100 protein-coding genes, 1 tRNA gene and 1 pseudogene (2 of these 102 running past the window's edge) are annotated in these 115,343 nt (G+C 67.9%); 69 read left to right on the top strand and 33 right to left on the bottom strand.

Annotated features, from left to right (window positions below; all coding sequences use genetic code 11):
* Positions 1-1,407, bottom strand: partial view of a DUF222 domain-containing protein gene (locus ABH915_RS15850; protein ID WP_370123039.1) — the 5' portion only. 162 nt of this gene lie to the left of the window's left edge; 1,407 of the gene's 1,569 nt are visible here — the first part of the coding sequence; its start codon is at positions 1,405-1,407; its stop codon lies off the left edge, out of view.
* Positions 1,408-1,727: 320 nt separating this feature from the next.
* Positions 1,728-2,588, bottom strand: a complete 861-nt coding sequence (locus ABH915_RS15845) for a phosphotransferase family protein (RefSeq protein WP_370123037.1) — start codon at positions 2,586-2,588, stop codon at positions 1,728-1,730.
* A 148-nt stretch (positions 2,589-2,736) separates the two neighbouring features.
* On the opposite strand from ABH915_RS15845, the gene ABH915_RS15840 reads away from it, so the two are divergent.
* Positions 2,737-3,912 carry an NAD(P)-dependent alcohol dehydrogenase gene (locus ABH915_RS15840; RefSeq protein ID WP_370123034.1) on the top strand — a complete coding sequence of 392 codons (1,176 nt, stop codon included), beginning with the start codon at positions 2,737-2,739 and terminating at the stop codon, positions 3,910-3,912.
* Positions 3,909-4,337 carry an HIT family protein gene (locus ABH915_RS15835; protein ID WP_370123032.1) on the top strand — a complete coding sequence of 143 codons (429 nt, stop codon included), beginning with the start codon at positions 3,909-3,911 and terminating at the stop codon, positions 4,335-4,337. The genes ABH915_RS15840 and ABH915_RS15835 overlap by 4 nt, the downstream gene beginning before the upstream one ends.
* A 58-nt stretch (positions 4,338-4,395) precedes the next feature.
* Here the strand turns inward: ABH915_RS15835 and hrpA are convergent, their stop codons facing one another.
* Both hrpA and ABH915_RS15825 read right to left on the bottom strand, forming a co-directional pair.
* Positions 4,396-8,478, bottom strand: coding sequence for an ATP-dependent RNA helicase HrpA (gene hrpA / locus ABH915_RS15830; protein ID WP_370123029.1), 4,083 nt, complete (start codon positions 8,476-8,478; stop codon positions 4,396-4,398).
* 158 nt (positions 8,479-8,636) lie between these two features.
* On the bottom strand, positions 8,637-8,804 hold the full coding sequence (locus tag ABH915_RS15825; protein WP_018775683.1) for a hypothetical protein: 168 nt from the start codon (positions 8,802-8,804) through the stop codon (positions 8,637-8,639).
* Between the two features lie 81 nt (positions 8,805-8,885).
* On the opposite strand from ABH915_RS15825, the gene ABH915_RS15820 reads away from it, so the two are divergent.
* Positions 8,886-9,851 (top strand): GlxA family transcriptional regulator, encoded by a 966-nt coding sequence (locus ABH915_RS15820; protein ID WP_370123026.1) that lies wholly within the window; start codon positions 8,886-8,888, stop codon positions 9,849-9,851.
* Between the two features lie 10 nt (positions 9,852-9,861).
* On the opposite strand, the gene ABH915_RS15815 is transcribed toward ABH915_RS15820, so the two are convergent.
* From ABH915_RS15815 to ABH915_RS15790, 6 genes are all read right to left on the bottom strand, one after another.
* Positions 9,862-10,158, bottom strand: a complete 297-nt coding sequence (locus tag ABH915_RS15815; RefSeq protein ID WP_018775685.1) for a protealysin inhibitor emfourin — start codon at positions 10,156-10,158, stop codon at positions 9,862-9,864.
* 43 nt (positions 10,159-10,201) lie between these two features.
* Entirely contained in the window at positions 10,202-11,275 is a 1,074-nt protein-coding gene (locus tag ABH915_RS15810) for a M4 family metallopeptidase (protein WP_370123022.1), read from the bottom strand.
* A 191-nt stretch (positions 11,276-11,466) separates the two neighbouring features.
* Positions 11,467-11,539, bottom strand: a tRNA-Arg gene (locus ABH915_RS15805).
* A gap of 219 nt (positions 11,540-11,758) precedes the next feature.
* A complete protein-coding gene (locus ABH915_RS15800) occupies positions 11,759-13,360 on the bottom strand; it encodes an FAD-dependent oxidoreductase (protein WP_370123019.1) in 1,602 nt (533 codons plus the stop codon).
* On the bottom strand, positions 13,357-14,229 hold the full coding sequence (locus tag ABH915_RS15795; RefSeq protein ID WP_370123016.1) for an FAD:protein FMN transferase: 873 nt from the start codon (positions 14,227-14,229) through the stop codon (positions 13,357-13,359). Before ABH915_RS15795 ends, ABH915_RS15800 begins: the two co-directional genes overlap by 4 nt.
* Before the next feature lie 58 nt (positions 14,230-14,287).
* Positions 14,288-14,725, bottom strand: coding sequence for a hypothetical protein (locus ABH915_RS15790; RefSeq protein WP_018775690.1), 438 nt, complete (start codon positions 14,723-14,725; stop codon positions 14,288-14,290).
* Positions 14,726-14,932: 207 nt separating this feature from the next.
* Between ABH915_RS15790 and argS the strand changes: the two genes are divergently transcribed.
* The 11 genes from argS (at position 14,933) to ABH915_RS15735 (ending at position 27,698) form a co-directional block, all read left to right on the top strand.
* Positions 14,933-16,597 (top strand): arginine--tRNA ligase, encoded by a 1,665-nt coding sequence (gene argS / locus ABH915_RS15785; RefSeq protein WP_026539632.1) that lies wholly within the window; start codon positions 14,933-14,935, stop codon positions 16,595-16,597.
* 5 nt (positions 16,598-16,602) lie between these two features.
* Positions 16,603-18,126 carry a diaminopimelate decarboxylase gene (gene lysA, locus ABH915_RS15780; RefSeq protein WP_370123012.1) on the top strand — a complete coding sequence of 508 codons (1,524 nt, stop codon included), beginning with the start codon at positions 16,603-16,605 and terminating at the stop codon, positions 18,124-18,126.
* Positions 18,127-19,443, top strand: coding sequence for a homoserine dehydrogenase (locus ABH915_RS15775; RefSeq protein ID WP_370123009.1), 1,317 nt, complete (start codon positions 18,127-18,129; stop codon positions 19,441-19,443). It begins immediately after the preceding gene.
* Positions 19,444-20,550, top strand: coding sequence for a threonine synthase (gene thrC, locus ABH915_RS15770; RefSeq protein ID WP_026539629.1), 1,107 nt, complete (start codon positions 19,444-19,446; stop codon positions 20,548-20,550).
* Between the two features lie 2 nt (positions 20,551-20,552).
* The gene (gene thrB / locus ABH915_RS15765) at positions 20,553-21,539 is read left to right on the top strand and encodes a homoserine kinase (protein WP_026539628.1); all 987 of its coding nucleotides are present in this window, start codon (positions 20,553-20,555) and stop codon (positions 21,537-21,539) included.
* 88 nt (positions 21,540-21,627) lie between these two features.
* Positions 21,628-21,789: a hypothetical protein gene (locus tag ABH915_RS15760; protein ID WP_155846932.1), complete on the top strand. Its 162-nt coding sequence runs from the start codon at positions 21,628-21,630 to the stop codon at positions 21,787-21,789.
* Between the two features lie 69 nt (positions 21,790-21,858).
* A complete protein-coding gene (gene rho, locus ABH915_RS15755) occupies positions 21,859-24,000 on the top strand; it encodes a transcription termination factor Rho (protein ID WP_370123004.1) in 2,142 nt (713 codons plus the stop codon).
* A 177-nt stretch (positions 24,001-24,177) separates the two neighbouring features.
* The gene (prfA, locus tag ABH915_RS15750) at positions 24,178-25,251 is read left to right on the top strand and encodes a peptide chain release factor 1 (RefSeq protein WP_026539626.1); all 1,074 of its coding nucleotides are present in this window, start codon (positions 24,178-24,180) and stop codon (positions 25,249-25,251) included.
* Between the two features lie 16 nt (positions 25,252-25,267).
* Positions 25,268-26,188, top strand: coding sequence for a peptide chain release factor N(5)-glutamine methyltransferase (gene prmC, locus ABH915_RS15745; protein ID WP_370123000.1), 921 nt, complete (start codon positions 25,268-25,270; stop codon positions 26,186-26,188).
* Entirely contained in the window at positions 26,185-26,934 is a 750-nt protein-coding gene (locus tag ABH915_RS15740; protein ID WP_370122997.1) for an L-threonylcarbamoyladenylate synthase, read from the top strand. The genes prmC and ABH915_RS15740 overlap by 4 nt, the downstream gene beginning before the upstream one ends.
* Entirely contained in the window at positions 26,931-27,698 is a 768-nt protein-coding gene (locus tag ABH915_RS15735; RefSeq protein ID WP_370122994.1) for a WecB/TagA/CpsF family glycosyltransferase, read from the top strand. The genes ABH915_RS15740 and ABH915_RS15735 overlap by 4 nt, the downstream gene beginning before the upstream one ends.
* A 21-nt stretch (positions 27,699-27,719) precedes the next feature.
* Here ABH915_RS15735 and ABH915_RS15730 read toward each other — a convergent pair whose 3' ends face one another.
* Positions 27,720-28,616, bottom strand: a complete 897-nt coding sequence (locus ABH915_RS15730; RefSeq protein ID WP_370122992.1) for a glycosyltransferase — start codon at positions 28,614-28,616, stop codon at positions 27,720-27,722.
* 304 nt (positions 28,617-28,920) lie between these two features.
* Here ABH915_RS15730 and ABH915_RS15725 point away from each other — a divergent pair, with 304 nt between their 5' ends.
* From ABH915_RS15725 to ABH915_RS15660, 14 genes are all read left to right on the top strand, one after another.
* Entirely contained in the window at positions 28,921-30,045 is a 1,125-nt protein-coding gene (locus ABH915_RS15725) for an MraY family glycosyltransferase (protein WP_026539622.1), read from the top strand.
* A gap of 129 nt (positions 30,046-30,174) precedes the next feature.
* Positions 30,175-30,660 (top strand): hypothetical protein, encoded by a 486-nt coding sequence (locus ABH915_RS15720; RefSeq protein ID WP_370122989.1) that lies wholly within the window; start codon positions 30,175-30,177, stop codon positions 30,658-30,660.
* Positions 30,653-31,003 carry a hypothetical protein gene (locus ABH915_RS15715; protein WP_081801780.1) on the top strand — a complete coding sequence of 117 codons (351 nt, stop codon included), beginning with the start codon at positions 30,653-30,655 and terminating at the stop codon, positions 31,001-31,003. The genes ABH915_RS15720 and ABH915_RS15715 overlap by 8 nt, the downstream gene beginning before the upstream one ends.
* A gap of 91 nt (positions 31,004-31,094) precedes the next feature.
* A complete protein-coding gene (gene atpB / locus ABH915_RS15710) occupies positions 31,095-31,895 on the top strand; it encodes a F0F1 ATP synthase subunit A (protein ID WP_018775705.1) in 801 nt (266 codons plus the stop codon).
* A gap of 124 nt (positions 31,896-32,019) precedes the next feature.
* Positions 32,020-32,238, top strand: a complete 219-nt coding sequence (gene atpE, locus ABH915_RS15705; RefSeq protein ID WP_003804776.1) for an ATP synthase F0 subunit C — start codon at positions 32,020-32,022, stop codon at positions 32,236-32,238.
* Positions 32,239-32,286: 48 nt separating this feature from the next.
* The gene (locus ABH915_RS15700; protein WP_018775706.1) at positions 32,287-32,838 is read left to right on the top strand and encodes a F0F1 ATP synthase subunit B; all 552 of its coding nucleotides are present in this window, start codon (positions 32,287-32,289) and stop codon (positions 32,836-32,838) included.
* The gene (locus ABH915_RS15695) at positions 32,838-33,665 is read left to right on the top strand and encodes a F0F1 ATP synthase subunit delta (RefSeq protein WP_370122985.1); all 828 of its coding nucleotides are present in this window, start codon (positions 32,838-32,840) and stop codon (positions 33,663-33,665) included. Before ABH915_RS15700 ends, ABH915_RS15695 begins: the two co-directional genes overlap by 1 nt.
* A gap of 83 nt (positions 33,666-33,748) precedes the next feature.
* Positions 33,749-35,386, top strand: coding sequence for a F0F1 ATP synthase subunit alpha (gene atpA, locus ABH915_RS15690; RefSeq protein WP_370125021.1), 1,638 nt, complete (start codon positions 33,749-33,751; stop codon positions 35,384-35,386).
* Positions 35,387-35,462: 76 nt separating this feature from the next.
* The gene (locus ABH915_RS15685; RefSeq protein WP_018775709.1) at positions 35,463-36,356 is read left to right on the top strand and encodes a F0F1 ATP synthase subunit gamma; all 894 of its coding nucleotides are present in this window, start codon (positions 35,463-35,465) and stop codon (positions 36,354-36,356) included.
* An 81-nt stretch (positions 36,357-36,437) separates the two neighbouring features.
* Positions 36,438-37,892: a F0F1 ATP synthase subunit beta gene (gene atpD / locus ABH915_RS15680; protein ID WP_018775710.1), complete on the top strand. Its 1,455-nt coding sequence runs from the start codon at positions 36,438-36,440 to the stop codon at positions 37,890-37,892.
* A 1-nt stretch (position 37,893) separates the two neighbouring features.
* Positions 37,894-38,178: a F0F1 ATP synthase subunit epsilon gene (locus tag ABH915_RS15675; protein ID WP_018775711.1), complete on the top strand. Its 285-nt coding sequence runs from the start codon at positions 37,894-37,896 to the stop codon at positions 38,176-38,178.
* A gap of 10 nt (positions 38,179-38,188) precedes the next feature.
* The gene (locus tag ABH915_RS15670; protein WP_026266818.1) at positions 38,189-38,620 is read left to right on the top strand and encodes a DUF2550 domain-containing protein; all 432 of its coding nucleotides are present in this window, start codon (positions 38,189-38,191) and stop codon (positions 38,618-38,620) included.
* A gap of 5 nt (positions 38,621-38,625) precedes the next feature.
* Positions 38,626-40,065 (top strand): alpha/beta hydrolase, encoded by a 1,440-nt coding sequence (locus tag ABH915_RS15665; protein ID WP_370122981.1) that lies wholly within the window; start codon positions 38,626-38,628, stop codon positions 40,063-40,065.
* Positions 40,062-42,671 carry a bifunctional lysylphosphatidylglycerol flippase/synthetase MprF gene (locus tag ABH915_RS15660; protein ID WP_370122978.1) on the top strand — a complete coding sequence of 870 codons (2,610 nt, stop codon included), beginning with the start codon at positions 40,062-40,064 and terminating at the stop codon, positions 42,669-42,671. Before ABH915_RS15665 ends, ABH915_RS15660 begins: the two co-directional genes overlap by 4 nt.
* A 178-nt stretch (positions 42,672-42,849) precedes the next feature.
* Here the strand turns inward: ABH915_RS15660 and ABH915_RS15655 are convergent, their stop codons facing one another.
* The gene (locus tag ABH915_RS15655) at positions 42,850-43,053 is read right to left on the bottom strand and encodes a cold-shock protein (RefSeq protein WP_011692441.1); all 204 of its coding nucleotides are present in this window, start codon (positions 43,051-43,053) and stop codon (positions 42,850-42,852) included.
* Between the two features lie 288 nt (positions 43,054-43,341).
* Positions 43,342-44,037, bottom strand: coding sequence for an endonuclease NucS (gene nucS / locus ABH915_RS15650; RefSeq protein ID WP_026266819.1), 696 nt, complete (start codon positions 44,035-44,037; stop codon positions 43,342-43,344).
* 82 nt (positions 44,038-44,119) lie between these two features.
* Between nucS and ABH915_RS15645 the strand changes: the two genes are divergently transcribed.
* Entirely contained in the window at positions 44,120-44,491 is a 372-nt protein-coding gene (locus tag ABH915_RS15645; protein WP_018775716.1) for a hypothetical protein, read from the top strand.
* A 10-nt stretch (positions 44,492-44,501) separates the two neighbouring features.
* Complete coding sequence (locus ABH915_RS15640; RefSeq protein ID WP_370122972.1) at positions 44,502-45,311, top strand: alpha/beta hydrolase; 810 nt, start codon at positions 44,502-44,504, stop codon at positions 45,309-45,311.
* A 94-nt stretch (positions 45,312-45,405) separates the two neighbouring features.
* On the opposite strand, the gene ABH915_RS15635 is transcribed toward ABH915_RS15640, so the two are convergent.
* Positions 45,406-46,728 (bottom strand): AI-2E family transporter, encoded by a 1,323-nt coding sequence (locus tag ABH915_RS15635; RefSeq protein WP_370122970.1) that lies wholly within the window; start codon positions 46,726-46,728, stop codon positions 45,406-45,408.
* Between the two features lie 192 nt (positions 46,729-46,920).
* On the opposite strand from ABH915_RS15635, the gene ABH915_RS15630 reads away from it, so the two are divergent.
* The 8 genes from ABH915_RS15630 (at position 46,921) to ABH915_RS15595 (ending at position 56,744) form a co-directional block, all read left to right on the top strand.
* The gene (locus ABH915_RS15630) at positions 46,921-48,795 is read left to right on the top strand and encodes a hypothetical protein (RefSeq protein WP_370122968.1); all 1,875 of its coding nucleotides are present in this window, start codon (positions 46,921-46,923) and stop codon (positions 48,793-48,795) included.
* A gap of 117 nt (positions 48,796-48,912) precedes the next feature.
* Positions 48,913-49,914 (top strand): co-chaperone YbbN, encoded by a 1,002-nt coding sequence (locus tag ABH915_RS15625; protein ID WP_370122965.1) that lies wholly within the window; start codon positions 48,913-48,915, stop codon positions 49,912-49,914.
* Positions 49,914-51,014 (top strand): NADH:flavin oxidoreductase/NADH oxidase, encoded by a 1,101-nt coding sequence (locus tag ABH915_RS15620; protein WP_370122963.1) that lies wholly within the window; start codon positions 49,914-49,916, stop codon positions 51,012-51,014. The genes ABH915_RS15625 and ABH915_RS15620 overlap by 1 nt, the downstream gene beginning before the upstream one ends.
* 117 nt (positions 51,015-51,131) lie before the next feature.
* Positions 51,132-51,947, top strand: coding sequence for an ABC transporter ATP-binding protein (locus ABH915_RS15615; protein ID WP_370122961.1), 816 nt, complete (start codon positions 51,132-51,134; stop codon positions 51,945-51,947).
* Entirely contained in the window at positions 51,929-53,500 is a 1,572-nt protein-coding gene (locus ABH915_RS15610; RefSeq protein ID WP_370122958.1) for a transporter, read from the top strand. The genes ABH915_RS15615 and ABH915_RS15610 overlap by 19 nt, the downstream gene beginning before the upstream one ends.
* Before the next feature lie 59 nt (positions 53,501-53,559).
* The gene (gene nagB / locus ABH915_RS15605) at positions 53,560-54,342 is read left to right on the top strand and encodes a glucosamine-6-phosphate deaminase (protein ID WP_370122955.1); all 783 of its coding nucleotides are present in this window, start codon (positions 53,560-53,562) and stop codon (positions 54,340-54,342) included.
* A gap of 60 nt (positions 54,343-54,402) precedes the next feature.
* Positions 54,403-54,720 (top strand): DUF3039 domain-containing protein, encoded by a 318-nt coding sequence (locus tag ABH915_RS15600; protein WP_370122952.1) that lies wholly within the window; start codon positions 54,403-54,405, stop codon positions 54,718-54,720.
* A gap of 227 nt (positions 54,721-54,947) precedes the next feature.
* The gene (locus ABH915_RS15595) at positions 54,948-56,744 is read left to right on the top strand and encodes a DEAD/DEAH box helicase (protein ID WP_018775726.1); all 1,797 of its coding nucleotides are present in this window, start codon (positions 54,948-54,950) and stop codon (positions 56,742-56,744) included.
* A 126-nt stretch (positions 56,745-56,870) separates the two neighbouring features.
* On the opposite strand, the gene ABH915_RS15590 is transcribed toward ABH915_RS15595, so the two are convergent.
* The 3 genes from ABH915_RS15590 to ABH915_RS15580 all read right to left on the bottom strand — a co-directional run bounded on the left by ABH915_RS15590 (position 56,871) and on the right by ABH915_RS15580 (position 59,288).
* Positions 56,871-57,218 carry a hypothetical protein gene (locus ABH915_RS15590; RefSeq protein WP_026539606.1) on the bottom strand — a complete coding sequence of 116 codons (348 nt, stop codon included), beginning with the start codon at positions 57,216-57,218 and terminating at the stop codon, positions 56,871-56,873.
* A gap of 75 nt (positions 57,219-57,293) precedes the next feature.
* Complete coding sequence (locus ABH915_RS15585; RefSeq protein WP_370122948.1) at positions 57,294-57,959, bottom strand: isochorismatase family protein; 666 nt, start codon at positions 57,957-57,959, stop codon at positions 57,294-57,296.
* Positions 57,960-59,288 carry a nicotinate phosphoribosyltransferase gene (locus ABH915_RS15580; protein ID WP_370122945.1) on the bottom strand — a complete coding sequence of 443 codons (1,329 nt, stop codon included), beginning with the start codon at positions 59,286-59,288 and terminating at the stop codon, positions 57,960-57,962.
* Between the two features lie 37 nt (positions 59,289-59,325).
* On the opposite strand from ABH915_RS15580, the gene clpS reads away from it, so the two are divergent.
* Both clpS and ABH915_RS15570 read left to right on the top strand, forming a co-directional pair.
* Positions 59,326-59,691 (top strand): ATP-dependent Clp protease adapter ClpS, encoded by a 366-nt coding sequence (gene clpS, locus ABH915_RS15575; protein ID WP_018775730.1) that lies wholly within the window; start codon positions 59,326-59,328, stop codon positions 59,689-59,691.
* On the top strand, positions 59,684-60,253 hold the full coding sequence (locus ABH915_RS15570) for a DUF2017 domain-containing protein (protein WP_370122942.1): 570 nt from the start codon (positions 59,684-59,686) through the stop codon (positions 60,251-60,253). Before clpS ends, ABH915_RS15570 begins: the two co-directional genes overlap by 8 nt.
* Here ABH915_RS15570 and ABH915_RS15565 read toward each other — a convergent pair.
* Positions 60,250-61,044 carry an EAL domain-containing protein gene (locus tag ABH915_RS15565; RefSeq protein WP_370122940.1) on the bottom strand — a complete coding sequence of 265 codons (795 nt, stop codon included), beginning with the start codon at positions 61,042-61,044 and terminating at the stop codon, positions 60,250-60,252. The two genes, ABH915_RS15570 and ABH915_RS15565, sit on opposite strands and share 4 nt — an antisense overlap.
* A 199-nt stretch (positions 61,045-61,243) precedes the next feature.
* On the opposite strand from ABH915_RS15565, the gene murI reads away from it, so the two are divergent.
* Genes murI through rdgB form a run of 4 tightly spaced genes read left to right on the top strand, consistent with a single transcriptional unit; the run spans position 61,244 to position 64,531 of the window.
* The gene (murI, locus tag ABH915_RS15560) at positions 61,244-62,260 is read left to right on the top strand and encodes a glutamate racemase (RefSeq protein WP_370122938.1); all 1,017 of its coding nucleotides are present in this window, start codon (positions 61,244-61,246) and stop codon (positions 62,258-62,260) included.
* Positions 62,257-63,054, top strand: coding sequence for an MBL fold metallo-hydrolase (locus tag ABH915_RS15555; protein ID WP_018775733.1), 798 nt, complete (start codon positions 62,257-62,259; stop codon positions 63,052-63,054). Before murI ends, ABH915_RS15555 begins: the two co-directional genes overlap by 4 nt.
* 44 nt (positions 63,055-63,098) lie before the next feature.
* The gene (gene rph, locus ABH915_RS15550; protein WP_026539601.1) at positions 63,099-63,857 is read left to right on the top strand and encodes a ribonuclease PH; all 759 of its coding nucleotides are present in this window, start codon (positions 63,099-63,101) and stop codon (positions 63,855-63,857) included.
* A complete protein-coding gene (rdgB, locus tag ABH915_RS15545) occupies positions 63,854-64,531 on the top strand; it encodes an RdgB/HAM1 family non-canonical purine NTP pyrophosphatase (protein ID WP_370122934.1) in 678 nt (225 codons plus the stop codon). The genes rph and rdgB overlap by 4 nt, the downstream gene beginning before the upstream one ends.
* A 115-nt stretch (positions 64,532-64,646) precedes the next feature.
* Here rdgB and ABH915_RS15540 read toward each other — a convergent pair whose 3' ends face one another.
* Positions 64,647-65,414 carry a VTT domain-containing protein gene (locus tag ABH915_RS15540; RefSeq protein WP_018775736.1) on the bottom strand — a complete coding sequence of 256 codons (768 nt, stop codon included), beginning with the start codon at positions 65,412-65,414 and terminating at the stop codon, positions 64,647-64,649.
* Between the two features lie 102 nt (positions 65,415-65,516).
* Here ABH915_RS15540 and ABH915_RS15535 point away from each other — a divergent pair, with 102 nt between their 5' ends.
* Both ABH915_RS15535 and ABH915_RS15530 read left to right on the top strand, forming a co-directional pair.
* Positions 65,517-66,533 (top strand): exonuclease domain-containing protein, encoded by a 1,017-nt coding sequence (locus tag ABH915_RS15535; RefSeq protein WP_026266822.1) that lies wholly within the window; start codon positions 65,517-65,519, stop codon positions 66,531-66,533.
* Positions 66,534-66,643: 110 nt separating this feature from the next.
* Complete coding sequence (locus ABH915_RS15530) at positions 66,644-67,210, top strand: DUF4395 domain-containing protein (RefSeq protein WP_370122930.1); 567 nt, start codon at positions 66,644-66,646, stop codon at positions 67,208-67,210.
* Positions 67,211-67,868: 658 nt separating this feature from the next.
* Here the strand turns inward: ABH915_RS15530 and ABH915_RS15525 are convergent.
* The gene (locus ABH915_RS15525) at positions 67,869-69,038 is read right to left on the bottom strand and encodes an ADP-ribosylglycohydrolase family protein (RefSeq protein WP_370122927.1); all 1,170 of its coding nucleotides are present in this window, start codon (positions 69,036-69,038) and stop codon (positions 67,869-67,871) included.
* A 187-nt stretch (positions 69,039-69,225) separates the two neighbouring features.
* On the opposite strand from ABH915_RS15525, the gene ABH915_RS15520 reads away from it, so the two are divergent.
* The 6 genes and pseudogenes from ABH915_RS15520 to ABH915_RS15495 all read left to right on the top strand — a co-directional run bounded on the left by ABH915_RS15520 (position 69,226) and on the right by ABH915_RS15495 (position 77,180).
* Positions 69,226-69,582: a YidH family protein gene (locus tag ABH915_RS15520; RefSeq protein ID WP_018775740.1), complete on the top strand. Its 357-nt coding sequence runs from the start codon at positions 69,226-69,228 to the stop codon at positions 69,580-69,582.
* On the top strand, positions 69,579-69,920 hold the full coding sequence (locus ABH915_RS15515) for a DUF202 domain-containing protein (protein ID WP_370122924.1): 342 nt from the start codon (positions 69,579-69,581) through the stop codon (positions 69,918-69,920). Before ABH915_RS15520 ends, ABH915_RS15515 begins: the two co-directional genes overlap by 4 nt.
* Before the next feature lie 165 nt (positions 69,921-70,085).
* Positions 70,086-71,054 (top strand): MIP/aquaporin family protein, encoded by a 969-nt coding sequence (locus ABH915_RS15510; protein WP_370122921.1) that lies wholly within the window; start codon positions 70,086-70,088, stop codon positions 71,052-71,054.
* A gap of 82 nt (positions 71,055-71,136) precedes the next feature.
* Entirely contained in the window at positions 71,137-72,318 is a 1,182-nt protein-coding gene (locus ABH915_RS15505) for an exonuclease SbcCD subunit D (RefSeq protein ID WP_370122919.1), read from the top strand.
* On the top strand, positions 72,315-75,431 hold the full coding sequence (locus tag ABH915_RS15500) for an AAA family ATPase (protein ID WP_370122916.1): 3,117 nt from the start codon (positions 72,315-72,317) through the stop codon (positions 75,429-75,431). The genes ABH915_RS15505 and ABH915_RS15500 overlap by 4 nt, the downstream gene beginning before the upstream one ends.
* A 269-nt stretch (positions 75,432-75,700) precedes the next feature.
* Positions 75,701-77,180: pseudogene (locus tag ABH915_RS15495) on the top strand (MFS transporter).
* Positions 77,181-77,286: 106 nt separating this feature from the next.
* On the opposite strand, the gene ABH915_RS15490 reads toward ABH915_RS15495, so the two are convergent.
* Positions 77,287-78,003, bottom strand: coding sequence for an IclR family transcriptional regulator (locus ABH915_RS15490; RefSeq protein WP_018775746.1), 717 nt, complete (start codon positions 78,001-78,003; stop codon positions 77,287-77,289).
* A 204-nt stretch (positions 78,004-78,207) separates the two neighbouring features.
* Between ABH915_RS15490 and ABH915_RS15485 the strand changes: the two genes are divergently transcribed.
* The 3 genes from ABH915_RS15485 to ABH915_RS15475 all read left to right on the top strand — a co-directional run bounded on the left by ABH915_RS15485 (position 78,208) and on the right by ABH915_RS15475 (position 81,753).
* Positions 78,208-78,741 carry a flavin reductase family protein gene (locus ABH915_RS15485; RefSeq protein WP_370122912.1) on the top strand — a complete coding sequence of 178 codons (534 nt, stop codon included), beginning with the start codon at positions 78,208-78,210 and terminating at the stop codon, positions 78,739-78,741.
* A gap of 55 nt (positions 78,742-78,796) precedes the next feature.
* Positions 78,797-80,251 carry a 4-hydroxyphenylacetate 3-monooxygenase, oxygenase component gene (gene hpaB / locus ABH915_RS15480; protein ID WP_370122910.1) on the top strand — a complete coding sequence of 485 codons (1,455 nt, stop codon included), beginning with the start codon at positions 78,797-78,799 and terminating at the stop codon, positions 80,249-80,251.
* A 167-nt stretch (positions 80,252-80,418) separates the two neighbouring features.
* The gene (locus ABH915_RS15475; RefSeq protein ID WP_370122908.1) at positions 80,419-81,753 is read left to right on the top strand and encodes an MFS transporter; all 1,335 of its coding nucleotides are present in this window, start codon (positions 80,419-80,421) and stop codon (positions 81,751-81,753) included.
* 87 nt (positions 81,754-81,840) lie between these two features.
* Here ABH915_RS15475 and ABH915_RS15470 read toward each other — a convergent pair whose 3' ends face one another.
* The 5 genes from ABH915_RS15470 to ABH915_RS15450 all read right to left on the bottom strand — a co-directional run bounded on the left by ABH915_RS15470 (position 81,841) and on the right by ABH915_RS15450 (position 86,640).
* Positions 81,841-82,668: an alpha/beta fold hydrolase gene (locus ABH915_RS15470; RefSeq protein WP_370122905.1), complete on the bottom strand. Its 828-nt coding sequence runs from the start codon at positions 82,666-82,668 to the stop codon at positions 81,841-81,843.
* A gap of 4 nt (positions 82,669-82,672) precedes the next feature.
* Complete coding sequence (locus tag ABH915_RS15465) at positions 82,673-83,002, bottom strand: biotin/lipoyl-containing protein (protein WP_018775751.1); 330 nt, start codon at positions 83,000-83,002, stop codon at positions 82,673-82,675.
* Positions 82,995-84,077, bottom strand: a complete 1,083-nt coding sequence (locus ABH915_RS15460) for an alpha-ketoacid dehydrogenase subunit beta (RefSeq protein WP_370122902.1) — start codon at positions 84,075-84,077, stop codon at positions 82,995-82,997. Before ABH915_RS15460 ends, ABH915_RS15465 begins: the two co-directional genes overlap by 8 nt.
* A complete protein-coding gene (locus ABH915_RS15455) occupies positions 84,070-85,107 on the bottom strand; it encodes a thiamine pyrophosphate-dependent enzyme (protein ID WP_370122901.1) in 1,038 nt (345 codons plus the stop codon). Before ABH915_RS15455 ends, ABH915_RS15460 begins: the two co-directional genes overlap by 8 nt.
* Positions 85,108-85,221: 114 nt before the next feature.
* Positions 85,222-86,640: an amino acid permease gene (locus ABH915_RS15450; protein ID WP_370122898.1), complete on the bottom strand. Its 1,419-nt coding sequence runs from the start codon at positions 86,638-86,640 to the stop codon at positions 85,222-85,224.
* Between the two features lie 183 nt (positions 86,641-86,823).
* On the opposite strand from ABH915_RS15450, the gene ABH915_RS15445 reads away from it, so the two are divergent.
* The 6 genes from ABH915_RS15445 to ABH915_RS15420 all read left to right on the top strand — a co-directional run bounded on the left by ABH915_RS15445 (position 86,824) and on the right by ABH915_RS15420 (position 93,349).
* Positions 86,824-87,297, top strand: coding sequence for an Lrp/AsnC family transcriptional regulator (locus ABH915_RS15445; RefSeq protein ID WP_370122895.1), 474 nt, complete (start codon positions 86,824-86,826; stop codon positions 87,295-87,297).
* Positions 87,298-87,446: 149 nt separating this feature from the next.
* Entirely contained in the window at positions 87,447-88,163 is a 717-nt protein-coding gene (locus tag ABH915_RS15440) for an NUDIX domain-containing protein (RefSeq protein ID WP_026266829.1), read from the top strand.
* Positions 88,160-89,467, top strand: coding sequence for a quinolinate synthase NadA (gene nadA, locus ABH915_RS15435; protein ID WP_370122892.1), 1,308 nt, complete (start codon positions 88,160-88,162; stop codon positions 89,465-89,467). The genes ABH915_RS15440 and nadA overlap by 4 nt, the downstream gene beginning before the upstream one ends.
* On the top strand, positions 89,464-91,224 hold the full coding sequence (locus ABH915_RS15430) for an L-aspartate oxidase (protein WP_370122890.1): 1,761 nt from the start codon (positions 89,464-89,466) through the stop codon (positions 91,222-91,224). The genes nadA and ABH915_RS15430 overlap by 4 nt, the downstream gene beginning before the upstream one ends.
* A 35-nt stretch (positions 91,225-91,259) precedes the next feature.
* A complete protein-coding gene (gene nadC / locus ABH915_RS15425; RefSeq protein ID WP_370125020.1) occupies positions 91,260-92,186 on the top strand; it encodes a carboxylating nicotinate-nucleotide diphosphorylase in 927 nt (308 codons plus the stop codon).
* 8 nt (positions 92,187-92,194) lie between these two features.
* Entirely contained in the window at positions 92,195-93,349 is a 1,155-nt protein-coding gene (locus tag ABH915_RS15420) for a cysteine desulfurase family protein (protein WP_370122887.1), read from the top strand.
* Positions 93,350-93,428: 79 nt separating this feature from the next.
* On the opposite strand, the gene ABH915_RS15415 is transcribed toward ABH915_RS15420, so the two are convergent.
* Positions 93,429-93,914 (bottom strand): GtrA family protein, encoded by a 486-nt coding sequence (locus tag ABH915_RS15415; RefSeq protein WP_370122885.1) that lies wholly within the window; start codon positions 93,912-93,914, stop codon positions 93,429-93,431.
* 4 nt (positions 93,915-93,918) lie between these two features.
* Complete coding sequence (locus tag ABH915_RS15410; RefSeq protein WP_026539579.1) at positions 93,919-94,593, bottom strand: DUF1684 domain-containing protein; 675 nt, start codon at positions 94,591-94,593, stop codon at positions 93,919-93,921.
* Positions 94,594-94,718: 125 nt separating this feature from the next.
* Here ABH915_RS15410 and ABH915_RS15405 point away from each other — a divergent pair, with 125 nt between their 5' ends.
* The 3 genes from ABH915_RS15405 to ABH915_RS15395 all read left to right on the top strand — a co-directional run bounded on the left by ABH915_RS15405 (position 94,719) and on the right by ABH915_RS15395 (position 97,901).
* Positions 94,719-96,161 (top strand): M20/M25/M40 family metallo-hydrolase, encoded by a 1,443-nt coding sequence (locus ABH915_RS15405; protein ID WP_370122881.1) that lies wholly within the window; start codon positions 94,719-94,721, stop codon positions 96,159-96,161.
* Positions 96,162-96,191: 30 nt separating this feature from the next.
* Positions 96,192-97,013, top strand: coding sequence for a hypothetical protein (locus ABH915_RS15400; RefSeq protein ID WP_370122878.1), 822 nt, complete (start codon positions 96,192-96,194; stop codon positions 97,011-97,013).
* An 84-nt stretch (positions 97,014-97,097) separates the two neighbouring features.
* The gene (locus ABH915_RS15395) at positions 97,098-97,901 is read left to right on the top strand and encodes a transglutaminase family protein (protein WP_370122875.1); all 804 of its coding nucleotides are present in this window, start codon (positions 97,098-97,100) and stop codon (positions 97,899-97,901) included.
* Positions 97,902-97,952: 51 nt separating this feature from the next.
* On the opposite strand, the gene ABH915_RS15390 is transcribed toward ABH915_RS15395, so the two are convergent.
* Positions 97,953-98,414 (bottom strand): MarR family winged helix-turn-helix transcriptional regulator, encoded by a 462-nt coding sequence (locus ABH915_RS15390; RefSeq protein WP_370125019.1) that lies wholly within the window; start codon positions 98,412-98,414, stop codon positions 97,953-97,955.
* The gene (locus ABH915_RS15385) at positions 98,414-99,547 is read right to left on the bottom strand and encodes an LLM class flavin-dependent oxidoreductase (protein ID WP_370122872.1); all 1,134 of its coding nucleotides are present in this window, start codon (positions 99,545-99,547) and stop codon (positions 98,414-98,416) included. The genes ABH915_RS15390 and ABH915_RS15385 overlap by 1 nt, the downstream gene beginning before the upstream one ends.
* 284 nt (positions 99,548-99,831) lie before the next feature.
* On the opposite strand from ABH915_RS15385, the gene ABH915_RS15380 reads away from it, so the two are divergent.
* The 5 genes from ABH915_RS15380 to ABH915_RS15360 all read left to right on the top strand — a co-directional run bounded on the left by ABH915_RS15380 (position 99,832) and on the right by ABH915_RS15360 (position 109,908).
* Complete coding sequence (locus ABH915_RS15380) at positions 99,832-101,259, top strand: MFS transporter (RefSeq protein ID WP_370122869.1); 1,428 nt, start codon at positions 99,832-99,834, stop codon at positions 101,257-101,259.
* A 43-nt stretch (positions 101,260-101,302) separates the two neighbouring features.
* Positions 101,303-102,331 (top strand): M20/M25/M40 family metallo-hydrolase, encoded by a 1,029-nt coding sequence (locus ABH915_RS15375; RefSeq protein WP_370122866.1) that lies wholly within the window; start codon positions 101,303-101,305, stop codon positions 102,329-102,331.
* A gap of 428 nt (positions 102,332-102,759) precedes the next feature.
* Complete coding sequence (gene ectB / locus ABH915_RS15370) at positions 102,760-104,031, top strand: diaminobutyrate--2-oxoglutarate transaminase (protein ID WP_370122863.1); 1,272 nt, start codon at positions 102,760-102,762, stop codon at positions 104,029-104,031.
* Between the two features lie 75 nt (positions 104,032-104,106).
* The gene (locus tag ABH915_RS15365; protein ID WP_370122860.1) at positions 104,107-105,558 is read left to right on the top strand and encodes an aspartate kinase; all 1,452 of its coding nucleotides are present in this window, start codon (positions 104,107-104,109) and stop codon (positions 105,556-105,558) included.
* Between the two features lie 15 nt (positions 105,559-105,573).
* Positions 105,574-109,908 (top strand): Pls/PosA family non-ribosomal peptide synthetase, encoded by a 4,335-nt coding sequence (locus ABH915_RS15360; RefSeq protein ID WP_370122857.1) that lies wholly within the window; start codon positions 105,574-105,576, stop codon positions 109,906-109,908.
* Here ABH915_RS15360 and ABH915_RS15355 read toward each other — a convergent pair.
* The 3 genes from ABH915_RS15355 to ABH915_RS15345 form a co-directional block, all read right to left on the bottom strand.
* A complete protein-coding gene (locus ABH915_RS15355; RefSeq protein ID WP_370122854.1) occupies positions 109,905-113,084 on the bottom strand; it encodes an efflux RND transporter permease subunit in 3,180 nt (1,059 codons plus the stop codon). The genes ABH915_RS15360 and ABH915_RS15355 overlap by 4 nt on opposite strands.
* A gap of 118 nt (positions 113,085-113,202) precedes the next feature.
* Complete coding sequence (locus ABH915_RS15350) at positions 113,203-114,705, bottom strand: malate:quinone oxidoreductase (RefSeq protein ID WP_370122851.1); 1,503 nt, start codon at positions 114,703-114,705, stop codon at positions 113,203-113,205.
* A 78-nt stretch (positions 114,706-114,783) separates the two neighbouring features.
* On the bottom strand, positions 114,784-115,343 hold the 3' end of the coding sequence (locus tag ABH915_RS15345) for an ABC transporter substrate-binding protein (protein WP_370125018.1). 1,096 nt of this gene lie beyond the right edge of the window; 560 of the gene's 1,656 nt are visible here — the last part of the coding sequence; the start codon falls outside the window, past its right edge; the stop codon is at positions 114,784-114,786.

Below are 115,343 nucleotides of genomic sequence, written 5' to 3'. Positions count from 1 at the left end.
GCCGGTGGGGGTGGTGAGCTCCAGAGTGTGGCGGGGACCGGGTGCGGGGCGTGCGGTCCAGCCGGGGGCTTCTTTGGTGTGGTTGCAGGCTTCGCAGAGGCCGGCGCCGTTGGTGCTGGTTGTTTCTCCTCCGTGGTACCAGGGGACGATGTGGTCCAGGTGGCGGATCGGGGCGTCGCAGTACGGGGTGCGGCAGGTGGCGTCCCTGGTTTGGATGAAGCGGCGCAGTCCGGGTGGGAAGATCCGTGCGCGGGAGTCCATGGCCACGAGCTCGCCGGTGCGCGGGTGGGTATAGAGCCGGCGCAGCCAGAGCCGGAACGCGCGGCCATCGCCGCTCCCGGCGGTCCCGCCCGGGTAAGGGGGACCGCCGGTTGACTCGCCGGGTTCCCGGTGACCACTTTGCCCTTGTTCGGGTGAACCGACGCCGAATGTGCTGTCTTGAGCCTTTGTGCCGTTGATGAGGGTGCGGGCCCAGCCGGCGGGGACGGTGCCGTAGCCGGGGAGCCGGGCGGGTTCGGAGTCGGCCTGGAACAGGGTGCGGTCGGTCATGATGACCTGGATTTCGACGCCGCGGATCCCGCCGGGGGTGCCGGTGGTGCGTTCGACGAGGGCATCGGCCATCAGCTGCCCGCGGCCCCTGGGATCCCCGCTACTCCGGAGGGTGTCGGCGTGCCCGGTGAGGGCCTTGTAGACGGCGACGCCGGCGGTCACGGGCAGCAGGGCGGTCAGGTGGCACATGGTGTCGGGGGCCGGGCGGAGGCTGACGTGCCGGGCGGATGCGGCGTGCGCGGCGCGTTCGGTCACGGAGCGGGGATCACGCCGGTACGCGGCGGCCCGGGCCGCGGCCACCAGGGACCGGTCCCCGGCCCCGGCGAACGTCCCAGCGTCGGGCGCGAGTTCCTCGTCAACGGCGGCCCGGTCCGCCGGGGTCAGGCACGCGGTTTCGCGCACGAGCAGGGTGGCGCGCCATTCGTTCAGCTGCCCGGCCTGCAGCGCGGCGAGGGTGTGCGGCATTTCGGTCACGAGGGCCCTGGCCAGGCCCAGGAGCCGGCCGCCCGTGGCCGAGGATTCGCGCCGGGCGAGGGCGAGCTGCGCGCCGATCCCGGCGCCGAGCTTCTCGGCCGGGACCCCGGCGGCGGCCTGGGCGCGGCGCTGGAGCAGGTCGAAGGCCACGGCGAGCCGGGCCTGTTCCGCGGACGCGGCGGACTTCCAGTCCTCCAGTTCCCGGATCCGGTCAATGATCCCGGCACTGTCCGTGGCCGGAACGATCTCCGACATCATGCGGACCAGGTCCTCGACGGCCATCGGAGCACTGACCGGAACGGCGGCGGCACGGCTCCCGGCGCGGCCGAAGCCGCCGTCGCCGTCTCCCGCCGGAACCACTTCGGGCCCCTGTTTGCCGTCCATGAACCCAGTCTCCCAGAGACCTCCGACAATCTAAGCGACAGCTGGAAGGGACCCCGGAAAGCAGGATTGGCCCACCTTTGGTGCCGCGTTCGTGCAGTCGATTTGTCGTCGCCGTCTCCCGCCGGAACCGCTTCAGGCCCCTGATTGCCGTCCATGAGTTAAGTGTCCCTGCGGGCTATGACATTTATGGCCCGCCGGAGCCGTTCCACCGATTCCGAAGCCATTGGCGACCTTTCAGATCCGAATGTCCCTCTGTCTTCCGTCCACGATTCAAGTGTCCCTTTGGGCTATGACATTCGGCGAGGGCAAAGGCGACTGCGTCATGGCTGATGCGGATCCTGAAGGGTGCCTGCGTGAAGCCGCATCTGAAAGTTTGCGAGTGCAAAGTCTTTGAGTTTACTGTCGTCGATCAGCTGGGCAGCGGCGGCAACCTGCAGCGGCAGCGATGCCCGGTGAACCCTTGCCCTGGCGATCATCTCCCTGTCCGCTATGTCAGCGACACTGGCGGAGCCGAACGCTCCGATGAGGGGTGCGAGGTCAAGGGCGGGGTCGCCAATGCAGGCGTTGTCGAGGTCTATGACACCTGAAGGCTGATCTCCTCGCCACATGATGTTGTGCAGGCCAAAGTCACCGTGCACTAGTGAAGTCTCAACTCCGGCTTCCATTTCCAATACTTCCTCGACAGCCCGCCGGGCAGAGGTCTTTACGGCCATATCGAACGGTTGGATGATCCGGTCGACAACGTCTGGCCATTGCTGCCCTCCGCACCATTGCCTGACGGGTCGGAGCTCACCGCCAGGAATCGCAGCTTCCCGGAGCCCGGTCAGGATAAGTTCCAGCGGCCCTCTAATCTGCTCCCAGGAGTGGCCAGATCGATGTTCGCCGGGGATGCAACTGCTGATCTGCGCAGACCATGACGGCCCCGAAAGCGGTTCGGTCATGGCCAGGGGGATACGGAACGGAAGATCCACGCCTTCTAATGCCCTGAGATTCTGATGCTCGCTGTGAGTCCGGGAAGCGTGGCCTGCGCCGCGCGTTACGCGCACGACGGCAGAGTCGCCGAGGACGGCGACATGGTGGAAAGCTCCGTGCTTGAATGCGGCTTCATGCCACTGCAGATGCGGCCAAGCACGTTCGACGCGCGGCCAGAGGGCAGACATATCGGCATCGAGTGTATTCACGATCGCCAGTCTCTCAGGCACGGCCGCCAGTAGCTTGACTCAGCGCGTGGACTGGTTGCGGCACCGCCCATCGACAACCGCATGACCCGCAATGTGTCCCCGCACCCCAAAGTGGAATAGATGCCGGGACCGGGGGTAGCGTCAACGTATGACACCTGGACGTCCCGTACCCCCGCCGCTGGCCAAGCCGCTGCCGGATTCCGCCACCACCGCCGCCACCACGGACAGCTCCGCGCAGACCACCGGCCCCACCCTCGCCGCTGCGTACGGCGCCACCGCACCGGACAGCGGACTTGTTCCCTTGACTGTGTCCCGACGCGCGCCGAAAGCGGACGACGTCGAGATCGCCGTCGAATTCTGCGGACTGTGCCACTCGGACGTGCACGCCACCCGGGGCGAATGGGGCGGCGACACGTACCCGTTGATCCCGGGCCACGAGATTGTCGGCAGGGTCACCCGGCTCGGTTCCGCCGTCGACGACTTCACGGTGGGTGAGCGCGTGGGCGTGGGCTGCATCGTGGACTCCTGCCGCGAGTGCGAGAGCTGCCTGGACGGCCTCGAGCAGTACTGCGAAAAAGCCGCGGTGGGAACCTATGGGGCCAAGGACGCCCGCAACGACGGCGCCATCACCCAGGGCGGCTATGCCACCTCGATCGTGGTGGACCGCCACTATGTCCTGCGGGTGCCGGAGGCCCTGGACCCCGCCGCGGCGGCGCCCCTGCTGTGCGCCGGCATCACCACGTATTCGCCCCTGAACCACTTCGAGGTCGAGGAAGGCGACGTCGTCGGCGTCGTCGGACTGGGCGGCCTCGGCCATATGGCCGTCAAGATCGCCAAGGCCATGGGTGCCGAGGTCAAGGTCTTCACGACGTCGGAGAACAAGTTCGCCGCGGCGCGCGAGTTGGGCGCCGACGACGTCATCCTCTCCACCGACCCGGCCGCGATGGAGGCCGCGAACCGCAGCATCGACGTCATCATCGACACCGTCGCCGCACCTCACGACCTCAACCCCTACTTCCGCACCCTGCGCCTGGACGGCGTGCTGTTCCAGCTGGGCCTGCCCGCCGAAGCGATGCCGCCCGTCAACCCCGGCGCGCTGATCCGGCGCAGGATCGCATATGCGGGTTCGCTGATCGGCGGCATCGCCGAGACCCAGGAGATGCTGGACTTCTGCGCCGAGCACGGCGTGGTGTCCGACGTTGAGGTGGTCGGCGCAGACCAGCTCAACGAAGCCTTCGACCGCATGGTGGCAGGCGACGTGAAGTACCGTTTTGTCCTGGACGTCAGCACGCTGGGGTCCCCGGCAGAAAAGGCGGACGCATGAGCACTCTCTTCACCAAAATCATCAACGGCGAGATCCCCGGCCGCTTCGTCTGGCGCGAGGACGACGTCGTGGCGTTCCTGACCATGGGTCCGCTGGCCGACGGCCACACCCTCGTGGTGCCCACCGAGGAAGTGGACCGCTGGACGGACGCCTCGCCCGAGGTGCTCGGCCGGGTCATGGAAGTTGCCCGCAAGATCGGCGCCGTCCAAGTGGAGGTGTTCGACGCCGCCCGGGCAGGGCTGATCGTGGCCGGCTACGAAATCAACCACATGCACGTCCACGTGTGGCCATCGAACTCGATGGCGGACTTTGATTTCGGTTCGGCGGACCACCACCCGGATCCGGCCAGGCTGGACGCCAACGCGGAGAAGCTCCGCGAAGGCCTCCGCGCGGCCGGCCATGCGGAGCACGTTCCGGCCGCTTAGGTCTCTCCCGGACATTCCCGGCCACCAGAAGCTGGCGCCGGCGCAGCACCCCCAGGGTCTACGCCGGTGCCAGCACCTTGTTCAGCGCCGCCCGGATGCGCTTCTCGGACACCGAATAGGCCGTCCCGAGTTCGACGGCGAAGAGGCTCACCCGCAGTTCCTCGATCATCCAGCGCACGTGGGTTAACTCCGCGCCGGCCCGACGCCCGGGCAGCAGCGCCGACACGGCGTCGTCGTAATCGTCCTCCAGCGCCTGGACAGCGGCCATGTGCTGGGCGTCCCGCTGGACGTTGCCCGGCAGCTTCTCGAGGCGCTTTTCGATCGCCGCGAGGTAGCGGGGCAGCTGGCTGAGCTGGGCGTAGCCCGTGCGTGCCACGAAACCCGGATAGACCAGCTGCTCGAGCTGGCTCTTGACATCGTTGAGCGCGCTGATCAGGGCCAGGCTCGTGGTGCCCTTGAGCTGCTTTTCGATCCTGCGGGTGCTGGCCAGAATGCGTTCGACGACGGCGGTGACCGTGAAGACCGTGTCGATCAGCTCCGCCCGGACACTCTCGTAGAGCGCCTTGAACGATGCCTCGTCCCACGGCAGCCCGGCCGGCGTGAGCTTGTCGATGGCGGCCAGGGCGCAGTCAGCGATCAGCGCCGCCACGGATCCATGCGGGTTCTGGCTGAACGTCAGTTTCTCCGTGTTGTTCAGGTGCTCAAGGACATAGCGGTCCGGCGGCGGCACTTTCAGGGCCAGGAGCCGGATGACCCCGCCGCGCATGGCTTCCTGCTGTTCCGACGGCGTCTGGAACAGCCGCAGCGCCACGGAAGTTCCCTCGTCCACCAGGGCCGGATAGCCGGTGACAGTGTGCCCGCCAACGGTTCCCTGGACCTGGCGTTGGACGGTTCCAAAGGTCCAGTCCTTGAGCCCGGACATTTCGGTGAACCCGCCCGGGGCTGCGGCTGCGGCAGCGGCCAGGGCGGCCGACGGGGATGTGCCGGCCCGCGACGAACGCGCGCCATCCTTGCCGTTCGCCGTGCCCTTCCCGTCCGCGCCGGCTTTACCCCTCGCCGTGCCGTTTCCTCTGGATTGGGGTGCCGTGGTGCCCGGAGTGGCACCGAGGGATTCCGCGATGGCCCGGCGGGTGGCCGGGGCCAGCCGTTCCTGCAGCGCGTTCAGGTCCTTGCCCTCATCGAGCAACTTGCCGCGGGAATCCACCACGCGGAAGCTGACCCGCAAGTGCGACGGCACGGCGTCCCAGTTCCAGGAGCCCGGCGGAATGACCTGTCCGCGGATCCGGCGCAGCACGAGTTCCAGCGACGGTTCGAGCTCGTCCGTGGCGGGATCGAAGTCCGCTTCCAGCGCCGCGACGGCCTGGCGGGCCACGTCCGGGGCCGGAACGAAGTTCTTGCGGATCTGCTTGGGCAGCGACTTGATGAGCGCCGTAACGAGCTCCACACGCTGCCCGGGGATCAGCCAGCGGAACGCGGCGTCGTCGAGCTGGTTCAGGAACAGCACGGGGACCTCGGCGGTGACGCCGTCGGACGGATTCGGCGGCGAACCGGGCGCGACGGGGTGGAACTCGTAGCTCAGCGGCAGCTCGAAGCCCTTGTGAAGCAAGGTCTTGGGGTAGGCCGAATCGTCCAGGGCCGCGGCGTCCTCGCTGATCAGCAGGGACTGGTCGAAGTCGAGCAGCGTGGGATCCTGCTGCCGCGCGTCCTTCCACCACTTGTCGAAGTGCCGCTCCGAGACGACCTCCGCGCCGATCCGGGCGTCGTAGAACTCGAACAGTGTCTCGTCGTCCACCAGGATGTCGCGGCGCCGCATCCGGGCCTCGAGCTCCTCGACTTCGTGGAGCAGTGCGCGGTTGCGGTGGAAAAACTTGTGGTGGGTCTGCCAGTCGCCTTCAACCAGGGCATGGCGAATGAAGAGCTCGCGGCAGAGCTCCGGATCCACCTTGCCGTAGTTGATCCGCCGGCTCGGGATGATGGGCACGCCGTACAGCGTGACCTTTTCGTGGGCCATCACCGCGCCCATCTTCTTGGACCAGTGCGGCTCGCTGTAGCTGCGCTTGACCAGGTCAGGGGCCACCTGTTCGGCCCAGAGCGGATCGAACTTCGCCGCGACGCGGGCCCAAAGCCGGCTCGTCTCCACGAGTTCGGCGGCCATCACGAACGTGGGCGACTTCTTGAACAGGGCCGATCCCGGGAAGATCGCGAAGCGGCTGCCGCGGGCACCGGCGTACTCGCGCTTGCGCTCGTCGAGGATGCCGATGTGGCTCAGCAGCCCCGAGAGCAGGCTGATGTGGATGCCGTCGTGGTTGCCCACGGGATCGGCCAGGCGCTTGTTGTCCAGGCTGATGCCCAGCGGCCGGGCCAGCTGGCGGAGCTGGGCGAACAGGTCCTGCCACTCCCTGACCCGCAGGTAGTTGATGAACTCGGTGCGGCAGAGCCGGCGGAACGCCGTGGAGGACAGTTCCTGCTGTTTCTCCTGCAGGTAGTTCCACAGGTTCAGGTAGCCGGTGAAGTCCGAGTTCTCGTCCCGGAACCGGGCGTGCTTCTCCGCGGCGAGCTGCTGCTTATCCGTCGGGCGCTCGCGCGGGTCCTGGATAGTCAGGGCAGCGGCGAGGATCATGACTTCCCGCACGCAGCCCCGTTTGCCGGACTCCACGATCATCCGGCCGAGCCTCGGGTCCACCGGCAGCTGCGCCAGTTGCTGCCCGACGGCGGTGAGTCCGCCGCCGTTCCTGCCGCCGTTCCGGCCGGCAGCAGCACCGGCAGCTTCCGCGGGACGGCGGCCCGGGCCGCCGTCTGTTGCGTCCTGGGCCCGGGCGGCGCTGAGGGCGCCGAGCTCGCGCAGGAGGCTGACGCCGTCGTTGATGGCGCGCGAATCCGGCGGCTCGACGAACGGGAAGTTCTCCACATCCTTCGGTCCGCGGGCCACGCCCATGGCCGTCATCTGCAGGATGACGGCCGCGAGGTTGGTGCGCAGGATCTCCGGATCCGTGAACAGCGGCCGCGACTCGAAGTCTTCCTCGGAGTACAGCCGGATCGCGATACCGTCGGAAACGCGGCCGCAGCGGCCCGAGCGCTGGTTGGCCGAAGCCTGGGAGACGCGCTCAATCGGCAGGCGCTGGACCTTGGTCCGGTGCGAGTAGCGCGAGATCCGGGCCGTGCCGGTGTCGATCACGTACTTGATGCCGGGGACCGTCAGCGAGGTTTCGGCGACGTTGGTGGCGAGCACGATCCGGCGTTTGCTGCCGGGGTGGAAGACCTTGTGCTGCTCCTGCAGGCTCAGCCGGGCGAAGAGGGGAAGGACCTCGGTGCCGGCCAGGCGCCGGTTGGACTGGATGCGGGCGTTGAGGGCCTCCGCCGCGTCGCGGATTTCGCGCTCGCCGGAGAAAAAGATGAGTACGTCGCCGGGGGCTTCCAGGGCGAGTTCGTCGACGGCGTCGCACACCGCGTCGAGCGGGTCGCGGTCCTCCTCGAGTTCGTCGTCCGAGGCTGAGCCTTCTCCGTCTTCGGCGCCGGCCGCACCGCCTGCGGGCTGGGAGAGCGGCCGGTAGCGGATTTCCACCGGGAAGGTCCGGCCCGAGACTTCGATGATGGGGGAGGGCTCTTCCTCGGTGCCGAAGTGCTTGGCGAAGCGCTCGGGATCGATAGTGGCCGAGGTGATGATGATCTTCAGGTCCGGGCGCTGCGGCAGGATGCGCTTGAGGTAGCCGAGGATGAAGTCGATGTTGAGGCTGCGTTCGTGGGCCTCGTCGATGATGATGGCGTTGTACTTGCGCAGCAGCCTGTCGCGCTGGATCTCCGCCAGCAGGATGCCGTCGGTCATGAGCTTGACCTTGGTGGACCGGCTGACCTCGCCGGTGAAGCGGACCTGGAAACCCACCTCCTGGCCGATCTCGACGCCGAGTTCCTCCGCGATGCGCTCGGCCACGGTGCGGGCCGCGAGCCGGCGGGGCTGGGTGTGGCCGATCAGCCCCGTCTCGCCCAAGCCGAGCTCGAGGCACATTTTGGGGATCTGGGTGGTCTTACCCGAGCCGGTCTCGCCGGCGATGATGGTCACCTGGTTGGCCGCAATGGCGGCCATCAGATCTTCGCGGCGCTCGGAAACCGGTAGCTCGGCGGGGTAGGAAATATGGAATGTCATGGCTGGAGACAGTCTACTGGGGCGGACTGTCCACTGGGGTGGCGACGGCGGATGTCCGGTCTCGCCGCTTAAGTAGAACCTGTGCAGGCCCGGCGCATGTTGAGGGCCCGGCTTGATGAGCCGGGCCCGATGGGCGGGTGGACGAAACGTGCGCGGACTCAGAAGATCCGCAGGGTGTAGTTGACGCTCGGCAGGTCCCGGGCCATCCAGTACTCTTCCGAGCGGACGGGCGGGGTGTGACCGAGGCCGTCCTTCCGCAGGGCGGAAATGGTGGCGGCGAGGCCGGCGATGATCAGGACGATAACGGCGATTCCGAGGAGTTCCATACCTCTATGGTTCTCCGGTCCAGGAACTAAAAAAAGTGGCAGAAATGACCAAAAAGCTATAATTTCTGCCACACTGGAATCATGATCAAATCAGTGGCAATGATCGTGGTTCCCAACTTCTCGATCTTCGAGTTCGCGACCGCGTTCGAGGTCTTTGGCATCGACCGTTCGGACCGCGGAAACGGGGTGCCTGCCTTCGATTTCCGCGTCTGCGCACCCGAACCGGGCGACGTCCCGCTCAAGTCCGGCCTGTCCATGCACGTCGGTCTCGGGCTGGAAGCGGCCGCGGACGCAGACCTGGTGGTGATGGCGCCGTACGGCCGGGACGAGGACGTTCCCGACTCCGTCCTGGAAGCGCTGCGGGCGGCCCATGCCCGGGGCGCCTGGGTGATGTCCATCTGTTCCGGGGCCTTCGCCCTGGCCCGGGCGGGCCTGCTCGATGGCCGGCGATGCACCACGCACTGGCATTACTCCCAGGAGCTGGCCAGTCGATACCCGGCCGTGCTGGTGGATGAAAATGTCCTCTACGTCGAAGACGGCCGGATCATCACGAGTGCCGGCACGGCCGCAGGGATTGATGCCTGCCTGCACCTGGTCCGTGTTGAGTTCGGCGCCAAGGTGGCCGCCGCCATCGCCCGGGACATGGTGGTCCCGCCGCACCGGGACGGCGGCCAGGCCCAGTACATCGACCGGCCCATTCCGCAGTGCGGCTCGGAGCCCATGGAGCAGCTGCTGCAGTGGATGGTCAGGCACCTGGACGAGGAACACGCGGTCAACGAACTGGCGGCCCGGGTCCATATGTCGCCGCGGACGTTTGCGCGGCGCTTCCGCGCGGAAACGGGGGCCACCCCGGCGGCCTGGCTCAATTCCCAGCGTGTGCTCCGCGCCCAGGAGCTGCTGGAGACCACGGAGCTCAATATCGATGAAATCGCGAGGGAATCCGGGTTCGGGCATTCGGTCCTGTTGCGGCACCACTTTACGAAGGCGCTGGACACCAGCCCGCAGTCCTACCGGCGCACGTTCCGGGGGCACCTGGCCACGGCATAGGGGGCGACGGCTAGCCAAAGCCCGGCGGCGCCGACTCCTCGGCCGCGGCCCGGGCGCATTCGACGAGGTCGCGCCACGGGCCCGTCAGCTCACGCTCGGGCAGGACCGCCCGGCGTTGATCGGCCCGGATGCTGTACATGAACCGGTCCGGCTGGCCGGATGTCCCGCTGATCCCGGCGACGTCGTCCCAGGGGCAGGCCTCGATCAGCGGCTGCCACCGGTCCGTGTCCTCGGGCGGCTCGGGCCGGACGGTCCACGTCCTTTTCATTCCGGCCACGCCGCCACTGCGCTGGACAGTAATCTTCATCGGACTCGGACCTTCATAGGACTCGGATCTGCAGGGGCTCGGCTTATCGCCGGGCTCCCGGGAACTTGACCTTCACAGTTTCCCACGCGGAGCGCACGGCGTCATGTTCCTTGGAATCCTCGCCGAAAAGCTCCTTGGCAGAGGCGGCAGTGGCCTTGGCGAAGGCACCGAACGTGGCAGTGGGGGACAGCGTGCCGCCCGTCAGCGTCTCGTACCAGATCTGTGCCGGTGCGTCCCAGGCATTGCCGCCGAGGGCCGTGGCCACCAGGCAGAATGCGCGGTTGGGGATACCGGAGTTGATGTGCACGCCGCCGTTGTCCGCGCTTGTGCGCACGTAGCCGTCCATCGAGTCCGGCTGCGGGTCCTTGCCGAGCACGTCGTCGTCGTATGCCGTTCCGGGAGCCTTCATGGAACGCAAGGCGGCCCCCTGCACCTGGTCGGTGAAGAGGCCTTCGCCGATCAGCCAGCTGGCCTCCGCCGTCGACTGCTTCCGCACATACTGCTCAACGAGGGCCCCGAAGACGTCGGACATCGATTCGTTCAAGGCTCCGGCCTGGTTGCGGTAGACCAGCCCGGCCGAGTACTGGGTCACGCCGTGGGTGAGCTCGTGGCCGATGACGCTCAAGGATTTCGTGAACCGCTCGAAGACCTGCCCGTCACCGTCGCCGAAGACCATTTGCTGGCCGTCCCAGAACGCGTTGTCGTACAGGCGGCCGTAGTGGACCGTGGCATCGAGGTGCAGGCCTTTGCCGTCGATCGAATTGCGTCCGAAGGCCTCGGCGTAGAGGCGGTGGGTGTGCCCCAGCCCGTCATAGGCCTCATCGGCGGCGGGATCGCCGGTGGGCGGTTCGCCTTCTTTGCGGACCACGCTCCCGGGCAACTTCTCGGCGGACTTGGCGTCGTAGACCGTCCGTTCCGGCGGGGACGGCTTGATTTCCCGCAGGCCCGGATGACTGCCGGGCCCGGCCACCGCGCGGGAGGCGTGGAAGCTCGGAACCTGCTGCAGGGCTTCCTTTGCCGCGCGGGCGGCCCTGGAGAGCTCCGGCTCGCGCTGCGCGGCCAACCGGCGGAGCAAGTAGGGCGGAACGATGGAACAGTACACAGTTGAGAAGAACACTTGAGACCCCCTTCATGCTTCGGAGCCGGCAGGGTAGCCCGCCACCGATGAAAACAGCCTACGAGGGGGCACCGACAATCGGCAGGGGAAAAGCCGCTGGATTTCCGCGGTCTTTCGGCGGGATCCAGGGTACAAAAAACCCCGCCGTTTCAATGAAACAGCGGGGATGTGCCGGCGAAGCCGGTATTTTGTGCCCTCGATAGGATTCGAACCTACGACCTTCTGCTCCGGAGGCAGACGCTCTATCCCCTGAGCTACGAGGGCAGTCAGGGTTCCTGCCGTTACCGGCGGGACGTCCTAGAGCTTAGCAGGAAGGTGGCCTCCAACGGAAAATCGGCACTCATTTGTGGAGTCAAGCAGCGTCGGGTGCGTCTTAACCCGGCATGAGATGCGTGACGAATCCGGGAACCGGCCGGCCGCCCCGGAACCGCTCCCTGGCCGGCTCAGCAGCCGCACCGTCACCTCAGCAGCCGCACCGTCACCTCAGTAGCCGGTGAAGGAGTCCACGTGTACCCGGCGGGCGCCCGCACCACGGGCCGCCGCCCGCAGCGAACGCACGCTGGCGGGCGAGCCGGAGACGAAGACTTCCCGGCCGCCGATGTCCGGCACCAGATCCTTGAGGGCCGCCGCGTCAATCCTTCTGGCGCCTGCGTCCTCCATGGTGGCCGGCGGCGCGGAGCCGTCGGCCAGCCGGGCCAGGATGCGCGCCCCGGAGCGCTGCAGCTCCCCGGCGTAGCCCAGTTCGGCGGCACTCTTGGCCAGGTACAGCAGGACAATGTCGCGGTCCCCGGCCGGCGCCCCGGCCAGTTGGGCCATGTAGGGGGTGATCCCGATTCCGGCCGCGATGAGCATCACGGGGGTGGCCAGATCCCGGGGCAGGACGAAATCGCCGCTGACCATGGTGGCGGTCAGTCCGTCTCCCGGTTCGAGGGCCAGCAGCGCGCGCTTGGCTGAGGACACCGGTTCGGCCGTCCCCACCCCGATCGTCAGCAGGGGTGCTCCGGGTGCGCTGGTCAGGCTGAACACGCGCCGGATTCCCTTGCCATCACCCTTGCCGGGGGCCTTCCCATCGCCCTTGGCGGCGCGAGTGCCGCCGGCCGTGGCCGGGGGCAGGTGCAGCTCCAGGGCCTGTCCGGGAGCGAAGCGCACCGGACGCTCCGGGCGGAAGCTGAATTCCGTCGTCGTGGGCGTCAGCGGACGGCTCGCGACGAACCTCAGCCGGACCCCGCCCCGCTGTCCTAAGGCGAAGGCAAGCACGTTGCCCGCGAGCAGCGCCAGCTCGGGGGAGTTGGCCACGAACCCCAGGTTGTACGGGACGGCAAACAGCACCCCGACGACGGCGGCCAGCGCCAGTTGCTGCCAGCGCCGCGGGGGCAGGGTGAGGGGCTCGGTGAGCATGAACCCGACGAAGAACAGCACCGGACGCTGCGCGAACGTCTGCCACAGGGCCTCGGGAAGCTCCATTCCGGCCCGGAGCAGATCCGCGGCCACGATGGACACGGCAACCACGGTGAAGACGGCGGCCATGGCGAACTTCCGGGTCCGGTAGAGCACCAGCAGTACCCCCGGCAGCACAAGCCAGAGCATGGCCGGCGTCGCGGCCCACCACGTGGCAATGTTGAGCCCGGTCAGCCCGGCGAGGAACGCGCCGGCCGCGGCCGGATTGAAGATGTGCCGGCCACGCCAGGCCAGCGCGTACTTCGAGGCCGAGGCCAGGACGCAGGCAAGGGCGACGCCGGCGAGTTCCGCCAGCTGGGGGCCCTGGGTCAGCTCGCTGGGCCAAAAAAGCTCGCTCGGCCAAAAAAGGAAGTACAGCAGCAGGCCGGTGATGAGCGAGGATTCCGTGTGCGGCCGCACATGGAACAGCGCGCCCAGCCCCTGGCTGGAGGCGTACGTCAGGCCAAGGCACAAGGCCAGGTGGGCCAGCATTTCCGGCAGCCCGAACGTCAGCCAGCCCAGCACATTGAGCAGCAGGCTGTAGCCGGCCAGGACGGCCAGGACCCACAGCACCAGCCGGTACATCGTGAGCCGGCCCAAGGCGGTGTCCAGCCTCGAGCCGAGTGCGGCGGTGGTGACGGCAGTCATGAGAACAGGGCCCCTTCGAAGTCGGCTGAATATTCCGCGTGCCCGTCCGCATAAACCGTGAGCCAGGCGAACTCGAACTCCTGCTCCAGCCGCGGACCGTCGACAAAGAACAACGCAGTGGCCAGCGCATCGGCCACCATCGCGGTCCCGGCCATGGCCCAGCTGGCCACGACGGTACGCACCGGCGCTCCCGTGGTGCCGTCCAGGACATGATGGAACCCGTCGCCCCAGGCCCGCCGGTTCGCGGCGGAACCGCACAGGGCGCCGGCCCCCAGCTGGACGGTGCCGATGGCCCGGGTGGGATCGTAGGGATGCTCAAGGGCAACCGCCACAGGATCCGGCCCCGGATTCAGCAGGTCCCCGCTGGCATCGATGAAATGCTCGGCGCAGCCGCCGTCCCGGAGCCGGGCGGAGAGCAGGTCGGCCAGCTGCCCCTTTCCGGCCGCGCCGACGTCGATCACCACCGGAGACGTGGTTGTCAGCGCGGCGCCCTGCCAGTCCAGCACATCCTCCCACCGCGGCGCGGGAAGCGGCGCACCGCCCGGGCTCAGGGTGTAGGCGGCGTCGTAGCCCAGGCGCTCCAGGCTCCCGCCGATGAGCGGGGTCATCGCACCCTCGGTGAGCCGGTACAGGGTGCCGTACAGCTCGCCCAGGGCGGCCGCTTCGGCGGGCAGCTCAATGCGGCCGGGCGTCCGGGCTGCGTCGGCAATGCGCGAATCGGGACGGAACCGGGACCACGCGGCGTCGTACTCCTCCACCGCGGCGAGCAGGCCACGGCGGTGCCCGTCGGAGAGGCGGGACGGGGTGGAAATCTCCCAGCGGGTCCCGATCCCGTCAAAGCTGAAGTGCGCCCAGCCCGGATGCGCCACGATTCCTCTGTTCCCTGCTCCCTGTTCTCTGTTCTCTGTTCCCTATTCCCTCGTTGCGCTATTGGGCCTGTGACTTGATCTTCGCCACGGCCTGGTTGAAGCCGCCACTGGTCAGCGAGGATCCGGCCACTTTGGAAACCTTGATTTCGTCGAGCTTCTTGCCAACAACCTGGGACTGGATGCCGCCGGCGAACTCGCCCTGGAACTTTCGGGTGTTCGGATTCGAGGGGTGCTGCGTGATCTTCACGTCGGACACGGCACCGCCGGCCAGGGTCAGCTCCACGCCCACGGTCTCGGTGCCGTTGGGGGAGGTGTAGTTCCCGTCAGCGCTGTACGTGCCGTCTTTGTAGGAGCCGGTACCGGCAGCGGACTCGGATGCCGGGGGCGCGCCCTGGGCGGCCGGGGCCTGCGCAGAAGGGGCGCAGCCGGCCGCGGTTCCGGCCACGGAGAGGCCGGCAATGCCGACGAGGACGCTTTTGCGGAAGGCGGTATTCATGCGGGACTCGATTCTGTGCGGGGATCGGACAGCGAACGAACAGCGGACAATGCGGCGGCATGACAGGGTTGCAGACGTTGAATTCAGGGTAACGGTTCACCCTGGGCGCGGGGCATTGGCGTCCCTGGGTCTTCCCGGAACCGGCCCCCGCCGTCATGCCGGGCGCCAGATTCCGCCACACTCCGGGCCCACCGGTAGGCTAGAAGTGTGACCCCAGAAGAACTCTCCCTCGCCATATCCGCCTGCCTGAAGGACGCCGTCGCCGCCGGTGACATAGCCCTCTCCGCGGCTGACATCCCGGATGAGGTGCGCGTGGAGCGCCCCAAGAACAGGGACCACGGGGACTGGGCCACCAACGTCGCCCTCCAGCTGGCCAAAACGGCGGGCACCAACCCGCGGGAGTTCGCGTCCGTCCTGAGCGCCCGGCTCAAGACGATCGACGGCGTGTCCGCGGTGGACATCGCCGGCCCCGGCTTCCTGAACATCACCGTGGACGCCGCTGCCGCCGGTGCGCTCGCCAAGGCGATCGTCGAGGCCGGCGCGGACTACGGCACCAACACCGCGCTCGCCGGGCACGTGGTCAACATGGAGTTCGTCTCGGCCAACCCGACCGGCCCGCTGCACATCGGCCACACCCGCTGGGCGGCCCTCGGCGACGCGATCGCCCGCGTCCTCCGGGCCTCCGGTGCCGACGTCACTGCCGAGTACTACATCAACGACGCCGGGTCCCAGATGAACGTGTTCGCGAACTCCGTGTTCGCCAGGCTCCACGGCCAGGACGTGCCCCAGGGCGGCTACCCGGGCCAGTACATCGCGGACCTCGGCCACGAGGTGCTCACCGAGCATCCGGACATCCGCGAACTCACCGAAGTGGCGGCCCTGCCGGTGATCCGGGGCGCCGCCTACAAGGCGCAGATGCATGACATCAAGCAGACGCTGGCCGAGTTTGGCGTCGACTTCGATGTCTACTTCTCCGAGCAGGAGCTCCACGACGCCGGCGCGATCGAAGACGCCGTCGCCCGCCTGCGCGAACAGGGCCACGTGTTCGACGACGGCGGCGCAGTCTGGCTGCGCACCACCGACTTCGGCGATGACAAGGACCGCGTGATGGTCCGCGCCAACGGCGAGCCCACCTACTTCGCTGCCGACGCCGCCTACTATCTGTCCAAGAAGGACCGCGGCTACACCGAGAAGATCTACCTCCTCGGCGCCGACCACCACGGCTACATCAACCGGCTCAAGGCCATCGCGGCAGCCGCCGGGGACGACCCCGAGGTCAATATCGAGGTCCTGATCGGCCAGCTGGTCTCCGTCAACGGCGCCAAGCTGTCCAAGCGCGCCGGCAACATCATCGAGCTCAAGGACCTCATCTCCTGGCTCGGCAAGGACGCCGTCCGGTACTCGCTGGCCCGGTTCCCCGCCGATTCGCCGCTGACCCTGGACCCGGAGCTGCTGAAAAAGCACAGCAACGAAAACCCGGTGTTCTACGTCCAGTACGCCCACGCCCGCTCCCGCGGCGCCGCCCGCAATGCCGTGGCCGCCGGCGTGGAGCGCCGAGTGGACGGCAAGGACAGCTTCAACGCCGCCCTGCTGGACCACGCCACCGAAAACGAGCTGCTCTCGCACCTGGGCAGTTATCCCTCGATCGTGGCCAAGGCCGCCGAGCTGCGCGAGCCGCACCGCGTGGCCCGCCACCTCGAAGTCATCGCCGGCGCCTACCACCGCTGGTACGACGCCTGCCGCGTGGCCCCCCAGGGCGAGGAACCCATCACCGACACCAACCGCACCAGGCTGTGGCTCAACGACGCCACCAGCCAGGTGCTGGCCAACGGACTGGAACTGCTGGGCGTCTCGGCGCCGGAACGGATGTAACCGCCATGACCGCAAATTCAGGACAGCCGGCCGAGGCACGCAACACCGGTAACGCAGGCTCACCGCTCGCACCGGACTGGCTTGAGGTTCCCGCCGACCTCAATGCCCTCCACGAGCCGCTGTGGGCCGGCGGCGTGGCGCGCAACGACGACGGCGAGCTCACCATCGAGGGGCTGACGGTCAGCGAGCTGCAGCGCCAGTACGGCACGCCGCTGTTCGTGCTGAGCGAGACCGACTTCCGGGCCCGGGCCCGGGCGTTCAGCGACGCCTTCAACGACGCCTTCGCGGATATTTGCGGGGGAGTGGACGTCTACTACGCCGGCAAGTCCTTCCTGTGCACCTCCGTGGTCCGGTGGGTCGAGGAAGAGGGGCTGCGCCTGGACACGGCGTCCGGCGGCGAACTCGCCGTGGCGTTCCGCGCCGGCATCCCCGGCGCCGACGTCGCCCTGCACGGGAACAACAAGTCCGACGGCGAAATCCACCGGGCCCTGGACATGCAGCTGGGCCGGATCGTGGTGGACAGCCTTGACGAGCTCGAACGCGTCGCGGCAATCGCCGCCAACCGGGGCGACACCGCCCGGGTGATGCTGCGGCTGACCCCCGGAGTGCACGCCCACACCCACGAGTTCATCGCCACCGCCCACGAGGACCAGAAGTTCGGCCTGTCCATGGCCGGGGACTCCACGGACCAGGCCGGACTGTCCGCCGCAGAGGAAGCCGTGGCCGCGGCCACCGGGCACGCCAGCATCGAACTGCTGGGCCTGCACTGCCACATCGGCTCGCAGATTTTCGAACCCGACGGCTTCGCCCTCGCCGCTGAGAGGCTGCTGGACTTCCTGGCCGCGATGCAGTCGAAGTACTCCATCGTGCTGCCCGAACTTGACCTCGGCGGCGGCTACGGCATTGCCTACACCCCCGTGGACACCCCGCGCCCGGCCGCCGAGATCGCGCAGGCGATGGCCGCCGTCGTCCGTTCCAAATGCGCTGCCCTCGGCATAACCGCCCCCCGGATTTCGATCGAACCGGGCCGCGCGATCGTCGGAAGCACCACCTTCACGCTGTATGAGGTCGGCACGCTCAAGACCGTCCGGGTGGATGCGCCGGGCGCCGGGGCCGCCACTGCTGGTGCCGTGGCCGGCAACGACGGAGCCGGGGACGTTACGCACCCCCGCCGCTATGTGTCGGTGGACGGCGGGATGAGCGACAACCCCCGGCCGGTGCTGTACGACGCGGATTATTCGGCGATTCTCGCCTCGCGGAGCTCCGACGCCGCGCCGCAGCTGTCCCGAGTGGTGGGCAAACATTGCGAGAGCGGCGACATAGTTGTTAGAGATGTATATCTGCCCGAGGACGTGGCAGCCGGTGATCTGCTTGCTGTACCGGGGACCGGCGCCTACTGCTGGGCCCTGTCAAGCAACTACAACTATCTGGCCCGGCCGGGCGTTATCGCTGTCAGCGACGGATCTGCCCGGCTCATTGTCCGCGGGGAAACCGAAGAAGATTTGCTCAACCGCGACATGGGAGTCTGAATGTCTGAATTGCGAACCCTGAAAGTGGCCCTGCTGGGCTGTGGCAACGTTGGGGCCCAGGTTGCGCGGATTCTCATTGACGACGCCGACGCCCTCGCCGCGCGCACGGGCGCCCGCCTGGAACTGCAGGGCATCGCGGTGCGCAACCTCGATGCCGAGCGCGACGTCGAGCTGCCGAAGGAGCTGTTCACCACTGACGCCGAAGTCCTCGTCAAGGACGCCGACGTCGTCATTGAACTCATGGGCGGCATCGAGCCGGCCCGGACCCTGATCCTGACCGCCATGCGGCACGGTGCCTGTGTTGTCAGCGGCAACAAGGCGCTCCTGGCCCAGGACGGCCCCACACTCTACGAGGAAGCGGACAAGGCCGGGGTGCAGCTGTCCTACGAGGCAGCCGTGGCCGGCGCCATCCCCATCCTGCGGCCCATCCGTGACAGCCTGTCCGGCGACCGGATCACCCGGGTGCTCGGGATTGTCAACGGCACCACCAACTTCATCCTCGACCAGATGGACTCCACCGGCGCCCAGTTCGCCGATGCGCTGGCCGAGGCGCAGCGCCTGGGCTACGCGGAGGCCGACCCCACGGCCGACATCGAAGGCTACGACGCCGCCGCCAAGGCCGCGATCCTCGCGTCACTGTCCTTCCACACGCGGTTTGCCCTCGAAGACGTCTCGTGCGAGGGCATCACGTCGGTCACCGCGGCGGACATCGCCGCCGCCAAGGAGGCCGGCTTTGTCATCAAGCTGCTGGCCATTGCGGAAAAACTGGTGGATGAGGACGGCCAGACCGGCGTCTCGGTCCGCGTCCACCCCACGCTGCTGCCCCGCGAGCACCCCCTCGCCGCCGTCCGCGGTGCGTTCAACGCCGTCTTCATCGAAGCCGAGAACGCCGGTGAGCTCATGTTCTACGGCCAGGGCGCCGGCGGCACCCCGACGGCGTCCGCCGTGCTGGGCGACCTCGTCTCCGCGGCCCGCCGCATTGTCCTGGGCGGACCCGGCCGGACCGAAACCACCACCGGGCACGTGCCATCGCTGCCCATCGACGCGGCCGTCACCAGCTACTACATCGGACTCGACGTCGCGGACCAGCCCGGCGTCCTTGCCCGGATCGCGCAGCTCTTCGCGGAGCACGGCGTGTCCATCGAAATCATGCGGCAGACCATACACCGCGACGCCGACTCCAACGTGGAGTCGGCCGAGCTGCGGATCGTGACACACCGTGCACGCGAAGCCGCACTTGCAGCAACCGTCGAGGCCGTCAGGCGCCTCGACGTCATCAATTCCGTCACATCCGTACTCCGGGTAGAAGGAGTCTAAGTGGCTCACCAATGGCGCGGTGTCATCCGCGAATACGCTGACCGTCTTCCTGTCACGGAGGCGACCAAGGTCATCAGCCTGGGCGAGGGCGGCACCCCGCTCGTGCACGCCCGCCACCTCTCCGAGCTGACCGGCAGCACCGTCTACCTCAAGGTCGAAGGCATGAACCCCACCGGTTCCTTCAAGGACCGCGGCATGACCATGGCCATGACGGCCGCGGTGGCCGCCGGCGCCAAGGCCGTGGTCTGCGCCTCCACCGGCAATACCTCTGCCTCCGCCGCGGCCTACGCCACGGCGGCCGGGCTGCAGTGCGCGGTGCTGGTCCCGGAGGGCAAGATCTCCATGGGCAAGCTCAGCCAGGCAGTCGCGCACGGAGCCACGCTGCTGCAGGTGGACGGCAACTTCGACGACTGCCTCGACATCGCCCGCAAGCTCGGCGAGTCCTACCCGGTGTTCCTGGTCAACTCCGTCAACCCGGCCCGGATCGAAGGCCAGAAGACCGGTGCCTTCGAAGTGGTGGATTCGCTGGGCGACGCCCCCGACTTCCACGTGCTCCCGGTCGGCAACGCCGGCAACATCAGCGCGTACTGGAAGGGCTACAAGGAATACGCCGCGGCGTATGAGTCGCCCACCGCCGGTCCGCTGCCCGCCGTGTCCACCAAGACACCCGTCATGTGGGGTTTCCAGGCCGCCGGGGCGGCACCCTTCGTGGCAGGCCACCCGATCACCGAGCCCGACACCATTGCCACCGCCATCCGGATCGGCAACCCGGCCTCCTGGGACACCGCCGTGGCGGCCCGGGATGAATCCGGCGGCGTGATCGAGGCCGTCACGGACGAGGAAATCCTGTCCGCGCACCGGTGGCTCTCCGCCCGGGAAGGCGTCTTCGTGGAGCCCGGCTCCGCTGCCGGCGTCGCCGGGCTGATCAAGAAGCACGCGGCCGGGGAAGTGCCGGCCGGTAAGACGATCGTGATCACGGTGACCGGTCACGGCCTCAAGGACCCGCAGTGGGCCCTGCGCACCGAGGACGGCAGCGACGTGCAGCCGGTCAAGGTCTCCAACGACGTCGTCACCGTCGCCGCAGCACTGGGACTGGAAGAAAAATAACGTTGGAAACAACCCTCACTGTCCCCGCCGAATCAGCTGCCGGCTCCCCGGCCGTTCCGGCGGGCCAGCTGGTCACCGTGCGGGTCCCGGCAACGAGCGCCAACCTGGGCCCCGGGTACGACAGCCTCGGCCTAGCCCTCTCGCTGCACGACACGCTGACCGTGGAAACCCTGGCCAGCGGTGAACTTGAATTCGAGCTCAGTGGCGAGGGTGCCGAGTCCCTGCCCCGGGATGCGACGCACCTCGTGGTCAAGGCCCTCACCGAGGCCCTGCACCGCCTCGGGTTCCGGCACGAAGGCCTGCGGATCACGGCGGACAACGTCAACCCGCACGGACGGGGCCTGGGATCCTCGGCCTCGGCCGTGGTGGCGGCCGTCAGCGCAGCGAATGCCCTGGTCCCGGAGGCCGCCCGGCGTGGCCGCGACTGGATCCTGCAGCTCACCAGCGAAATGGAAGGCCACCCGGACAACGTTGCACCCGCCATTTTCGGCGGACTGGCGCTGTCATGGCAGGACAGTGACCAGTACAGCAGCACGTGCGCGTCCGTGGCCGCCTCGGTGATCCCGGTGGTCGCCGTGCCGGACTACGAGCTCTCCACTGAGGCCGCCCGGGCCCTTTTGCCCGCCTCCGTGGGCCACCATGCCGCGGCCATGAACTCCGGGCGCGCGGCCCTGCTGATCCATGCCCTGACCGCCGCCCCGGAATTCCTGCTGCCCGGCACCGAGGACTACCTGCACCAGAGCTACCGCGCCCAGGCCATGCGGCCCAGCGCGGAACTGATCGGGGCGCTGCGCCGGGCAGGGCACGCCGCCGTCGTATCCGGCGCCGGGCCCACCGTGCTGGTCCTGGCCAACGGCGAAGCGGAAGCCGGTGAGGTTGTGGACTTCATCGGCGCCCACACCGCGGGCAACACGCCGGAAGTGGGCTGGCGTGTGATGAAGCTGGCCGTAGACGTCGAAGGTGCTAAAGTGGAAGTGCACCGGCGGTAAATACGCAGGCGGTAAATTTAGTAACCGTTGTAAGACCGCGATGTTGGCCACGTAGCCTCTCTCATCTTTCACTGCGCAATATTTTCCGGTGCCACCTGCTTTCGGTCTGACGCAGGAATCAGCAGAATTGATCTGCCCCCTGAAACTCAGCCCGCCGTTCCTCATTCTCGGATCGTGCATGGTGAAGCAATATCCGGCCCTGCTGGCCGAAATCCATCCGGCAAGGCCGAAATCCCGGCTGCAGATCTGAACTGCAGCCCAGATCAAATCACCGCGTCCAGCTCCTAGCCTGGACGCCGTCGAGGGGGAAGGATCCTTCGTGACCGAAACCACTGAGCTGTCTCCGGCTGTGGATACATCTTCTGCTGCCGAATCAACGGCAGCACCCGCCAAGAGCAGCGGCCTTGCAGGCCTTAAGCTCGCCCAGCTCCAGGCCCTCGCCAGCCAACTGGGCATTTCCGGCGGTTCCCGCATGCGCAAGGGTGATCTGGTCACAGCCATTTCCGCCCACCGCGCAGGCACTCCGGTAAGCAAGGCTCCGGCCCGCGCTGCCGAAAAGGCGAGCGACAACGGCACTGTTTCCCACGCAGCCGCCCCGGCAGCTGCGCCCGCAACGGCGCCCGCCGCCGATGAGGCCCCGGCCCAGGAAAGCCCGCGTGCACGCCGTGGCCGCAGCCGCCGTGCAGGCAGTGACGGCGTCGTCACGGCGCCCGTCGTCGAGGCACCCGCCGCCGCCCCGGCTGAAGCCCCCGCGGTTTCCACCGACTCCGGCGCCTCCGCCCCTGCCGAATCCGGTTCTGCCGTTTCCGGGACCGAAGGCAGCGACCGCACGAGGCAGCCGCGCACCCGCAACCGCCGCCGCGGCGAAGCCGCTGCCCAGGCCACCGAGACCGGCCAGACCGCCGTCGAGGCCCAGGCCGAACAGCCCGCCGCCGAGCAGCGCACCGAACAGCGTGAACAGCGCACTGAACAGCGTGAACAGCGCACTGAACAGCGTGAACAGCGCGAACAGCGCGAGCCGGGCAGCGAAGACGGCCAGCGCCGCGACACCCGCACCCGTGGCGGCCGCGACGAGTCCGCCGGCACCCGCGACAACACCCGCGACAGCGATGATTCTGACGGCGGAAGCCGCCGGAACCGCCGCAACCGTCGTGACCGCAACGACCGCGGTGACCGCCAGGGCCAGCAGGACAGCCGCGACAACTCCTCGCGCAACGACCGCTTCCGCGACCGCAACGACCGCCGCCGCGGGCGCCAGCAGGGACCCGACGTCGACGACGTCGAGGTCACCGAGGACGATGTCCTGCTGCCGGTCGCCGGTATCCTCGACGTGCTCGAGAACTACGCGTTCATCCGCACCTCCGGTTACCTGCCGGGCCCGAACGACGTCTACGTCTCGCTCGCCCAGGTCAAGAAGTACAACCTGCGCAAGGGCGATGCCTGCGTCGGCGCCATCCGTGCCCCGCGCGAAGGCGAGGACCGCAGCCAGCAGTCCGCCCGCCAGAAGTTCAACGCCCTGGTCCGCGTCACCTCGGTGAACGGCAAGACGCCGGAAGAGCTCAAGGACCGCGTCGAGTTCGCGAAGCTCGTCCCGCTGTACCCCTCCGAGCGCCTGCGCCTCGAGACGGACCCGAAGAAGATCGGCCCGCGCGTCATCGACCTCGTCGCCCCGATCGGCAAGGGCCAGCGCGGTCTGATCGTTTCGCCGCCGAAGGCCGGCAAGACGCTCATCCTGCAGTCCATCGCCAACGCCATCACCACCAACAATCCTGAGGTCCACCTCATGATGGTGCTCGTTGACGAACGTCCCGAAGAAGTCACGGACATGCAGCGCACCGTCAAGGGCGAGGTCATTGCCTCCACCTTCGACCGTCCCGCCGACGACCACACCACCGTGGCCGAGCTTTCCATCGAGCGCGCCAAGCGCCTCGTGGAAATGGGCATGGACGTTGTGGTGCTCCTGGACTCCATGACCCGCCTGGGCCGCGCCTACAACCTGGCAGCACCGGCCTCCGGCCGCATCCTGTCCGGTGGCGTGGACTCCGCCGCGCTGTACCCGCCGAAGCGCTTCTTCGGTGCAGCCCGCAACATCGAGAACGGCGGCTCGCTGACCATCCTGGCCACCGCGCTCGTCGAGACCGGTTCCAAGATGGACGAGGTCATCTTCGAAGAGTTCAAGGGCACCGGCAACATGGAACTGCGTCTGTCCCGCCAGCTCGCGGACAAGCGCATCTTCCCGGCCGTGGACGTCAACGCGTCCGGTACCCGCCGTGAGGAAAACCTGCTTTCCCCCGAGGAAGTCAAGATCATGTGGAAGCTGCGCCGCGTCCTGTCCGGACTCGAAACGCAGCAGAGCCTTGAGCTGCTGACCAACAAGATCCGGGAGACCCAGAGCAACGTCGAGTTCCTCATGCAGGTGCAGAAGACGACGCTTGGTGCGAAGTCCGATAACGACAAGTAGCTGACGTAGGGGCGGGGAGTGGATTCCTCGCGTGGTTCGCCGCGCGGGTTGTCCGCCCCCGCCCCTTCGCGTGGAGCAACGCGGGGTCACCTACGGCCCATCAGGGCCGTTGGAATGGGCGGTAAGTGACCCCGCGTTGCAGTAACTAGACTTGAGAGAGTCGAAAGAGGTTTGAAAATGTTTGAGTCCGTACAGGGCCTGTTGGATGAGCACGACTCGATCCAGGCCCAGCTGGGGGATCCTGCTGTCTACGCTGACCAGCGGCTGGCCCGGAAGCTGGGGCGGCGCTCTGCCCAGCTGAACGGCATTGTGGAGGCCTACCACCGCTGGGAAAGCATCCGCGATGACCTGGCCGCTGCCAAGGAAATGGCGGACGAGGACCCCGAGTTCGCGGCCGAAGTGCCTGAGCTGGAGGCCGCGCTGGAGACGGCGGCGGCCAAGCTGCGCCGGCTGCTGATCCCGCGCGACCCGGACGACTCCCGCAACGTGATCCTCGAGGTCAAGGGCGGCGAGGGCGGCGACGAGGCGGCCCTGTTCGCCGCGGACCTGCTGCGGATGTACAGCCGTTACGCGGAATCCCGCGGCTGGAAGACCGAGATCATCTCCGCCACCGAATCGGACCTCGGCGGCTACAAGGACGTCCAGATGGCCGTCAAGGGCAGCTCGAACGATCCGGCTGAAGGCGTGTACGCCCGGCTCAAGTTCGAAGGCGGCGTGCACCGGGTCCAGCGTGTCCCCGTCACCGAATCCCAGGGGCGCATCCACACCTCGGCCGCCGGCGTGCTGGTGCTGCCTGAAGTGGACGAGCCCGAGGAACTCGAGATCAACCAGAACGATCTCAAGATCGACGTCTACCGCTCCTCGGGTCCCGGCGGGCAGTCGGTCAACACCACCGACTCCGCCGTGCGCATCACCCACCTTCCCACCGGAATCGTCGTCGCCATGCAGAACGAGAAGTCGCAGCTGCAGAACCGTGAGGCCGGCATGCGCGTGCTGCGGGCCCGCATCCTGGCGCACCAGCAGGAGCTGATCGACGCCGAAAACTCGGCGCAGCGCAAGTCGCAGATCCGCACCATGGACCGCTCCGAGCGTATCCGCACCTACAACTACCCGGAAAACCGGATCGCGGACCACCGCACCGGCTACAAGGCCTACAACCTGGACCAGGTCATGAACGGCGACCTCGAACCGGTGATCCAGTCGGCCATCGAACTGGACGAGCAGTCCCGGCTCGACGCCATCGGCGAATAGGCGCGGGCCTCTGGTGATGACTGCAGGTGATGGTCCGAGCCTCGCGGCGGCGGTCAGCGAGGCGACGGCGGTCCTCGCGGCGGCCGGCGTGCCCAGCCCGCGCGTGGACGCCGAGCTCCTGGCCGGGCACCTGCTCGGCGTCGGGCCCGGCCGGCTGCGCGCGCTGATGCTCGGCGACTCGCCGGCGCCGGAGGGCTACGCCGACCTCGTCGCCGAACGGGCGCAGCGGATCCCGCTGCAGCACATCACGGGCGTCGCGCACTTCCGCTACCTCGAACTCGCCGTCGGTCCCGGCGTGTTCATCCCGAGGCCGGAGACCGAATCCGTGGTGCAGCTGGTGCTGGACTGGCTCAAGGGCAGGGACGGCCTGGCGCACCCCAAGGTCGTGGACCTGGGCACCGGATCCGGGGCGATCGCAGGCTCGATCGCCCACGAGGTTCCCGGCGCGGAAGTCCACGCGGTCGAGTACAGCGAATTCGCACATGCCTGGGCCGCGAAAAACTTGGCTCCCCTGGGTGTCCACCTCATCCGCGGCGACCTGCGCGACGCGCTGGGCGATCACAACGGCACGTTCGACGTCGTCGTCTCCAACCCGCCCTACATTCCCGCCGAAGCGATCCCGAACGAACCCGAAGTGGCGCTGCACGACCCGCCCGAGGCGCTGTACGGCGGGGGAGCGGACGGGATGGAACTTCCGACGGCGGCGGCAGCCTCCGCTGCCCGCCTGCTGGTCCCCGGCGGTTACTTCGTGATGGAGCACGCCGAGGTCCAGTCGGAATGGATCGCCGCGATGCTCAACCGCACCGGGGTGTTCGCCGACGTAACAACGCACCGGGACCTCAACGGCAAGGACCGGGCCACCAGCGCCGTCCTGGCACCGTTGGAGCCGGGCCCTGCGAAAAACCGTGTGACAAGTGATGAAAGAATGGGCCAGTGACGACTAGCTACGATTGCACGGCAGCCGAGGAGCGCGCTGCGGGACTTGAGCACGCCCAGCGGGCCATCCGGGAGAACAAGTGCGTGGTCTTTCCCACGGACACGGTCTACGGCATTGCCGCCGACGCCTTTTCACCGCTCGCCGTGACCCTGCTGCTCGCGTCCAAGGGCCGGAGCCGGAAGATGCCGCCGCCCGTGCTGATCCCCAGGCTGAACGCCCTCGATGGCCTGGCCACGGACGTTCCGGCCGAGGCGCGGCGGCTGGCCGAGGCATTCTGGCCCGGCGGCCTGACCCTGATCCTGCATGCCCAGCCGTCTTTGGACTGGGATCTCGGCGAGACCAAGGGCACGGTCGCCCTGCGGATCCCGGCCGACGAGATCGCCCAGGACCTGTTGACGCTCACCGGGCCCCTCGCGGTGTCCTCCGCGAACCGCACCGGGCACGCAGCGGCGCAGACCGCGGCGGACGCCGAGGCCCAGCTGGCGGAATCCGTGGAGGTTTACCTTGAGGGCGGGCCCCGGCCCGCCGGCGGCGCCGAGGCCCTCGCCTCGACCATCGTCGACGCGACGTCGCTGCCTTTGCGCGTCGTCCGGCAGGGAGCCATCAGCCTCGAACGCCTGCGCGGCGTGGTGCCCGGCGTCCTGGACGTCGACGGCAACGCCCATGATGCTGCGGAAGCCGTGGAGCCTGCTGTGGAGCCCGACGCTGCGCCGGGCGACGCTGCGCCGGAGCCCGGTTCCGCATGACGCTGGAGCGCCAGCGCGTCCCTTTCCTCGAGGTTGAAGCGACCCCCGTGACGGTGTCCGAGCTGACCGCGGTCCTCAGCACCTTCATGGCCGAGGGCCGGACCCGGATCGTGGTGGGGCACAACCTGCACAGCGTGACGCTGCTGCACTCCGATCCCGCCTTCCGCTCTTTCTACGAGCGCAGCGACGTGGTCCTGATCGACGGCGCACCGGTGCTCTGGCTCTGGGCGAAGACCGGCGAAGAGGACGACGGCCGGGAACCGGTGATGGACTACCGGCTGGGGTCGACGGACTGGATTCCCGCGCTCGGCAATGTCGCGGGCTTGGAGCGCATTGCGGTCATCGGCGCAGGCGCCGTGGCCAACGCCGGCGCCGTGGCCAGGCTGCAGGAGATCGTCCCCGGGGCGCGGGTCGACGGCATGCCCGGCGAAGGCTGGAACAAGGACGTTGAGGAAGCCGCGGTCGAATGGCTGAACCGGCTGCGCCCGCAGCTTGTGCTGCTGGGCCTCGGGATGCCGCTGCAGGAACAGGTCCTGGCACGCCGGCTTGCCGCGCTTCCGCCGGCCGTCTACTGCGCCGTCGGCGGCGCCATCGAGCAGATTGCCGGGGTGCAGAAACTGGCGCCGCGCTGGATTGGCCGGCTCGGGCTCGAGTGGGCCTGGCGGCTCCTGCTCCACCCGCAGCGGGTGGCCTACCGGGTGTTCGGTGAGCCCTGGGTGCTGCTGGGCCTGCTGCTTCGCCGGCGCCTGCGCCGGCAGCCCTAGGCTGCCGGCGGCCGGCGGCGGTTAGAACTTCTGGTCCTCCAGCGGGCCGAAGCCCTTGCCGCGGAGCCCGGCGGAAAAGGCACGGAACCAGTCAGCGAGCCCGCGGAAGTCGCCGCTGCGCAGGAAGTAGCCGAGGTAGCCGCCCACATCCGCGATGAAGGACTTGACCCGGAAGTGGCGGCGGATCATGTACCCGCGGTTCCGGTAGTAGAAGTAGCGCTTGAACGCGGAATCCGGAACAATCACGTGCCACCGCGCGCCGAAGACGTGCTTGGTCTCAGAGAAGGCGTGCGGGTGCGTGATGGCGGCGGTGGTCACCGTGCCGAAGCGGATCCCGGCCTTCCTGAGCCTGAGCGTGAAATCCACTTCGTCGCCCCGGATGAAAAGGCGCATGTCCGGCAGGCCGACTTTGAAGAAGACATCGGAACGGATCAGGGCGCCGTTGAAGAAGTGCCCGTCGTCGGGCAGGAAGCCGACCTTTTCCACTTCCGCGCGCTCATGCGTGACCTTGCCGCCCAGGCGGAAGAAAAAGGACAGCTGGTCCGGGTGGCCGGGGGCCACCACGAGGGGCACGACGGCGTCCAGGTCACGGTCCTGCGCCTCACGGAGCAACGTGGCAAGGCAGCCGGGATCTGCCGGTTCGGCGTCGTCGTCCATCATCCAGATCCAGTCGGCCCCGCTGGCCACGGCCTTGAGGATGGCCAACGAGAATCCGCCGGCGCCGCCGAGGTTTGCCTCGGAGCGGACATAGTCCACGTTGGCGTGCTGGCCGGCAACCTCCTTCGAGGGCACGGTGCCACTGTCGACGAGGCAAATTGACTGCACTGGAGCGGTCTGGTTGTTGATGGCGTCCAGCAGGACCGCCAGCTCCCTGGGACGGTCAAACGTCACGGCAGCGACTGCAACCGAGGGGGTCATCGCGGGTCCTTTCAGCACGACCGTCAGTGGTTTTCCCGCCGGCAGAGGGCCGTGTGACGCGAAGACAGGTGGCCGTTGGCATTAGTATCTTGACTAGAGTCCACTGTAATACAGCCCTGTCAGGCACTACGCACTGCCTGCCCTGCGCACGGCGACGGAGAAGTTTCATTTTTCGAAAGACAGTTCCACGGCAATTGAATCCACCCCATTTCCGCAGCTCACCGGCGCGTCCGGTGCTGCGGGAGGTGCCGGCGTGTGTTGCCTGCGCTGACGGCACTGACGGTGTTGGGCTGGTGGCCGTCCCGTGATCATGTACCTGCTCATGATGCTGACGGCAGCGATCGTGACCTACGCGGCCACATGGGGTGCCCGGCTCGCGGGCAACAAGCTGGAGCTGTATTCCCCGATCCGCAGCCGCGACATGCATTCCACCCCGATCTCCCGGCTCGGCGGCCTGGGCATCTTCGCGGGCGTCCTGGTCGCCCTGGTCACGGCCAGTAACTCGTTCTTCGTCAAGGACATCTTCCGGAACAACACGGCGCCATGGGGAATCCTGGCCGGGGCCGCCGTGATCGTCGTGGTCGGCGTGGCGGACGACCTGCTGGATCTCCGGTGGTGGGTCAAGCTGATCGGCCAAAGCGCCGCGGCACTGGTCGTAGCCACCTGGGGAGTCCGGATGACGATCATCCCGTTCATCCCCGAGCCGATCGTGATTCAGAACGAGGCCGTGAGCATCGTGCTGACGGCCGGTCTGATCGTGACCACCATGAATGCGTTCAACTTCATCGACGGACTGGACGGCCTCGCCGCGGGCGTGGCGATCATCGGCGGGGCGGCGTTCTTCCTCACGGCCTACTGGGTGCACCGGACGGCCGTCCTGCTGGACCGCTCGGACCTCGCCACCCTGCTGACCGCCGTCGTGGTCGGCAGCTGCGTCGGTTTCCTGCCGCACAACTGGTTTCCCTCCAAAATCTTCATGGGCGATTCCGGGGCCATGCTGATTGGCCTGCTGATGGCCTCGGCCGGCGTCGTCTCCACCGGCCAGATCAGCTCCGGCCTCTACGACCGGGCCAACGGCATCCCCACGATCATCCCCATCCTGTTGCCGTTCGCGGTACTGTTCCTGCCGCTGCTGGACCTGTGCCTGGCGGTGGTGCGGCGGACAGCGCTGGGCCGGTCGCCGTGGTCGGCGGACCGCGGACACCTGCACCACAAACTCCTGGACATCGGATACTCGCACCGCGGCGCCGTCGTGCTGATGTATCTGTGGACCTGCATCCTGGCCTTCGGCGGCCTCGCCTTTGCGATCTTCCCCTGGCACATAGTCCTCGCCGTCGATCTGGCCGCCGCGGCAATCATGGCCGTGGTGACAGCCTGGCCCTACCTGCGCCAGCGGGGTCCGCGACAGATGGCCCGCACCCCCGAATAGCCTGCCCGGCATGCCGGAGGAACCTGCTCCGGCGCGCTTTTCCGAATAATTTCTATCTAATGTAGAATTCAGGGGCGGTACTTCGCCGCCTGCCTTGACCAGCAATACGCCAGCGACGATTGGGATCTCATGACCTCCAACGCCGAACCGGAACCCGCTTCCGGCAACGGACCCGTTGGCGTCTCCGGCCCCACAAAATCCCTGTGGCTCAGGCTGCTGGCAATGAGTTCCGCCGCCTCCGCCGCAGCCCTGCTGCTGACCGGCATCGCCGCCTTCGTCCTCAACGGCGCCGTGGGGTTCTGGTCCGCGCTCTTCGGGGGCGCGCTGGTGATGGCCTTCTTTGCCATCAGCCTCGCGGTGGGCCACTTCGTCGGCCGCAGCAACCCCTCCGGAGCGATCGGACTGTTCGTCGCGACGTACTTCGTCAAAGTGGTCGGCTTCGCCGTGGTCCTCTTCGTCATCGGCGCTCCGGCCTGGCTGCACGGCCGCTGGTTCCTGATCGGCGCCGTCGTCACCGTCGTGTTCTGGCAGGCAGCCGAAATTTACGGGTTCAGCAAGGCCCGGCTCCAGATTTACAACGATCCCGAAACCCGAAAAGGCGGCACCGATGTTTAGCCGCAAAACCGGCCGCAAGCCGGTAACCGGACCAAAAAACCAGCCAGCCAAATCACCCAAAACCACGGCCGGTGCCCCCGGTGTATCGACCGACGGAAGCGACGGCGGATACAACGCCGGAATCGCCGTCTTCAGCTACATTGTTGGCGGAATCATCGTCTGGAGTTTGATAGGGTGGGGTCTGGATAATCTGTGGGGAACCCGCTGGATTGTGCTCGCAGGCGCTCTGCTTGGAGCTGCGGGAGGGTTCTATCTTTCTCATATGCACGGCCTCACCAGTAACAGAACTTCAGCTGATGACGGCACTGCTGCACGTGGCCCGTCCCAGGACGAGGAACAGTAATGCCAAATAATTTCACAGGGGGAGAGGCGGGCACCAATGTCGCCGGTCCCCGCCCAACGCCCAATGATGGACACTGCAGAGAGGAAACGCGTTGATCGCGCTTGCGCTCCCGGCCCAAGATTCAGGAACCTTCACGCCTCCTGGAATTGAAGAACTTCACCTGCCGGCTATCATCCCCTGGGGTGCTGCCGACGGATTTTCCAAGCAGATGCTGCTGGTCATCCTGTCGGTCGTCATTATCGGTACATTCTTTGTGATCGCTGCGCGGAAGCAGCAGCTCGTTCCCGGCAAGCTGCAGTTCGCAGGCGAGGCCGCCTATAGCTTCGTCCGCAACAGCATCGCCAAGGACATTATCGGCGGCCGGGACTTCATGAAGTATGTCCCGCTGCTGTTCACGCTTTTCTTCTTCATCCTCGTGAACAACATCTACGGGGCAATCCCGCTGATCCAGCTTCCGACCTTCTCGCACGTTGGCGGGGCCTACGTGCTCGCAGCGATCGTGTACGTCACCTGGATCGCCGTCGGCGTCCGGAAGAGCGGCCTGAAGTACTTCAAGCTGGCCACGGTCCCGTCCGGTGTGCCGTTCTACATTCTCCCGATCGTCGTCCCGATCGAGATCATCTCCAACTTCCTGGTCCGCCCGGTCACGCACAGCCTCCGTCTGTTCGCCACCATGCTGGCCGGCCACCTGATCATCATGATCTCCGGTGCTGGCATCGAATACCTCGTGATGCAGGAAAACGTCCTCCTCAAGGGCGCGTCCGTACTCGTCCTTGGCGGTGCGATCGCCATGTACATGCTCGAAGCGCTGATCATGGTGCTGCAGGCCTACGTCTTCACGCTGCTGACCGCCATCTACATCGAAGGCGCGCTGCACGCCGACAGCCACTAGGCGAATGCCTTCAGGCGCAAACGCCAGAAGGCACAACCCAGCCGGCACAACATAGTCTTCCCCTCACGGGGATGAAGCAACCCAAACAACCTGCCACATGGGTGGCATCTTGAAAGGAAGAAAAATGGAAGGCTCCATCAACGGCTCCCTCAACCTCATCGGCTACGGCCTCTCCGCCATCGGCGGTGGTATCGGTGTGGGTCTCGTGTTCGCCGCTTACATCAACGGTGTGGCACGTCAGCCGGAAGCCCAGCGCGTCCTGCAGCCGATCGCATTCCTCGGCCTCGCGCTGACTGAAGCCCTCGCCATCCTTGGCCTGGTCTTCGCGTTCGTTCTCAAGTAAACAGAACAACCGAACATCCAGAACCGAGTAGATAAGGACGGGTGAAATATGAATCAAGCGATCATCTCAGCCGCCACCGAAGGCGGTACTAACCCCCTCGTTCCCAATCCTTGGGAAATGCTTGTCGTCTTCGCCGGCTTTGCTCTCCTCATGTTCATCGTGGTCAAGTACGTTGTCCCGATGTTCGAGAAGACCTTCGCAGAGCGGGCCGAAGCCATCGAGGGCGGTATCGCCAAGGCCGAAAAGGCCCAGGCCGAGGCCTCCGCAGCACTCGAAGAGTACAAGGCACAGCTCACGGAAGCCCGCACCGAAGCCAACCGCATCCGCGAGGAAGCACGCGCCGAAGGTGCCCAGATCCTTGCAGAGCTGAAGGAGAAGGCGGCTGCCGAGTCTGCCCGCATCACCGCACAGGCCCACACGCAGATCGAGTCCGAGCGCCAGGCGGCCGTTGTGTCGCTCCGCGCGGAGGTCGGCACGCTGGCCACGACGCTGGCAAGCCGCATCGTCGGCGAGGCACTGAGCGACGATGCACGGTCGGCCCGAGTGGTGGACCGCTTCCTGGCAGATCTGGAGAACCAGAACGCGGGTGTAGCTAAGTAATGGCAGGTGTATCGAGCGAATCGCTGGCCGCTGCGCTGGCGGCACTGGAAGCCAAGCTTCCCACCGCGTCGCTGCAGTTGGCAAAGGAACTCTTCGGAATCCTGGGAACGGTCGACAGCTCGGCCGGCTTGCGCCGCGCCCTGACCGACCCGTCCCGCAGCGGTGACGAAAAGTCGGCGCTGGTCAAGCAGCTCTTCGGCGGGAAAGTATCTGCTGACGCTGTTGAAATCGCAGCCGGACTGGCCAGCTCCCGCTGGGCATCGGCACGGGATATCGGCGATGCACTCGAGACTCTTGCCGCTTCGGTGGTCATCGCTGTTGCCGAGAACAAGTCGGCCGTCTCTGCCTCCGGGCTCACCGGATTGGAAGAGCTGGAGAACGATCTGTTCTCCTTCAACCAGGCCGTTGAGTCCAGCCACGAGGTCCAGCGCGCTCTGTCCGAGCCGCAGGCCAGCCCGGCCGCCAAGGTGTCCCTCGCCGACAGGCTCGTACCCGGTGCGAGTGCGGAAGCGAAAGTCCTGATCGGACAGGCCGTCACGGCTCCGCGCGGGCTTAAGGTCACCAGGCTGGTTCGCCGTTTCGCCGAGCTTGCCGCCAAGCGCCAGCAGCGCTGGATTGCAACGGTCGACGTCACCCGTCCGCTGACGGAGACGCAGATCAGCCGCCTGCAGGCGGGGCTGAACACCCTTTACGGGCGCGAGCTCAAGATCAACATGAACGTTGACCCGGCACTGATCGGTGGCATCCGGATCCAGGTAGGTGACGAAGTGGTTGACGCTTCGGTCGCCGGCCGCCTGGGCCAGCTCCAGCGTCAGCTTGCCGGCTAGCCGGACAAGCACAACCTAACGACAAGAAACCCCGGTCATCGTGAGCAACGATGATCACGAAAACAGGAGAGCAGGGACTGCAGATGGCCGAATTGACCATCAACGCCGACGACGTCCGTAATGCGTTGAACGAGTTCGCGGCGTCCTACGAACCCGGAAACGCAGAGCGCGTAGAGGTCGGCCGTGTAACAACCGCAGGTGACGGCATCGCCCGTGTTGAGGGCCTTCCCTCGGTCATGGCGAACGAGCTGCTTCGCTTCGAAGACGGCACGCTGGGCCTGGCCCAGAACCTCGACGTCCGCGAGATCGGCGTCATCGTCCTCGGTGACTTCACCGGAATCGAAGAAGGCCAGGAAGTCCACCGCACCGGGCAGGTTCTGTCCGTGCCGGTTGGCGACGCCTTCCTCGGCCGCGTGGTTGACCCGCTGGGCCAGCCCATCGATGACCTCGGCGAGATCAAGGCCGAGACCACCCGTGCCCTGGAACTCCAGGCACCCGGCGTGACCCAGCGTAAGTCGGTCCACGAGCCGATGCAGACCGGACTCAAGGCTATCGACGCCATGATCCCGATCGGCCGCGGCCAGCGCCAGCTGATCATCGGTGACCGCCAGACCGGCAAGTCCGCCATTGCCATCGACACGATCATCAACCAGAAGGCCAACTGGGCTTCCGGCGACGTGAAGAAGCAGGTGCGCTGCATCTACGTGGCGATCGGCCAGAAGGCATCCACGATCGCAGCCGTCCGCCAGACCCTCGAGGACAACGGCGCCCTGGAATACACCACGATCGTGGCTTCCCCGGCGTCCGACCCCGCAGGCTTCAAGTACCTGGCACCGTACGCCGGTTCGGCCATCGGCCAGCACTGGATGTACGGCGGCAAGCACGTCCTCATCGTGTTTGATGACCTGTCCAAGCAGGCCGAGGCCTACCGTGCAGTGTCGCTGCTGCTCCGCCGCCCGCCGGGACGCGAAGCCTACCCGGGCGACGTCTTCTACTTGCACTCCCGTCTGCTGGAGCGTTGTGCCAAGCTCTCCGACGAGCTCGGTGCAGGCTCGATGACCGGTCTGCCGCTGATCGAGACCAAGGCGAACGATGTTTCCGCCTACATCCCGACCAACGTGATCTCCATCACCGATGGCCAGATCTTCCTGCAGTCGGACCTCTTCAACGCAAACCAGCGCCCCGCTGTCGACGTCGGTGTGTCCGTCTCCCGTGTTGGTGGCGCCGCCCAGGTCAAGTCCATGAAGAAGGTCTCCGGTACCTTGAAGCTGGAACTGGCCCAGTACCGCGACATGCAGGCCTTCGCCATGTTTGCCTCGGACCTGGACGCCGCATCGCGCCAGCAGCTGACCCGCGGTGCACGCCTGATGGAACTGCTCAAGCAGGGCCAGTACTCGCCGTTCCCGGTCGAGAACCAGGTCGTCTCCATCTGGGCCGGCACCAACGGCCACCTCGACGAGGTTCCGGTTGAAGACATCAACCGCTTCGAGACCGAGTTCCTGGAGCACCTCAAGCACAAGTCCTCCATCCTGACGACGCTGGCCCAGACCAACGTCATGGACGATGACACCGCTGAAGCACTGAAGACCGCAATCGTGGACTTCAAGAAGGGCTTCTTCGGCGAGGGAGACAACCTCCTTGTCGGTGCGGGGCACGAGGAGCACGCCCCCATCGGCGAGGATCAGGTCGACCAGGAAAAAATCGTCAAGCAGAAGCGCTAGTTTCGCTGGCAGGGACTGCCGGGACCCGCACGGGTTCCGGCAGTCCCGGCCATCGGGATCTTAGGAAAGGATAAGTATGGGAGCCCAGATCCGGGTCTACCGCCAGAAGATCAGCTCGACGACGTCGATGCGCAAGATCTTCAAGGCGATGGAACTGATCGCTACCTCGCGCATCGGCAAGGCCCGCGCACGCGTAGCAGCTTCACTGCCTTACGCGAACGCGATCACGCGTGCCGTTTCTGCTGTCGCAAGCCAGAGCGAAATCGACCACCCCCTGGTCACCGAGCCGGCGCAGATCCGCCGGGCCGCCGTCCTGGTCATCACCTCGGACCGTGGCCTCGCGGGCTCTTACTCGGCGAGTGTCCTCAAGCAGGCCGAAGGCCTCAACGAGCTGCTCCACGGGGAAGGCAAGGAAGTCAAGACGTTCCTGGTCGGCCGCAAGGCGCAGGCGTATTTCGACTTCCGGAACCGTGAATACGCTCGCGTATGGACCGGCAACACGGATGCACCGGAGTTTGCGACCGCCCGCGAAGTCAGTGAAGCACTGCTGGCCGAATTCGCTACCGCCTACGAAGAGGGCGGCGTCGACGAAATCCACGTCGTCTACACCCGCTTCAAGTCGATGGTGACCCAGGAGCCGACGGTCGTCCGTCTGCTGCCGCTCGAGGTTGTCGAAGAGAAAGCCGCGTCCGAATCGGACCTGCTGCCCCTCTACGAATTCGAGCCGGAAACGGAGCAGGTCCTCGATGCCCTGCTGCCGCGCTACATCGAATCACGTATCTTCGCCGCCATGTTGCAGGCAGCAGCTTCCGAGCTCGCAGCCCGCCAGCGTGCGATGAAGTCCGCCGGCGACAACGCGACGGATCTCATCAAGAAGTACACGCGTCTGCGCAACACTGCCCGTCAGGCTGAAATTACGCAGGAGCTTTCCGAAATCGTTGCCGGTGCCGACGCGTTGTCCGCGTCCTAGCCAGCACGAGCCCGGTTCCAGCTGTACCTGCACCAAAAGATAAACTTAACCCCACGCCATCTACTGAGTGAAGTGAGAGAGATGACTGCCACTGCTACCGATCACGTAGCCGCAACGTCCGGTGCTACCGGTCGTATTGCACGTGTTATTGGCCCGGTTGTCGACGTCGAATTCCCGGCTGACGCAATCCCCTCGATTTACAACGCACTCACCACCGAGATCACTCTCAACGGTGAGACCCGAACCATCACGTTCGAGGTTGCCCTGCACCTGGGTGACAACCTGATCCGTGCCATCTCCCTCCAGGCCACCGACGGACTTGTCCGCGGTACCAACGTGGTGGACACCGGTGCCCCGATCTCCGTGCCCGTGGGCGACGGCGTCAAGGGCCACATTTTCAACGTGCTGGGCCAGCCCCTCGACGTTGCCGAGTCCGAACTCCAGATCAGCGAACGCTGGCCTATCCACCGCAAGGCTCCGGCCTTCGCGACCCTGGAAGGCTCCACCGAGATGCTGGAAACCGGCATCAAGGTGATCGACCTCCTCACCCCGTACATCAAGGGTGGCAAGATCGGCCTGTTCGGTGGTGCCGGCGTCGGCAAGACCGTGCTGATCCAGGAAATGATCACCCGTGTGGCCCGCAACTTCGGTGGCACCTCGGTGTTCGCCGGCGTCGGCGAGCGTACCCGTGAAGGTAACGACCTCTGGGTCGAAATGGAAGAGGCCGGCGTCCTCAAGGACACCGCCCTTGTGTTCGGCCAGATGGACGAGCCGCCGGGAACGCGTCTGCGCGTTGCACTGTCCGCCCTGACCATGGCGGAGTACTTCCGCGATGTGCAGAACCAGGACGTGCTGCTCTTCATCGACAACATCTTCCGCTTCACCCAGGCAGGCTCCGAGGTTTCCACCCTCCTTGGCCGCATGCCGTCGGCCGTGGGCTACCAGCCCAACCTGGCTGACGAGATGGGTCTCCTCCAGGAGCGCATCACGTCCACCAAGGGCCACTCCATCACCTCGATGCAGGCCATCTACGTCCCCGCAGATGACTACACCGACCCGGCTCCGGCCACGACCTTCGCACACCTCGACGCGACCACGGAACTTTCCCGTGAAATCGCCTCCCGTGGTCTGTACCCGGCCGTTGACCCGCTGACGTCGACCTCCCGCATCCTGGATCCGCAGTACATCGGCCACGACCACTACAACACGGCCGTCCGCGTCAAGCAGATCCTGCAGAAGAACAAGGAACTTCAGGACATCATCGCCATCCTCGGCGTTGACGAACTCTCTGAAGAAGACAAGATCGTCGTGTCGCGTGCACGCCGCATCCAGCAGTTCCTCTCGCAGAACACCTACACCGCCAAGCAGTTCACCGGCGTCGAAGGCTCCACCGTGTCCATCAAGGACACTGTTGAAGGCTTCACCGCTATCTGCGACGGCGACCTTGACCACGTTGCAGAGCAGGCGTTCTTCAACGTCGGCGGCCTGGACGACGTCGAGCGCCAGTGGGCCAAGATCCAGGAACAGACCAAGTAATATGGCTGAGCTTGAGGTTGAGATTGTCGCAGCGGACCACTTCGTGTGGTCCGGAGCGGCCAAGATGGTCAAGGCCCGCACCAGCGATGGTGAAATCGGAATCCTGCCCGGCCACTCGCCCCTGCTGGCGATTCTGGCCGAAGGTGAGCTGGCAATCGAGCCGGTATCCGGTGACCGCATCGCTGTAGTTGTTGACGGAGGATTCTTCTCTGTCGACAACAACAGGGTGGTCATTGTTGCTGACAACGCCCAAATGGGCGAAGCGGCTACTGCGGGGATCCGCTAGCACGACCTTGATGAACGATATTGGTTTGCCGTTCATCGTCCTGGCAACTGCGTTTGCGTTGCTGGTATTTGCACTGTGCCTTTCGGGGGTGCGCCGCTTCAATCTGCGGCGCGCCCTCGGCACGGTGGACGCCTCCATCTGCACGGCTGGAAAAAGCTGGCAGATGGGGGTTTGTCGTTATCAGGACAACGACCTCGAGTGGTTCCGCCTGGTCTCACTCAGCGTCCGGCCCAAGCACACTTTCCGGCGCAGCTCGCTGGAGCTGCTTGGCCGGCGCAAGCCCACCGAATCCGAGCTCCTCAAGGTCCAGCCCGACGCCGTGATCGTGGAGCTCCGCTACGAGGGGCAGCAGGTCCTCCTCGCCATGCGCTTCGATGCCTACACGGGGTTGTCATCCTGGCTTGAGGCCGGACCCGTTATCGGCGTCGGCACCTGGCGCTAGTCCCGGTGGACTACCTCGATGGCCTCAGCCTGGTCGACGGCCCGGTGGTGTGGCTCGCGTGGGCTGCCGCCGCGGCGGGCCTGGCCTGCCTCCTCTGGCACGCCGCCCTCCTGCGCACGGGTTTTCGACGCACGGGTTTTCGGCGCACCGGTTTAGCGCACACCGGCCGCCGGCCGCCCGGCGAGGCCGTGGCCGTCGCGGCTGCCGTGACCCTGATCGCCGCCGCGCTCGTCGCGGCCGTGCACTGGTTCCTGCTCTATGCCGTCATGGTCTTCCCTGCCGAACTGCCGGGGGAGACCCTCGCCTGGTCCGTTGCCGGCGTCGCCGCCCTGCTCCTGTGGCTCATGCGCCTGCTTGGACTCTGGGGCCGCGGTCCGGGCGGCACGAATCCGGGAGGCATCACTCCGGGCGGCACCCATCAAGGCAGCACCCATCGCTGGCGTTCAAGCGCAGCAGCCACGGCGGCCCTCCTGGCCGTCCTCGCGCTGTCCGCCGTCCAGATCAACATCTACTTTGGCCTGAATCACACTGTCGGTGACCTCACCGGAGCCGCCGTAGCCCGGATCCAGCCGCTCGAGGCGGACCTGACGCGCGCCGCCGGTGTCCCCGCCGCCACCGGGCTGGCCCACTGGCAGGCGCCGGCCCACCTTCCCGACGGCGTCATCCGCAGGGCGGTCATCCCCGGCACCGTCTCCGGCTTCCAGAGCCGGGACGCCTACATCTATCTCCCCCCGGCCTACCTGAGTTCGCCCCGGCCCGCGCTGCCGGTGCTGGTCCTCTTTTCCGGCCAGCCGGGCAGCCCTGCCGACTGGCTGACCGGCGGCGCACTCCGGAGCCGGCTGGACCGCTTCGCCGCGGAGCACGCCGGGGTGGCGCCCGTAGCGGTGGTGGTCGATCCCAACGGCTCGCCGTCGGGAAACACGCTGTGCCTCGACAGCCGGATTGCCCGGGCGGACACCTTCCTGGCGCGGGACGTGCCGGACTGGATCAACCGCACGCTCGACGTCGACCCGGATCCCCGGCAGTGGGCCGCGGGCGGATTCTCCTTCGGCGGCACGTGCGCCATGCAGATGCTCACGCGGCATCCCGACGTCTACACCGCCGCCCTGGCCTTCTCCAGCGAGGAGGAGCCGGCCCTCGCGAAGGTGCGTGCCAAGACCATCGAGGCCTCCTTCGGCGCCGACACCGCGGCGTTCGACCGGCTGACCCCGCTGCGCGTCATGGCGGAAAACCGCTTCGAGGGCCACGGCGTGTACTTCGCCGCCGGGGACCGCGACCCGCAGTTCACCGGCTATATGGACGTGCTCTCCGAGGCGGCCCGCCGGGCCGGGTTCAGCGTCGAAACACACCGGATCGCCAACACGGGGCACTCCTGGGACGTGGCAGCCGGCGGCCTTCCCGGCGGCCTGGACTTCCTGGCCCGGCGCTGGGGGATCGCGCCATGAGCCCGGCCAAGACCGGCAGCCCCCGGACCGCGGCGGGCCCTGGGCCGGAGGCCCCGCCGTTGCAGGGCGTCTGGGGCCAGGGCATGCGCCGGACGCTGGCGCACTTCCGTGCCGTACCCTTCACGCTGGCGGTCCTCGCGGTCTTCCTCGGGGCCGGGGCCGTCACCGGCAGCTTCCTGTCGGGCCCGCCCGACGCCCTGCTGCCCATCGCGTCCGTCAACGCTGCGGGGTTGAAGGCGGGGCACTGGTGGTCCTTGTTCACCTCGTTGTTCTTCGCCACCAACCTGCTGGCCTACCTCGCCGCGTCCCTGATGATCCTCCTGCTGCTGGGGCTCGCTGAACGGCATCTGGGGACGCTGCGGACGGCCGTGTTCTTCTTTGTTGGCCAGTTCGCTGCTGTGACGGTGTTCCTGCTGGTCACCCAGCTGGCCCGGTATCTCGGCGACGGCTGGCTGGGGCTCATGGTCAACGCCCGGCTGATCGGCCCCTACGCCGCCATCCTGGCCGTGGCATTGGCCGCCAGCGGGCTGCTGCCCACGCTGTGGCAACGCAGGCTGCGGACCGCCGTCCTGTCCGCGTCCCTGCTGCTGGTGCTCTACGTCGGGCACCCGGAGACGGTGGTGGGGCTCGCCGGCGCCCTTGCCGGCCTGGCCGCGGGCTGGTGGATCCAGGGCGACCGGGGGACCCTGCACCGGCACCGTTCAACGGGACGCGAAACACGCAACCTGCTGGCGCTTACGGTCGCGATCTTCGCGGTGGGGCCGATCCTCACGGCCGCTGTCAGCAGCCCCACCGGGCCCCTGGCCCTGTTGCGCGACGTCGTGCTGAACCCGCTGCCCACGCTGGGCCAGCTGGAGCAAAACTGCGGCGGAACGGTTGACGTCAGCTGCCTGGAGGCCGGCCGGGCCGGACTCGCCGGTCCGCTGGGCCTCGCGCTGGCAGTTGTCCCGGTGGTCCTGCTGTTGATCTGTGCGGACGGCATGCGGCAGGGCCGCCGCCTGGCCCTGCGGATCGCCATCATCGTCCAGCTCGGCGTTACAGCCCTGGCGGCCGTGTACCTGGCCCTGTTCGCCCGCATTCCGCACTACCCCAACCGGCCGCACACGGCTGTGATGGGCTCCGGCTTCGTCCACGTCCTTCCGCTCGTCGCCGTTCCGTTGCTGCTCGCCGTGCTGCTCTGGCTTAACCGCCGGCAGTTCCGCGTGGAGACGGCTCCGCAGGCCAGACGGATCCTGGGCATCGTGGTCGGCGGCACATGGCTGGTGCTCGCCGGGGCCTACGCAGTGGCCTGGCTCGCCGCCGGCGGAATGGACCGCGACGGGGGAGTGCTGGGCCTCGCGGCGGAACTCGCCCGGCAGTACCTGCCGCTGCCCATTCCGGGCGCCTACAGCCGGCTGTTCCAGAACCGTAACGCCGTGGAGTCCTTCCTGTTCGCCTACGCCGGCATCATCTTCTGGGGGGTGGCCCTGGCGGCGGTCTGGCTGGTGCTGCGGCGGCGGCTGCACGGTACCGGACCGAACAGCACCGACGTCGGTTCCGGGGACCGGGACACGGCCCGTGACCTGATCCGCCAGGGCGGGGACTCACTGTCCTGGATGGCGCTCTGGGAACCGAACAAATACTGGTTTACGCCGGACCGGCGCGGCGGCGTGGCCTACCAGCAGCACGGCAACGTGGCCCTGACGCTGGCGGGCCCGTTCGGCCCCGCCGCCCTCCGAGAGGAGACCGCGGCGGGTTTCATGCGCTACTGCGCCGAACACGCCCTGATCCCGTGTTTCTACTCCTGCACCGCCGGGCTCTGGCCGATGCTCCGGGCCCGCGGATTCCGCCGCGTGGCCGTGGCCCAAGAAACCAGGCTCGCCGTGCGCGAACTGGAGTTCAAGGGCAAGGAATGGCAGAACGTCCGCACCGCCCTGAACCGGGCCGCGAAGACCGGTGTCCAGGCCGTGTGGGGGCGCTACAGCGAATTCCCGGCCCAGCTGCGGACCCAGCTCAGCGAGGTTTCCGAAGAATGGGCGGCACAAAAGCACGTGCCGGAGATGGGCTTCACGCTCGGCAGCATCGACGAGCTCGACGACGACGAGGTGCTGTGCTGCCTGGCGGTGGACGCCGACGGACGCGTGCAGGGCGTCACGAGCTGGTTGCCGGTGTATGCGGACGGACAGCTCGTGAGCTGGACCCTGGACTTCATGCGCCGGCGCGGGGACGCGTTCCCGGGTGTCATGGAGTTCCTCATCGCTTCCGCCGTGCTGGAGCTCAAGCGCACGGTTGAGGTGATCTCCCTGTCCGGCTCCCCGCTGGCGAAGGACCGTGACGGAGACCTCGCCGGCGGCAGCGACTCCGGGGACAGCGACGCCGGCAGCGACGCCGGGCCGGAGGGGCTGGCCGGGATCCTGGACGTCGTGGGCCGGGCCCTGGAACCCGTCTATGGTTTCCGTTCGCTGGCAACCTTCAAGTCGCGTTTCAAACCGGACTACCGCACGTTGTACCTCTACTACCAGGATCCGTTGCAATTGCCCGCGATGGGCCGGGCCCTTAGCCGCGCATACCTTCCCGGGTTGTCCGTCCGGCAAAGCGCCCGCCTGCTGCGCACGTTGGTGAGATAGGCGGGGCCGGCGGATTAGTGCCCGGCGTGAGTGCGCAATTCGGCTGAAGAATGCATCCGGCACAATGCGGAGGACCTGAAACGCCGCGCCCAAGAATGCACAAAAAAATGATCCCCGGCACAAATGCCGGGGATCATTCCTTGTGCGGAAATGCCCTAAAGCACTTCGCGACGGGAGACTAGACCAGCGTTACGCCGGTGGCCTGGGGGCCCTTGGCGCCCTGGCCGATCTCGAACTGAACACGCTGGTTCTCGTCGAGGGTCTTGAAGCCACCGGTCTGGATCTCGGAGTAGTGAACGAAGACATCGCCATCGGAGTCATCCGGGGTGATGAAGCCGAAGCCCTTTTCTGCGTTGAACCACTTGACGGTTCCCTGAGCCATTTGTTTCTCCTCATTGTGGATCTTGAATAAATCCGGCGCACTTCGCACCGGACTTGGTCACTCTGCGAGAAGAACCTTTGGCAACGGAACCGGATTCACGGACCGTGGCGGCAGGAGCTTCACGCTCGCAACATGTCTTGCGAGCATGAAAAACACCTACACAAAGACTCGTATAAGAATTTCATGACACTTGCGTCAGGTCAACGGGCGAACGGAAGAATTGCATAAAAATTGTGCAAAGAACGGCTTAACTCGAATCGTCACCGCGGAAAGCCTGCCGCGGGGTGCTTAAAAGAGCCGGGATTCGCTGTCGTCAACGCCGCGCATGGCGTCGTAGTCCAGGGTGACGCAGTCGATTCCGCGGTCCTTGGCGAGGACCTTGGCCTGCGGCTTGATCTGCTGGGCTGCGAAGATTCCCCGGACCGGGGCCAGCAGCGGGTCCCGGTTCAGCAGTTCCAGGTACCGGGTGAGCTGCTCGACGCCGTCGATGTCGCCCCGGCGCTTGAGCTCAATGGCCACGGTGGCGCCGTCCGCGTCCCGGGCCAGGATGTCCACGGGGCCGATCGCGGTGAAATACTCCCGGCGGATCAGCGAGAACCCGGTGCCGAGCAGTTCGATCTGGGCGGCCAGGAGCCGCTGGAGGTCCGCCTCGACGCCGTCCTTGATCAGGCCCGGGTCCTGGCCCAGTTCGTGGGAGGTGTCGTGCAGCTGCTCGTGGATGTTAATGATGAGCCGGTCATCGGTCTTGGCCGACTGGACCGTCCACTGCTCGACGACGCCGACCTCGACGTCGACCTCATCCGGTGTCGAGACCCGCAGCGACGCAGGAGGGCTCATCCAGTTCAGCGGCTTGTAGGACCCGCCGTCGGAATGGACCAGGACCGAACCGTCGGCCTTGACCAGCAACAGCCTGGTGGCCAGCGGCAGGTGGGCTTTGAGGCGGCCGACGTAATCAACGGAGCAGCGGGCTATGACTAAACGCACCCGGTCCACTCTACCGCCTGCGCGGGCGGCGGCGTGGCGGGGGAGGCAAGGAGCGGCCGCCGGACTGGGGCAGAATGGAGGCATGCCCCGTTCCAACCGACCCCGCCGCGCCGGCTCTGCGAAGACAGGCTCCGGCAAGGGCGCAGCGCCCGGAAAGAGCAAAGCCGGCGGAGCCAAGCACGGCCCGGCACCGGAACTTGACCTGGAGCGCGCCCGCTCAGGGTTCGCCCGCCGGGAGAGCGCACCGGACGGCGAATGGATGGTCCGCCCCATCACCGCGGGCCGTGCCGAGAAGACCTACATCTGCCCGGGCTGCTCCACTGCCGTGCTGCCGGGGATCGCGCACCTGGTGGTCTGGTCCGAGGACCACCTCTTTGGCGCCGCCGCGGGTCTCGCCGAACGGCGCCACTGGCACAGCAACTGCTGGACTTCGCGGAGCTACCGGTATCGCTAAGCTGGTCAGCATGAGCTTTGATCCCGCGTCCTACGTCTTCACCCAGCCCGCTGCTCCCACTGCCATCCGCGCTTCCACCGTCCTGCCGGCCCGCCGCGAGAACGTCGAACTCCGCACGTCGGACGGGCACCGGCTGGTGGGCGAGCTCGCCGTCCCGGAAACCGGCGGGATCAAGGCAACACTCATCACGCTGCACCCGCTGCCGACGCACGGCGGCTTCATGGATTCACACCTCTACCGCAAGGCCTCCTACCGGCTGCCGGCCCTCGCGGGCATCGCCGTCCTGCGCTTTAACACGCGCGGCACGTCATCGCCGCGGGGAACCAGCGGGGGAGCCTTCGAGGAAGGCATCGGCGAGCGTCTCGACGTCGAGGCCGCCGTGCAGTTCGCCGTGGACCGGGGCCTGCCGAACCGGTGGCTGGTGGGCTGGTCCTTCGGCACCGAGCTGGCCCTGATGTACGGCGCCACTGAGCCCGTCGCCTCGGAAATCGAGGGGGCCGTGCTGCTCTCGCCCCCGCTGCACCGGGCCACGGACGTGCACCTGAAGGAATGGGCCGAGTCCGGCAAGCCGCTGAAGGTCCTGGTTCCCGAGCACGACGACTACCTGCAGCCGGCGGCTGCGGCCGCGAGGTTCGCGCTGGTGCCGCAGGCACAGGTGCTGGGGGTCGACGGCGCCAAGCACCTGTGGGTGGGGGAGAAGTACGCCGGGCGGGTGCTCAACGAAATCGTGGACGAGGTCATCCCCGGCGGCTCCGCAGGGGGTGCCGGAACGGTGCTGCCGCAGGAATGGGACGGGCCGGTCGCCACGGCACACGCCTGACCCGCCAACACCGCAAAAAGTGAAACCGCGTTGAAAAAGGACAGCCGCACCGTGGATCCACGGTGCGGCTGTCCTTTTTCGGCGCGGAAACCGGTTAGCGGCTGTCCTGGCGCGCGATGAGGATTTCCTTGACCAGCAGCATGATGGCCGCCGCAGTGGGAATGGCGATCAAGGCTCCGAGGACGCCCAGCAGGCTGCCGCCGGCGATCACGGAGATGACGGCGACGGCGCCCGGCACCGCCACGGCTTTCTGCATGATCCGCGGAGAGATGAAGTAGGCCTCGAACTGGAGGTACGCGAAATAGCAGATGGCGAAAACAAGCGCGGTCTGCCAGCCGGCGGTTAGGGCCACGAGCGTCACCAGGCACCCGGCAATCATGCCGCCCACGAGGGGGATGAAGGCCAGCAGGGCAACCACGAATGCCAGCAGCGTGGCGAACGGAACCCCGATGATCGACATCACGATGAACGCGAACGTGGCGTTCAGCAGGGCGACGGCGGCCTGGCCGATCACGTAGTTGCCCACCGAACCGGTGATTTCCTCGGACAGGGCTTCGACCCGGGCCCGGCGCGAGCGCGGCGCGAGCCGGTAGCCCCATTTTTTCATCGCAGGGAGGGCGCCGAGGAAGTACAGGCTCAGGACCAGCACGATCAGTGCGCCGAAGATCCCGTTTGCCACGGTGGAGCCGAAGCCCACCACGCCGCCGAAGATGCCGCCCATGGCGTCCGGGTTGTTGACGAACTTCTCCAGCTCCTGGCTGATGCGGTCCCTGATGCCGAACTGGCTGTCAATGCTCCGGAAGAAGTCCGAGTCAATGAAGTCCTGGACCCACTTGGGAGCCTGCTGCACGATCTGCGTCACCTGCTGCACGATCGTGGGGATCAGGGTGGCAAAGAAAGCGGCGACTCCCAGTGCCAGGGTGGACACGGACAAGAGGATGCCGGCGGCGCGGGGGACGTTCCGGTGTTCGAGCCACCGCACCACCGGGTCCAGGCCGAGGGTGATGAAGAGCGCCGTGATGATCCACAAGAGGAGCTGCGTCGTGTTCGAACCGATCCAGTAGACCAGGAGCGCGAAGCCGACTCCGACCGTGCCCATGAAGCCCATGTACAGGGGGTGCTGGGCCGACATGCGTGGACCGGGACTGCCGAAGCGGGCATCGGCCGCGGACGTCTCCTCGTCCCCGGCAACAGCCTCGTGCTCCGGGGGCATCTCGAAGCGGATTCTCGGCTGGGCTCCCGGCAGGGGCTGGCGCAGGCGCCGGGCCGCGGACAGCAGGACATTTGCCGCGGCAATCCGGGGGCGGGAGGTAGCGGGCCGGGGACTGGAAGCGGGCTGCTCGGGGCCGGGTTCCTGGCCGTCGGATTCCTGCGCTTCTTGTGGTCCGGCGGAGGACGAATCCGTATGTTCAGTCACTGCGTTGAATGCCCTTAATTCCTTGCGGCGCCACACAGGCGGCACTGGTGTGATGATCACCGCAAACACTATCAGCAGGCTTGTCAGCTCAAGGGCGGGACGCCCCCGCGGGCACCGCCCGCGGGGGCGTCCGGGTCCCCGATCTGACTCGCGGGTAACAAAATGGTTACTATTGAAGCTAACTGTCCGCTGATGATAGGTAGTATTTTGCGTTTCAAGACTGCAGTCGCCCTGGTGCTGCTCGGCCTCCTGACACTCCTGGCCGGGATTGGCCAGAAGACGTTTTGGGCTCCTCCGGAGACGATTACGGCCACCGCTCCGGCCGGCACGGCCGCGCCGCTGACCGTCTTCGAGGAGAAGCTGAAGACTCTGCACCCCGGGACCGTGAAGATCCAGGTCAAGGGTGAAGGGGCCTTCCTGCTGGCCGCGGGACGGCCGGACGACGTCGACGCCTGGGTGGGTAAGACGGCCCACAACACCGTCGACGGCGTCTCGGAGGACGGCAAGGCGCTGCAGCTGACGCATACCGACGGCGAAGCTACCGCGCCGTCGCCCGCCGGATCGGATCTTTGGGTCACCACCGAGAACGCCACCGGCGAAATGGACTACGCGTGGAACGCGCCGGCCGACGGCGACTGGTCCCTCCTCCTCGCCGCGGACGGCACCAAGCCCGCCCCGAGCTCCATCACGATGACTTTCCCGAACGACACCTCCACGCCCTGGGCCATTCCGCTCATGGTGCTCGGCGGCCTGCTGATCATCGCCGGCGGGGCGCTGCTGGTCCTCAAGCCGAAGTCAGGCAACCGGTCAGGCAACGGCACCGGCGGCGGCAGCACGTTCGCCCGCCGCGCGCAGGCCAAGGCCGCGGCACGCCGCGGGGATCAGGGCTCGGCAGCAAGCACCCAGGAGACCGCAGCCCCCGAGACTGCGCCGCAGCCGGCCACCCCCGAGAAAACAGGGCCGGAGAAAACCGCGCCGGAGAAAGCAGCGGCCGGCCAGAAGAAGGGTTCCGGCACCGCTCGCCGTTCCGGCATCGTGGTGGCCGTGCTGACCGCCGCTGCCGTCGCCGGAACGTCTGTGGCCGCCCAGGCCAGCCAGACGCCGTCGCCCAGTGCCCCGGCCTCCAGCGCCCCGGCCTCCGACGGCGCGACGCCGGGCAGTTCCGCTGAGGGCCAGACCGGCGATACGCCGGTGCTGCTGGACGCGCAGTTCCGCCGTGTCCTGGAACAGGTTGCCGGTGCCGTCGATGCCGGAGACGCTGCCAAGGACGCCGCAAAGCTGGCGCCGCGGGTGGCCAAGTCCGAACTCCAGGTGCGCACGCAGAACTACAAGATCCGCTCGCAGGTCGGCTCCTACGAGGCGCGGATGCCGGTCCGCTCCACCAAGCTGCTGACCACGGTGGTCACCAACAAGCGCAGCTGGCCGCGCTCGGTCATGGCTGTGACGCAGGGCGAGGGCAACGTCGTCCCGCAGCTGCTGACCCTCACCCAGGCCTCCCCGCGGGAGAACTACAAGCTGGTCAGCAGCACCCCGCTGCAGCCGGGTGCCACCTTCCCGGGGATCGGGCGGGCCGGCACGGAGACGCTGGCGCCCGCGGACAAGACCGGACTCGCGTACAGCGGCGACGAAGCCCTCGCCGGGCTCGGTGACCGCCTGACCAAGGCCGACTCTACGTTCAAGGACAAGCTCGTCGAAGGCCAGTCCTCCCCGTACATCGCGGACACGCTCGCCTACCAGGCCGACGTCGTCAAATCAGGCGTCAACGGCACCTTCGCCTTCACCCACAAGGCGGCCGCGGACAACACTGTCGTGTTCCGTACCGCTGACGGCGGGGCCCTGGTCCTGGGCCGGCTGAACTTCTCGTTTGACGGCACTCCGAAGGCCGACGGGGACAAGCTCACCATCGGCGACGACGCGGCCGCCCTGGCCGGCGGCAAGGAGACCAGCACCGGCATGGTGCTGGACTTCGCAGAGTCCGTGGCTGTCTATGTTCCGCCGGCCGGTTCCAAGGATCCGATGAAGCTCGTGGCTGCCACCCGCGGCCTGGTCGGGGCCAAGTTCAAGTAGCCCCCGCAGGAACCTGCCCCCGCTGAGAATCACGGCCCGGGCACAGCACAGCAGACGACCGGGCCGCCATCGCGGCCCGGTCGTTGCTGCGTGTGGCGTAGTGGATAGAGTGGAGCTATGACTACGCCAGCTTCCCGCCCGGTCCCGCCAGTTGCCGCCAGCCCGCTGAACCTGCGCGGCGCCGTCGATCTCTCCGCCCTGAAACAGCGGCCGGCGCCATCCGCACCCGGCGCTGCAGCCCCCGGCCCCGCCGGTGCTGCCGGTGCCCCGGCAGCACCGGCCGACCATGCAGGCCGGCCGCTGCGCGTGGATGTGACCGAGGGCAACTTCCAGGAGCTCGTGGACCTCTCGGCCCAGGTGCCCGTGGTGATCGCCCTCTGGGCCTCCTACTCGCCAGGTTCCGGCCAGCTGGTGGATGTCCTCGAAGGCATCGTCGAGAGCTACGACGGCCGGCTGGTCCTCGGGGCCGCGGACATCGACGTCTTCCCGGAACTTGCCCAGGCGTTCCAGGTCCAGGCCGTGCCGACCGCCGTCGCCGTCGTCAAGGGCCAGCCCGTTCCGCTCTTCCAGGGCGGCGCGGACGAACAGCAGGTACGCAGCCTGTTCGATGAACTCCTCAAGGTCGCGGCCGCCAACGGCGTGACCGGACAGATCGGTGCCGGCGGGCCGGGCGGTGCGGAACCGGAGGCCCCGCCGTTGCCGCCGCTGCACCAGGCGGCGTTCGACGCGATCGAGGCAGGCGACTACGCGGCCGCGGCCGCCGCCTACCGTCAGGCCCTGAACGAGATGCCCGCCGATGCGGAGGCCAAGGCCGGCCTGGCGCAGGTGGAACTGATGGATCGCCTGCAGGCCATCTCCGGGCCCGAGGCGGATGCCCTGCGCCGGCTCGCCGCCGACGAGCCGGACAACCTCGAGGCCCAGCTCGGCGTTGCGGACCTGGACATCGCCGGCGGCCACATTGAGGACGGACTCGGCCGGATCGTGACGTTCATTGGCCGCAACTTCGGCCCGGAACGGGAGACCGCCCGGGTCCGGCTGCTGGAACTCTTCGACGTCGTCGGCACCGGTGACGGGCGCGTCGCCAAGGCCCGCCAGGGGCTGGCCCGGGTGCTCTTCTAGTGGGATCCGCGCTCTTCACGCCGCTGGACCTGAGGTCGCTGCGGCTGCAGCACCGCGGCTGGGTGTCCCCGATGTGCCAGTACAGCTGCGAGCCCGAGACGGGCGAAGGCGTGCCCAACGACTGGCACCTCATGCACCTTGGCTCCTTTGCCACCGGGGGAGCGGCCCTGATCCTCACCGAGGCCAACTCCGTGAACGCCGCGGGCCGGATCAGCCCCCGCGACGCCGGCCTCTACAACGACGACCAGGCCGCGGCCTGGGAACGCATCACCGCCTTCGTGCACCGCCACGGCACCGCGGAGACCAAGATCGGCACCCAACTGGCGCACGCCGGCCGGAAGGCGTCCTCCTACTGGCCGTTCTCCGGCGCGAAGGGCAGCGTGCCGGCGTCCGAGGGCGGCTGGGACACCGTGGGTCCTGGCACGGGCGCGTTTGACGGCTACGCGCCGCCGTCGGCCATGACGGAAGCGCAGATCGACGGCGTGATCGCCGATTTCGCCGCAGCCGCCGTGCGGGCCGTTGACACCGGGTTCGACACGATCGAAATCCATGGCGCGCACGGCTACCTGCTGCACCAGTTCCAGAGCCCGCTGGTCAACGACCGCACGGACCGCTGGGGCGGCGACGAGGCGGGCCGGAACAGGCTGACGCTTGCTGTGGTGGACGCCGTCCGAGCGGTCATCCCGGACTCCATGCCCCTTTTGCTGCGGATCTCGGCCTCGGACTGGGCGCCGGGCGGGATCGAGGCTGACGCCTCGGTCCGGATGGCCGCTGCCGCCGCCGAGCGCGGAGTGGACCTGGTGGACGTTTCCAGCGGCGGGGCCGTTGCCCACCAGCAGATTCCCGTGGGCCCCGGCTACCAGACCGGGTTCTCCGCCCGGATCCGGCGCGAAACCGGGGTCAGGACCGGCACGGTGGGACTCCTGACGTCCGCCGGGCAGGCCGAGCACGCGGTGGCCACCGGCCAGGCCGACGGCGTGTTCATCGCCCGTGCCGCACTGCGGGATCCGCACTGGTGGCTGCGGGCCGCGTTCGAGCTCGGCCATGACCTGGCGTGGCCGCCGCAGTACGAGCGCGCCCTGCCCCGGCATTCGTTCTAGAACCGGCATCCGTTCCAGAACCGGCCTTGATTCCAAAAGCAGCGGCCGGTTCCCGGGTGTGAAACCTACGCCTTGCGGACGATCCTTTTCGCGCCGCCCTGCGGTTAGTCTGGCGTCATGACATTCCAACCCCCTGGCCAGCAGGGACAGCCAGCCCCGCCCGGCCCGTCTTCGCCGCCGGTTCCTGCCCTGTCCCTGCTTGGCCTCGCCAAGCGCTTTGGCGACAAAATCGCCGTCGACGGCATCAGCCTGGACGTTCCGGCGGGCTCCTTCTACGGGGTGGTCGGGCCCAACGGGGCCGGCAAGACCACCACTTTGTCCATGGCGACCGGCCTGCTGCGCCCCGACTTCGGCACCGCGCTGGTCCACGGCGTCGACGTCTGGCAGCATCCGCTGGAGGCCAAGAAGCTGATGGGGATCCTGCCCGACGGCGTCCGGCTGTTCGACCGCCTCAGCGGCGAGCAGCTGGTCACCTATGCCGGCCTGCTGCGCGGAATGGACCGGGAAATGGTGGCGTCCCGGGTGGCGGAGCTGCTCGCGGCGCTGGACCTGGACAGTGACGCCGGCACGCTGGTGGTGGACTATTCCGCCGGCATGACCAAGAAAATCGCGCTGGCCTCGGCGCTGATCCACGCCCCGCGGCTCCTGGTCCTGGACGAGCCGTTCGAATCGGTGGATCCGATCTCCGCGGCGAACATCCGCGACATCCTGGACCGCTACGTTGCCTCGGGCGGAACGGTCATCGTCTCCAGCCACGTCATGGACCTGGTCCAGCGCATGTGCGACCACGTCGCCGTCGTCGCCGGCGGCCGGGTCCTCGCCGCAGGCACCGTGGAGGAAGTCCGCGCCGGCGCCAGCCTCGAGGACCGCTTCGTGCAGCTCGTGGGCGGCCGGAACCACACGGAGGGGCTGGAATGGTTGCGCACCTTCTGAGGCTCAAGCTGACCCTGCTGCGCAACAGCGTCCGGCGCAGCCCGTGGCAGCTGGTGGGCCTCGGGATCGGCGCCCTGTATGCCCTGGGAATCGTGGGTGTTTGCGTGGCCGGGCTGTTCGTCCTGCGCGGGGTGGAGATTGAACTCGCCCAGACCGTGGTGGTCCTCGGCGGCGCCACGGCCCTGCTGGGCTGGGCCATCATTCCCGTCGCGGTCTCCGCCGCGGACATGACGCTGGACCCTGCCCGCTTCACCACCTTCGCAGTGCCCATGCCGCAGCTGCTGGCCGGGCTGGCGCTCGGCGGCCTGATCGGCATACCGGGTCTCGCAACCTCCCTCGTTGCACTCGCCACGGTGGGCACCTGGTCCCGCAGCCTGCCTGCCGCGGCCGGCGCCCTCGCCGGTGCCGTGCTGGGCGTGCTGAGCTGCATCGTGCTCTCCAAGGTCGTGACCACGGCCACGGCCGGACTGGCAAGCTCCCGGCGCTTCAAGGACATCAGCGCCGTCGCCTTCCTCATCCCGCTCGTGCTCACCGGTCCCATCGTGGCGGGCATTGCGAGGGGAATCGCCGGTTCCGGCGATTTCCTGACCGGCCTGGCCCGGGCACTGTCCTGGACGCCGGCCGGGGCGGCCTTCTCACTCGGCGGCGAGCTCGCTGCCGGCAGCTACGCGGCCGCGGCCGTGAAATTCCTCATCGCCGTTGCCACACTGGCGGGCCTGGCCCTGGCGTGGAAGCTCCTGCTGCAGCGCGCCCTCGTGACCCCGCCCTACGCCGGGACGTCCAAGCGTCGGACCGGCGGCACGGGCCTGTTCGGGCTGTTCCCGGCGACACCGGCCGCCGCCGTCGCCGCGCGATCCCTGTACTACTGGCTGCGCGACCCCCGCTACGCCGGCGCGCTCGTGGTCGTTCCGCTCCTGCCGGTGCTGTTCCTCTTCCAGGGCAGCCAGAGCGGGTTCTACGGCCCGTTCCAGTTTGTCGGGCCGCTGACGGCCTTCCTCCTGTCCTGGTCGATCTCCACGGACGTCTCCTATGACAGCACCGCCTTCGCCCTGCACGTGGCCACGGGGGTGCGCGGCGCCGACGACCGGCTCGGCCGGGCGCTGGCGTGCCTGAGCTTCGCGCTGCCGGTGGTGGTCCTCTTCAGCGTCGGTCCGTTCTTCTTCACCGGCGACTGGGACAAGCTGCCCGCGGTCCTGGGCCTCTCCCTCGGTGTCCTCTTCTCCGGCCTGGGCCTGGCGTCGGTGATCTCGGCGCGCTACACCGTGAGCGTCCCGCTGCCGGGGGACAGCCCGTTCAAGAAGCCTCCGGGCAACGTGGCCCAGACCCTCGCCGTGCAGTTCGGCGGCATGGCCGTCCTCATGGTCCTCGTGGCGCCCGAGGCGGCGCTCGTGGCCGCGCAGTTCATCACCGGCAGCCCCGTGCCGGGCTGGATCACTGTGGTCCTCGGGCCCGTGCTGGGCCTCGCACTCTTCGCCGTCGGCATCCGGAGCGGCGGAGCATGGCTGGACCGGCGGGCACCGGAGCTGCTGGCACAACTGGCCGTCAACCGCTGACGGGTGCATGCTGGGAGTGCGCAGACTCGGACACCAGGTAGGTCAGCAAAGGCAGGACCATGGAAGTTGTCATCCTTCCCGGCAGCAAACAGATCGCGTCGCTTGCCGCCGATGCGGTGGAGGCCCTTCTCCGCCGCAAGCCCGACGCCGTGCTGGGCCTGGCGACCGGTTCCACGCCGCTGCCGGTCTACACCGAACTGGCGGCCCGGCACGAGCGGGCCGGCCTGGATTTCAGCCGGGTCCGCGCCTTCGCCCTGGACGAGTACGTGGGACTGCCGGCCGGCCATCCGGAGTCCTACCGCGAGGTGATCGCGCGCGAATTCACCGCCCGGGTGAACATCAGCCCGGACAACGTCCACGTGCCCGACGGCGCCGCGCCGGACATCCCGGCGGCCTGCCGGGCCTATGAAGACGCCATCCGCGACGCCGGGGGAGTGGACCTTCAGCTCCTCGGCGTCGGAACGGACGGCCACATCGGGTTCAACGAACCAGGCTCGTCGCTGGCGTCCCGGACGCGGATCAAGACCCTGATCGAGCAGACACGCCGGGACAACGCACGGTTTTTCGGCAGCCTGGCCGACGTGCCGCACCACGTCCTGACCCAGGGTCTGGGCACCATCCTGGATGCCCGCCACGTGATCCTGGTTGCCACCGGCGCGCAGAAAGCCCAGGCCGTCCGGGACCTCGCGGAAGGCCCCGTCGCCGCCATCTGTGCGGCCTCCGTGCTGCAGTTGCACCCGCACGCCACCATCCTCCTGGACGAGGCGGCGGCGTCGTCGCTGCGGCTGGCGGATTACTACCGCCACAGCTACGACCACAAACCCGCCTGGCAGGGCCTCTAGGCCCCGCCGCCGGCACCCGGCAGGTCCGGCGGCGCCCTTCCTACGGCTAAGATGGGTGTCATGACTAGCATGACCGATCCTCTCGAAAACGATCCGATGCGCGAGCTCTCCGGAGCCGGGACGTCAACGGCCACGATCGAGCGCGAGGAACTGCGCCAGGAAGTTGAGCCCGGTGACCGGGAACGCTTCTCGCACTACGTGCGCAAGGAAAAGATCATGGAATCGGCGCTGACCGGTGAACCGGTGATCGCGCTCTGCGGCAAGGTCTGGACTCCGGGCCGGGACCCGCAGAAGTTCCCCGTCTGCCCCGAATGCAAGGAAGTCTACGAGGGCCTGCGCCCCGGAAACGACGGCGGCAAGGGCTCCGGCGACAAGTAAGGGCAATAGGCGGAACAACAGGTTCCGTTAGCCGTCCACGGACGGCGTTTCCCCATGGCGGCGCGCCGTCGCGCCCCTGATTTTCTGCTTTCCTGATTGCCGGTCCATGCTGTCCGGGTTCCGCCTGGTGCGGGGTTCCGCCGGGTCCATCCGAAAAAGATTGGTGTTTTTGTGCTTAATTGGGTTTCTCCGTCGGCTGCAGCCATGCGCGGATGGAGGGCGCCTTAATGACGGAGACACTTTTCGGCGGACCCACGCTGCCCCCCGCCTATCCCGAGCGGGCAGCCTGGGGCACCGCCCCCAAGCTGCGCGCCTGGCAGCAGGAGGCGCTGGACAGCTACTTCAGCACCCATCCCAAGGATTTCCTTGCGGTCGCAACCCCCGGCGCGGGTAAGACCACCTTCGCCCTGCGCGTGGCGTCCATGCTCATCGAGTCCGGAGTGGTCAACCGCGTAACCATCGTGGCGCCCACCGACCACCTGAAGCGCCAGTGGGCCGACGCCGCAGCCCGGGTGGGCATCGCGATCGACCCGAACTTCAAGAATGCCGACGGCCAGCACGGCCGCGGGTTCATCGGCGTTGCCGTGACCTACGCCCAGGTGGCCAGCAAGCCCATGCTGCACCGGGCCAAGACCGAAGCCGCCCGCACGCTGGTGATCCTGGACGAAATCCATCACGGCGGCGAGGCCCTGTCCTGGGGCGACGGCCTGCGCGAGGCGTTCGACCCGGCGGCCCGGCGGCTCTCCCTGACGGGCACCCCCTTCCGTTCGGACACCTCGCCCATCCCGTTCGTGGAGTACGCCGAGGACCGCGACGGGATCCGGCGCTCCAAGGCCGACTACACCTACGGCTACGGCAAGGCGCTGCGCGACCACGTGGTCCGCCCGGTGATGTTCATGGCGTACTCCGGCCAAATGCGCTGGCGCACGAGCGCGGGGGACGAGATGGCCGCCTCGCTGGGGGAGTCGGCCGTCACGAAGGACATCACCTCCCAGGCCTGGCGCACCGCGCTGAACCCGGCCGGCGAATGGATTCCCGCGGTCCTGGCCGGCGCGGACAAACGTCTCAGCGAGGTCCGGCGCAGCGTTCCGGATGCCGGCGGCCTGGTCATTGCCACCGACCACGAGGACGCCCGCGCGTACGCCGGCCAGCTGAAGAAGATCACCGGCGAATCTCCCACCGTCATCCTCTCCGACGACGCGAAGGCCTCCAGCAAGATCGAGGAATTCACCGCCAGCGAGAAGCGCTGGATGGTGGCCGTCCGGATGGTTTCCGAAGGCGTGGACGTTCCCCGGCTGTCTGTCGGCGTCTACGCCACCTCGACCTCCACTCCGCTGTTCTTCGCCCAGGCCGTGGGGCGCTTCGTGCGTGCCCGCAAGCGCGGCGAGACGGCGTCGGTCTTCCTGCCCTCGGTGCCGCAGCTGATGGCGCTGGCCAACTCGATGGAGGCCGAGCGCGACCACGCGCTGGACCGCCCGGAGAAGGAAGACAGCGACGGCCTCTTCAATCCAGAGGATTCGCTCATGGACGAGGCGAACCGTGAGGAGAAGGCCTCCGACTCCCTGATGAAGGGCAAGTTCGAGGCCCTCGACTCCCAGGCGTCCTTTGACCGGGTGCTCTTCGACGGCGGCGAGTTCGGCACCGGCGGCGAGGTGGGCTCGGAGGACGAGCTCGACTTCCTCGGGATCCCCGGCCTGCTGGACGCCGAACAGGTCGGCACGCTGCTGCGCCAGCGCCAGCACGAGCAGCTGAACCGGAAGAACAGGCGCTCCCCGCAGGCTGATGCCTCGAGTGCCGCCGCGGCGGCCGCCCCGGCCGTCCCGGACCACCGGATGCTCATGGACCTGCGCACCGAGCTGGCCAAGAACGTCGCGGCCTGGTCGGCCCGCACCGGGACCCCGCACGGCGTCATCCACACCAAGCTCCGGACCGTCTGCGGCGGCCCGGCCGTCGCACAGGCCAACGAGGAACAGCTGCAGACACGTCTGCGCAAGCTCCAGGACTGGTTCATCGGCCGGAAGTAGCCCCGCGCAGGGTTATGGGCAGGAGTCCATGAGCAGAGGCCACTTGTCGCAGGGCAACAAGCAGAGGGACCAGTTCACTGTGAACTGGTCCCTCTGCTGTTTACTCTGCTGTGAATTTTGCTTCGGCTACTGTCCGGCGCCGCAGACCTGGCCGTAGGTCTGCCCTGCCGCGGTGTAGTCGGCCTTCATGTCCTCGAGCTTGGCGGTGTCCGGGGATGGCTTGGCCGACTCGTCGAAGTATTCGATGATGGTCTGCAGCGGAGCCTGCAGGTCCTCGGAGGCCGCCGCCTTGATGGGCCGCAGCTGGTTGGCGACCCTGGTCATGCCGGCTTTGTCCGACGTGGCCGACTGGGCGGAGACCACGGTCTTGACCCGGGCGCAGGTTTCCTCGTTGGTCAGCTGCGGCGTGGCCGAGCAGCCGGCCGCGCCGAGCAACGCTCCGGCGGCAATCAGGACGGTCAGGGTCTTCTTCATGGTGTACTCCGGGGTTCTACGGGACTGTCAATATGGCAAGACTGGCGATAGGGCAAGGATTTCGAGTCTACTGGCTCAGAGGACATCGACGCCGCCGAGCTCCATCTCGGCCACGGCGTCGTCCAGGTCTTCGGCAATGCCGACCGTCAATCCGCGCAGCACCGTGACGGAGTAGCCGGCCTGGACGGCATCCAGGGCGGTCGCCTTGACGCAGTAGTCCGTGGCGATGCCCACCACCACGATGTCCTCGACGTCGTGGCTCTGCAGCCAGTCGTCCAGTCCGATCGCATCGTCGCTGACTGCGAAATCACCGGCGAAGGAACCCACGGCGTCTTCGGCGCCGGCGCCGGTAACGGGCATGGCGCCGGGCTGGCGGTCACCGGTGGGGACGTCGTCCTCGGGGGCCAGGAGCCCTTCGAAGCCGGAGTAGGCCGCGGCGAACTGTCCCTTGCGGAAGTACGCCTGGATGTGTTCGGGATCGAGATCGGGATGCAGTTCGGCCCCGCGGGTGCCCGCCACGCAATGCCGCGGCCAGCTGTCCACGAGATCGGGTTCCTCCGAGAAGTGTGCACCCGGATCGATGTGCCAGTCCTGGGTGGCCACGACGTGGTCGAACTGGCCGTGGTGGGCGTCGACGTACTCGCTGATTTCCCCGGCCAGGCTTGCCCCGCCGGGGACGGCCAGGGCACCTCCCTCACAGAAATCGTTCTGGACGTCAACAATGATCAGGGCGCGGGACATTCAGTCCTCCTCGTAGATGGTGGGGATGGCCGCCTCGCCGCGCTGGAGCCGGTTGACCACTGCGGGAAGCTCCCGCATGGTCTCCGCGTGGCGGCGGCGGGCGCGCTGGACCCCCTCGGGCCCGGTCCACCCGGGCAGAAGCTCGCCGTTCTTGACGAACTGCTGCAGCAGCGGACGGTCGTTGCCGTCGTCCTCCGGGTGATGGCCGACGCCGACGATTTCCGCCGTGGCGGTCCCGCGCTCGTTGAGCTTGCGCAGCGCGTACTTCCGGCCGCCCTTGCTGGCTTTGTTCTTGGCGGCCTTGGCGACGGAGATGAAATCGCCGGCGTCGTCGGTGCGGCTGACGAGCTTGTAGACCATGCTCGCCGTCGGGGCGCCGGAACCGGTCACGAGCGAGGTGCCCACGCCGTAGGAGTCCACCGGCGCGGAGGCCAGCGCCGCGATGGCGAATTCGTCGAGGTCGGAGGTCACCACGATCTTGGTGTGGTCGTTGCCGAGCTCGTCAAGGAGCTGGCGCACCCACTGGGCCTGGGCCACGAGGTCGCCCGAGTCCAGCCGGACCGCGCCCAGCTTGTCCCCGGCGAGGTCGACGGCGGTGCGGACGGCAGTTTCGACGTCGTAGGTGTCCACCAGCAGGGACGTGTCCGGCCCAAAGGCGGCAATCTGCGCCTCGAAGGCTTCCCGCTCGGTGTCATGGAGGAGGGTGAAGGAATGGGCGGCCGTGCCCACGGTCTTCAGCCCGTAGCGCAATCCGGCCTCCAGGTTCGAGGTGCTGTCGAACCCGGCGATGACCGCGGCCCGGGCGGCGGCGGCCGCCGATTCCTCGTGTGTCCGGCGCGATCCCATCTCGATGCACGGGCGGGTTCCTGCCGCGGAGATCATCCGGGAGGCGGCCGAGGCGATGGCGCAGTCGTGGTTGAGCACGGAGAGCAGGTAGGTCTCCAGAATGCAGGCCTCGGCGAACGTGGCCTCCACGATCAGCACGGGGGAGTTCGGGAAGTACGCCTCACCCTCCGGATAGCCCCAGATGTCGCCGGAAAAGCTGTAGCCGGCCAGGTACTCCAGTGTCTGGTCGTTGACCACTTTGGTCCGGCGCAGGAAGTCCAGTTCCTGCTCGCCGAAGCGGAAGTTCGCGATCCCCTCCAGCAGGCGGCCGGTGCCCGCCACGATCCCGTAGCGGCGCCCGTCCGGGAGCCGCCGCGCGAAGGCCTCGAAGACCGATTTGCGGTGGGCTGCGCCGGACTGCAGGGCACCCTGCAGCATGGTCAGCTCGTAATGGTCGGTGTACAGGGACGTGCGGGGACGGTCCCAGCCGGCGGAGGTACTCACAAATTCACTCTAGTGTGCATCCCCATAGAATGGACAGATGACCCTCAGCGTTGCGCTCGGCCCCGACACACGGGAGAGCACCCAGACCGGAACAGTGACGTCCGGCGACGTCCTGACCGCCCCGGACGTCCCCTGGAACCTCGTGATCTGGAACGATCCCGTGAATCTGATGAGCTACGTGAGCTATGTGTTCCGCAGCTATTTCGGCTACTCGGAGGCCAAGGCCAACAAGCTCATGATGGAGGTCCACAAGAAGGGCCGCTCGATCGTGGCGCACGGCAGCAAGGAACAGGTGGAGCAGCACGCCGTCGCCATGCATGGCTACGGCCTCTGGGCGACGGTGGAAAAAGCCACGGGCGGCAACGCGGGCGGTTCCGGCAAAGGCAAGGGAAAACGTGGCTAAGGCATTCAAGTACGGGCTCAAGGGCATCAAAGGCTATCTGGAGCCGGCCGAGCGGGAACTGCTGCGCAGCCTTTTCGACGACGTCATCTCCATGCTGGAGCCGGAGCAGCGCGCCAACGAGGACCCGCTGGCGGCCCTGGTGGGCCTGGACACTGAAGCCCGCGAGCCGTCGGACCGCGCCATGCGGCGGCTGTTGCCGAACGTGATGAAGAACGACGACGACGCCTCCCTGGAGTTCCGCCGGTACACCGAGCGCTCGCTGCGCGAAAGCAAGATCGGCGCGCTGAAGGCGGCCGCCCTGAGCCTGGACCGGGAGAACCTCGTCCTGACCCCGGACGACGCCCGGCACTGGGCCACCGCGCTCAACGATGTCCGGCTGGTGCTGGCCGAACGCCTGGACATCCGTGACGACGCCGACGCCGACAACGTCCACCTCATGCAGGACTGGGCCCAGGCCGAGGACGTGGAAAGCTACCTGGCCCTGGTGTACAACTTCACCACGTGGCTGCAGGAGTCGCTGGTCCAGGCCATGGTGCACTCGCTCGATGCGAAGGGCCGCTAAGCGACAGCGGTGGCGTCAGAAACAGGCACGGACTGTATCTGTGGAAGCGCCTCGTATGCCGGCTTTGCGAACCAATACCCCTGAAACAAGCGGATGCCGGCTTCCTGCAGAATCCGGAACTCTGCCTCCGTCTCGATGCCCTCTGCGAGCACCGTGATGTCGAGCTCCTTGGCGATGCCTATGATGCCAGCAACGACAGCCTGGCGGGCCGGGCTGGTGTCTATTCCTCGGATGAGCTTCATGTCGATCTTGATCAGGTCTGGCTGGAAATCGGCCAGGAGCCCCAGCCCTGCATGGCCGGCACCAAAGTCGTCGATGGCGGTTGTGAAACCATGCTTGCGGTATTCGGTGATGATGTTCGTGAGGTGGGCAGCGTCGGAAACCTCCTCATTCTCCGTGAACTCGAACATGATCGAAGACGTCGGAAAGCTGCAACGCTTGGCTGCAAGCAGCGTCGCACGAAGGCACGCAGCCGGTTCGTAGACGGCGTTCGGCATGAAGTTGATGGAAAGAATCAAATCCTCATCGGCAGGAAACAGCCGCGACGCCAGCTCGATAGCCTTGACGCGGCAGTCCTGGTCGAAACGGTACTTTTGCTCAGGTGCGACTCTAGACAAGACCTGAAAGGCCCCCTCGCCCGACAAGCCTCTGACCAGTGCCTCGTAGCCCCATACGCGACCAGCAACGGCGTCATAGATCGGTTGGAAGGCCATGCTGAAATCGAAGTCGAGCTTTGACGATGTCGTGCAGCCGTCGCATGTCACATGCGCTCCTTTCGCTGTTTCTTCCATCGTGGGGGCACGACGGTCGCCGGCGACATCTCGACGGCGCCCATAGCATACAGGGAGGGGACAGCGGCGGGCTCCAAGGATGAGCAGGATTCTTCCTCGCGTTGCCTATCCGTGGGAAACCTGTGTGACCCATCAGACACGAGTTGCAGGACACAATGTGATGGCCGCGCGTGTAGTGAAGCCCTATCCTCGAATAATCATGACTTCAGCATCAAATACGGATCCGGCAGCGCCAGCTGCGGCGGAGACCGCAGCGGGCGGCGCCGGAAATGCGGAGCTGGCGTCGCGCCCCATCGGCGTCTTCGACTCCGGCGTCGGCGGCCTCACGGTGGCCAGGTCGATCATCGACCAGCTGCCCAACGAATCCATCCTGTATGTCGGTGACACTGCACACGGCCCCTACGGGCCCCTTCCCATCGCCGAAGTCCGGGCCAATGCCCTCGGCGTCATGGACGAGCTCGTGGATTCCGGCGTGAAGCTGCTGACCATTGCCTGCAACTCCGCGTCCGCCGCCGTGCTGCGTGACGCCCGCGAACGGTACACGGCCCGGTACGGGATCCCCGTGATCGAGGTGATCCAGCCGGCCGTGCGGCGTGCCGTCGCGGCAACCCGGACGGGCCAGGTGGGCGTGATCGGGACCTCGGCCACGGTGGGCTCGCGCGCCTACGATGACACCTTCGCCGCGGCCCCGGACCTGGAGATCACGTCCGTCGCCTGCCCCGCGTTCGTACCGTACGTGGAGGCCGGGATCACCACCGGACCGGAACTGCTCGCCGTCGCGCGGGACTACCTGGCACCGCTCATTGCCGCCGGGGTGGACACCGTGGTGCTCGGCTGCACCCACTACCCGCTGCTCACCGGCGTGATCTCCTTCGTCATGGGCGAGGACGTCACGCTGGTTTCCAGCGCCGAGGAGACGGCCAAGGACGTCTACCGGGCTTTGGCCTCCCGGGGCCTGGAGCGCACGGACGCCGCGGCGCCGGAGCACAATTTCATCGCCACCGGCGACGCCGCCCAGTTTGAGCACCTCGCCCGGCGCTTCCTGGGTCCCGAGGTCCTCAGTGTCCGCCACGTGGACCACGTCGCGGCACAGTACCCCACCGGCAGCCTCGCCCGGATCACCCCGGAGATGATCGCCGCCGCCCGGGCCGGCGCGGGCCGGCCGCGGATCTCGAACTTCGTGGGCGGATCCGCGGGCGGGGGACCACTGCTGTGAAGCTGACCATCGTGGGCTGTACCGGCTCCTTCCCGGGGCCGGGCTCGCCGGCGTCGTGCTATCTGCTGACCGCCAACGACGGCGAGCGGAACTGGAAGATCGTCCTGGACCTCGGCAGCGGGGCGCTCGGCGCCATCCAGCGCTACACGGACCTGGAGGACATTGACGCGATCTTCCTCACCCACCTGCACCCGGACCACTGTATGGACCTGTGCGGGCTCCATGTTGCCGTGCGCTGGAAGCCGGGCGGCTGGGGGCGGGGCAGGATTCCGGTATGGGGGCCCGCCGCGACGGCTGACCGGATGGCCACGGCCTACGGGCTGGACCTGGACCCGGGCATGCACGAGGAATTCGACTTCGGCAACTGGTCCGAGCGCAAGCCGGTGAGCGTCGGCCCGTTCACGGTGACGCCCTACGCGGTGAACCATCCCGTCGAGGAGGCCTACGCCCTCCGTGTGGAGGTCACCGAGCCTGCGAAGGACGGCACGCCCGTGACCCGCATCCTGAGCTACTCCGGGGACACGGACTCCTGCGCGGGCCTGGAGGACGCCGCGCGGGACGCCGACCTCTTCCTGTGCGAGGCGGCGTTCGAGGAAGGCCGCGACGACGCGATCAAGGACGTGCACCTGACGGGCAAGCGGGCGGGGGAGGCCGCCGTCGCCGCCGGCGCGCGCCGGCTGCTGCTGACGCACATTCCGGTCTGGACGTCGCCGACCACCGTCATGGCCGAGGCCAAGGAGATCTTCGGCAAGGACGTGGCCGTCGCCGTCGCGGGTGTGCACTACACCGTCTAGCTGTGCTGCCCGGGCCGGACCGGGTGAGTCGATAAGCTAAAGGCATGACTTCCCAAGCTCCCAGTGTCCCCGTCATCCGCGCCGACGGCCGTACCCCCGACCAGCTGCGCCCGATCAGCATCACGCGCGGCTGGTCCAAGCAGGCCGAGGGTTCGGCCCTGATCGAGTTCGGCAACACCCGGGTCCTGTGCACGGCCTCCCTGACCGAAGGCGTGCCGCGCTGGCTCAAGGGCGAGGGCCGCGGCTGGGTCACGGCCGAGTACGCCATGCTGCCCCGGGCCACGAACACCCGGTCCGACCGCGAGTCGGTCAAGGGCAAAATCGGCGGCCGCACCCACGAGATCTCCCGGCTCATCGGCCGCTCGCTGCGCTCCATCATTGACACCAAGGCGCTCGGCGAGATCACGATCGTGCTGGACTGCGATGTCCTGCAGGCCGACGGCGGCACGCGCACCGCGGCGATCACCGGCGCCTATGTGGCACTCGCCGACGCCATCCGGTTCGCCCGCGAGAAGAAGATGATCGCCCGCAACGCCCAGCCCCTGGTCGATACGATCGCCGCGGTGTCCGTCGGCATCATCGACGGCGTCCCGATGCTCGACCTGCCCTACGTCGAAGACGTGCGCGCCGAGACCGACATGAACGTCGTGGTGACCGGCTCCGGCAAGTTCGTGGAAGTCCAGGGCACCGCCGAGGGCGCACCCTTTGACCGCGACGAGCTGAACAAGCTGCTGGACCTGGCGCTGCTGGGCACGGAGCAGCTCGCCGCGATCCAGCGCGACACCCTGGCGGAGGCCCCGTGACGGAGGCGCCCCTCGCAGGCCAGCCGGAAGCCGATACCCCGGGCCCGCGGCTCGTCCTCGCTACGCACAACCAAGGCAAGCTCCGGGAACTCCGAGAGCTGCTGCGCGGCCAGGTTCCCGGGCTCGACGTCGACACGCAGGTGGTGGATGCCGGCGCCGTCGGCGCCCCCGACGTCGCCGAGACCGGCGTGACCTTCGCCGAAAACTCGCTGCTCAAGGCCCGGGCGGTGGCACAGGCCACGGGCCTTGTGGCGATCGCCGACGACTCCGGACTTGCCGTGGACGTCCTCGGTGGCGCGCCCGGGATTTTCTCGGCGCGCTGGTCCGGCCGGCACGGCGACGACGCCGCGAACCTGCAGCTGCTGCTCGCCCAGCTGGCCGACGTGCCGGAGGAGTACCGCGGGGCCGCGTTCGTCTGCGCCGCGGCGCTGGCGGTGCCCGGGTCCTCGCCCGACGGCGGCCGGGAAGTTGTGGAATACGGGCAGCTGGAGGGGACACTCCTGCGGGAGCCGCGCGGGGAGGGCGGCTTTGGCTATGACCCCGTCCTGCAGCCGAGCGGACTGGACCGCAGCTGCGCTGAGCTCAGCTCCGAGGAAAAGAACGCCATCAGCCACCGGGGCCATGCGTTCCGGGCGCTCCTGCCGGCCATCGTCGAGGCCCTGGCCGGGAAGTAGCCGGCCCACGCCGGCCAGGCGGACACACCGGCCAGGCCGGGCAGGACGAAGGAAGGCGCCCCACACGGTGGGGCGCCTTCCTTAAGTTAACTACCGCGTCTACTGCGGCACTGCGCTACGGGGTCCGGCGCTCTTCTTCCGGCTCGTGCTCCTCGATGAATTCGTCCACGACGCCGGTGCCGTACTTCTCAGCCTGGCGCTTGGCGATCATGCCGCGGACCACCTCGATGCCGATCGGGATCACGGAGACCAGCACGATGGCGATGAAGATGATGTCCAGGTTGTCCTTGACCCACGGGACCTTGTCCCCGAGCAGGTAGCCCAGGAGCGTGACGCCGCCGCCCCACAGCACCGCGCCGATCACGTTGTAGGTAAAGAACTTCCGCTTGCTCATCTGCGCGACGCCCACGATCACCGGGACGAAGGTGCGGATGATGGGAACGAACCGGGCCAGAATCAGGGCCTTGCCGCCGTGCTTTTCGAAGAAGGCATGCGCGCTTTCCACGTTTTCACGCTTGAACAGCTTGGAATCGGGCTTGTTGAACAGGGCAGGTCCGGCCTTGGACCCGATCAGGTAGCCCACCTGGTTGCCGATGATTGCGGCGACGATGATGAGCGCGGTCAGGACCCAGATGTTGACCTGGATGGTGCCGGTGGCCACGAGCAGACCGGCCGTGAACAGCATGGAGTCGCCGGGCAGGAAGAAGCCGATCAGCAGCCCGGTCTCGGCAAAGATGATGCCGCAGATCAGCAGGACCACCCACGGCGCGAACGCGGGATTCGCCAGGAAAACCTGCGGGTTGAGCCAGTCGGGCAGGAAGGAGGCCATCTGCGGCTGGACGGGGCCGGCGCCGCCAAGGGCGGACACGGCGAGGTCGCTCATTGCTAGTACGTTCACCCGTTAAGGGTACTTGACGGCCGCCGGCCGGCCCCGGCGGGCCGGGTCCGGTGCGGGGGTGCCGCCCGCGGACGGTAAAGTTGGGCCGTGGCTTTGGACTTTACGGCGATCGACTTTGAGACTGCGAACGGCTTTCGCGGTTCGCCGTGCGCTGTCGGCCTGAGCAAGGTCCGGGGCGGCGTCGTCGTCGAGGAAGCCTCCTGGCTCATGCGGCCGCCGGAAAACCATGACACCTTCGACCACCACAACGTGCGGATCCACGGCATCAGGCCGGACCAGGTGGCGGGACTGCCCCGGTTCGGGGAGCTGTTCCCGGAGATCGGCGCGTTCATTGGCGGCGACGTGCTGGCGGCGCACAATGCAGCGTTCGATCTGGGCGTGATCCGCTCCGGCCTGGAGGTGTCCGGGCTGTCCGGACCCGCCTACGACTACGTCTGCACGGTGATGTTGTCCCGGCGCTGCTACTCCCTGGTGTCCAATTCGCTGCCCTACGCCGCCGAGGAGGCCGGCGTCCCTCTGCTCAACCACCACGATGCCGCGGAGGACGCCCGCGCCTGTGCCGGCATCCTGATTGACATCGCCGCCCGCAACGGGGCAGCAAGCATCGCGGAGCTCTACCTGTCCCTCGGCCTGGCGGTATCGCACCAGCCGGCGTTCGACCCCCGGCGCGACCCGCTGTCCAAGGCGACCCTGGCCGCGATGGAGGCGCTCGCGGGGGGAACCGCCGGCTCGCCCCCGGGCCGTCGGTTCGTGGCCGGGTGGCCGGAGGAAGGCCCCAACCCGGCCCCCAACGCCGCCGCCAGCCCCGACCACCCGCTGTTCGGCCAGACCGTCGTGTTCACCGGCGAACTGGCAATTCCCCGCCCCGAAGCCAAGGCCCGTTCCGCAGAGCTTGGCGCCAGGCCTGAAAGCCGGGTTACAGCCCGTACCACCGTCCTGGTGGTGGGCGACGGGTTCGTGGCCGCGGACCTGCGCTCCGGCCGGCTGACCGGCAAGGCGCGCCGCGTCCTGGAACTGCACGAACGCGGGCAACGCATCGAGGTCCTGTCTGAGGGCGAATTCCTGCAGATGGTCGGCGGACACCTTGCTGCCGCACCTGCCTGACCCTGGTCCTGCCTGACCCTGGTGCTGCCAGACCTGGGCCTGCCTGAAGCGGCAGTCACACGGCGCAACAATCATTCCCCCCACGCCGCGCCCGCCCATAGCCTTGGCGGATGAGCAAACCCACGGATGCACAGGCCTCCACAGCGCCGGCTGCGTCAACGCCGTCGGACTCAGCGCCGTCGACGCGCGGCATCGACTGGCGGCGGGTGTTCGCGTTTCCGAACCCGGTGAACGAGTACGCCGCCCGCATCACCGCGGCCCTGGTGGTGGCGCTGTCCGCCGTGACCCTGCTGACCGGTTTCGGCTGGGGGCTCGCCGTCATCGCGGCCGGGTTCTGGCTGCGCGTGCTGTTTGGCCCCCGGATCTCGCCCCTGGCCCAGCTCTCGGTCAAGGTCCTGACGCCCCGTCTCGGGCGGACCCGCCTCGTTCCCGGTCCGCCCAAGCGGTTCGCCCAAGGCATCGGCGCCGCCGTGTCGACGGCGGCTGCGGTGCTGCTGGCTGCCGGCCTCGCTCCCGCGGCGTGGGTGCTGCTCGCCGTGCTGATAGCCGCCGCGTCCCTTGAAGCGTTCGCCGGGTTCTGCCTCGGCTGCACCATTTTCGGCTTCCTGCAGCGCCGCGGGCTCATCCCCGCCGACGTCTGCGAAGCCTGCAACAACATCTCGCTCCGCGGCGCCTAGGATCCGGGGAGCGTGGGTTCCGCCGAAGCTGTGCGCGCCGGTGACGGACATGTCCTTGGGAGGCTCTGACGGGTGGACATAGTGGCAATATGTCCAGTCCCCGCGTCCGGGGATGGGCATGTCCTGAGGATGCCGCAGCCGGGGATGGGCATGTCCTGAGGAAGCCGCAGCCGGGGATGGACATGTCCTTCGCAGCGAGGGCCACCGCGCATGTCCTGGGGTGCGATGCAGGGAGGGACGGTCATTTCCTGGGGTGCGTTGCAGGGAGGGGCGGTCATGTCCTTGCGAGGATCTGACGGGTGGACATAGTGGCAATATGTCCAGTCCCCGTGTCCGGGGATGGGCATGTCCTGAGGATGCCGCGGCCGGGGATGGACATGTCCTTCGCAGCGAGGGCGACTGGGCATGTCGTCGGGTGCTCGGCAATGGCCGATGGACATGTTCATGGCGCTGGGCCACGACTGGGCATGTCCTGAGGATGCAGTAGCCGGGGAAGGACATGTCCATCGCAGAGGGGTGGAACGCGGCATGTCCCGCGGACAAGCCGGGGCCGCGGCTTCCGAGCGCAGCCTGCTGCGCTGCGCGAATGCCGAAGGCCCGACGCCCGGCACCCCGACGCCTGGCACACAGGAGCCCGGCTGACAGTTGCCCGCCGAAGCTATGCGCCGGTGACGGTGGCCAGCTTCGAGGCCATGCCCCGGATGACTTCCGGCGCCTGAAGCGCCGCCAGCCAGTCTGCCGGCAGGCACCGCTCGCCGTAGAACGCGCCCAGGATGTTCCCGGCGATCGACGCCGTCGAATCGCTGTCCCCGCTGTGGTTCACCGCCACCGCGATTGCGGCACGGAAATGGGCCTGGGCGGGGTCGGCCCCGGCACGGACGGCGTCCGCAGTCCCTGTCCCGGATCCCGGGGCGGTGGCCAGCACGGCGTAGAGGGCGACGGCGAGGGCTTCCTCGGCCACCCACCCCTCGCCGAGTTCGCCCACCAGGTCCTCGGGGCTGAGCACGTCTCCGCCGCCGGGCACGTCTCCGGCCAACCGCAGGGCCGCCTCCAGCCGCGCCACCACATCCGGATCGGGATTTTCGCCCTTGCGCAGGACGCCGCCGAGCAGCTGCCCGAGGGCCGCCTCCGCCGCCTCGCGGAGCCCGTGGCCGGAGGACAGGGCATGGATGAGCAGGCTGAAAACTCCGGCGCTCTGCCGTGCCGCCGGGTGCCCGTGGGTCAGGGACGCGGCATCGGCACTGAGCTTATAGACCGTTTCCGCTTCGAGGTGGGGGATCAGGCCGAACGGCGCCGACCTCATCACGGTGCCGCAGCCCTTCGAATCCGGATTGACCGGCCGCTTCACGGTGCCCATCTCGCCCGTGGCCAGTCCGCTCAGGCACGCGTTGCCGGGTGAGCGCCGGCTCTTCAGGACATCCTGGGCATCGATCCAGCGCGGCGGCTGGAACGGGGCCGACGCCGGCACGGCGACGCCCTGGGTGCCGAGCCAGCGCAGGTACGCGAGCCACAGGCACGCGTTGATGTCCGCCGCCACGCCGTCGTTGGCCCACTCCAGCGCCTCGAGGAGGCCGTCGGCGGTGTACAGCGTCATTTGCGTGTCGTCCGAAAAGGGGCTGCCGGCGTCGAGCGCGGAAAAATCCTGCAGGCCCGCGGGGCCGAACCGGGCGCGGATGGCGGAAATGCTGTCGAACTCGACGGCGTAGCCCAGCGAATCGCCGAGCGCGCCGCCCAGCAGGCAGCCGTGGATGCGCGAGCCGTGGGCAGGGGAGTGTGGCTGGCCGGGTGTTGGGGCGGGTGCGGGGCTGGTCCCGGGCTCGGTGCTCATGCCCTCAAATTTACCCGGCGCTGCACCGCACTCGGCAATGCCGCCGCCCCAGGGGGACTTAGCGCCGGTGTGACTTGAGGCGGGGCGGGCGGCGGATGCGGAAGGCCGGTAGGGTGCTGGTAGGACCCGTCCAGCGGTCAGACGAGGCAACCGCCGGCGCCGCATCGCCGGGCAGCGGAGGAAACGAATGCGCGAACCAGCGTGGCGGAAGACCGGGACCACCCCCGACTACAGGTTTTCCCTGGCCAATGAGCGGACGTTCCTGGCCTGGATCCGCACGTCCCTGGCCCTCATTGCCGGAGCCCTTGCGATCGACCAGCTGGCCCCGGAGATCGCGCCCGGCCCCGTGCGGATCGTGTTGTGCGTCATCCTCGCGTTCCTGGGCGCGGGCCTGGCCGCCCTGTCCTACCACCGGTGGGGGCTCATGGAGGCCGCGATGCGGAACAACAGGGAGCTGCCGTTCTCCGGGGTGATGCTGGTGATGACCATCGGCGTCGCGGCTGCGGCACTGGTGTTCGCGGTCCTCATCCTGGTGGCGCGGTGAGACCAGATGCAGTCCGGGACCCCGGGCTGCAGCCCGAGCGGACGTCCCTGGCCTGGCGCCGGACACTGCTGGCTCTGATCGTGGCGGACCTGTTGGTCTGGCGCAGCTGGGCGCTCGCAGGGTCCCGGGGCGGGGCTGCGGGTCCTATTGATTTCCTTGGCCTCTGCGCCCTGGCCGCCATGGCCGCGACGCTGGTCCTGGGTGTATGCGTGCTGGTCCGCGGGCGGGAGCTCCGGCGGTCCAACGCTGCGCCGCCGGCGCCGCTGCTGCGCTGGGCCGCCGCCGCCGTCGTGGTCCTGGCCGCCAGCGCCGTGGCCGCGGTCGCCCTGGGGCACTGAACTGCACCCAGCCGGAATCCAGCCAACATCCAGATTGCGCTGGCAGACTGCTGGCGGACCCAATCTCCAGGCGGCCGAGGCCGCACCCGGACCACGAACCCGGCGGCGGTCCAGCGACGCCGCAACTGCAGCCCTGGGCGCGCCGCCAGCTAAGGAATCCTGACCATGACCCTGCTTGTGCCAGCCCCCGAGACCGTTGGCGTCCAGCCACCGGCCGCCAGCGATGTCACGCCCCGGCCCGGGCTCGTGGCCCGGCTGTCCGCCGAGGCCCTGGGGACCCTGATCGTCGTGGTTGCAGGCCTGGGCGTGCCGCTCTTCACCATCCCGCAGTCAAGCCCGCTGCCCGCCGCCCTGGCTGCCGGCCTCGCCCTGACGGCGGCGATGCTGGCCGTGGGCTACGTCTCCGGCGGCCACTTTAACCCGGCCGTTACCGTGGGCAACGCCATCGCCGGCCGGATCCGGCTTGCCGACGCCGCCGCCTACATCGGCGCGCAGCTTGTGGGCGCTTTGCTCGGGGCCGTCGCCCTGTTCGGCGTCCTGCGCACCGTACCGACCATCGACGACTCGCAGGCCGCGTTCGCCACGGTGGCCGCCGGATTCGGTGAGCACTCGATCATCCAGGTGCCTATGGCCGGCGTCCTGCTCGTAGAGGTCCTCGGCACGGCCCTGCTCGTGGCCATCTTCCTTGCCACGACAGCCCACAGGAATCCGGCCAGGGCGGCGGCGCCCTTCGCGGTCGGCCTGACGACGGCGATGCTCCTGCAGTTGGGCCAGGCCCTCGGCAATGTGCCGTTCAACCCGGCCCGGGCAACGGCGTCGGCCATCTTCAGCGGCCCGGATGCGCTCGGGCAGCTGTGGCTGTTCTGGGTGGCGCCGGTGGTCGGTGCGGCCATCGCCGGGCTGGTTTTCCGCGGCTTCGTCCAGGCCAGTGTCCAGGCGGCCCGGACCACTGACCAGGGCACTGGTGCGGTCACTTCCCAGACCGACGGAAAGCTCACGGACGCCGATGTGGATGGCGCCGGCTTCGATGACGCTGAGCTGGCCGACGTCACCGCCACCACCGCTTCTGCTTCGGCCGCCCCCGCCGGCAACGACGAGGCCCGCAGCTTCTTCGACCGCAAGGGTGGGAAGTAGCACCTGCTGACTACTTTTAACCTCCGTCACACCTCCGGGGTGGTGGCGCAAGAGTGTCGGTGGCAGCCGATACCGTAGGAATATGCGGTTATTGCACACCTCCGACTGGCACTTGGGCCGGTCCTTCCACGGCGTCGGCATGCTGGATGCCCAGCGCGCCTTCATCGACCAGCTCGTGGCCTTTGTCCGGGAAGAGAGCGTCGACGTCGTCCTCATCGCCGGGGACGTCTATGACCGCGCTCTGCCGGGCGTCGACGTCGTCGGCCTGCTGGATGACGCCCTGGTGCGCCTCACCGGGGCCGGCGCCGAAGTCGTGCTGACCAGCGGCAACCACGACTCCGCCATCAGGCTGGGGTTTGCCTCGCGGCTGCTTGAGCGCGGGGGAGTGCATTTGCGCACACGGCTGAACGAACTGGACGTTCCCGTGCTCTTTCCGCTCGGGGACGATGCCGGGAACGAGGCAGCACCGGTGCTCGCCATTTACGGGATCCCCTGGCTGGAGCCCCGGCTGGTCGCCGAGCAGCTGGGCGTCGAGACCGCGAGCCACTTCGAGGTCACCCGCGCCGCCACCGAACGGATCCGTGCCGACGTGCGGCACCGGAGCCAGACACGGACCGTGCATTCGGTGGTCCTGGCGCACACCTTCGCCAGCGGCGGCATCAGCTCCGACAGCGAACGGGATCTGAGTATCGGCGGCGTCGGCGCAGTCCCGCTGGATCTCTTCGACGGTTTTGGCTACACGGCACTGGGCCACCTGCACGGCCGGCAGGAGCTCTCCCCGGCGGTGCGCTACTCCGGGTCGCCGCTGGCGTACTCCTTCTCGGAAGCGAAGCACCGGAAGGGCAGCTGGCTCGTGGAGGTCGACGCCGAGGGAATCGGCGGCGTGCGCGAGGTGCTCTGGGACGCGCCCCGGACCCTCGCCGTGCTCCGCGGGAAGCTGGATGAGCTCCTGGAGTCGGAGGACTTCGCGTGGGCCGAGGCCGCCTATTGCCAGATCACGCTGACGGACGAGGCCCGCCCGGCCCTGGCGATGGACCGCCTGCGGGCACGGTTCCCTGACACCCTGGTGCTCGGCTTCGATCCCGATGGCCCGGGCGCGGCGCCCAAAGCCAGCTACAGCAGCCGGCTTGCCGAGGCCGAGGACGACCTCTCCGTCTGCTGCGGATTCCTCGACCACGTCCGGGGCCGTCCCGCGTCCGACGCCGAGGCAGCCGTTCTCGCCGAGGCGCTCGACGCCGTGCGCCTGGAAGGGGTGTCCCTGTGAGGATCCATCGCCTGGAGATTTCCGCCTTCGGCCCGTTTGCCGGCACGGAGCGGATCGACTTCGACCGCCTGAGCGCACACGGGCTGTTCCTGCTGAACGGCGCCACCGGCGCGGGCAAGACCAGCGTGCTGGACGCCATCTGTTTCGCCCTCTACGGATCGGTTCCCGGGGTCCGGCAGGACGGCAAGCGGCTGCGCAGCGACCACGCGGAGGCCGCCGCCGAGCCGCGCGTCACCTGCGAATTCTCGGCCAAGGGCCGGCACTTTGAAGTCTCCCGCTCGCCCGCGTGGGACAAGCCCAGTGCCCGGGGCAGGAACGGCTTCACGGTCCAGCAGGCCAACACGCTGCTGCGCGAACGCATCGACGGCGCGTGGGTGGAGAAATCCGGCCGGAATGATGAGGCCGGAGCGGAGATCGCCGACGTCCTGGGCATGAACCGGGACCAGTTCACGCGCGTGGTCATGTTGCCGCAGGGGGACTTCGCGGCGTTCCTGCGCTCCAAGGCGTCCGACCGTCTGGAGCTGCTGCAGAGCCTTTTCGGCACCCAGCGCTTTGAAGCCGTGGAACAGGAACTGTCCCGGCGGGCGCAGACTGCCAAGGCCGAGGTCGCCAACCTCAACGCGAAGCTGGACCTGCTGCTGGCGCAGGCGGAGTCCGAAACCGCGGCGCTCGAACTCGACCCCGACGGCGCCCCCGGCCGGGACGAGCCGGATGCCCTGTTGGCCTGGCTCGACAACGCCGCAACAACCGCAGCGGAGGGCCGCCGCAGCGACGCCGCGGCAGCCGAGAAGCAGGCCGCCGATCATGCGTCCCTGCTGGAGGCGGCGAACGCGCGGGCGAACCGCCACGCCAAACTTGCCGCCGCGGAACAGCGGCGGATTGAAGCCGACGCCGCCGCCCCCGTCCTGGCGGGCAAAGCCGTCACACTGGGACTGCACCGCCAGGCCGAGATGCTCGGCGGCCAGTTGCAGGCAGTCGAAAGCGCCGCGGCAGCCGAGGACCTGGCAGGAACGGCCCTGCTGGAGGCCGCGCGGCAGCTGCGGTCCGCGGCCGCCACAGACCCGGAGCTCGCCGGGCAGGACCTCCTCGCCGCCCGCGCCCGAGGCGACGACGACGGCGCTGGCGACGACGCCGCTGCCGACGACGCCGTCCGGGCGGGCAAAGCCGTCCAGTTGGACAGCGCGGCCGTCCGCAGCACCCTCGCCCGGTTGCGGTCCCTGCATGCCGTGCTCACCGAACGCCTGCCCGACGAAGCCCGGTTCCTCGGGCTCACTGACCGCGGCAGCCGGCTGCGCCTGCAGTTGCAGGAACTGGAATCCGGACGGCTGGCCGGCGCCGCCGCACTGGACACCCTGCGCACAGAGTCGGCGGCCCTGTCCGCCGGACTCCGTCCCCTCGAGGAGCTGGCCGCCGAAGTCCAGTTGCGCACCAAGGAAGCCACGGCAGCGGATGAACTCGTGACCATCGTTGGCCGCTTCCTGGCCGCCGAGGCCGAGTGCACGGCAATTGCCGAACAGCACGCCGCTGCCCGCAACGCGCACCAGGACCGGAGGCAGCAGTGGCTGGACCTCCGCGAGCAACGGCTCACAAACGCCGCCGCCGAGCTCGCCACCCAGCTCCTGGCCGGAGTTCCATGTCCGGTCTGTGGCAGCCCTGAACACCCGGCACCCGCCCCCGCGGCAGCCTCCGCCCTGGCCGTCGCCGAGACCGAGAAAGCCGCGCAACTGGCCAGCGACACGGCTGAAGAAGCCGTCGCTGCCTTTGGGCGCGAGCTCGCCGAGGCCCAACAGAACGTCGCCGTCCTGGCCGCCCAGGGCGGCAACACACCTGCGGGGGAAGCCCGTGAGGATGCAGCCTTGGCCCGGGAGCGGGCTGATGACGCCGTCCGCGCTGCCACGGACCTTGCTGCCAGCCGGGCCCGGATGGCAGAACTCGAGGCAGCGATCGCCGACGCGGAGCGGGCGCAGGCCGACGCCGCCTCCGGCGTCGCGCAGACGCAATCGACGATCGCCGAAATCGACGAGCAGGCACGGGCCCTCGAGCACACCCTGGACAAGCTGCGCGCCGGCCATGCGAGCCTCGAACAGCGGATCGCCGCCCTGACAGCAACCACAGCGGTCCTGGAGCACGCCGACGCCGCGCAGTCGGCCCACGAACAGGCCGCCGCCCGCACCGCGGAGGCACGCCGGCGCCTTGAAGAGGCCCTCCCCGGGGCCGGTTTCAGCACCGAGACCGCGGCGCGGGAAGCACTGCTGCCAACGCCGGTGGCAACAAGTCTCGAAACGGCCATCCGGGCCGGACAGGATGAAGCCGCCAGGATCCAGGAACTGTTCGCCGGCGAGGACCTCGCGCTGGCAGCAGCCGAGCGGGCCGCCGGGGACATCGTCAGCGACGCCGCCCTCGACGAGCTCAGGGCCGGGTCGGCGGCGGCTGAACGCAAAGCCCGGGGAGCCGTGCTTGCGGCCGGGCTGGCGGAAAACTCGCTTCGTACCCTCGGGCGCATCGCCGCTGACTACGCGGACCTCGCCGCCGCGGGAAGGGAACCGCGGGACCGGGCCGCGATGCTCACCGCCGTCGCCGACGCGGCCAAGGGCGGCGGGGACAACACCTACCGCATGAGCCTGAACAGCTACGTCCTCGCCGCCCGGCTCGAGCAGGTGGCCGTCGCTGCCTCCGAACGCCTGATCGGCATGAGCGATGGCCGCTACACGCTGCAGCACACCGACGCCAAGGCAGCACGCGGCGCGAAGTCCGGCCTTGGCCTGGAAGTCGTGGACGAGTGGACCGGCCAGCGCCGGGACACCGCCACCCTCTCCGGCGGCGAGTCCTTCATGGCCTCACTGGCGCTGGCCCTTGGACTGGCGGACGTCGTGCAGCACGAGTCCGGCGGCGTGGACATCGAGACCCTCTTCGTGGACGAGGGCTTCGGCAGCCTCGACGAACAGGCGCTGGAACAAGTCATGGACGCCCTCGAAGGCCTCCGCGACGGCGGCCGGGTGGTGGGGCTCGTGAGCCATGTCGCCGAAATGAAGCAGCGCATCGGCACCCAGCTCCAGGTGGTCAAGGGCCGCAGCGGCTCCACCCTGCACATCAGCGACGACACCCGGGTCTGAGCCCGCCCGCCCCGGGGGCCAGGGTCTGAGCCCGCCCCGGGGGCCTGGGCCTGAGCCCGCCCCGGGGGCCAGGGTCTGAGCCCGCCCCGGGGGCCTGGGCCTGAGCCCGTTCCGGGGCCGGTCTGGGCCCCGGCCCGGGGCCCGGTCCCCGGGGCGGGCGTTCCGGGATCAGGTATCATTGACCTGTTACCGGGTCGCGCGCATCGGGAGGGGGGACGATGCGCACTATTTGAACGAACCCGGAAACCATGAACCCTTCACCGTCTTCCTTGGCGTCTACTCTTGACGCCCCACTTTCGACCGACGCTCTGCCGCCCGCCGGTCCGCCGGACTCCGCACTTTCGACCGACGCTCTGCCGCCCGCCGGTCCGCCGGACTCCGCACTTTCGACCGACGCTCTGCCGCCCGCCGGTCCGCCGGACTCCGCACTTTCGACCGGCGCCCTGCCTGCCCCGGCGCCCGCCAAGGGCGGCCGCTTCGCGCGGCTGCCGATGCTCGCCGGCCGCAGCTTCATCCCCTTGGGGCTCTTCGCCCGCCTGCCGCTGGCCATGCTCACCGTCGGCGCCCTGACTTTAGCCACCGCTGTCACCGGCTCTTACGCTGTCGGAGGGGCAGTGGCCGGCGCCGTCGGCATCGGCTCGGCGCTGGGCGCTCCCGTGCTGGGGCGCAAGTGCGGATCGGCTCGGCCAGCGACCCGTGTTGCTGTTTACCGCAATCCTCAACGCTGTGGCCGTCGTCGTCCTGATCATCGCGGCCTACCTGATCCCCAGCGGATCAGCTCCCGGAACCATCGTTCCTGCCCTTGTGATTGCGTTCGTGGCCGGAGTCAGCTGCCCGCAGGTCGGCTCCCTGGCCCGGGTCCGCTGGATGGCATTGACGTCCCGGGGCGGGACCAAATCCGACGCCACGGATCTGGACACGGCCCTCTCCTACGAAAGCACTGCCGACGAGTTAACCTTCGTCCTCGGGCCGGCGCTCGTGGGAATCCTTGCCAGCCTCATCGCGCCCTGGCTTCCGCTGGCCCTCGCCGCTGCCCTGACCATCACCCTGGTTCCGGCCTTCGCCGTGCACCCCACCCACCATGCGGTGGTCCGGACTCCGGCACGCACCTCGGCGGTGTCGGCCCTCGAGAAGCAGCGCCGCGCCGCCATGCCGGTCGCGCAACGCGTCCGGACCTTCGCCGCCGTGGCCCTCCCCGTCCTGGCGATGGCCTGCATGGGCACATTCTTTGGCTCCACGCAGGCGTCCCTGAGTTCCTTCTCGGCCAGTTTCGCCACCTCCGAACTCATGGGGTTGTTGTACGCCGTGATGGGCCTGAGCTCCGCAGCGGCCGCTCTCTCGGTTGCCTACTGGCCCCGGCGGTTTACCCTCAACGCCCGCTGGATCGCGTGCGCGGCCCTCATGGCCGGCTTCGCATCACTGCTGCTGCTGCCCTCGACGGCGTTGCCCATGGTCCTTGTGCTGCTGGTTCTGGGCCTGCCGGTGGGGCCGCTCATGGTGACGGTCTTCGCTGTCGGAGGACTAGTCGCCCCCGCCGGCAAGCTCGGCACGGTCATGACGGCCCTTGCCAGTGGCATTATCGCTGGACACGCACTCGGATCGTCCGTCGCCGGACAGCTGGCGCAGAACTTCGGGTATTCGACGGCGTTCCTGGTCCCGGTGTGCGCCGCCACGGCGCTGTTCCTGCTGGGAACGGCCGCCGCCGTCGTACTGCGGCAACGCGGGAAGAAGCCGGTACAGGCCGACTGACCCCGCTAACCCGCCGTTGCCCTATCACTTTTGGTCCCCAAAACGGCGCCAGGAGGACATCTACCGATAGGGCATCGGAGGTAACGGGCGACGGCGGCGCACGCGCTTAGCCCAGCTGCGCCTCGATGCGACGCGCCGCCTCGGTCAGGGCCGCGGCGACCTCGTCCGGATCCTGCGCGGCGCGGATATAGACGACGGCGAGGGCGGCCGGCCGGCCGCCCGGCACGCGCAGCGGCACCGCAATCGAGGACACACCGGGGATCACCTCGTCATGGCTGGCGGCGAAGCCGCGGCGCCGGGCCTCGGCCGCTTCGGGCCGGTACGGGATGCCCGGGACCAAGGCCCGCCAGTCCTGCTCCGGGAAGGCGGACTGGATCGCAATGCCCGGCGCCCCTGCGCTGATGGGGTGCCGAGACCCCGGGTGCTGCACCACCGCGGCGCCGCTGTGCCGCGGATCCACCGTCACCAGCGTCACGCACTCCTCCCGGTCCCAGACCGCCACGAAGGCGCTCATGGTCAGGGTGTTGGCCAGCAGGGTCAGTTCCGGCAACGCCGCCGACTGCAGGTTCCGGGAGACCCCGCGGGCCAGGACCGCGAGGCCCGGGCCGGGCTGGACGCGGCCGCCGTCGTCACGGACCAGCAGCGAGTGGTCCTCGAGGGTGCGCAGGATCCGGTAGGCCACGGAGCGGTGGACGCCCATGGCATCGGCGAGCTCGGCAATGGTCAGCGGCTGCTGGGCCTCGGCGAGGATCTCCAGCGCCCTGATGCCGCGGGACAGCGTCTGGGACGGGGAAGCCTGGGCGGTGCCGGCATTCGGGGTCATGGGGTCCATCCTAGGGGCGGGGGTGCTGGACGCCGGGCCGCCGGGCAACCCTTGTGTTCCGGCTCACGGTCCGCTAGCGTTCTATATGGGAACTGTTTGTTCGATTATAGAACACAATGACAGAACTCGACTATCGAACACAGCTGATCGAAAGCACACCCACACCACAGCCGGGGAAAACGCAACGAACGCAAGGGATCAACAATGATTGCCACGCCGCGCGGCCACGCCGGGAGTGCCCAGGGCCCCCTGTCGGCGCCGCGGGCCAACCACTTCCGGGGCAGCCTCGGCAGGTTTGCCACCGGCGTCGCGATCGTGACCTTCGACGGTGCCACGAAGCGCCACGGCATCACCGTGAACTCCTTCACTTCGGTCTCGATGGACCCCCCGCTGGTGCTGGTGAGCATCTCCCGCACGGCCAGGGCCCACGACGAGCTCGCCGGCCGGCCCTTCACCGTGAATATCCTCGGCGCCGAGCAGCGGTACCTGGCCATGCACTTCGCCGGCCGCCCCGGCCCCGAGCCGCTGTGGGTGGAAGGGAAGACCGCGCCGCGGCTGTCCAACGTCCTCGCCTATTTCGAATGCAAACCCTGGGCGGCGTACGACGGCGGAGACCACACCCTGTATGTCGGCGAGGTGGTGGACTTCAACTACCGCAACGGCGATGCCCTGGCCTTCGCCAACAGCACTTTTACCACCATCCCGGAAAGCCAGCTTGGCATGGAGGATCTGCTCTAGCGCCGCACCACATCCCTTCCCGGCATTTGCGCTCAACGACGACTGGAGGAAGACCATGGGTATCCGTACCGGACGGCAGTACCTGGACAAGCTCAACGCCATGACCCCGCACGTGGTGATCGACGGCGAGGTGGTCAGCGAGAAGATCGCCGAGCACCCGGCCTTCCGCAATGTGGCCCGCTCCTACGCCAAGCTCTTCGACATGCAGCATGATCCGCAGTACCGGGACGCGCTCACCTACGCCTCACCCAGCACCGGGGACCGGGTTAATGCCTCCTTCCTGGTGCCGAGGTCCATCGAGGACCTCCAGCGGCGGCGCCGCGCCATCTCCACCTGGGCCGAGTCCTCCAACGGCTTCCTTGGCCGCTCCGGGGACTATATGAACTCCGCGCTGACCGCGCTGGGCACGGCAGGGAAGTGGTTCGCGCAGGCGGACCCGAAGTTCGGCGACAACATCCGCAACTACTACGAGTGGGCCCGGGAAAACGACGTCCTCGCCACGCACACCCTCATCCCGCCGCAGGTCAACCGCTCGGTCTCCGGTTCGGAGCAGCTCGGCGGCCAGCTCTCGGCCCGGATCGTGGAGGAGCGCGGGGACGGGATCGTCATCCAGGGCGCGCGCATGCTCGCCACCATCGCCCCGATCGCCGACGAACTGCTCGTCTTCCCGTCCACGGTCCTGCGGGGCACGCCGGAAGACGCGCCCTATTCCTACGCGTTCGCCATCCCCAACGATGCCCCGGGCCTGCGCTACCTCTGCCGCACCTCGCTGTACAACGGCGGGAGCACCCACGACGAGCCGCTGGCCTCCCGCTACGAGGAAATGGACGCCGTCGCGGTTTTCGACCACGTCTTCGTGCCCAACGAGCGCATCTTCATGCTCGGCCACCCGCAACTGTGCAACACCTTCTATACCGAGACCGGCGCCGGCGCGCTCATGACCCATCAGGTGGTCACCCGCACCGTCGCCAAGAGCGAGTTCTTCCTGGGACTGGCCTCGGAGCTGGCCGAATCGATCGGCATCGACGGATTCCAGCACATCCAGGAGGACATCGCCGAACTGATTATCGACGTCGAAATCGGCAAGGCGCTGGTCCGCGCGTCCGAGGCCGACGCCGGGCTCAACGACGCCGGCGTCATGCTGCCGAAGTGGACCACCCTGAACGCTGCCCGCAACTGGTACCCGAAGATCGCCCAGCGCTTCCCGCAGATCATCCGGAAGTTCTCGGCGTCGGGCCTCATGGCCCTGCCGGGGGAGGCGGACGTCAACAGCGAGGCCCGGGAGGACATCGAGCTGTACCTGCAGGGCAAGACCCTGACCGGCCCCGAACGGGTCCGGCTGTTCAAGCTGGCCTTCGACGCCTCGATCTCCGGGTTTTCCGGGCGCCAGTCGCTCTACGAGTACTTCTTCTTCGGAGACCCCGTCCGCATGGCCGGCGCCCTGGTCAACACCTACGACCGCGAGCCGGTCCGGGCCAGGGTCAGAGAGCTGCTCAACCGCTCCGACTGACCCGCCTGACACGCGGAAAACACTCCCGGAAATATGTGTGCCTTATCACATCTTTCATAGTAGTATCAGGATACTAACTGACCGTTCGATCAGTAATCCACGAGGCATCAGTTATCCACTTCGCACCCACCCCGGGCAGTACCTCTGCCCCCAGCAACGGAGTTCCAATGACCGTAACTTCATCCGTAGATTCTGAGGCGGGTCCCAGCAGCAAACACGAGGAACGCAAGGTCCTCGCCGGGACACTGGTCGGCACCACTATCGAGTGGTACGACTTCTTCATTTTTGCCCAGCTGACCGCAACGCTGCTGTCGCCGCTGTTCCTCGCCCCGCTGAACGCCTCCAACCCGGGCCTGGCGCAGATCCTGTCCTTCGCCCTCATCGGCATCAGCTTCCTCTTCCGCCCGCTCGGCGCGATTGTCGCCGGCCACCTGGGCGACCGCCTCGGCCGCAAGGCCATGCTGGTCTTCACCCTGATCATGATGGGTGCCGCCACGGCCCTGATCGGCATGCTGCCCACGTACGCGCAGATCGGCGTCTGGGCCCCGATTCTGCTGATCCTGCTCCGCGTCATCCAGGGCTTCTCTGCCGGCGGTGAATGGGGCGGGGCTGCCCTGATGGCCGTGGAGCACGCTCCCAAGAGCAGGCGCGGCCTCTTCGGCGCCTACCCGCAGATCGGCGTTCCGGTTGGCATGATCCTCGCCACCGGCCTGCTGTACTTCCTCAACACCTCCATGTCCAAGGAAGACTTCGCGTCCTGGGGCTGGCGTGTGCCGTTCCTGCTCTCCATCGTGCTGATCATCGTCGGCTACCTGATCCGCCGGGCGGTCGCCGAGAGCCCCGTCTTCAAGGAGATGCAGGACCGCAAGGAAGAAAGCAAGGCGCCCCTGGGCGAGCTGCTCCGCAAGCACAAGAAGGCCGTCCTCTACTCGACGATGATCTTCATCGGCAACAACGCCGCCGGCTACCTGCTGATTGCCTTCTTCATCTCCTACGCCACCAAGACTCTGAAGATGCCCACCCCGCAGATCCTGCTCGCCACCACGCTGGCCTCCTTCGGCTGGCTGATCTTCACCCTGGTCGGCGGCTGGCTCTCGGACAAGATCGGCCGCGTCAAGACCTTCCTGATCGGCTACGGCATCGTCTTCGCCTGGATGATCCCGATGTTCGCGCTGATTGACACCAAGAACATCCTGCTCTACGGCGTCGCGCTGTTCGTCCTGACGATCGGCCTGGGCCTGTCCTACGGCCCCATGTCCGCCATGTACGCCGAGATGTTCCCGGCGAACGTTCGCTACTCGGGGATCTCGATCGGCTACGCGTTCGGCGCCATCCTCGGCGGCGCATTCGCGGCCACCATCGCGGAAGTCCTCCTGCAGGGCACCCACTGGACCGGCTCCATCGGCATCTACATCATGGTCCTCTGCGTCATCTCCGCCGTCGGCGTCCTGCTGGCCGGGGAAACGAGGGGCCGCCCGCTCGGCGTCAGTAGCCACCACTAGCCACACACAAACAACGCGGGGTCACTTACGGCCCATCCGGAGCCCCCGGACGGGCCGCAAGTGACCCCGCGTTGCTTTAAGGGAAGCCTAGACGCCCAGGAAGCTGATGGCGCCCTGCTTGAAGGCACGGCTGGTGATGGCGTTGGTGTGGTTGCGGCCCGGCAGCACGAGCTGTTCGACCATGCCGCCGGCCTTGGCGCCGAGGGCGGCGAGTTCCGGCATGGAGGCGGCCCGGTCGTCGTTTTCCCCCGCCACGAGGAGCATCGGCATGTGGGGGACGGCTTCGGCGGGGTCGTACGGCTCGGTCTTGATCGCCTCGACCAGGGACAGCAGCGCGAAGATGTTGTTGCTGGGCAGCAGCATGGCCATCTTCAGCAGCCCGGCAGTCGACTCGTCCGCGATCGGCGTGCCGTCGGCCAGGTACCGCTGCGCGGCGATCAGGTCGAAGTCCGCCAGGGGGTCGGCGACGTTCGGGCCGCCCAGGACCATCCGGTGCACCAGCTCGTGCTGGGTGGCCCCGAACTCCCAGGCGAGCCGGGACCCCAGCGAATAGCCGATCACGTCGAGCCCGCTGGACGGGTCCCCGTCGCGCAGCGGACGCGCGCCGGCGTCGAACACAATCTGCAGCAGGTCCGCGCGGATCCGGCTGGGGGAGTAGGAGTCCATGTCCTCCGGGGCGCCGCTGCGGCCGTGGCCGGGCAGGTCCACGGTGATGACGCGCCGGCCGGCTTCCAGGAGCGCGGTGAGCCAGCCGCTGTCCTCCCAGTTGAGCTTGGAGGAGGAGGAGAAGCCGTGCAGCAGCAGGACGGGACGGAGCCCGGCGTCGTTCTGGGGCTCATGCACCTGCACATACAGCTGGGGGTCGGTGCCCTCAACGGTGTGCGAATGCTGTTCGCCGGTGTGTCTGCCGCTCATGCTCTCAGTCCTCATCAAGTACGGCGCTCAGGCGGACCCGGCGCTTAGGTGCCTCTTCCTTCGGGACCGTGCCCACGATGCCGGCGGTGTTGTCCGGCACCTCAAACACAATCAGGGGCTCGCCGACATTGATCTTGTCGCCGGGCCCGCCGTAGATACGCACTACCTTACCTGCCTGCGGGCTGGGCAATTCAACGGCCGACTTGGTGGTTTCGACCTCCACGAGCGGCTGGTTGCGCTCCACCTGCTCGCCCGGGGAAACCAGCCATTCCAGCACGGTGGCCTCGATCAGGCCCTCGCCGAGATCCGGGAGCGGGAAGGAAATTTCAGCCACGTTTGTACTCCAATACTCGCTGGATGCCGAAGAGGATCCGGTCAATGTTCGGGATGTATTCATCTTCCAGGTCGCCCGAGGGATACGGGACGTCGAAGCCGGTGACGCGCTCCACCGGCGCCCTGAGGGTGTCAAAGCAGCTTTGCGTGATCAGCTGCGCCACCTCGGCGCCGAGGCCGGAGGTCAGCGGCGCTTCGTGGACGACGACGGCGCGGCGCGTCTTTCGCACGGAGGCGGCGAGGGCCTCGGCGTCGATCGGCTTGAGCCAGCGCAGGTCCAGGACCTCGATGTCGATCCCGTCCTCGGCCGCGAGCTCGGCCACCTGCAGGCAGCGGGCCACCATGGCGCCCCATGCGACCAGCGTGAGGTGGCGGCCTTCACGCATGACCTTGGCACCGGTGGGGGAGCCGCCGCCCGCATCGTGCCTGGCGGTGTCCACCTCACCCTTCTGCCAGTACCGCGACTTCGGCTCCATGAAGATCACCGGGTCCGGCCGCGTGGCGGCGTACTTGAGCAGGTGGTAGGCCTCATGCGGGTTCGACGGCGAGACCACCTTCAGGCCCGGCACGTGGGCGAAGAGCGCCTCCAGGCTTTCGCCGTGGTGTTCGGGGGCGCGGATGCCGCCGAAGCTGGGTACCCGCAGGGTGATGGGCATCGGCAGGGTGCCCCGGCTGCGGTAGTTCATCCGGGCGATCTGGCAGACGATCTGGTTGATGGCCGGGTAGGCGAAGCCGTCGAACTGGACCTCGGGAATGGGGTGGAACCCGGCCATCGCCAGGCCCACGGACATGCCCAGGATGCCGGATTCCGCCAGCGGGGTGTCAAAGACGCGCTGCGCTCCGTGCTTGGCCTGGAGTCCGTCGGTGATGCGGAAGACGCCGCCGAGCCGGCCGCAGTCCTCGCCGAAGATCACGGCTTTGGGGTTGTCCGCGAGGACCTCGTCGAGGGCGCGGTTGAGCGCCTGCTGCATCGACATCACCGTGGTGGCGGGCCCGCCACCGGCCGGGGTGGCGACTGTGTCGCCGGCAGTGCTCTCGCCTGCGGCGTTTGTGCCTTCGAGAATCGAGTTAGACATGTTCGGACTCCTCGCGCCAGTTGGCGGCCTGGGCCTGCATGGCAGGGGTGGTTTCCTGGAAGACCAGGTCAAACATTTCAGTTCCGGGCCGGGAGCCCAGGGCCTGGATGCCGGTGCGGATCTGCTCCTCTTCGGCCTTGGCCGCGGCCAGCGCCCCGGCGAAGAACGCCTCGTCGGCGATTCCATCGGCCAGCAGCCGCTGCCGGAGCCGCTCGATCGGGTCGGTGCCGGCGCCGTCGCGTTCCTCGTCGAGGGAGCGGTAGCGGCCCGGGTCATCGGACGTGGAATGCGGGCCGCGGCGGTAGGTCATGGCTTCGATGAGCACCGGGCCGTTGCCGGAGCGGGCATGCGCGAAGGCCCGGCGGGTCGCCTCCAGGACCGCGGCGACGTCGTCGCCGTCGATCTTCAGCGCCGGCATCCCGTAACCCGCGGCGCGGGCCGCGACGGAGCCGCCGGCCACCTGCCGTTCGGTGGGGACCGAGATGGCCCAGCCGTTGTTCTGGACGAAGAACACCACCGGCGCCTTCATCACGGCGGCAAAGTTCATCGCCTCGTGCACATCGCCCTGCGAGGAGGCGCCGTCACCGAAGTAGGTCAGGGCGACGCCGTCTTTCCCATCCAGCGTCTGGCCGTGGGCCCAGCCGACGGCGTGCAGGACGGACCCGGCGACGACCGCCTGGATCGGGGCCAGCCGGGATTCCAGCGGGTTGTACAGGCCGCCGTGCCACGTGGCCTTGTGGGTGGACATGTAGGCCACCATGTCCACCCCCATGGTCCGGGCGACGCCCATTTCGCGGTAGGTGGGGAAGACGAAGTCCCGGGTGGTGTCCACGGCGTAGCCGCTGCCTACCTGGGCCGCTTCCTGCCCGAGTTCGGGGGCGTAGCCGGGGATGATGCCCTGCCGCTGCCAGGCGATGGCCGAGGTGTCGAGGTGACGGACGGCCACCATGAGCGAATAGAGCTCGCGGAGTTCGTCGGCTGTGAGCGGCCCGGCAGCGCTGCCGGAAGCCACGGGGAGAAGTGTGTCCATGCCTGTGACCCTAGTCACCGGCGGCGGGGTGGGCAATCAGCCTAGGCGGGGGTGCCCAGACTGCATACTTTTGCCGGCCCGCGCGCCGGTGAGCTTGGCAATTTGTCTAGCGACTTAGCTGGACGGCTGATCGGCTTTTGCGGCGGCGGCGGCGTTGCGGTTCCGGGTGATCCGGGCACCGGTCCAGCACGCCACGGCGATGCCGGCCACCAGCACCAGTGTGCTGACCAGCTGCTTGCTGCTCTCCGGGCTGCTGAAGCCGACGGCGAAGATCAGCGCCAGGAGCACGAGCCCGAAGATCGTCAGCCCGGGGAAGCCCTTCATCCGCAGCGGCAGCGCAGTGCCGTCGCGGTCTGCCCGGCGGCGCAGGATCAGCTGGGACACCAGGGCCGAGCCCCACACCACGAGGCAGGTGGAGCCGACAAGCTGGAACAGGGCCGGCAGGATCTGGTCCGGGAAGAGCAGTTCCAGGACGGCGGCCAGGAAGCCGAAGGCTACGGAGACGCTTACCGCCACGACCGGGACCCGGGCCGTGTTGAGCTTTGAGAGGACCTTGGGGGCTTCGCCGCGCTCAGAGAGCGAGTACACCATGCGGGACGCGCCGTAGAGGTTGGCGTTCAGGGCGGACAGCAGCGCGATGACGGCGACGAGGGTGATCGCCGCGCCGGCGCCGGGGATCCGGGCGACGTCGAGGACGCCGGCGAAAGGGGACTTCAGGGCCGCGGAGGTTGAGGGCAGGACGGCAGCGATGACGAAGACCGAGCCGATGTAGAACACGAGGATCCGCCAGACCACGGTGCGGATCGCCTGGGCGACGCTGCGCTCCGGGTTTTCCGTCTCGGCTGCGGCCACGCTGACAATCTCGGTGCCGCCGAAGGCGAAAATCACGACGAAGAGTGCGGTTGCGATGCCGCCCAGGCCTGCCGGGGCGAAGCCGGACGTGAAGTTGCCGAGGCCGGGGGACGGGACGTCCGGCAGCAAGCCCAGCAGCAGGGCCGTGCCGATGGCCAGGAATATCACGATGGCGGCGACCTTGAGGATGGCGAACCAGAATTCGAACTCGCCGAAGTTCTTCACGCCCGCCAGGTTGATGGCGGTGAACAGTGCCATGAAGATCAGGGACAGTGCCCAGACGGGGACCACCGGCCACACGGTGAACAGGAGCCCGGCGGCACCGAGGGCCTCGGCGGCGATGACCACCACGAGCTGCAGCCACCAGAGCCAGCCGACGGTGGCCCCGGCGGTCTTGCCCATGGCCTTTTGCGTGTACACGGAGAAGGCGCCGCTGTTGGGATTGGCCGCGGCCATCTCCCCGAGCGCCCACATCACCAGGATGATCAGGGTTCCGGCGACAAGGTAGGAGATCAGCACGGCCGGTCCCGCCGCCTGGATTCCAGCCCCCGAGCCGAGGAACAGGCCCGCGCCGATGGCGCTGCCCAGTCCCATCATGGTCAGTTGGCGTGGCTTCATGCTGTGCCCCAGGCTCGGGGCGGGGACCGCGGTGGGTAGCGTCGCGGTGGACTTCATTGTCATGGCGAACCTTTGTGTGGTTTGGATCTTTGCGTCCTTATGGGACCTATTGAATTTACCGGATTTGGGCCCGGCCCCCGGCCGCCGGGGGGCCTCCGCCGTGAGAGCATGGTGGCAGTTTGCTAACTGAATCAGGGCGTCGGCGGCTGTTTGTCCGGCCCGGTCCCGCTTGGGAAGGAAAAATCCATGGATGTTGCCCCGCTTGATGCAAAGATTGTCCGATTTTTCACGGATTCCCCCAGGTCCTCCGTGCTGGAGGCCTCCCGGGTGCTGAAGGTTGCCCGCGCCACGGTGCAGTCGCGCCTGGACCGGATGCAGGACGCCGGCGTGATCGGTTCATGGGTGCCGCAGCCCGATCCGGCGCACTTCGGCTATCCCGTGGTGGCGTTTTGTTCCCTCACGATCAACCAAGACCTCGGCCATGACGCCGTCGTGGAGGCCCTGGCCCGGATCCCCGAGCTGATTGAGATCCACACCGTCTCCGGGAGCTCGGACCTCATGGCCCGGATAGCAGCACGCTCCAATTCGGACCTTCAGCGCGTCCTCGATGCCATGATCGCGACCAGGTCCGTCCTGCGCTCGTCCTCCGTGATCGTGCTCAATACCCACTTCCAGGGCCGCACCCTGCCGCTGCTGGAAGCCGCGGCCGCCGCCAAGTGAGAAGCATGTGACCTGAAACATTTTGCGACCGGGCGGCTCGGCCGTATCATTAGTTCTAGTCACTTTGACTATAACTAATCCGGCGGTCGGGCCGGATCCAGCCGGGCAGTCCATGACGGGACCCGCCCGGGACCCAAGAGGGCGGGTGGATCACCGTTTACACCACAGCAGCCAACGTCTCGGAGCGCCAGACCGCGCCGCCGTCGTTGGCCATCTCCACTGTGATCTTTGCGCTGCGCCCCAGCGAGCGCTCCGGACGGCCCACGCTGTGGATCCCGCTGGTGCGCCGGATCCGCGAACCGTTCAAGGGCCTCTGGGCACTGCCGGGCGGCCCGCTGACACACTCCGAGTCACTCCAGGACGCAGCGTCGCGGAACCTGCGCGAGACCACGGGCCTGGCCCCGAACTACCTCGAGCAGCTCTACGCCTTTGGCGGGCTGCACCGCTCGCCCACCCAGCGCGTCGTCTCGATTGTGTACTGGGCACTCGTCCAGCCCACGGAGGCTGCGCTTGCCGACGAATCGGAGAACGTGCGCTGGTTCCGCGCCGACCGGCTGGGCGAGCTGGCCTTCGACCACAACTCGATCGTCGACTACGCGCTGTGGCGGCTGCGCAACAAGATGGCCTACGGCTCCATCGCCTACCACCTGCTGGGCGAGTACTTCACCCTCGCCCAGGTCCGGGAGGTCTACGAGGCCGTCCTGGACCGCGAACTCGATCCCGCCAACTTCCGCCGGCAGGTCAAGGCCACGCCGGAAATCGAAGAAACCGATCACTATCTGCAGGGCGGCAAGCACCGCCCGCCCCGCCTCTACCGCTTCACCGGCCGCCCAGGCCTCGACCCAGACAACAGGAGCACACCATGAGCAGCGTCAACACGGCAATCCAGCTGATCACGCGCGAGCAGGCCACCACGATGGCACAGGGCGCGGCCGCCTCTACCTGCAGTCCCGCACTGGCCCGCGGGCCCTGGGACTACGACCTCGCCGAGGCCCTCGCCGGCGTGCCCGCCTACGGCCCGGGTGCCTCCTCCACCGACGTCGCGCCGGCCTCCACTCCCCGGCAGGGCCAGCTCCCCGAAGAGTACAAGCTCGCATCCGACGCCGAACTCGACGCCCGGATCCGCGCCGCCAAAGCGGCGCTGGGGGACCGCGCCGTCGTGCTGGGGCACTTCTACCAGCGCGACGAAGTGATCGAATACGCCGACTTCGTGGGCGATTCCTTCCAGCTCGCCAACGCCGCCCTGACCCGGCCGGACGCGGAGGCCATCATCTTCTGCGGCGTGCACTTCATGGCCGAGACGGCGGACATCCTGTCCCGCCCCGACCAGGCCGTGATCCTGCCCAACCTCGCCGCGGGCTGCTCCATGGCGGACATGGCGGACATCGACTCGGTCACCGAGTGCTGGGAACAGCTTGAGGAAGTCTTCGGCACCGAGCCCGACGCCGAGGGCCGGGTCCCGGTCATCCCGGTCACCTACATGAACTCCTCCGCAGCCCTCAAGGGCTTCTGCGGCGAGCACGGCGGGATCGTCTGCACCTCCTCGAACGCCGCGACGGTGCTGGAATGGGCGTTCGAGCGCGGCCAGCGCGTGCTGTTCTTCCCGGACCAGCACCTGGGCCGCAACACCGCCAAGGCCATGGGGGTGCCGCTGGAGCAGATGCCGATGTGGAACCCGCGCAAGGACCTCGGCGGCAACAACGCGGCCACCCTCCTCGATTCCCGGGTGATCCTCTGGCACGGCTTCTGCTCGGTCCACAAGCGCTTCAACGTGGGCCAGATCGAAAAAGCCCGCGCCGAGTTCCCCGGCGTGCAGGTGATCGTGCACCCGGAATGCCCCATGGAGGTGGTCGATGCCGCCGATTCCGCCGGCTCCACCGACTTCATCAAGAAGGCCATCGCCGCGGCCACGGAACCCACCACGTTTGCGATCGGCACCGAGATCAACATGGTGAACCGTCTCGCCGCGGAATACCCGCAGCACACCATCTTCTGCCTGGACCCGGTGATCTGCCCCTGCTCCACGATGTACCGCATCCACCCCGGCTACCTTGCCTGGGTCCTGGAAGTGCTCGTCCGCGGCGAGGTGCTGAACCGCATCACCGTGGACGAGGACGTGGCCGCCCCGGCCAAGGTAGCCCTGGAACGCATGCTGGCGGCGCGGCCGTGACCAGGCGGCTCGTGATTGTCGGCAGCGGGATCGCGGGGCTCTACGCCGCGCTGCTCGCCACCGACGCCGCCACCGAAGGCGGCCGTGACATCGAGGTGGTCCTGCTGAGCAAGGGGACGCTGGAGCAGAGCAACACCTTCTACGCCCAGGGCGGCGTCTCGGCCGTGCTGGCGCCGGAGGATGCCGCCCCCGGGGACTCCGTGGCGGCGCACATCGCGGACACCCTCGCCGCCGGCGCCGGGCTGAACGATGCTGAGGCAGTCCGGGTCCTGTGCACCGAGGCTGTCCGGGACATCGCCGGACTGGGCCGCTACGGCGTGCAGTTCGACGCAGGTCCGGGCGGCGGGCCGGCCCTGGGCCTGGAAGCGGCACATTCGGCGCCGCGCATCCTGCACGCCGGCGGGGACGCGACGGGCGCCTGCATCGCCCGCGGGCTCGTCGCCGCCGTCCTCGAACGCGCCGTCCTGGATCGTGCCGGCCACGGCCGGCTCCGGGTGGAGACCAGCGCGTTCGTCACCGGGCTCCTGACCGAACCGGCGGCCATGACTGAAGAACTGGCTGAAGCACTGCCGGCAGAACTGCCACAGCCCGGCAGCACACCTCCGGCGCCGGCACGGGTCACCGGCGTGGCCTTCCTGGCTGGCGGGCGGCCCCAGAAGTTGGCTGCCGACGCCGTCCTGCTCACCACCGGCGGTGCGGGGCGGCTCTTCGCCCGCACGAGCAACCCCTCCGTCGCCACCGCCGACGGCCTGGCCCTGGCCTGGCGAGCCGGCGCCGCGGTGCGGGACCTCGAGTTCTTCCAGTTCCACCCCACCACGCTTGCCGCCGAGGAGGTCCCCGGCGGGCCGCCGGCCCTGCTCATCTCCGAAGCGGTCCGCGGCGAGGGCGCGGTGCTGCTGGACGCCGCGGGATACCGCTTCATGCCCGACTACCACCCCGACGCCGAACTGGCCCCCCGCGACGTCGTCTCCCGCAGCATCACCCTGCACCTGGCCGCCACCGGGGCCGCGCCGGACAGCCCGGTCTACCTGGACGCCCGCGGCCTCGAGGCAGAGCGGGGCGCGGGCTTCCTGGCCCGGCGGTTCCCGACCATCACGGCGGCCACCCGGGCCGCCGGCTACGACTGGACCACAGAGACCGTACCCGTGTCCCCGGCAGCCCACTACTGGATGGGCGGCGTGTGCACCGACCTGCGGGGCCGCACGTCGGTACCCGGGCTGTATGCCGCCGGCGAGGTGGCCCGCACGGGCGCCCAGGGGGCCAACCGGCTGGCGAGCAACTCGCTGCTGGAGGGCCTCGTGTTCGGCCGCCGTGCGGTCGAGGATTTCCTGCGCGCACCCGTGCCGGCGACGGACTGGCCCGCGCCGGCCGACGGGGACTTCCACCCCGGCAGCCCCGTGACGTCCCCGCCGGCTGAGACTCCCAGGACGGGGGCGACCGGCGCCGCCGGTGCCGTGGAGGTCCCGTTCAGCCGGGCAGCCCTGGGCAGGCTCATGACCGCGGCCGCGGGGGTCACGCGCACGGGCGCCGACCTCGACGCCGCCGCGGCCCAGCTGGCGCAGTGGGGAACCGTCCTTGAAGGCCGCGGCCTGGCCGGGCTGGACCAGGCCGGCCATGAGGACCGGAACCTGCTGCTGGCCGCGGAACTCCTCGTGGCAGCGGCCCGGCAGCGCACGCACTCCATCGGCGCCCACTACCGGGCAGATAACGCCGCCACCCCAGCCTTCACCCATTCCATGCAAAGGATTTCCTCGTGACCACCACTGCCCACGCAACCGCTGCCCCGGAAACCCTGCCCACCAGCGCCGCGGCGCTCGCCGGGAGCCTGCCCGAGGCCGCCGTCCTGGCCGTCCTCCGCGCGGCGCTCCAGGAGGACGCCCCCTACGGGGACATCACCTCCCAGACGCTCATCCCCGCGCAGGCGCGGGCCACCGCGGTGCTCAATGCCCGCGTTCCCGGCGTGCTGAGCGGCGGGGAGGTCTTCGCCGCGGCGATGCAGCTGACCGACCCGGGCGCCGTCGTCGAACTGCTGGTCCACGACGGCGAGGCTTTCGCCGCCGGAACCGCCCTGGCCCGCGTGACCGGAAACGCCAGGGCCGTGCTGCTGGCCGAACGCGTCGCACTGAACCTGGTCCAGCGGATGAGCGCCATCGCCACCAAAACCGCCGAGTTCGTGGCGCTCGTGGACGGCACCGGGGCCCGGATCACGGACACCCGCAAGACGACGCCGGGGCTGCGGGTGCTCGAACGCTACGCCGTGCGCTGCGGCGGCGGCGCCAACCACCGCTTCAGCCTCTCCGACGCCGTCCTGGCCAAGGACAACCACCTGGCCGTCCTCACCGGCGGTGACCCGGCGAAGCTGACCGAGGTGCTGCGCGGCGCCAAGGCCCAGCTGGGCCACACAACCCACTTCGAGGTGGAGGTGGACACCATGGAGCAGATCGAGCCCGTCCTTGCCGCCGGGGTGGACACCATCATGCTGGACAACTTCTCCCTGGCCGAGCTCGCGGCCGGCGTGGGGCTGGTGGGCGGCCGGGCCCGCGTCGAGGCCAGCGGCAACGTCAACCTTGCCACCGTGGCGGACATCGCGGCCACGGGGGTGGACGTCATCTCGATCGGCGCCCTGACACACAGTGTCACGGCCCTGGACCTCGGCCTGGATATTGAGCTGGATGTCGAGCCGGCCCTTGAGTCCGGCGCCGGTCCGGCGGTCGGCTGAGGCGCACCGTGATCTTCCTCGACGCCGCAGCCACCACCCCGGTCCGCCGCGAGGTGCTGGAGGCCATGTGGCCGTACCTCACGGGCGAATTCGGCAACCCGTCAAGCCATCACTTCCTGGGTGAGGCGGCTGCCTCGGCGCTCGCAGGGGCCCGCGCGGCAACCGCCAAGGCCCTCGGCTGCCGGCCCGGGGAAGTCGTCTTCACCTCCGGCGGCACGGAAGCGGACAACCTCGCGGTCAAGGGCATCGCGCTGGCCCGGCGCGCCGCCGATCCGCGCCTGGACCGGGTGGCGATCAGCGCAGTCGAACATCCCGCGGTGGAAGAATCCGCCAGATACCTCGAACGGGTCCACGGCTTCGCCGTCGACGTGATCCCCGTGGACCGCTTCGGGCAGGTGAGCGAGGAGGCCCTCGCCGCCGTGCTGCAGCCCGGGACGGCCCTGGTGAGCATCATGTACGCCAACAACGAGGTCGGCACGGTCCAGCCCATCGCCCGGCTCGCGGCGCTGGCCCGCGCCCACGGGGTGCCGTTCCACACCGATGCCGTCCAGGCCGCCGGCTGGCTGCCGCTGGACACGGGCGCGCTGGGCGTGGACGGGCTGAGCATTTCCGGCCATAAGCTGGGCGCGCCCAAAGGCAGCGGCGCGCTGTTTGTGCGCGGCCGGGTCCGGGTGGAACCGCTGGTCCACGGCGGCGGGCAGGAACGGGGCCGCCGCTCGGGCACCGAAAACGTCGCCGGCGCCGTGGCGCTCGCAACGGCCCTGGCGCTGCCGCGGGAGCCGGCCGGGAGCGTGGCTGCCCTCCGCGACGGGTTCATCGACGCCGTGCTGGCCGGTGTTCCCGGCGCGCAGCTCACCGGCCACCCCACCGAGCGGCTGCCCTCGGTGGCCTCGTTCTGTTTCCCGGGCATCAGCGGCGAGTCCGTGCTGTTGGAACTCGAGCGCCAGGGTGTGGTGTGCTCCAGCGGGTCCGCGTGCGCGGCGGGCTCGGATGCGCCCTCGCCCGTGCTGCTGGCCATGGGCATCGCCCCCGAGATCGCCCAGACGGCGGTACGGTTCAGCTTCGACTCGACCGTGACGGCAGCGCAGTTGCAGGAGGCGGCGGCCGCGGTCCGCACCGCCGTCGCCGGCGTCCGCACCCTCGGCACCCCCTCCACCGGTTGAGCCATCACTAAATGTCCTTAACGGGCACCGATAGCAGCATCAACTGACAGCTCAACCGGGGGTGGGGGCCTGGCCGAAGTCAGCGGTGGCGGGCGCGGCGGAAGATCCAGTGCCGCAGCATCGTGAACCGGACGGCGGTGGCGGCGAAACCGGAGAGGGTGGTGGTCCACAGCTCCTCGGCCACGGTGGCCTCCGGGTTGACCCAGTGCAGGACGGCCAGGCTGCCGCCGGTGATCAGCAGCGCGACGAGGATCACGATCAGGCCGTTGAAGTGGTCCCGCTTCATCCGGCGGCGGTCGGTGATCTTGAACGTCAGGCGCCGGTTGAGGGCGGTATTCATGAACGATGTCAGGATCAGGGCCGCCGCGTTGGCCGGCTGGGCGCCGAGCCAGGGCCGGGAAAGGGCGTACAGGGCCAGGGAGGTCAGGGTGCAGACAATGCCGACGCCGGTGAACCGGATGAGCTGCCGGACCACGGGGTAACGGAGGATTCCGCGGTACCGCCGGGTCTTCGGCCCGCGGACGACGGCGGGGGCAGGGTCAAGCTGTTCGAGCTGGGACTCCATCCGCTCAGTACAGCTCGCCCACGGGGATGTCCACGGCCAGCCGGTTCGCCGGGCCCGCCAACGGACATGCCCAGGCCTCGTTGTAGGCACACGAGGGGTTGTAGGCGAAATTGAAGTCCAGGATGAATTCGGCCTGGGGCCCGGTGCCCCGCACGCCGTGGAAAGCCCCCTTGATGGTGTCCAGGAGGTAGCGTCCCGCGCCGTAGCTGCCGCCGGGCTGGCCCGCGGTGGCGTCACGGAACGGCACGAAGATGCCGCCGCCGTAGCCCCTGAGCTTCCAGACCGCGAGCTGTCCCATCTCGGGCAGGTCGAAGGTGCCCAGCCGCACAAACCGGACCAGGCCGTCGGTCCCGGTCTCCACATTCATCTCCCGCCCGGCGCCCTCGGGGGTCAGCGGGACGTGGAAACGGTAGATCGGATCGTAGTCCGCCGTCTTCAGGCCGCCGAAAGCGGCCTTGGCCTCAGCGGTCAGCGCGGAGGCCGGGTGGGTGCCGAACATGCGGTCCCGCTCCTGGCGCCAGTACGAATGCGCCTCGGCCGGGCTGTCCGCGGCGATCTTCCGCGTCGTGGCGTAGAGGGCAAAGGTCCGCAGCCGCCAGTCCGCGATATCGAGGGCCGACATGCCTGCCACGTCGCCCTGGTCCCCAAAGTGCGTTCCGTCAATGTGCTGTTCGGCCATGCCCCCAGCGTATCCGCTTTCCCGGACCGAAATTTGGGGCCCGAAATTGTGCCCGGGATTCCGGGGACGGACCCGCGCTCCGGATAGCCCGTTCCGGCGGACCCTCCGGCCGTAGACTTTCGCGCATGCGCAACCCCCTGCAGAACGCGGCTGCCGGCATTACCCCCAAGAGCCCCGGCGGCACACCGGACAGCCCCGGGCACGCGCCGGGCGCCGGGCGCGCGGCGGCGTCGCTGGCGGAGCTCGTGACGTACCGGACCGTGTCCTCCCGGGCCGGGGGGACCTCCCAGGCCGGGGCCGGAGGGGAGACAGCCGAGTTCGAGTCCTTCATCGCCGCGCTGCCCCGGTTGTATCCGGGGGTCCATGCCGCCTTGGAACTGGAGCGTGTCAACGGCCACGCCCTCCTGTACCGGTGGCCCGGCAGCGCCGTGGCGGAGGACCCGGCGGCCCGGCACCGGGCGTCGGTGCTGATGGCGCACTACGACGTCGTCCCGGCCGACGACCCGGGGGAGTGGACACACCCGCCGTTCTCCGGCCACAACGACGGCACCTTCCTGTGGGGCCGGGGGACACTGGACGACAAGGGCCAGCTCGTGGCCATCCTGGAGGCGGCCGAGCGCCTGCTGCGGGCGGGGTATGCGCCCGCGCACGACCTCTACTTTTCGTTCGGCAACAACGAGGAGGCGGCCGGCAACAGCGCGGCGGCTGCCGCGGACCTGCTGGCCGGCCGCGGTGTGCTGCCCTGGCTCGTGCTGGACGAGGGCGGCGCCGTCGCGGGCGGAGCCTTCCCGGGGGTGAGCCGGCCGGCCGCCGTCGTCGGCGTGGCCGAAAAGGGAATCCTGGACGTGGAGCTGCTGACCCGGGACCCGGGTGGACACGCCTCCACGCCGCCGCGGATGGGGGCGACGGCGCGGCTGGCCCGCGCCATCACCCGGATCGAGCGCCGCCCGTTCCCGCAGTCGCTGCCGGAGGTGACCGCCGAGATGCTGCGCCGCTTCGGCCCGCACACGCCGCCGCCGCTGCGGGCCGTGTTCGCGAATGTGGCACTGCTCCGGGCGCCGATCATCTGGCTCTTCGGCCGGCTCGGCAGCGAGACCAACGCCATGACCCGAACCACCGTCGCCATCACCACGCTCGAAGGCAGCTCCGGGGCGAACGTCCTCGCCGCCACGGCGAAGGCCAACGCCAACATCAGGGTGGCGGTGGGGGAGACGGTGGAGGGCACCATGGCACTGCTGCGGAGAATCATCCGCGACCCGAAAGTCGAACTGCGCGTCGTGGAGGGCAACGGCCCGTCCCCGGTGTCGCCGTCCTCGGGGGCCCAGTGGGACCTGCTGGCGGACTGCATCGGGCAGGTCTTCCCCGAGGCGATCATCACCCCATACATCATGATGGGCGGCACCGACTCGCGCCGTTTCACCGGGATCTGCGGTGCCGTGTACCGCTTCGCGCCGTTCTTCATGGACGTCCGGGCCCGCGGCTCCATCCACGCCGTTGACGAAAAGATCGGCCTGGAGACGCTGGAGCAGGGCGTCCGGTTCTACGAAACACTGATGCGGGAGCTCTGAGTCATGCGGCGCCCCGGCTACGCTGGCACCATGACTGGGACGGCCCCTTCTTCAGGATCAGGCACCGCAGGAATCCGGAGTGCTGCGCTGCGCACCGGCGCGGCGCTCGCGGTCGCGGCGGCAGCCCTTTCGGGCTGCAGCAGCGACGGCAAGGGGACGCCGGTGTGGACCGCAGGGAGCAGCGCGGCGGACAGCGCGAGTGAGAGTGCGGGGCCCTCTGCCGCCACTGGTCCCGCCCCCTCGGCCAGCGCTACCGCCTCTCCGGGCTCGAGCGCGGCGGCCTGGAAGGTCTTCACCGACCCGGCAAAGACCGTCAGTTTTGAGGTGCCGCAGGACTGGATTGTCCAGTCCGTAGCTCCCGACGCCGGCGCGCTGCCCGGGGCGCTCAAGATCACCGTCAAGGACGCCGACGGCGCCTACCTGGCCACCTTGCAGACAGGCCTGCCCCCGCAGCCTGCCGCGGCCTGCGCGGCCGACGCAGCACGCAACTACGTCGTGGTCAGCAGCGTGCCGGTTGACCTGCCGCACGCCGGCGGCGGGGGAACCATTGACCCGCACGTGGTGTTCCGGGTGATCCAGGGCTACAAGTACTTCGGCTCCTACGGCATCACCAATGTGGTGGGCGGCGACGGCGGGAAGAGTTGCGCGTTGCAGAACGTGGTCCGTGGCCCGGCCGGGAAGGGGGACTATTCATTCGGGGACCTGACCGTGCTCAAAGCGTTGGCCCCGGACCAGAAGGTTGCCCCCGCCAAGGCGTTCGACACTCTCGACCAGGCGGCCAAGTACGTCAACGAGGGGTCCGAATTCGCGAACGTCCAGCGGATGCTAATGTCTCTGAAGATCAAAAACTAGTCCCGCCCGCCCGCACATCCCCGGGCCGTTGACGGCGACTTCCCTTGCACCCACCTCACATCCCACACCCGGAGACAGAGATACATGGAACGCGCCGTAGCCGCCCGCCTGGCCTTCAAGACCGTTGCCGAGACCAAGGTGGCTCTGGCCGTGGCCGTGGCCCGGAACGCCGGGTACGACTCGATCGAAGAGTCGCTCAGGGTGACCGCGGGAGGCGGGGACGTGCCGCTGACCGAACTCTCGGACCACCACGGCGGGCGCTTCCACTACATGGAATTCGCCGAGCCCACCGACGTGCTGGTTGAGTACTCGGCCACCGTCACCGGCTTCGCGCTGCCCGAGGAGCCCGGGCTCATGGAACTGATCCGCTATGTCCGGCCCAGCCGCTACGCGGAGTCGGACCGGCTGCTGCCCACTGCCTATGCCGAATTCGGCGGGCTTCAGGGCGAAGAGCTGCTCCGCGCCGTCCGCGACTGGGTCTTCAACGAACTGCGCTACGTCAGCGGATCCTCGCGGGGCACCGACGGCGCGGTCGAAACCCTGCTGCACCGCCGCGGCGTCTGCCGGGACTTTGCCCACCTCGCCATTGCCCTGCTGCGATCCAAGAACGTCCCGGCCCGGCTGGCCGCCGTCTACGCCCCAGGCCTGACCCCGATGGACTTCCACGCCGTGGCCGAGGCGCACATCAACGGCGCCTGGCACGTCATCGACCCCACGGGGCTGGCGCCGCGGGAGAGCATGCTGCGGATCACGGCGGGGCGCGACTCCTCGGACACCGCCTTCCTGTCCACCGTGGGCGGCAGCCTGTCCCTGAAGGAACTCAGCGTCACCGCCGTCGTCGACGAGCTGCCCCGGGAAGACCCGGCGCAACTGGTCGCCATCCACTAGGCCGGCCCGGCGCGCCGGCGCACGCCCGGCGTACGCTTTCAGCGCACGGTTTCAGCGTACGGAGACCGCGGCGCGGAGCTTCTCGGTCAGCCGCAGCAGCTCCTGCTGTTCGGCGGCGGAGAGGGCCGGGCCCACAAGCGCGGCAATGTCGCGCACGTGTTCCCGGCCGATCTGCTTCTGCAGGTCCCGTCCGGCATCGGTGAGCCGGATGAGGATTCCGCGGCCGTCCTCCGGGGCCGGTGTCCGTTCAACGAGCCCTCGCTTGTCGAGCCGCTCCACCAGCCGGCTCAGGCTGGACTGGCTCAGCAGCACATTGTCGTTGAGCTCGTTCAGGCGCAGCCACCCGGAGGGGCAGCGGGAGAGCGTGAACAGGACGTCGTACTCATTGAGCGCCAGGGCTTTGAACGCCGGCGCCGCCTGCAGCTTGCGCATCACCGCCACCTGGGCCCGGAACAGGGATTCCCAGGTTTCCGCGGCCAGGCGTACCGGCGATTCTGTGGCCTTGGCGGGCATCATGACCCCTGGACGGTGGTCTCTGACGCGGCGGCCGCGGCGGCATCGGTGGGCCCCGCTGCCAGCGCGGCGGCCACCCGGCCGGCGTGCGTCGGCGGTTCGGGCACGTGTGCCGGCTTGAGCGCGGCATATTCCTTGCGCAGCACCGGCAGCACTTCCTCGCCGAACAGATCCAGCTGTTCCAGGACGGTCTTCAGCGGCAGGCCCGCGTGGTCGATCAGGAAGAGCTGGCGCTGGTAGTCGCCGAAGTACTCCCGGAACGTCAGGGTCTTTTCGATCACTTCCTGCGGGCTGCCGACGGTCAACGGGGTCTGGGACGTGAAGTCCTCCAGCGAGGGGCCGTGGCCGTAGACCGGGGCGTTGTCGAAGTAGGGGCGGAACTCCTTGACGGCGTCCTGGGAGTTCTTCCGCATGAAGAACTGGCCGCCGAGGCCCACAATCGCCTGGTCCGCCTTGCCGTGGCCGTAGTGCTCGTAGCGTTCGCGGTAGAGGCCGATCAGCTGCTGGTAGTGCTCCTTGGGCCAGAAGATGTTGTTGGCGAAGAAGCCGTCACCGTAATACGCCGCCACTTCGGCGATCTGCGGCGTGCGGATCGAGCCGTGCCACACGAAGGGGGCGACGCCGTCGAGCGGGCGGGGGGTGGAGGTGAAGTTCTGCAGCGGCGTGCGGTGCTTGCCGGACCAGTTGACGGTGTCCTCGTCCCACAGGCGGCGCAGCAGGGAGTAGTTCTCGATCGCGAGTTCGATCCCGTCCTGGATGTTCTTGCCGAACCAGGGGTAGACGGGGGCGGTGTTGCCGCGGCCCAGGACCAGGTCCACGCGTCCGTCCGCGAGGTGCTGGAGCATCGCGAAGTCCTCGGCGATCTTCACGGGGTCGTTGGTGGTGATCAGGGTCGTGGCCGTGGACAGGATGATGCGCTCGGTCTGGGCCGCGATGTACGCCAGTGTGGTGGTGGGGGAGGACGAGAAGAACGGCCGGTTATGGTGCTCGCCGATGGCATAGACATCCATGCCGATCTCTTCGACCTTCTTGGCGATCGCCACGGACGCCTTGATCCGCTCGTGCTCCGTCGGGGTGCGCCCCGTCGTGGGGTCGGTGGTGATGTCGCTGACGCTGAATACGCCGATCTGCATGGTGTGCCTTTCCGTGGCCGGGGTGGATCCGGGAGCTGGTTCTACTATAGCCGATATACATGCGTTTGCATCTATCGACCGGTATAACGCCCGCCACGGACGAATATTCCCGCACGTTCCGGCCGGGTTTTCCGCCCCCCCCCCCCGTCTTCCCGGCCGCGTTGCCGGCCGTGTTCCCGCCTTCGGAGCTGGTGCGGGCCTAGGATGCAATCAACCGGCTGGCCGCGAGGTGCCCGCCCTCCCGGAAGGCCGCCATGCGCCGTGTTGTCGCTTTTCTGTGTCTGGTGGAGCTCACCAGCGGAATCCTGCAGGGCTATTACACGCCCATCCTCACCGATATCGCCCGGCACCTGGGAATCCACGACGCCGACGTCAACTGGTTCGAGGCTGCGCAGCTCATGGTCAGCGCCCTCGCCGTGCCGGTGCTGGCCAAGCTGGGGGACATGTACGGGCACAAGAAGATCCTGCTGGTTTCCACGCTGGTCACCGCTGCGGCCTCCTGGGGCGTCGCGCTCGCCCCGGACTTCTGGACCTTCCTGGCCGCGTGGTCGTTCCAGGGTTTCTACGTGGTCTGGCTGCCCCTGGAAATTGCCCTGATCTTCAGCCGCGTCCATCAGCTGCCCGACGGCGCCGCCCGCACCCGGCGCGCAGCCGGCGTCCTCGTCGGGGCGCTGGAGGCCGGTGTCATCGCCGGAGCGCTCGCCGCCGGGGCGCTCGTGGAAGTGTTTGCGGGCCAGCTGCAGCTGGTGCTCCTGGTCCCTGCGGTGGCCGTGTCCGCATGCTGGTTCGCCGTCCGGTATGGCGTGCCGGAGTCGCGTGGGCGCAGCGGCGGACGCGTGGACACCCGCGGCTTCACGCTCCTCGCCCTCGGACTGCTGCTCATCACGTCGGGACTGACTTTCATGCGCCTCAATGGAGCCGGCGCGTGGTGGCCGTGGGCGCTGGTGGGAGCCGGAATTCTGGTGTTCATTCCGTTCGCGCGGTACGAGCTGCGCGAGGCCGATCCGCTCGTGGACATCCGGATGCTGCGGGGCAAGTCCATGTGGCCCGTCCAGCTGACCGCAGCGCTTTTTGGCGTCTCGGTCCTGGGCGCGCAGGCCCCGCTGTCCACCTTCGCCCGGACCGACCCCGCGCTGCACGGCTACGGTCTCGGGCTGCGCGCCGGGCAAGTCTCCATCATCATCGGCGTCTATGTGCTGGCGCTGCTGGTGGGCGCCCTGCTGTATCCGGTCGTGACCCGCCGGCTCACCCCGCGCTGGACCCTCGTGGGCGCCGCCACGCTCGTGGGCCTGGGCTACCTGCTGTTCCTGCCGTTCCATGGCAGTCTCACCCAGGCGCTGGTCAACATGGCGATCGCCGGTGTCGGCTCCGGGGCCCTCGTGGCGGCGCTTCCTTCGGCGGCCGCGGCGGCGGCGCCCCTCAACCGGACCGCGATGGCCACGGGCCTGACCAACACCACCAAGACCATCGGCGGGGCCTTCGCGTCCGCAGTGTTCGGCATCGCCCTGCTCAGCCACGTCCTGGCCGAGGCCGGGGCCGGCGCGGGGGACGCCGGTCAGACCGCGGCGCCGCTCGCCGGCTACCTCACGGTATGGACCATCTGCGGGGTCACCGGGCTTGCCGCGGCCGCCGCGCTGGTGATGGTGCCCCGCCTGGCCTTCTCCGACCCGGCGGCCGTGGCCGCCGCACCGCTCGGGGCCGGCTCGCACTAGCGGTACCCTTCCTCCTCAGCGACTGAGCAAGTATGTTCTTAGCGTGACGGGTACGCGGAGGTACGAGTGGGGGCGGGCGGCGGCCGCGGCCGTCCTGGTGGCAACCAGCTTCGTGCTTTCGGGATGTTCCGCGTCGCGGCTGGCACCGGCCAGTACGGTGGATGCGCGTGCGGTGCTGGCGGCGTTCAAGTCCCGGGACATGGTGGGGCACCTGCAGGCGCTGCAGCGGGTGGCCGATGCCAACGGCGGGAACCGGGCCTCGGGCACCTCGGGGTATGAGGAATCGGCCCGCTACGTTGAGGAGCAGCTGCGCGCGGCCGGGTATGCGCCGGTGCGGCAAAGCTTCACGTTCAAGGAGGACGGCCGGCGCGGCAAAACGGTGGAGTCCTTCAACATCCTGGCCGACACCGGGGGCAGTGCCGAGCACACCGTGGTGGTGGGCGCGCATCTGGACTCCGTGCAGGAGGGCCCGGGCATTGATGACAACGGCAGCGGGGTCGCGGCGGTCCTGGAGACCGCGCGGTGGATGAAGGAGGCCGGGATCACGCCGGCCAACCGGGTCCGGTTCGCGTTCTGGGGCGGCGAGGAGGACGGCCTGTACGGGTCCCAGCACTACGTCGACGAGCTCAGCGCCACCGAGATCGGCCAGACCGCGGCGAACCTGAACGTGGACATGGTGGCCTCGCCCAACGGGGTCCGCTCGGTCCATGACGGGGACGGGACGGATTTCGGCGACGCCGGCCCGGCCGGGTCCAAGGCGATCGAGGACATCTTCTTCCGCTACTTCCAGGAGAACGCGCTGCCGGCCGAGACCACGCCCTTTGACGGCGGGTCCGACTACGACGCCTTCCTCTCGGCCGGCATTCCCGGCGGCGGGCTGTTCACCGGCGATGAGAAGAGGAAGACCCAGGCCCAGGCCCAGACCTATGGCGGGGAGGCCGGCAAGGACCTCGATCCCTGCTACCACGAGGCCTGCGACACCATCGCCAACACCAACCTGGAACTGCTCACCGAAATGTCCGGCGCCCTGGCCTACGGCACCCTGGCCTACGCGATGGCCAAGACCGGCTAAACACCCCGCTACGCCGTCCCGTTCGCCGAGGATGTCGGATGTCCACGGCGCCGGCGCCTATGTCCACCGGCTGCCCGGCGGCCGGCCTTTTTCCAAGTACCCCGCGGCGGCAAACGGCGCGGGACCCGCGCCGGATCGGGTAGTTAATCAGCCATTTGAGGGGAAAAGACAGGTACCCGCTACTCAGGTGCTGAGAGTTTGCTGAGATTACGATAAGAAACGGATAAGCATTTGGGCAGGCGCCTATGATCTGCCCAGTCCCGTCTGAACAACCGCTCGACGGGAACAAATACGGGCCCCGTGAAAGCAACTGTCAGTGCGCCACAGATGCTGCGCTGTCTCCTTTTCGCGCCCGTCATCCGGAAAGCCTGGGTCCGTGTTTACGCCCGGGAAACTTCGCTAGTCGGAAGTACGGGGGACATTGCCAGATGGATATCTTCGAAAGCTTAGAGTCCGAGGTCCGCAGCTACTGCCGCAGTTGGGACACGGTGTTTGAGCGTGCGCACGGAAGCAGCCTCTTCAGCGAAGACGGCAGAGAATATCTGGACTTCTTTTCCGGCGCCGGCGCACTGAACTACGGGCACAACAACTCGGTGCTGCTGCAGCCACTGTTGGACTATCTTCGCTCCGGCGCCATTGTGCATTCACTCGACATGAAAACACCCGCCAAGCGGCGCTTCCTGGAAACCTTCAAGGAGTTGATCCTCCAACCCAGAAATTTGGACTACAAAGTCATGTTCCCCGGTCCGACGGGAACCAACTCAGTGGAGGCTGCCCTGAAGCTTGCCCGGAAGGTAACCGGCCGGCAGCATGTCCTGAGCTTCACCAATGCGTTTCACGGGATGACCCTGGGATCGTTGTCAGTCACGGGCAATTCAATGAAACGTCAGGGAGCCGGCGTCCCCCTGACGAACACATCGAGCATGCCCTATGACGGGTTTTTTAACGGTCAGATGCCGGACTTCCTGTGGCTCCGGCAAGCACTGGAAGACAGGGGCTCGGGCATCGATAAGCCCGCAGCGGTGATCGTGGAAACCGTTCAGGGCGAGGGCGGGCTCCGGGCCGCCCGGGCGTCCTGGCTGCGAGGCCTTGCAGAGCTGTGCCGTCAACATGACATCCTGCTCATCGTTGACGATGTACAGGCCGGGTGCGGACGGACGGGGACCTTTTTCAGTTTTGAGGAGGCGGGGATCACCCCCGATATCGTCTGCCTGTCGAAGTCCATCTCGGGCTTTGGCCTGCCTTTGGCACTGACACTGTTCAAACCCGGATTGGATATCTGGAAGCCTGGCGAGCACAACGGAACATTCCGGGGCCACAACCCGGCATTCGTCACCGGCGCAGCTGCCCTGGAGCACTACTGGCAGGACGGCAGCTTCCAGTCAACCGTTGCGAGGCTCATTGCGCAGCTCCACGACGGGCTGACGCAGATCGCCGCGGGCGTCGAAGGCGCCACGGTCCGTGGCCGGGGACTGCTCGTGGGGGTTTACTACCCCAACCCCCAGACTGCGGAGAAGATCGCAGCTGAATCGTTCGCCAGGGGCCTGCTCGTGGAAACGTCCGGCCCCGAAGGTGAGGTGGTCAAGGCGATGCCCGCGCTGACTATCAGCCCAGAGGATCTTCAGAAGGGACTCGATATTCTCGCTGCAGCCGCAGTGACTGTGACCGGAGAGCCGGTCGCCTTGGGATCAACCATTTGAGCATCCGAACAGGGCAAAACGGCTCACAGGGGCCAGTGCCCCTAGCAAGAATCGAAGTAGATTTCGGGGAGCAAAATGGGTACCCGCAAGGCAACAGATTTCAACGACAGTGATCTAGCGGAAACCGACCGGGCGATTCCTCCGGGAAGCGTCATTGTACAAAAGTTTGGCGGTTCGTCCCTGGCGGATGCCGCGGGTATCCTCCGGGCAGCCGAGCGGATCGCCAAAACGCGGACCAACGGCTATCGGGTCGTGGCGGTGGTGTCCGCCATGGGCGATACCACCGACGAACTCTGCGACCTCGCCGCGGAGGTTTCCGCCCGGCCCCTGCCTGTGGACCTTGACGCCCTGCTGAGCATCGGCGAACTTGTGTCCTCCGCGCTTTTGGCGATTGCCCTGGCGGATCTTGGCCAGCTGCCCCGCACATTTACCGGCAGTGCGGCCGGCCTCATTACCGACAGCATCCACGGCAAGGCACACATCACTGATGTCAGGCCGGACCGCGTCCGCAGCAGTCTTGCCCGTGGTGAGGTCCCCATCGTGGCAGGGTTCCAGGGCAGGACGCAGAAACGGAACAGGGTTACCACGCTCGGCCGCGGCGGCTCGGACCTTACCGCGGTCGCCCTGGCCGCCGCGCTCGGGGCCGATATTTGTGAAATCTACACCGACGTCGACGGCGTCTACACCGCGGACCCCCGCGTCGTCCCGACAGCGCGGAAGATCGAGGTCCTCTCGAGCGAGGAAATGCTTGAGTTCGCCGCCTCCGGCTGCAAGGTACTGCACCTGCGCTGTGTTGAATATGCCCGCCGGTTCGGCATACCAATCCATGTGAGGTCATCCTTCGTGCCGGAACCAGGGACGTTGATCCTGCCTGGCCTTGACCGACATCCACTCCTCCAGCCCGCCAGGGAACAACCCGAGGTGACCGGAGTAGCAGGGGTCAACTCGGCGTCGAAAATCACGGTCGTGGGAATGCCGGACCAGCCGGACACCATGGCACGCATCTTGCACGTCCTCTCAAGTTCGGGTGCGCACGTCCAGGCGATCGTACAGAATTCGGCGGGCAAGGGCCCGAGGCGTTCCGACGTTGCCCTGATCGTGCCGGCGGCCCACGCCGGAAACGCCCTTGCGGTGCTGGATGCTGAAAAGGGAGCCATTGGATTCCAGGGATTGCAGCATGACGGCCAGGTGGGCAGGGTGTCCATCACGGGGCTGGGCATGCGGTCGTCCCCGGAAATTTTCTGCACTTTCCTCAAGGCCCTGTCCGACGCCGATGTGGCGCTCGATCTGGTCGATATTTCCGAGACGTCCGTGGGGGCTGTCACGCACGCCAGCCGGCTCGCGGATGCCGAGCGCGCTGTCCGGCGGGCCTTCGGCATGGCCCCGGCGGACGAGGCAACGGCGGCGGGTCATGAAGGCCATCTCACGCCCGCTGTAGGCCCCCCGCTCCAGACGTGGGTCGCGATTTCTGGCCAGGATATGACCCCTGTTTCCCAGGGCGACAGAACTGTGGCACGTCACTTCTAGCGAAGGAGCTAAAGGATGGGCAAGACCGCGAGGATCGGCAACGGCCTCACCAGACCTCCCGAGTTGCGGGGCATAATGTCGATGATCGGCGGCTCGGAAGGCGGAACTGTCCTGACGTCGGCCGCGCCCGACCAGGCCGCTCGCTGGCGGCGGGGCGAGCGTTTGGACCGGCTGTTTGAGGATAGTTGCGACCGCTTGCGCGAACAGGGGCGCGGCGACCAGGTTGCCGTCGATGCGGGGGACGTTGTCCTGACGTACACGGAGCTGGATGAACGGGCGAACCAGATGGCGCGGCATCTTCTGGTGTGCGGTGCCCGGCCGGGTGACCGCATCGCCCTGCTGTTTGACCAGCCATGGCGGGCCTACGTGGCGATGCTGGCCGTTCTGAAGATCCATGCGGCCTATGTTCCCCTGGATCCGGGATTTCCCCCTGACCGTCTTCAGTACATCGTCGAGGACGCCAACGTGTCCATGGTCCTGTCTCTGTCCCATCTGAGGGATCTGCTGCCTGAAGTAGCCGCCGTCACGGTGTGCGTTGATGATGTGCAGGCCCAGATCGACGCCAAGGATCCCTCCCGCTTGGGAAGCGCGGACCATGGCGGAACGAAGGATGAGCTGGCCTACATCATCTACACCTCCGGTTCGACCGGACGCCCCAAGGGCGTGGCAGTGGAACAGGCCAGTATCTGCAATTTTGTCCGGGTGGCCTCTGACGTCTACGGGATTGAGTCCACGGACCGCGTGTACCAAGGCATGACGATCGCCTTCGATTTTTCGGTGGAGGAAATCTGGGTTGCCTGGATGGTCGGAGCCACTCTGGTGCCCAAGCCGGGCCGGTCCAGCATGTTGGGTGCCGAGCTCGCGGAGTACCTGCAGGAAAAAAAGATCACCGCCCTTTGCTGCGTTCCAACGCTGCTGGCGACGCTTGACGAAGACCTGCCCGGGTTGCGGTTCCTGCTGGTCTCCGGAGAGGCTTGCCCCAAGGACCTCGTGATGCGCTGGCACCGCCCCGGCCGGCGCTTCCTGAATGTCTACGGCCCCACCGAGGCGACCGTTACTGCGACCTGGTCGGTCCTCGACCCGGACATGCCGGTGTCTCTCGGGGTGCCCTTGCCCACGTATACCGCGGTGATTGTGGATCCCGCTGAGCTTCGGGCCCTCCCGCGCGGTGAAACGGGAGAAATCGGTCTCGCTGGGGTGGGCCTGGCGCGCGGGTATGTGAACCGAGAGGACCTGACGGAACGGGCCTTTGTCCCGGATTTCCTGGGGATTGAGAACAATCCCTCCGGCCGGATTTACCGCACCGGAGATCTCGGACGGGTAAACGACGACGGGCAACTCGAATACTTCGGCCGGATCGATACCCAGGTCAAAATTCGCGGCTACCGGATCGAACTGAGCGAAATAGAATCCGTCCTCCTGCAGCTCCCGGGCATTGCGCAGGCAGTCGTCCAGACCTATGAGCCGGAACAAGGAACCGTGGAGCTGGCGGCCTACTACACCCTGCGTCAGGACGTGGAGGGTGTGGATGCCCATGACCTCCACCGGATGCTGCGCACGAGGCTTCCCGGGTACATGGTTCCTGCTTACTTTGAACAGCTGGACGCCATTCCCATGATGGCCAGTGACAAAGTGGACCGGAAGCGGTTGCCCCGTCCGGAGCACAGGATCAGCCGGGCGGGCTCGGGGTCATACACCGCCCCGACAACCGCCGCCGAAGAGGCCCTGGCCGCCCAGCTCGGCGCCGTGCTGAGCCTTGACAAGGTCTCCACCGATGCCCACTTCTTCAACGACCTCGGTGCCGACTCGTTGTTGATGGCGCGCTACTGCGCCGGCATCAGGAAAGAAACCGCCCTGCCCGCAGCGGCGATGCAGGATATCTACGAGCACCCGACGGTTCGGCAGCTCGCCGCGTGCCTCGAAGCCAGGCACAGTGAATCTATTCACATCGCGGACGTACCGGCGGCCGACGCTGCGCGCCCCGCACCGATGCCCCCGGTGAGTTCGTTCCAGTACGCCCTGTGTGGTGCAATCCAACTGCTGATTTTCCTCGGTTATACGATGTACGCCGCTTGGCTGCTGATATTTGGCTACGAATGGGTGTTGGGGGGAAGCACCCCTTTGGACATGTGGCTTCGCTCCATCGGGTTCGGTGTCGCAACTTTCGTGGTCCTGTCTGTGACCCCGATCATCGCCAAATGGGTCCTCGTCGGGAGGTGGAAGCCCGGCACCATCCGAATCTGGAGCCTGGCCTATCTCCGTTTTTGGACGGTCAAGACACTTACGAGGGCAAACCCATTGGTGACGTTCGCGGGTTCGCCGCTTTACGTGCTGTATCTCCGGCTACTGGGCGCAAAGATCGGCAAGGGGGTCGTGATCTTCTCCCGGAAGGTGCCCGCGTGCCCGGACCTGCTCACCGTCGGTGACAACACCGTCATCAACAAAGACTCCTCGTTCCTGTGCTACCGGGCACATGCGGGCATCATCGAGATCGGCCCGGTGTCGTTGGGAAGCAACGTTCTCATCTCGGAGAGAACCACCCTCGACATTGGAACGTCGATGGGCAATGACACGCAGCTCGGACATGCCTCATCGCTGCAGACCTCGCAGGCGGTACCCGACGGCGAGGTCTGGCACGGTTCTCCCGCCGCACGTGCCAGCACAAACTATTTGCGGGTCCCGGCCGTCCCGTGTGGCACCCGCCGGAGGGTCATCTATAGCCTGCTCCAGCTGTTCAACCGCCTCGTCCTGGTTGTTCCTGCGGGCGTCCTCGGGCTGGCCGCGCTGCTGCCGCCCTACCTGAGCACAGGACATCTTCAATTGGGAGCCTTCACGTTCTTTGTCGACGTCGTGGTGGTGACACTGGTCCTGTTCATTGTCGGGCTGATCACCGGCCTGGTGACCGTCCTCTGCCTGCCGCGACTGCTGAACCACTTCATTAAGCCTGATGTGGTCTATCCGCTCTATGGCTGGCATTTTTCGATCCACCGGCTGATATCCCGTATCTCGAACATCAAAACGTACAAAGACACCTTCGGCGACAGCTCGTACATCATCTACTACCTGCAGGCTCTGGGCTGGAAACTGGGCAACGTGCAGCAAACAGGTTCAAACTTCGGCCCCACGCTGGGCCACGAATCGCCATTCCTGTGCTCTGTAGGAACGGGAACCATGGTCTCAGACGGCCTGAACATGATGAACGCCGATTACACGAGCTCCTCCTTCCGGCTCTCTCAGGTCCAGATCGCCGGCCACAACTTCCTCGGAAACAACATCACGTTTCCGATCGGTGCCCATGTCGGTGAGAACTGCCTTCTGGCCTCGAAAGTGATGATTCCGATTGACGGCCCGATCCGGAGGGATGTGGGGCTGCTCGGCTCACCCGCATTTGAGATTCCCCGGTCAGTCCAGCGTGACGCACAGTTTGAGGAACTCAATACCCCGGAAGCCGTGAAACGGGTCCTCCCGGCCAAGAACCGGCACAACATCCTGAGCATGGTGCTGTTCCTGTCCGTGAAATGGGTCCTCTTGCTCGCTGCCACACTGGCCGGCGCTGTTGCCGTTTCGGCGCACAGCTTCCTCGGTGTGCTGGCCATCGCCGCGGCAATGCTTGGCTTGCTGGTGTTCCGGGTGCTGTTTACCGCTTTGGTGGAGCGTTCGGTCATGGGCTTCCGCCGCCTGAAGCCGGAATACTGCTCGATCTACGACCGGTACTTCTGGCGGCATGAGCGTCTCTGGAAGCTGCTGGCCGGGGCGCCGTTCAATGGAACCCCGTTCAAGGCCCTGATGTGGAGGCTGCTGGGCGTCAAGGTGGGCAAGCGGCTCTACGACGCCGGCCTGAACATGCCGGAAAAAACCCTCGTCACGATCGGCGATCACTGTACGTTCAACGAGGGAACACACGTCCAGGGCCACTCCATGGAAGACGGCGCATTCAAGTCCGACTACATCGTGTTCGGCAACCACTGCTCCCTCGGCGTCGATGGCTGGGTCAACTACGGGGCGACGATGCACGAAGGTTCGTCCCTCAGCGCCGACGCCTTCCTGATGAAAGGCGAAGATGTCCCGGAAGGTGCAACGTTTTCCGGGAACCCCGCCCGCGAGGTGATGAACCCCGCCGCATCCGCAACCCTCGCGGCCCTGGCATCGCGCGGGCCCCGTCACCGGGACGCAGCCGCGGCGGCTGCCGGCCGGCCTAAACTCTCCAAGGGTACGCACGGATCCCACGGAGCCCACGCAACCCGTGCTGCAGCCGACGCAGCCCGCGGGACCCGTGCTGCAGCCAACGCAGCCCACGGGACGCACCGGGCATCGCGGAAAAAGGCAGGGACGCCAGGTTCTGGTTCCTAGTGCGAACCGGTTGGCAGGGGAGCGTCTTCTGGGAAGTCGTCAGGGAAGTCTTCGGTCACGGCCGGCCCGGAATGGCGTCCGCGGCGCAGCGGCTTCTGTAGCGCCCTGCGCTCGCGCCGGCCTTCCACGAGCCGGTACAGCACCGGGACCAGGATGAGTGTGAGGGCCGTGGAGGAGATCAGGCCGCCGATCACTACGATCGCCAGGGGCTGGGAGATGAAGCCGCCGCCGCCAGTCAGTCCCAGCGCCATTGGTGTCAGGGCGAACACCGTGGCGAGCGCCGTCATGAGGATGGGGCGGAGGCGCTGGCGGGCGCCGTGCGTGATGGCGTCCGCCACGTTCATCCCGGGTTCGCCGTCGCGCGGCTGGCGGTACTGGTTGATGAGGTCGATCAACACGATCGCGTTGGTCACCACGATGCCCACGAGCATCAACATGCCGATCAGGGACGGCAGGCCCAACGGCACGCCGGTCACCACGAGCAGGGCGATTGCGCCTGTCGCGGCGAACGGGACGGAGACCAGCAGGATCAGCGGCTGCACGAGCGACTTGAACGCAGCCACCATGATCACGTAGACGATCGCGATGGCGGCCAGCAGCGCGAGTCCGAGCTGGCGGAACGAATCGGCCTGCTGCGTCGTGGCGCCGCCGATCGTGGCGGTCACCCCGGGCGGCAGCTGGACTGACTTGAGCCGGTTCTGCACCTCGGTGCTGACCGCGCCGAGGTTGGAGCCCGACGGCGTCACCGAGACCCGCGCGGTGCGCTGGCCGTTGCTGGCGGTGATGGAGACGGGGACGTCCACCTGCTCCACCGAGGCGATGCTGCCAAGCGGGACGGCGCCGGCCGCCGTCGGGAGCGGGATGTCCCGGACGGCCTCGATGCTCGTGAAGCGGGTGCCCTCACCAATCCGGACCGGGAAGTCGTTGGTGTCGATGCGGATCGTCCCGGCGGGAATCGGGCTGATCGTGGCGGCCAGGACCCCGGCCACGCGCTCCTCGTTCAGGCCGGCCGCGACGGCCTTGGCGCGGTCCACCTTGACCTGGACCACCGGCTGGCTGGCGGCCAGGTTGGTGGCCACCTCGCTGCTGCCCGGGACACCGTCCATGGCCTTGACCATCGCGTCACTGGCGGTCTGGAGATCGGCGGTGCTGGCGGCCTTGAGGGTGATGTCCACGGTTGACGAAGTGCCGAAGCCGCCCTGCTGGGAACCGACCGTGATCTTTCCGGCGTCGCCGAGCTTGGAGAGTTCCCTGCGGACGGTCTCCTGGAGCTTGCCTTGGTTGGCTTTCTCGTCTGTCACCACGGTGAACGTCGAATTCGACGCGCCGGAGGAGAGCAGGGCCGAGAAGCCGGTCTGGGCGTTGCCGGTGGTGGCTTGGACGTCCTTGATTCCGTCGATGCCCCGCAGCGTGTCCTCGACGCGGATCGCCGAGGCACTGGCTTCGTCGAGGCTGGTCCCTGCCGGCAGGGCCTGCTTGACGGTCATGCTGTTCTCGCCGGAGCGGCCCAGGAGGTCGGTGGCGAGCAGCGGGGACATCGCCACGGTGCCGGCAAGCACCAGGGCCGCGGCGACCAGGGTGAGGACCGGGTGCCGCTGCGTGCCGGACAGGACAGGCAGGTAGCCGCGCTGCAGGAGCGTGCTCTGCTCGGCCTCGTGCGCCTTGGTGGCAATGCCAGCGGCAGAAGCCGGCGAGCCGGTGACGGCGGGTGTGCGCAGGAACCAGTAGGCCAGCACCGGCACGATGGTCAGCGAGACCAGCAGCGAGGAGAGCAGGGCGATGGTCACTGTCAGGGCGAACGGCCGGAACAGCGCGCCGGCCAGGTCGCCGACGAAGGCGATGGGCAGGAAGACGGCCACGGTGGTCAGGGTGGACGCCGTGATGGCGCCGGCGACTTCGCGGATGGCGGTCCCGATCGCGGTGATCTTGTCCTCGCCGTAGCTCAGGTGCCGTTTGATGTTTTCGATGACCACGATCGAGTCGTCCACGACGCGTCCGATCGCGATGGTGAGCGCGCCAAGAGTGAGGATGTTGAGCGAGTAGCCGGTGGCCGAGAGCCCGATGAACGTGATCAGCAGGGACAGCGGGATGGACACGGCCGTGACCAGGGTTGCGCGCACGGACATCAGGAACACCAGGATCACCAGGACGGCGAAGCCCAGTCCCAGCAGGCCCTCGGTGGTGAGGTCCTTGATTGACTTCTCGATGAACGGCGCCTGGTCGAAGACCGGGGTGAATTTGGCATTGGAGCCAAGCTCGGCCTCAAGTTGCGGGATGGCTTCCTTGACCGCGTGGGAGATCGCGACGGTGTCGCCCTCGGGCTTCTTGGTCACGGACAGGGCGAGGGTTTCCTTGCCGTTGGTCCGCGTGATTGACGTGCGGGCGTCCTCAACCAGGCTGACATCCGCCACGCTGCCGATGGTCGCCGCATCGCGGGCCGCGCCCAGGGGGAGGGCCTTGATCGCGTCGAGGGAGTCCACCGGGCTGCCGATCTGCAGCGAGAGGGTCTTGCCCTGTTCCTCGATGGTGCCGGCCGGAACCAATGCGCCGTTGTTCTTCAGCGCGTCGCTGATGGACTGGAGGCTCGCGCCCGATGCCGCCAGGTCCCGCGGCCGCGGCAGGATCTGGATGTGCTGCGTGGCGCCGCCGGTCACGTCGGCGCCGCGCACGCCCTCGAGCTTCTGCAGCGCAGGGACGCTGAGCCGGGCGAGATCGGCGTTGAGTTCACTGAGCGGCTTGTCCGAGGAGACGGCCAGGAAGACGATCGGGAAGTCGCTGATGCTCCCGGCGATCGCCTGCGGCTGGACGTCCTTCGGCAGGGCCTGCTTGGCGTTGGAGATGGCGCGGTCGATCTGGTTCCGGGCCCGGTCCAGGTTGGAGCCGTAGGTGAACGCCAGGGAGATCTGCGAAGCGCCGTTCCGGGACGTTGACGACGTCGACTCCAGCCCCTCGACGCTGTTCAGCGCCTTTTCCAACGGGGCACTGATCTGCTTGTCCACGACTTCCGGCGACGCGCCGGGCATCGAGGAGATCACGGTGATCTGCGGGAACTCGATGGAGGGAATGAGCTCCTGCTTCAGCGAGGACATCGTGATCACGCCGAAAACGCAAGCGAACACCGTGATCAGCGCGATCAGGGCCCGGTTGGCGAGAGACAGCTTTGCGAGCCGGAACATCTCATGGTCTCCTGGTGGGTCGGGGCGTCCTGCACTACGGGACATCAAAAAACGGGGACGTCACGGGTTGCAGCGGTCCCAGACCAGCAGTGTAAACCAGCCGCGGCCGGGTCCCGGCTTAGTTGCTGGCGGTGACCTGTTCGAGTTGCAGCGTCTTGGCCGTCTCGGCCTCCAGCTTGGCGGCGAGCTCAGGGTTGTCGTTGAGCTTGACACCGTAGCCGGGCATCATGTCCTTGAGCTTGGACTGCCAGCCCTTGAAGTTCTTCGGGAAGGACTTCTGGAGCAGTTCGATCATGATCGGCACAGCGGTGGACGCGCCCGGGGATGCGCCGAGCAGGGCGCCGATGGTGCCGTCGCGTCCGGCGATGACCTCGGTGCCGAACTGCAGCACGCCACCCTTCTTCGGGTCCTTCTTGATGATCTGGACCCGCTGGCCGGCGGTGATGAGCTCCCAGTCGCCGTCCTTGGCCTCGGGGTAGTACTCCCGCAGGGCCTCGACCTTGTCGCCGTGGCGCTTGGCGACTTCCTTGATCAGGTAGGCGGTGAGGTCCATGTTGTCCTTGGCCACGGCCAGCATCGGGATGATGTTGGAGGGGCGGATGGACAGGGGCAGGTCCAGGTAGGAGCCGCTCTTGAGGAAGTTCGTGGAGAAGCCGGCGTACGGGCCGAACAGCAGGGAGCGCTTGCCCTTGACGTAGCGGGTATCCAGGTGCGGCACGGACATGGGCGGGGCGCCGACAGACGCCTGGCCGTAGACCTTCGCGCTGTGCTGGGCAGCGATGGTCTCGTCGGTGCAGCGGAAGAACTGGCCGGAGACCGGGAAACCACCAAACCCCTTGCCTTCCGGGATGCCTGAGGCCTGCAGCAGGTGCAGTGCCCCGCCGCCGGCACCGACAAACACAAACTTCGCGTGGATGGAGCCGTGCTCGCCGCTCTTGGCGTGCTTCAGCGACAGGTCCCAGCCGCCGCCGGACGCGCGCTTGATGTCGCTGACGTTGTGGCCGTAGTTGATCTCCACGCCGTTGTTGCCCAGGTATGTGGTCAGCTCGCGGGTCAGGGCGCCGAAGTCGACGTCGGTGCCCTCGACGGCGCGGGTTGCCGCGACGCGCTGCTTGGGGTCGCGGCCCTTGACGATCAGCGGGGCCCACTTGGCGATCTGCGCGTGGTCCTCGGAATACTCCATCGAACGGAACAGCGGGTTCGGCTTGAGTGCCTCGTAGCGGGTGCGGAGGAACTTGGTGTGGTCCTCGCCGATCACGAAGCTCATGTGCGGAACGGTGTTGATGAAGCCCTTGGGGGAGCCGATCAGCGAGTTCGAGACGAGGTGGGACCAGAACTGGCGGGACAGCTGGAACTGCTCGTTGATGTTCAGGGCCTTGCCGGGGTCCACCGAGCCGTCTTTGGCTGCGGGGGAGTAATTAAGCTCACACAGGGCCGCATGTCCGGTACCGGCGTTGTTCCACGGGTCGGAGCTTTCCAGTCCCGGCTCGTCCAGCCGCTCAAAGAGCGAGATGGTCCAGGTCGGCTCGAGCTGCTTGATGAAGGCGCCGAGCGTGGCGCTCATGATGCCGCCGCCAATCAGTACGACGTCGGCGTGTTGGGTCTTGGAAATGAAAGTCACAATCAGTCTCCGATAGCAGCGGCTCTGGCTGTCACAGAATATCCCGCACCGCCCACTAACTGAAATTGGCCCCGGGCGTCAAGGCCTTAGCTCGACCTTTGTGAAAACTTCGTTCAGCACCGGCGACGCCGGGTACTTCAGCACCCGGTCCGAGAGCGCCAGGGCCGAGATCGGGAAGGCAATGGGAACCGCGGGCACCGTGGCCGCGATCTGTCCGTTGATGGTCTGGTACTCCTCGGTGCGGTCCTTGCCGTCCGGCAGGCCCCGGGCCCGGGCGATCTTGGAGAAGACCTGGGGATCCTGGTAACCGAATTCGCCGGTGTTCTCGCCGAAGAGCGGGCCCACGAAATTGTCGGGGTCAGAATACGAGCCGTTCCAGCCCAGCAGGTGCAGGGCGTGGTCGCCCGGGGAGGTGACCTTCTGCAGGTAGCCGTCAGCCCAGTCCACCGGTACGGGCTTGACGTTGAGCCCGACGGCGGTCAGTTGCCGGCTGATTTCGGCGTACACCTTTTCCGGCGTCGGCAGGTAGGGCCGGGTGACGTTGAGCGGATAGTAGAACTTCAGCTCCTCGCCCTTGTAGCCGGCCTCGGCCAGGAGTTCCTTGGCCTTGCCCGGGTTGTAGCCGAGCGCCGCGGCAT

This window comes from Arthrobacter sp. MW3 TE3886 (genome assembly GCF_041262145.1).
Taxonomy (GTDB): Bacteria; Actinomycetota; Actinomycetes; order Actinomycetales; family Micrococcaceae; genus Arthrobacter.
This window is presented reverse-complemented; position numbering and strand designations above follow the sequence as displayed.

Excerpts from the sequence above, each read along its gene's own strand:
- ABH915_RS15645 (WP_018775716.1), top strand. The coding sequence starts at position 44,120 with ATGCCCCGTTCCAACCGACCCCGCCGCGCCGGCTCTGCGAAGACAGGC.
- ABH915_RS15520 (WP_018775740.1), top strand. The coding sequence starts at position 69,226 with ATGCGCGAACCAGCGTGGCGGAAGACCGGGACCACCCCCGACTACAGG.
- rph (WP_026539601.1), top strand. The coding sequence starts at position 63,099 with ATGACTTCCCAAGCTCCCAGTGTCCCCGTCATCCGCGCCGACGGCCGT.
- ABH915_RS15660 (WP_370122978.1), top strand. The coding sequence starts at position 40,062 with ATGAGCCCGGCCAAGACCGGCAGCCCCCGGACCGCGGCGGGCCCTGGG.
- hpaB (WP_370122910.1), top strand. The coding sequence starts at position 78,797 with ATGGGTATCCGTACCGGACGGCAGTACCTGGACAAGCTCAACGCCATG.
- ABH915_RS15640 (WP_370122972.1), top strand. The coding sequence starts at position 44,502 with ATGAGCTTTGATCCCGCGTCCTACGTCTTCACCCAGCCCGCTGCTCCC.
- nadA (WP_370122892.1), top strand. The coding sequence starts at position 88,160 with ATGAGCAGCGTCAACACGGCAATCCAGCTGATCACGCGCGAGCAGGCC.
- atpE (WP_003804776.1), top strand. The coding sequence starts at position 32,020 with ATGGAAGGCTCCATCAACGGCTCCCTCAACCTCATCGGCTACGGCCTC.
- prfA (WP_026539626.1), top strand. The coding sequence starts at position 24,178 with ATGTTTGAGTCCGTACAGGGCCTGTTGGATGAGCACGACTCGATCCAG.
- ABH915_RS15385 (WP_370122872.1), bottom strand. The coding sequence starts at position 99,547 with ATGCAGATCGGCGTATTCAGCGTCAGCGACATCACCACCGACCCCACG.
- ABH915_RS15450 (WP_370122898.1), bottom strand. The coding sequence starts at position 86,640 with ATGACAATGAAGTCCACCGCGACGCTACCCACCGCGGTCCCCGCCCCG.
- ABH915_RS15565 (WP_370122940.1), bottom strand. The coding sequence starts at position 61,044 with ATGGAAGAAACAGCGAAAGGAGCGCATGTGACATGCGACGGCTGCACG.
- ABH915_RS15790 (WP_018775690.1), bottom strand. The coding sequence starts at position 14,725 with ATGAATACCGCCTTCCGCAAAAGCGTCCTCGTCGGCATTGCCGGCCTC.
- ABH915_RS15475 (WP_370122908.1), top strand. The coding sequence starts at position 80,419 with ATGACCGTAACTTCATCCGTAGATTCTGAGGCGGGTCCCAGCAGCAAA.
- lysA (WP_370123012.1), top strand. The coding sequence starts at position 16,603 with ATGACCGCAAATTCAGGACAGCCGGCCGAGGCACGCAACACCGGTAAC.
- ABH915_RS15800 (WP_370123019.1), bottom strand. The coding sequence starts at position 13,360 with ATGACTGCCGTCACCACCGCCGCACTCGGCTCGAGGCTGGACACCGCC.
- ABH915_RS15530 (WP_370122930.1), top strand. The coding sequence starts at position 66,644 with ATGAGCAAACCCACGGATGCACAGGCCTCCACAGCGCCGGCTGCGTCA.
- ABH915_RS15485 (WP_370122912.1), top strand. The coding sequence starts at position 78,208 with ATGATTGCCACGCCGCGCGGCCACGCCGGGAGTGCCCAGGGCCCCCTG.
- ectB (WP_370122863.1), top strand. The coding sequence starts at position 102,760 with ATGGATATCTTCGAAAGCTTAGAGTCCGAGGTCCGCAGCTACTGCCGC.
- ABH915_RS15600 (WP_370122952.1), top strand. The coding sequence starts at position 54,403 with ATGACTAGCATGACCGATCCTCTCGAAAACGATCCGATGCGCGAGCTC.
- ABH915_RS15630 (WP_370122968.1), top strand. The coding sequence starts at position 46,921 with ATGATAGGTAGTATTTTGCGTTTCAAGACTGCAGTCGCCCTGGTGCTG.
- hrpA (WP_370123029.1), bottom strand. The coding sequence starts at position 8,478 with ATGACATTCCATATTTCCTACCCCGCCGAGCTACCGGTTTCCGAGCGC.
- ABH915_RS15510 (WP_370122921.1), top strand. The coding sequence starts at position 70,086 with ATGACCCTGCTTGTGCCAGCCCCCGAGACCGTTGGCGTCCAGCCACCG.
- ABH915_RS15400 (WP_370122878.1), top strand. The coding sequence starts at position 96,192 with ATGACTGGGACGGCCCCTTCTTCAGGATCAGGCACCGCAGGAATCCGG.
- ABH915_RS15685 (WP_018775709.1), top strand. The coding sequence starts at position 35,463 with ATGGGAGCCCAGATCCGGGTCTACCGCCAGAAGATCAGCTCGACGACG.
- ABH915_RS15840 (WP_370123034.1), top strand. The coding sequence starts at position 2,737 with ATGACACCTGGACGTCCCGTACCCCCGCCGCTGGCCAAGCCGCTGCCG.
- ABH915_RS15695 (WP_370122985.1), top strand. The coding sequence starts at position 32,838 with ATGGCAGGTGTATCGAGCGAATCGCTGGCCGCTGCGCTGGCGGCACTG.
- ABH915_RS15415 (WP_370122885.1), bottom strand. The coding sequence starts at position 93,914 with ATGGAGTCCCAGCTCGAACAGCTTGACCCTGCCCCCGCCGTCGTCCGC.
- ABH915_RS15395 (WP_370122875.1), top strand. The coding sequence starts at position 97,098 with ATGGAACGCGCCGTAGCCGCCCGCCTGGCCTTCAAGACCGTTGCCGAG.
- ABH915_RS15360 (WP_370122857.1), top strand. The coding sequence starts at position 105,574 with ATGGGCAAGACCGCGAGGATCGGCAACGGCCTCACCAGACCTCCCGAG.
- ABH915_RS15815 (WP_018775685.1), bottom strand. The coding sequence starts at position 10,158 with ATGAAGATTACTGTCCAGCGCAGTGGCGGCGTGGCCGGAATGAAAAGG.
- ABH915_RS15455 (WP_370122901.1), bottom strand. The coding sequence starts at position 85,107 with ATGGACACACTTCTCCCCGTGGCTTCCGGCAGCGCTGCCGGGCCGCTC.
- clpS (WP_018775730.1), top strand. The coding sequence starts at position 59,326 with ATGACCCTCAGCGTTGCGCTCGGCCCCGACACACGGGAGAGCACCCAG.
- ABH915_RS15355 (WP_370122854.1), bottom strand. The coding sequence starts at position 113,084 with ATGTTCCGGCTCGCAAAGCTGTCTCTCGCCAACCGGGCCCTGATCGCG.
- ABH915_RS15470 (WP_370122905.1), bottom strand. The coding sequence starts at position 82,668 with ATGAGCGGCAGACACACCGGCGAACAGCATTCGCACACCGTTGAGGGC.
- ABH915_RS15675 (WP_018775711.1), top strand. The coding sequence starts at position 37,894 with ATGGCTGAGCTTGAGGTTGAGATTGTCGCAGCGGACCACTTCGTGTGG.
- ABH915_RS15460 (WP_370122902.1), bottom strand. The coding sequence starts at position 84,077 with ATGTCTAACTCGATTCTCGAAGGCACAAACGCCGCAGGCGAGAGCACT.
- ABH915_RS15590 (WP_026539606.1), bottom strand. The coding sequence starts at position 57,218 with ATGAAGAAGACCCTGACCGTCCTGATTGCCGCCGGAGCGTTGCTCGGC.
- ABH915_RS15700 (WP_018775706.1), top strand. The coding sequence starts at position 32,287 with ATGAATCAAGCGATCATCTCAGCCGCCACCGAAGGCGGTACTAACCCC.
- ABH915_RS15410 (WP_026539579.1), bottom strand. The coding sequence starts at position 94,593 with ATGGCCGAACAGCACATTGACGGAACGCACTTTGGGGACCAGGGCGAC.
- ABH915_RS15825 (WP_018775683.1), bottom strand. The coding sequence starts at position 8,804 with ATGGAACTCCTCGGAATCGCCGTTATCGTCCTGATCATCGCCGGCCTC.
- ABH915_RS15730 (WP_370122992.1), bottom strand. The coding sequence starts at position 28,616 with ATGACCCCCTCGGTTGCAGTCGCTGCCGTGACGTTTGACCGTCCCAGG.
- ABH915_RS15820 (WP_370123026.1), top strand. The coding sequence starts at position 8,886 with ATGATCAAATCAGTGGCAATGATCGTGGTTCCCAACTTCTCGATCTTC.
- atpA (WP_370125021.1), top strand. The coding sequence starts at position 33,749 with ATGGCCGAATTGACCATCAACGCCGACGACGTCCGTAATGCGTTGAAC.
- ABH915_RS15505 (WP_370122919.1), top strand. The coding sequence starts at position 71,137 with ATGCGGTTATTGCACACCTCCGACTGGCACTTGGGCCGGTCCTTCCAC.
- ABH915_RS15835 (WP_370123032.1), top strand. The coding sequence starts at position 3,909 with ATGAGCACTCTCTTCACCAAAATCATCAACGGCGAGATCCCCGGCCGC.
- ABH915_RS15625 (WP_370122965.1), top strand. The coding sequence starts at position 48,913 with ATGACTACGCCAGCTTCCCGCCCGGTCCCGCCAGTTGCCGCCAGCCCG.
- ABH915_RS15655 (WP_011692441.1), bottom strand. The coding sequence starts at position 43,053 with ATGGCTCAGGGAACCGTCAAGTGGTTCAACGCAGAAAAGGGCTTCGGC.
- ABH915_RS15615 (WP_370122961.1), top strand. The coding sequence starts at position 51,132 with ATGACATTCCAACCCCCTGGCCAGCAGGGACAGCCAGCCCCGCCCGGC.
- ABH915_RS15490 (WP_018775746.1), bottom strand. The coding sequence starts at position 78,003 with ATGACCCCGAATGCCGGCACCGCCCAGGCTTCCCCGTCCCAGACGCTG.
- ABH915_RS15585 (WP_370122948.1), bottom strand. The coding sequence starts at position 57,959 with ATGTCCCGCGCCCTGATCATTGTTGACGTCCAGAACGATTTCTGTGAG.
- ABH915_RS15715 (WP_081801780.1), top strand. The coding sequence starts at position 30,653 with ATGTTTAGCCGCAAAACCGGCCGCAAGCCGGTAACCGGACCAAAAAAC.
- ABH915_RS15775 (WP_370123009.1), top strand. The coding sequence starts at position 18,127 with ATGTCTGAATTGCGAACCCTGAAAGTGGCCCTGCTGGGCTGTGGCAAC.
- ABH915_RS15365 (WP_370122860.1), top strand. The coding sequence starts at position 104,107 with ATGGGTACCCGCAAGGCAACAGATTTCAACGACAGTGATCTAGCGGAA.
- ABH915_RS15390 (WP_370125019.1), bottom strand. The coding sequence starts at position 98,414 with ATGCCCGCCAAGGCCACAGAATCGCCGGTACGCCTGGCCGCGGAAACC.
- ABH915_RS15720 (WP_370122989.1), top strand. The coding sequence starts at position 30,175 with ATGACCTCCAACGCCGAACCGGAACCCGCTTCCGGCAACGGACCCGTT.
- prmC (WP_370123000.1), top strand. The coding sequence starts at position 25,268 with ATGACTGCAGGTGATGGTCCGAGCCTCGCGGCGGCGGTCAGCGAGGCG.
- ABH915_RS15445 (WP_370122895.1), top strand. The coding sequence starts at position 86,824 with ATGGATGTTGCCCCGCTTGATGCAAAGATTGTCCGATTTTTCACGGAT.
- murI (WP_370122938.1), top strand. The coding sequence starts at position 61,244 with ATGACTTCAGCATCAAATACGGATCCGGCAGCGCCAGCTGCGGCGGAG.
- ABH915_RS15540 (WP_018775736.1), bottom strand. The coding sequence starts at position 65,414 with ATGAGCGACCTCGCCGTGTCCGCCCTTGGCGGCGCCGGCCCCGTCCAG.
- ABH915_RS15735 (WP_370122994.1), top strand. The coding sequence starts at position 26,931 with ATGACGCTGGAGCGCCAGCGCGTCCCTTTCCTCGAGGTTGAAGCGACC.
- ABH915_RS15525 (WP_370122927.1), bottom strand. The coding sequence starts at position 69,038 with ATGAGCACCGAGCCCGGGACCAGCCCCGCACCCGCCCCAACACCCGGC.
- ABH915_RS15670 (WP_026266818.1), top strand. The coding sequence starts at position 38,189 with ATGAACGATATTGGTTTGCCGTTCATCGTCCTGGCAACTGCGTTTGCG.
- ABH915_RS15610 (WP_370122958.1), top strand. The coding sequence starts at position 51,929 with ATGGTTGCGCACCTTCTGAGGCTCAAGCTGACCCTGCTGCGCAACAGC.
- ABH915_RS15405 (WP_370122881.1), top strand. The coding sequence starts at position 94,719 with ATGCGCAACCCCCTGCAGAACGCGGCTGCCGGCATTACCCCCAAGAGC.
- nagB (WP_370122955.1), top strand. The coding sequence starts at position 53,560 with ATGGAAGTTGTCATCCTTCCCGGCAGCAAACAGATCGCGTCGCTTGCC.
- atpD (WP_018775710.1), top strand. The coding sequence starts at position 36,438 with ATGACTGCCACTGCTACCGATCACGTAGCCGCAACGTCCGGTGCTACC.
- ABH915_RS15595 (WP_018775726.1), top strand. The coding sequence starts at position 54,948 with ATGACGGAGACACTTTTCGGCGGACCCACGCTGCCCCCCGCCTATCCC.